Origin of the sequence: Actinoallomurus iriomotensis (assembly GCF_030269445.1) — a bacterium.
Taxonomy (GTDB): Bacteria; Actinomycetota; Actinomycetes; order Streptosporangiales; family Streptosporangiaceae; genus Actinoallomurus; species Actinoallomurus iriomotensis.
Genome location: NZ_BSTJ01000004.1, coordinates 112735 through 228077 on the forward strand (window position 1 = coordinate 112735; position 115343 = coordinate 228077).

Here is a 115343-nt window from a genome sequence, read left to right on the forward strand (position 1 = left end):
TGGAGGAGCCCTGCCCGCCGGAGAACCTCAAGGCCCTCGCCAAGGTCTCCGCCCACACCGACCTGCCGATCGCCACCGGCGAGCGCATCCACGACCGGATCGAGTTCCGCGAACTGTTCGAACTCCAGGCCGTCGACGTCATCCAGCCCGACATCTCCCACATCGGCGGCATCGCCGAGACCCGCAAGCTCGCGGCCACCGCCGAGACGCACTACGTCATGGTCGCCCCGCACAACGTCGGCGGCCCCGTGCTGACCGCCGCCAACCTGCACCTGGCGGCCTGCACCACCAACTTCAAGATCCAGGAGCACTTCAACGACTTCGCCGACTCGGCGATCAAGGGCGTGGCGCCCGGCCTCCCCGAGGTCGTCGACGGCTACTTCACCCTGCCGGAAGCCCCCGGCCTCGGTGTCGAGCTGGACCTGGACGCGCTCGCCGCGTTCCCCCGGCAGCGCGCCAACTTCAACCTGTTCGCCGACAACTGGCACCTACGTGACCCGGCCAGGACCAAGTGAGCCGGTCGGTACTTCTGGAGTGGCCGGGTCGCCAGCGGCTGGTCAAGGGAGAGGTACCCGTACCCGGGCCCGGTGAGGTCCTCGTCCGCGTCGCCGCGGCGGGCATCTGCGGCAGCGACCGCGAGCTGTACGAGGGCGGTCGCCCCGAGCCGTACCGGACGTTCCCCATCGTCCCCGGCCACGAGTGGTCGGGGACGATCGAAGAGGCCGGGCCCGGGGTCGACCCGTCCCTGGTCGGCCGGCCGACGGTCGGCGAGGGCTTCGTGAACTGCCAGGTCTGCGACCGATGCCGCGCCGGGGACACCAACCTGTGCGGTGCCGGCTACGACGAGATCGGGTTCACCCGGCCCGGCGCGTTCGCCGACCACCTGATCGTGCCCGCACGTCTGCTGCATCCGCTGCCCGCGGGCACCGACCTGAGGGCCGCCGTGCTGCTCGAACCGGCGGCGGTCGCCGCCGCCGCCGTTCTCCAGGCTGCTCCGCTGCCCGGAGAACGGGTCGGCGTGGTCGGCGCGGGTACCCTCGGCCTGTTGACGATCCAGCTGCTGGCCGCCTCCTCCCCCGCCGAGCTCGTCGTCAGTGACCCCCGCGCCGGCCGCGAGCCGGTCGCGCGGGTGGGCGGCGCGACGGCCTACTTCCACCCGGACCGGCTCGACGCGCTGGACCTCGACGTCGTCGTGGAGACCGCGGGCGCCCGTGACTCGGCGGCGGCGGCCGCCCGGCAGGTGCGCCGGGGCGGACGGCTCGTGCTGACCGGCATCCCGGGCGGAGCCCCGGAGGGGCTCTCCCCCGCGAGCATCGTCGGCCGCCAGCTGACGGTGACCAGCGTGTTCGGCGCTCCGGCGGCGGCCTGGGCGTACGCCGTACGCGCGTTCACCTCCGGTCTGCTCGACCTCGCCCCCCTGGTCACCCACGAGCTGCCGCTCGAGGCCTACCCCGACGCGGTCGCGCTGCTCGGCCAGGGCGACGAGAACGTCGGCAAGATCATTCTTAGACCCTAGGAGTCCGTGATGAGTCCTTCCCGTCATCCCGGCGAGCACCTGCTCGACCGGCTCGGCATGCCCGCCCGCAGCGCCGTCCCCGCCGGATCGGAGGCCCGGTTCCCCGACGGCGGGAGCTGGCGGACCGAGCTGCCCTCATGCGAGGGGCCGGAGGTCCTGGCCGCCGCCCTGGAGGAGATCGACCACCTGGAGGTGCCGATCCACCGCATCAGCCAGGGCAGTGGCGTCTGGATGCTCACCGACGCCGAGATCACCGAGATGGTGAAGGCGTGCGAGGAGCGCGACATCGAGCTGTGCCTGTTCGTCGGTCCGCGCGGCACCTGGGACATCGGCGCCGGGGTCAAGGCCTCGTCCGGCGGTTCCGGCCCGCGCGCCCGGGGCCGTGACCAGCTCGCCCAGTGCGTCGAGGAGGCCGAGCGGGCGGTGGCGCTCGGCGTGCGCTGTCTGCTCGTCGCCGACGAGGGCGTGCTGTGGACCCTGCACCGGCTGCGTGCCGCGGGCGTGCTCCCGGCCGACGTCACGTTCAAGGTGTCGGCACTGGTCGGACCGGTCAACCCGGCCGCGTACACCATCTGGGAGAAGCTCGGCGGCGACTCCATCAACGTGCCGAGCGACCTGACCATCGGGCAGATCGCCGAGCTGCGAGCGCAGAGCGGCGCGCCGATGGACTTCTACGTCGAGGCCCCCGACGACCTCGGCGGCTTCGTCCGCCTCTACGACGCGGCCGAGCTGATCCGCTGCGGCGCGCCGATCTACCTGAAGTTCGGCCTGCGCAACACCCCCGGCGTCTACCCGGTCGGCCGCCACCTGCGCGACCTGGCCGTCAACGCCATGCGGGAGCGGGTGCGTCGCGGCCGCCTGACCCTGGACATCCTTGAGCGTCTCGGCGCGGACGAGGACATGTCCCCGCTCGGCTCCCGGCTGCCCGGCACCCTGAACCGCTTCCCCACCGACGGAGACCTGCGATGACGTTGCTGTACGGAGTCGACCCGCGGACCGGCGCGCGGCTGGAGCCGGGCGTGCCGGAGACCGCCCCCGAGACCGTCGCCGCGTTCGGCGTGGCCGCGGCGAACGCCGCCCGCCCGCTCGCGGAACTGCCACTGCCTGACCGGGCCGCGCTGCTGGACGCCGTCGCCGACGCCCTGGAGGCGGCCGCCGACGAGCTCGTGACGCTGGCCGACGCCGAGACCGCGCTCGGCCGCGCCCGCCTGACCGGGGAGATGGAACGTACCACCGGGCAGCTGCGCCTGCTGGCCGGCGAGGCGCGCCGGGAAGGCTTCCAACGGGACACCGCCGAGCCCGGGTTCGTACGGGCGCTGCTGCCGATCGGACCCGTCGCGGTGTACGCCGCGAGCAACTTCCCGTTCGCGTTCTCCGTCGCCGGCGGCGACACGGCGTCCGCGTGGGCGGCCGGCTGCCCGGTCGTCGTGAAGGCCCACCCCGGGCACCCGCGCACGTCGGTCCGTACGGCGGAGATCATCTCCGACGCGCTCGCCAAGGCGGGCGCGCCCGAGGGGACGTTCGCGATCGCGCACGGGCTGGAGGCGGGCCTGGCGCTCATCAAGGACCCGAACGTCAAGGCCGCCGGGTTCACCGGCTCGGTGCGCGGCGGGCGGGCGCTGTTCGACGCCGCCGTCAGCCGCCCCGACCCGATCCCGTTCTACGGCGAGCTGGGCAGCGTCAACCCCGTGTTCGTCACGCCGTCGGCGGTGGCCGCGCGCGGGGAGGAGATCGCGCGCGGGTACGTCGGCTCGTTCACCCTCGGGTCGGGGCAGTTCTGCACCAAGCCGGGGCTGCTCTTCCTGCCCGCGGGACACGGGCTCGAAGCCGTACTGGCCCAGGCGATCGCGTCGGTCGAGGCGCCGTCACTCCTGACGCCGCGGATCGCGGAGGCGTTCCGTACCGGGGTCGAACGGCTGGCCGCCGGGACGCGCACGGTGGCGGAGAGCGCCGGGGCACACCTGGTCGCGGTGACCGCCACGGAGTTCGCGGCCCGGCCCGAGCTGACGGAGGAGTGCTTCGGCCCGGCCTCCGTCATCGTCGAGTACGCCTCGGAGGAGGAGCTGCGCGCCGCTGCCGCCGCCGCGCCCGGCTCGCTCACCGCGACCGTGCACGCCGAGTCGTCCGACGCCGACCTGGCGCGCGGGCTCGTCGCCGAGCTGGCCCGGCACGCCGGCCGTGTCGTCTACAACGGCTGGCCCACCGGCGTCGCGGTCAACCGGGCGATGCACCACGGCGGGCCGTGGCCCGCGACGACGGCACCGCTGCACACGTCCGTCGGCACGGCCGCGATCCGGCGCTTCCAGGTCCCGGTCACCTTCCAGGGCCTGCCGGAGGAGCTGCTCCCGCCGACCGTGGGGTGAATCATCCGTTGCCGACGTGATCATCCGGTGACGACGAGGGGAGGTACCGGCCGGAGCCGGTGCCTCCCTCGTGATCATTTACTAGTGACCGCCGACCCTCACGACCTCATGGCGGTAGCCGGTGTGCCGTCCGTCCGGCCTGTAGTTGTTCTCCACGTTGCCGGCGATGTCGACCGAGAACCATCTCACGTCGGTCGTCTTGTCGACGGTGAGCGACTCCGCGCCCTCACGCAGGCCGGCGGCCTCGAGCTTCGGCGACTTCAGCGTCGGCCGGCTGCCGTCGAGCGTGTAATAGACGGTCGCCGGCTCGTTCACCTTGAACGTGAACTTCGTGCTGCTCGCGTCCTGGCCGGTCACCGACAGGCTGGACCTCGGGTCCTTCTTGTCCTTGCTGTACGCCAGGGCGACCTCGAGGATGCCGATCTGGCCGTTGGCGAACTCCATCGCCTCCTCGTGGCCCTCGGCGAAGTCGGGCTGGAAGCCGACCTCGTCGTACTCCCCGGTCTGCGCGTCGTACTTGTCCGCGCCGACCTCGAAGTCCCAGCCGATGATGCCCTGGTTGTACCAGGCCTCGTCGGCGCTGTTCCCCGCCGCCGAGTACAGGACGTCGGTCACCGGCCCGGTGCGGCCGGGCCAGATGGCCGTGCCGCGCCACTGCTGCACCGCGTTGAGGATGTGCGCGGACGCGGACCAGAAGTAGGTCTCGGTGCCGAGATCGACCGGCGGCAGCGTCTGCCGGCCGTCCAGCTTGTACGCGCCTGGCGGCCACATGAAGTAGCCGCCGTAGGAGTGGGTGTTCATCGCGAACTTGATGTTGGAGTACTTCTGGGTGAGCCACACCTCGTTCTTGGCCTCGGGCTCGGACAGCTCACTCGGCCCGGAGTACGTCTCGCCGCGGCAGTTCGCGGACCCGCCGCTGTAGCCGTCGAAGGACGAGCCGACCGAGAAGTTGCGGTTCACGTCGACACCCCACGCGTTACGGCGTGCCGGGTCGGAGTCCGCCGGGCCGCAGTGGTTCGTCATGTTCCGGCGCTGGAAGTTGTAGTCGTACATGCTGTAGTTGGCGCCATCGGGGTTGACCGACGGCACCACGAAGATGTCGAGGTTGTCGACCAGCTTCCGGGTGGCCGGGTCGTGCTGGTAGTTGCGCAGCAGCCGCTCGGCGGTCTCCACGCAGGTCAGCGGGGTAACCCACTCACGCGCGTGCTCTTGGCAGTAGAGGAAGACGCCGGGCCGGGACCCGTTGCGCTTCGCGCCGATCCGCAACGCCTGCACCTGGAACGGCTGACGCTTGACGCTTGCGGGAGCCTTCAGGCCGTCGGAGAGCCTGGTCGCCGGCGCGGCAGCCACCACGCCGGCCCCCGCGTCGCCCCGGTACGTGCTCGCGGTGAGCTGTTTCGCGGCGGCCGGGTCGGCGCCGAGCGCCGCCACGACCTGCGCGGCCGTGCTCGTGACCTGCCCCGAGGCGTCCGTGGCGAGGTGCACCACGACGTTCTTACCCGTGACGGACACCGACAGGGCGGCGCCGGCGCTGCCCGGGTTCTCCAGCGCCACCGAGATGTCGTTGCCGCCGTCCGAACCGTACGCCTTCGACGACACGTAGAACGTGCTGGCGGCGGCGGTGCCGAACTGCGCCTGCGCCGCGCGGCGGTAGCCGTTCGTCTTGTAGGGCAGATTGATCAACTGGGTGAGCTCGGGGAACTCCTTGGCCAGCGAGTCGATCCGCTGATAGACCTCTTCCGGGTCCATGTAGTGGTCGACGAAGTCGCTCACGTAGTGCGGGTTGGGCTTCTTGCGGGGCTCGCCCAGCCACTTCGTCACCGAGACGGTGACCGAGCCACCGCTCGTGCTGGTGATCCGCACCTTGCTGGGCGTCACGTTCACCGGCAGCGGTGAGTTGAACCGGTCGTACATGTACTGGCCGTCGTCGGTGAACCGTGACATCGTCGCGGTCCCGCCCGAGCCGATCTCGGTGCCCCGCCCGCTGTCCCAGGCGACGGTGAGGATGTTGGTCGCCGAACTGTCGCTCGTCTTCACCTCGACGTTCAAGAACCGCTGCCCGTCGGGCAGGCTGGTGAACCACTCGGCCCGCAGCGCGGTCAGCGTGTCGGTACCCTGCGCCTGGGCGGCGAGCGAGTTCAACGCCTGCGACCGTTGCCGGCGCACCTTCGCCGCGTCGGCCTGGTCGGCGATGGCGCCACGGACGTCGAAGCCCTTGGCCTTGAGGTCCGCGGACTCCTGCGGGCTGAGGACGGCGTTCACCTCGATGCCGCCGGCGACCGGCTTGGTGTACTCGGCCAGGTCAACGCCCATCCGCTGGAGCCGGTCGATGCCGGCCTGGTCGGGTACGACGATGCGCACCAAGGCCACGCCGTCCTGCTCGAAGCTGGATTTGCGGTCCGGTGGTACGAGGCCGGGCTGCGTGACCGCGCCACTGGCAACCGGTATCAGGGCGAGACACAGCATCAGAGCCAGTGGGAGGGCGAGCCATCTCCTGCGCACCTTCGCCCAGGCAGGCTTGCGAATCATCCTCATGGAGGCCTCTCGGTGTGAACGGATGAAGGCGCCGACAGCTACCGCAAGATCCCCCGAGAAACAGACAAACGGTATTTATTTACTCTTTAGGCGGTAAATAAATCAAGCCACTATCCATCAGAATCCGAGGCCACGATCGGCCAGGTTCAACTCCGCGACCCTGTGGGGTGCGGATACTCGATGACGGCCGTGACCATTACCTTCTTCCGCGCCGCGGCTCCCACGTGACCGCACGATCTATGACCGGTTCCGGGCGACGCGGGCGTCATGGCCGAAGGCCGAAGGGCAGCGCAGGGTGGTGGGCCGCGATCTCCAGCAGCCGGTTGTACTTCGCGACGCGTTCGCCGCGGGCCGGTGCGCCGGTCTTGATCTGCCCGCAGCCGGAGCCGACGGCCAGGTCGGCGATGAAGGAGTCCTCGGTCTCCCCGGAACGGTGGGAGACCATCGCGCCGTAGCCGGCCTGGCGGCAGACGGCCATGGCGTGCAGGGTCTCGGTGACGGTGCCGATCTGGTTAAGCTTGATCAGGGACGCGTTGGCGATGCCGTCGTCGATCCCTCGGGCGATGACCGCGGGGTTGGTGACGAAGTTGTCGTCGCCGACGAGTTGCACCCGCTCGCCCAGGTGTTCGGTGAGCCGGACCCAGCCGTCGTGGTCGTCCTCTCCCAGGCCGTCCTCGATGCTCCATACGGGGAAGTCCTCGACGATCTGCCGGTAGCGGGCGATCAGATCCTCGCTGGTCAGCTTCTCGCCGCCCACGTGGTAGGTGCCGTCCGGCTGCCGGAACTCGCTGGCGGCCGGGTCCAGGGCGATGGCGACGCCGTCCCGGCCGGGCGTGTATCCGGCGTCGCCGATCGCGGCGACGAGCAGGGTCAGGGCGTCCTCGGGCCGGCTCAGGTCCGGCGCGAAGCCGCCCTCGTCCCCCAGCCCGGTGCTGTGCCCGCCCTCGCTCAGCCGGCGGCGCAGCGCGGCGTAGACCTCGGCGCCGGCGCGTACCGCCTCGGCCAGGTCAGGTGCCCCGAGCGGGGCGATCATGAACTCCTGGAAGTCGAGCGGGTTGGTCGCGTGCGCGCCGCCGTTGAGGACGTTGAAGTGCGGCACCGGCAGCAGAGGAGACACACCGGCGGGACCGAGGTACCGCCACAGCGGAACATCTCGCTGGGCGGCGGTGGCCCGGGCGACGGCCATCGACACACCGATGACGGCGTTGGCGCCGAGCCGGGACTTGTTCGGCGTGCCGTCCAGGTCGATCAGCGCCTGGTCCAGGGCGGTCTGGTCGGCGAAACCCCGGCCGCACACCGCGTCGGCGATTTCGCCGTTGACGTGACCGACGGCCGTACGCACCCCCTGGCCGCCGTACCGGGCCGGATCGCCGTCCCTCAGTTCGACGGCCTCGCCGGAACCGGTGGAGGCCCCCGACGGCACCCCGGCGCGAGCGACCGCTCCCCCGGCGAGCTCCACGGTGACGGACAGCGTCGGACGTGCGCGTGAGTCGAGGATCTCGATGGCGCGCAGCATGGTGATGTCAATCGACACGATCGGCCTTTCGGTGGGTGACCTCGAAGGGGCGTGACCGGGACCGGAGGGAGCGACACGTCCGCGGCGGCGCGGACGGATCGACGGCCTGGCGCGGGTTCATCAGCCGGGCGGGCATGGTCCTCCTACCGTTGAAGGTAGGGACCGTTGGCGGCGATCGCCGCGGATGACGGCGAGCCCCTCCGCCGTACGACGCCTCCCAGACTAGACGCAGTCCCGCCTACGGAAGAAGACACCCGGCCGCGACCGCGATGCCGCGGGGCCGGATCGCCGCACCTGCACGGTGACGTACCGGCCGACGACGAGAACTTCGCCTTCCTGGCGCAGGCCCACCACGCTTACGACTTGGAATAAGAGGCGACGGCCTTCAGGTCCGCTGCGGAGGCCAGACGCGATGTCACATCGCTCAAGGTGGCCGCCCTTTCGTCCAGCTCTCGCCTACGCGTCCGCGCCTGCGTGTTCTCGGTTGCCGCAGTGGCGGCGCCCACCGCCGACACCAGCCGATCGATCGTGGTGGCATAGCGGTGATCGACCGCACGCACGAGTGCGCGGGTGGCCTCGGCCAGCCGATACTGCAGATCCGCTCTCGCGCGGCCGACCTGTTTGGGCACCAGTTCGGCCGTCTCACGCAGGAGGTGCTCACGTGCCCGTCGGCGGCCGAACGCGCCGGGCAGGTGGCGACGGATCGCCCCGACCAGCAGTTCGGTCTGCCCCGCGCCGTCGGTGAAGACGTAGAAGAAGCGGGAATCTTCGATCAGCCGTCCTTCCTCCGCAGGCACCGCGAGGTCGAGGTCGAGAAGTTCGGCCGCGCCATCGCGAACCACGGCGAGTTCACGATCCAGCATGGCGACGAGCCGGGCGTCCAGCTCGGACAGGCCCTCCTCCAGGCTCCGCCTCCGCTGGTCCCGCCACGTCTCCACGACGGTGCGGGTCAGTTCGACCAGGCGATCGCGTCCTTCCCGTTCGACCTCATCAGGTTCGGACATCTCGTCGACGGCGGTGGCGATCCGCTCCCGTATCCGCGACGTCAGCCCGCGCGCCGCTTCTTCGGCCTGATCGTTCAACGCGGCCAGCAGCCGTCGGCCCTCCGCTTCGACCAGGTCGACCGCGTCCTGCCGCCGCGCGGCGACCGCATCCAGCCGTTCCCGGAACGTCTCCAGCCGACGTGCCGCCTCGCCGCCGCGCATGTCGAGCACACGCCGCTGCAGACGGACCTCGTCGGTCAGCCGAGCGATGAGGCGCTGTGCCTGCCGGGCCACCGACTCCTCCAGGTCACCGGCGCGACCACCGGCGAGGTAGTCCGTGAAGTCCCGCGAGAATGCCGCGAACCCGGCATCGCCGGTGCCGGCTCGTGCGCAGACCGGCCGGACCAGGATGTCCCGTCCGACGGCGAGGCTCGTGTGCTCGGCGGCGAAGGCGAGTGCCTCCTCCCGCTCCGCGCCGCTCAGCCGGTCCGCCTTGTTCAGCAGGACGAAGGTCGTCACCGAATTCTCGGCGACGCGCTCCAGCAGCGCCCGTTCGGCGGCCGACATCGGCGGGTCGGCGGTCAGCACGAACACCGCGGCGTCCATCGTCTCCAGGACGCGTTCGGCCTCCACGGTGTTGTGTTCGTGCACCGACCCGGTCCCGGGCGCGTCGACGATCTCCACGCCGTGAACCAGCAGGTCGGCGTCGAGGTCGACCGTCACGCTCGCGAGCCCGAGGCGGTTACCGGGATTGCCGCGCTCGGTGACGAGGGCGGCGAGCTCGTCCAGACCTCGCTCTTCCGAACGCCCGTCGGCGTACCGGGCGATGACCCGCTCCCGCTCTCCGTGGCGCACCACCGTGGCCACCGCGGTAACCGGCGTCACCCCCGTCGGCAACACGGCGCGACCCATCAGCGCGTTGACGACCGTGCTCTTGCCCCGTTTGGCCTCCCCCGCGACGAGCACGCGGATCCGGTCCGCGGCCAGCCGCTCACGCAGACCGTCGATGCGCTCGCGATCGGCCGGATCCGCCAGTGTCCCGAGCTCGTCGAGAACGCCGTACATGACAGTCCGGCGATCCATCGTGCGCATCACGGTCTCCTGGCTGGGGTCGGCCGGGCCGGTGGCCGATCGGGAGACAGACGTGGTCTCGGCATGAAAAACGGCCTCCTACCTGATCAGGTAGGGACCGTTGGCGGTATGACCGCGGTTCGTCGGCGAGCCCCTCCGCCGCAATCGATCACATTTTACCCCGAGCAGTACGCCTGAGAGTGGGTCAGAACGCATCGGTTGGGACGTAGACGCCCCAGACGTCACGTAGGGCGTGGGAGACCTCGCCGACCGTGGCGCGAAGCCCGAGGGCCTCGCGCATCGGAAGCAGGACGTTGCCGGTGCCCTGGGCGGCAGAGCGCAGGGCGTCCAAGGCTCGCTCGACGGCGGCGTTGTCGCGTTCCTCGCGCAGGGCCGCGAGCCGTTCGCACTGATCGACCTCGATCTGAGGGTCGACGCGCATCGGCTCATAGGGTTCTTCCTCGTCGAGGACGAACTTGTTCACCCCCACCACGGTCCGCTCCTGGTTGTCGATCTCCTGCGCGATCCGGTAGGCGGAGCGTTCTATCTCGGACTTCTGGAAACCCTGCTCGATCGCCGCCACGGCCCCGCCGCGGTCGTCGACGGCCTGGATCAACTCGAGGATCGCCGCCTCGAGCTCGTCGGTCATCGCCTCCATGAAGTAGGACCCGGCGAAGGGATCGACGGTCTTGGTCACGTCGGTCTCGTAGGCGATGACCTGCTGGGTGCGCAGGGCCAGCCGCGCCGCCTTCTGGGTGGGCAGTGCGATGGCCTCGTCGTAGGAGTTGGTGTGCAGGGACTGCGTCCCGCCGAGGACCGCCCCCAGACCCTGCAAGGCGACCCGGACGAGATTGACCTCGGGCTGCTGCGCCGTCAGCTGCACGCCGGCGGTCTGGGTGTGGAAGCGCAGCATCTGCGACTTGGGATTCCTCGCACCGAACTCGTCACGCATGATGCGGGACCAGATGCGCCGGGCGGCGCGGAACTTCGCGACCTCCTCCAGCAGCGTGGTACGGACGACGAAGAAGAACGACAGGCGCGGCGCGAAGTCGTCGACGTCCAGGCCCGCGGCGATCGCGGTCCGCACGTACTCCTTGGCGTTGGCGAGGGTGAACGCGATCTCCTGCACGGGCGTGGCCCCGGCCTCGGCCATGTGGTAGCCGGAGATGGAGATCGTGTTCCAACGCGGAATCTCCCGGTGGCAGTAGGCGAAGATGTCGCTGATCAGCCGGAGCGACTGCTGCGGCGGGTAGATGTAGGTGCCGCGGGCGATGTACTCCTTGAGCACGTCGTTCTGGATCGTGCCGGTCAGCAGACGGCTCTCGACCCCCTGGCCGGCCGCGACCAACTGGTACAGCAGCAGGAGCGCCGACGCGGTGGCATTGATCGTCATCGACGTCGAGACCTTCTCCAGCGGCAGCCCCTGGAACAGCGTCCGCATGTCGTCGATCGAGTCGATCGCCACGCCGACCTTGCCCACCTCGCCTCGGGCGATCGGCTCGTCGGAGTCGTAGCCCATCTGCGTCGGCAGGTCGAAGGCCACGCTCAGCCCGCCGGTGCCGGCGTTGACCAGTTCGTGATAGCGCTCGTTGGACTCCTTCGCCGTACCGAAGCCGGCGTACTGCCGCATCGTCCACGGCCGGCCGGTGTACATCGACGGGTACACCCCACGGGTGAAGGGGAACCGGCCCGGAGCGCCCAGCCTGGCGTCCGCGTCGAAGCCTTCCAGCGTGGAGGCGTCATAGATCGGCTGCATCGGCAACCCGGACTCATTGCGCGAGGGGACATGCATTCGCCGGATCCCTTCCTGGTACTGGGTACCTTTGGAATGGTACTGAGTACCACAAGACTCGCCAAGTGGTCCCCTACGCGGAGACGGGGAAGGATGGCCGGTCATGAGCAAACCGACCGCGCGGGCCCGACTCGCACAAGCCGCGTTCGTGCTCTTCGACGAGCGCGGGTACGAGCAGACGACGGTCGACGACATCGCCGAGCGGGCCGGTGTGGGGCGTACTACTTTCTTCCGGCACTACCGGTCCAAAGAAGACGTCATCTTCCCCGACCACGACCGGCTGCTCCAGCTGATCAGAGATCGGCTGTCGGCCACCAGCAACAGCACCGCCCTGGTCGCCGTCTCTGACGCCGTCCGCCTGGTGCTGCTGCACTACATCGACGAAGGCGACCTCGCACGCCGGCGGTACGCGCTCACCAGCAAGGTGTCCGCCCTCCGTGACCGCGAGATCGTCAGCGTCGCCCGCTACCAGCGGCTGTTCCGCGAGTTCATCTCCGACTGGATGGGAGACCCCACGGAGTCGGCGTCACTCAGAGCCGAACTGATGGCGGCATCGGTGGTCGCCGCCCACAACCACGTGCTGCGCCGATGGCTCCGAGGAGAGTCCCCCGACCCGATCGCGGAGATGGACGAGGCGATGCGCGAGGTGCTCGCTCTCTTTCCCGGCCCCCGGTCCCGTCCACGAGTCGCCGACGGCGGCACCACCGTCGCCGTGTTCCGTACGGGAGAAGACCTCGACGCACTGCTTCCCGCACTGCGGCGCCTCATCGGAGGCGAGCCCGAGCGATGAACGCCCACGGCACACGCCCGGACCCGCATCGCTTCACCGGCCTGCTCGGCCTGGAGGAGACCGAGCAGGCGGCGCTGCGCGCGGGCGGCGCCCTGGAGTGATGCCGCCCGCGCTGCGGCTCGCGCCCCCGGAGTTCGCGAGTCCCCCAGGTCAGCGGGGGGTGAAGTCCTGGTTGTTACCCGCCGCGTTCTTGCACGGCCACTGATCCAGCTGCTGACCCGCATTGCTCCCCGCGCCGTACACATCAAGGCACAGCCCGCTGTTCTGGTTCTGGAACGCCCACGACCCATCGGACTGCGCCACCGGCTTCCACATCGAACTCGCCGCACCGTTACGGGCCTGCTGCACGATGTCCGGCACCCCCTGCGACGTCGAACCACCCGCGACCGCCACCACCTGACCGGAGTTCTGCGCCTGCAACTCCCCAAAACCATTCGACCCGGCCACGAACTGGAACTGCTGATTCGACTGACCGTTACACGACCACTGATCGATCGCCGCACCCGACGTCGACGTGTTCCCGTACACATCCAGGCACAGGCCGTTGTTACCGACCACCAACTGGTGATAACCAGTCGGGAACGAACCGCCCGTGCCACCGCCCGACCCGTACCCCGCGGCCGTGATACTCGCCTGCACCGCGTTCTCCGTCGCGTCGGACGGATAGCCGGAGGTCATGACGCCTTCGTAGAAAGTGCCGGCCGAGCCCTTGCTGTTGTCGCCGCCGATGCCCAGGATGATGGCGCCCTCCTTGTGCATCGGGTTGTAGCCGGAGACGTTGGGACGGGCGCCGTCGTAGAACGTGGACAGGCCGCCGGACTGGGCGTTGCCGCCGCGGATGGCCCAGTGGTTCGGCTCGCCCTTGATGATGGCGGTGGTGTACCGGTAGTTGATGGTGGGGTCGCCGGCGTTGTATCCGGCGTTCCGGCCGGAGTACAGGCCGTTCTCCATATCGGCCATGATCCACGGGCCGTTGCCGGCGCCGTAGCCCCAGACCCTGATGTTGCCGAAGTAGATGGCCTCCATGTGGCCGTTGCCGGTGTCGTTGTTGCTGGTCTCGGCGTTGCCGTAGTCGAAGCAGCAACCGCCGTTGTAGTGCGTGCCGTCGAAGATCGCGTACTCGCCTTCGGCGGCGTCTCCGGTCGCGATGCCGTTGGTGTGGTCGTTGCGGTACCCCGTGCCGGCGGCGACATAGACGCCGTACGCCTTCTGCCCGTTGAGCGTGGTGGGGGCGGCGGTGGCGTTGGCGAGGTTGTCCGGGCCGCCGGCGGCACCGCCGCCGGGTGCCTGGGTCAGGTTGTTCCCGCGGCCCGACTGGTCGTAGATGATCGTGATGACGCAGCTCGTGCCCGCGCAGAACGAGTCCTGTGCCGCCGCGTCGGCGACCCCGCCGGCGCTCAGCACGCCGATGTCGCGGGTGGCGTTGTCCGACGAACGCCGGACCTGGTACAGCGACCCGTTGTAGGAGGCGTACAGCGCGCGGGTGGTGCTGTGCGCCGCCACGCACGGCGTACCGCCGGACGCGTAGATGTCACACGGGAGGGACGCCGCCGAGGCGGTGCCGGTGACCGCCGACGTGCCGAGGGCGAGCACGGCCGCCGCCGTGGTCGCCAGGGACACGGCGGCCGGCCGCAGGCGGATGGGGAGTAAGGACATGACAGGACCTCCAGGTAGGCGGGAAGCGGGAGTCGCGCGCCAGGGCACTCAGACCCCCGTGATGGTCCATTCGTTGTTGGTGCTGGAGTTCGGGGTCCACAGCACGGTGGTCGCGCCGGCCGTGGTGCTGCCCGCGCCGTCAAGGGCGGTGCCGGTGCCGCGGTTGATGATCTGGTAGCGGCCGTTGCCGACGTCGTTCAGCCGCCACTGCTGGTTGTCGCCGCCGTTCCAGGCCGCCTGCAGGCAGCTCGCACCGTTGGCGGTGTTGCCCCAGCTGTCGGCCACCATCCCGTTGGTGCGGTTGACGATGCGGTAGTAGCCGCTGCCCAGGTCCACCAGTTGCCACTGCAGGTTGGTCGACCCGTCGTAGCTCCACTGCTTGAGCACTGACCCCGACCCGACGTTCCCGCCGCTGTCCAGGACCAGCCCGCTGGTCACGTTGGCGATCCGCACCCAGCCGGTGGGGGTACCGCTCCCGCCCCCGAGCGCCGGGATCTGGCCGGAGAACGTCAGCTTGACCACGTACGCCAGGGCGCTGAACGGGGAGCCGGACGACGGCGTCGAGATGTGCAGGCCCGAGCCGTCCTGGCTACGGTTCGGCAGGTTCACGTACGAGCCGGCCGTCTGGTCGAGGAGTTGCACCGAGGCCAGGCTGCTCAGGTTGATGCGGCTCGAGCTCAGGGTCGTGATGGTCAGTGTGCTGCCGGGCCAGCCGAGCACGGTGGCGTACAGCACGGTGTTGGCCTTGTTACGGGTGAACCGGATGTCCTGGGCGGTCCCCTCCCGGGGAGTGGTGAAGGACCCCCCGCCCATCTGCGTCGGCCCCTCGCCGAACGCGCTCCAGGCCCGGGTCGCGTAGATGGACTCACCGAAGCGCTTGAGGTAGTCGCCCATGCCCCGCAGGATCGTCTGCTGCCCGGACGGGATGGTGCCGTCGGCCATCGGGGCGATGTTGAGCACCATGGTGCCGTTCTTGCTGACCCGGTCGATCAGCGCGTGCGTCATCGCCTTGGTCGAGTAGTAACCGATGCCGACGGTGTAACACCAGCTCGAGCTGGAGACGCTGTCGTCGGTCTGCCAGTACGGGGTCTGGATGCCGGCCGGGCCGCCGCGTTCGAAGTCGTAGACCTCGCCCTTGTTGTCGAAGCCGTCCTTGTAGGTCGCGACGACGTCCTTGTTCCAGGCGACGGCCTTGTTGTAGTAGTACGACAGGAAGTTCAGCCGCTGGGACTCCTGCACCAGGCTCAGATCGAAGTCCTGGTAGATGATGTCGGGCTGGTAGCCGTCGATGACCTCCTTGAGCTTGTCGTACCAGAGCTGGTTCTCGGCGCTCGTGCCGAGCTGGCCGTACAGCTTCTTCAGCGTCGTGGTCGACTGCGCCGGGACGTGGTCGTAGTAGCCGTTGAAGTGGTACGCGTGGTGCAGCGACACGTACAGCCTCATGCCCTTGGACCGGATGGCGTCGGCGTGCAGCCGCAGCAGGTCGAGCCTGGGCCCGGTCGCCACGGAGTTCCACTCGTTGGCGCTGCTGTTCCACATCGAGTAGCCGTCGTGGTGCTCGGCGACGGGACCGGCGAACCGGGCGCCGGCGTCGGCGAACAGCTGCGCCCACGCGTTCGGGTCCCAGTTACCGCCGGCGGACGTCAGCTTCGGCGCGAACTGCACGACGTTGCCGGCCTTGTCGCGGGCTCCGTTGATGAAGTTGTGGTACGGCCACACCGACGGGTCCCCGTAGGTGGCGATGTGATGGTTGTTCTCGGCCGAGCCGCCGATGTACATGTTCCGCGGATACCACTCGTTGCCGAACGCCGGGACGCTGAAGACGCCCCAGTGGTAGTAGATGCCGAACTTGGCGTCCTGGTACCACTCGGGCGCCGGCGGGTGCTGGTCGACCGACGACCAGCTCGCGGTGTAGCTGCTCGGCCCGGCGGTGGCCAAGGCGGTACGGAAGCCCAGCAGGCCGGCGGCGACGGTGACTCCGGCCGTGGCCAGCAGGCTCCGGCGGCTCAGCTCGAACCGGTAGGAAGACATGACGGGACCTTTCGGCGGGGCGGGGCACCGGCCGGACGCGTCGTTCGCACGTCCGGCCGGCGCCTGAGGGGTGATCAGCCGGTGGTGCAGGCGGTGCCGTTGAGCGCGAAGTTCGTGGGTACCGGGTTGCCGCTGTTCCAGGAGCCGTTGAACCCGAAGCTCGTGCTGCCGTTCGTGGGCAGGGAGCCGTTGTAGGAGACGTTCTTGGCGGTCACGTTCGAACCGCTTTGGGTCACGGTGGCGTTCCACGCCTGGGTGACCTGCTGGCCGGCGCCGAACGACCAGGTCAACGTCCAGCTCGAGACCGGATCGCCGAGATTGCTCACCTCCACGTTCGCGCCGAACCCGCCGGTCCACTGCGAGCTGATCGTGTACTTCACCGAGCACCCGCCGTCCCCCGATGGCGGCGGGGTGGGTGAATCTCCGCCGCCGTACGGGACACCGCCGCCGAGCGCGGACAGCACCGCGTCATAGGCGGCCTTCTTGTTGCCGTTGCCGTCGAACAGCAGCGGGTTGTCGCCGGAGCGCCAGGAGTCGCTGTCGCGGATGCCCCACACGGTGATGCCCGCGCAGCGGGAGACGTTCACGCAGTCCTTGACCGTATTGGAGTAGGCGCTCGCCGGTGCCTGGGCGATGTCGAGCTCGGTGAGCTGGACGTCGACGCCGAGGGCGGCGAAGTTCTGCAGCGTGGTCTGGAAGCTCGCCGGCGGACCGCCCGAACCGAAGTGGCTCTGGAAACCGACGCAGTCGATCGGCACACCACGGGCCTTGAAGTCCTTGACCATGGCGAACACGCCCTGGGTCTTGGCGTCGGACCAGTTCTCGATGTTGTAGTCGTTGTAACAGAGCTTCGCCGAGGGGTCGGCGGCCCGGGCGGTGCGGAACGCCTCTTCGATGAAGCCGTTGCCCAGCACGTTCTGGAAGACCGAGCTCCGGTGCTGGGTGCTGCCGTCGGCGAACGCCTCGTTCACCACGTCCCAGGCATAGATCTTTCCCTTGAAGTGGGTCATCTCGGTGGTGATGTGGTTGTCCATCACGCTGCGCAGCGTGTTCGCGTCACCGATGGAGCTGACCCAGCCGGGCAGTTGCTGGTACCACACGAGCGTGTGGCCGCGCATGCGCTGCCCGTGTGCCTGGGCATGGTTGACGATCTGGTCGGCGGGGCCGAAGTTGAACGAGCCGCGGGACGGCTCGGTGGTGTCCCACTTCATCTCGTTCTCCGGGGTGATCATGTTGAATTCCCGGTCGAGGATCGTGGAGTACGTCGAGTCGCCGAGCCGGCCGGCGGCCACCGCGGTGCCGAAGTAGCGTCCGGACGTCGCGGCCTGGGCGCCGAGCGTGGAGGCGGCCTGCGCGGGCCGGGGAACCAGCAGGGCGGCCCCGGCGACCGTGGCGGCGGCGGACACCACGGAGACGAGCGCCCATACCCGGTGGAGCCGGGCGACAGTTCTCATGGTCGGATTCCTTTCACGACGCCGTGCAGGTGACGGTGAGGGACGAGGCCGCGCCACTGGCGGTGAAGCCGGGCTGGGCGGTGCCGCCCGCGGCGAGCGCGCCGTTCCAGGAGACGTTGGTGACGGTCGCGGTGGAACCGCTGGTGGTCAGCGTGCCGTTCCACAGCTGGTTGATCGTCACTCCGCTCGGCAGGGTGAAGGTGAGCTTCCAGCCGCTGATCGCCGAGGATCCGGCGGTGACGGTGATCTGGCCCTGGAACCCGCCCTGCCACGAACTCGTCGTCTGGTAGGCCGCCGCGCACGTACGCCCATCCGGTGGCGGGTCGGTCGAGCCCGGCGGGTTCGGAGCCGAGCTGGCGAGGTTGTAAGCGAGGTCCGGGACGAAGCTGCCGGCCGCGTAGACGCATCCGTCGGCTTCGCCCGGCGGTTTGATCCACAGGTAGCCGTCGATGTTCTGGTCGCCGGTGCCGAGGGTGGGGTAGGCGCCGATGCGGTGGTCGGTGTTGTCGTCGCCGCACCAGTCGCCCGCCGCGCCGACCGCGCCGCCGTCGCGGCTGGTGTCGATGATCTGGTGCTTGCCGGAGATGCCCTGGGACTGCAGGTAGGAGATGATCGACCGGCCGTACGCGGCCTCGTTCGCCAGCGGCTGGAAGTTCGAGACGTCGGTGAAGAAGCCGTCGGCGTACTGGACGCCGGCGGCCTTCAGCCGGCTGCCCTGCTCGGCGGCGGAGTTCCAGGCCGAGTGGCCTCCGTCGAGGTAGACCTTGGCGTTCGCGTCGGCGCGTTTGACCGTCTGCACCGCCTGGGAGATCGCCTGGTCGCGGGCCGTGACCTCCGAGCCGCTCAGGCAGGTCTGCAGGGCCAGCGCGTCGGTCTCCAGCGCGACGATGACCGTCCGGCCGCCCAGGCCCTGGGCGAAGGCGCTGATCCACTGCTGGTACTGCCCGAGGTCGGGGGCACCACCGGCGCTGGCGCCGCCGCAGTCCCGGTTGGGGATCTCGTACACCGAGAAGACCGGGATCTGGTTCGCGGCGTTCGCCGCGGAGACGACACCGGACACCTCGGAGGTGACCGTGCCGGGGTTGAACGAGGAGAGCCAGTGGGCCTGCGGCTGGCTGGCGACCTTGTCGCGGATGACGGGAGTACGCGAGTCGTTCGGGTTGGCCTGCACCCAGCGCACCACCTGCGTGGTCGGGTCGCGGTACAGGGTGCCGGACAGCGCGCCGGCGCGGGCGTCCCCGGTGGCGAGGAGGCCGGCCGCCACGGCCGTGCAGGCCATGGCCACCGAGGCGACCGCCGCCTTCCAGCGGCCGTCGCGCCGAGGGTGATCGCTCATGATCCGTCCTTTCCGTCGGAGGGTTCGCAGGGCCGGGCGACCGCGGCCGGCGGGAGCGTCATCTCCGGGTCCACTTCTGGTCGCCCCCGCCGTTGCAGGTCCACAGCACGATCAGGGTGCCGTTGGCGGTCCCGGCGCCGTTGGCGTCGAGACACAGGCCGGACTGCGCGCCGACGACGGTCCCGTCGGCGTTCACGGTCCACTGCTGGTTGGCCTGGCCGTTGCAGTCCCAGATGATCACCTTCGTGCCGGGCGAGGTGCCGGCGCCCGAGGCGTCGAGGCACTTGCCGCCGTACACCTGGAGTTGCCGGGCCGAGGTCGGCGTCCACTGCTGGTTCGTGCCGCCGTTGCAGTCCCACAGCTCGACCTGCGTGCCGTTGGCCTGCGAGGCGTTCGGCACGTCCAGGCATCGGCCGGAGGCGGTGTTGACGAGGGCCGACGTCGAGGGAGGAGGCGGCGGCGAGGACCCGCCGCCGGCGAACTGCGTGAAGAAGCTCCAGACCACGCCGCTGGTCCAGGTCCGCCAGCCGTCACAGGTACAGCCGTCGATCGGGCCGGGGTCGTGCCCCGCCCCGTCGAACGCGGCCCACACGACCGGGTACCCGGTCCGGCAGCCCGAGTAGGCGGTCACGATGTGCGTCAGGCTGCCGTTCGCCGGCTCGGGCGGGTTCTGTGCCGTGCAGCCGTTGTTCCGCACGAACGTGTCGCGCAGGGCGCGGCCCGACGCGATGGGCAGGACGTTGTCCCGGATGCCGTGCAGTCCGATGTAGGCGACGGGCTGCGTCCCGCCGCTGCATCCGCTGAGGTTCGCGCCGGAGTAGACCGCGACCGCGCGGAAGACGGTGGGCCGGGCGCAGGCGAGCGCGTACGTCATCGCGCCGCCGTAGCTGAACCCGGAGGAGAACACCTGGGAGGTGTCGACGCACAGGCCGCCTTCGAGCTGGCGGAGCAGGTCGTCGACGAAGGTCAGGTCCTGGCCGCCGGAGTTGGCCCAGCCGTTGTTGATGCCCTGGGGGGCCACGAAGATCGTGGTGTTGCCGTCGCCGTCCGCCAGCCGGCGCAGGCCGTAGTAGGACCAGTTGTAGCCGTCGGTGCCGCCAGAGTCGACGTCGTTCGCCGTGCCGCCGTTCCAGTGGAACCCGAAGACCAGCCGGTACGGGTGGTTGCTGTCGTAGCCGGCGGGCACCCGCAGGATGTAGCTGCGGTTCTGGCCGCCGCTCTGGATCGTGTGCGTACCGCTCGCGAGGGTCGGGGCCTTGCCGCATCCGGCGGTCGCCGCCGCGGGGCGGACGGCGGACGGCGGTGTTCCCCGGACGCCGCCGGCGAGCGCCGTTCCGCCCAGCGCGAGCACGACGAGCGCCGCGACCATGGCGGGGATGAGAAGGATCTTCGCTTTCATCGGGTCTTCCTTCGTCGTCGTTCGGTAGGCGGTCGGCTAGCTCAGGCTCCACTTCTGGTTGCTGCCGCCGTTGCAGGTCCACAGCTGGACCGGGGCGCCGTTGGCGGTCGAGGCTCCGGTCACGTCCAGGCACAGGCCGGACTGGACGCCGGTGATGGTGCCGTTCGCGTTGAGCTGCCACTGCTGGTTCGCGCCGCCGTTGCAGTCCCAGATCTCGACCTTGGTGCCCGCGGTGGTCCGGTTGTCGTACGCGTCCAGGCACTTGGCGCCGCCGTAGACGGTGAGCCGGCCGCCCGAGGAGGACCAGGTCTGGCCGGCGCCGCCGTTGCAGTCGTAGATCTGCAGCTGGGTGCCGTTGGTCCGCGTGGCGTTCGGGACGTCCAGGCACCGGCCCGCCCCGACGGCGTGGATCGCCCCGGACGTGGTGCCGGTGGCGTCGCCGATGCTGCCGGGCACCGACTTCAGGGCGGCGTACCAGGTGGCGGCCATCTTGTCGTAACCGGTGGCGTTCGGATGCACGCCGTCGGCCAGGTCCGCGGTGGTCAGCGCGGAGTGCATGTCGACCAGATGCACGTGCTGCCCGGCGGCGGCCTTGCTCTGCACGATGCCGGGAATCGCGGCGTCGAACGTGCGGACGTTCGCCTCCTGGCCCGCGTTGGCGAGCGGGATGATCGTCGCGACGAAGACCTCGGCGGTCGGCGCGTTCGCGGTGATGTGGTCGATCAGCGCCGAAAGCCGGGCGGGGGCGCCGCCCACGTCGTGGTTCTGGATGACGTCGTTGGTGCCGATGTGCAGCAGCACGGTGTGCGGCGTGTAGGTGCGCAGCCAGCCGGCGATGTTCGCGTCGATCTGGTCGATGCGCCAGCCCGAGTGCCCCTCGTGGTCGTGGTCGCCGAGAGTGGCCGGACCTCCGGACAGCGACCCGACGAAGTCGACCTTGTACCCGTCGTTGACGAACCGCTGCCAAAGGCCGGTCCGGTACGCGCCGGGCACGGTGATGCCATCGGTGATCGAGTCACCGAGCGGCATGACCCTCACGCCACCGTTGGACTCGGCGTAGGCGGCCGTACGAGCCGCGGTGAGCGAACCCACCGCAAGGAGAAGCGCGGCCAGCGCACCGGCCCATCGCAGGATGTGTCCGCGCATCACTCACCTCAGCACGTGCATGTGGGCGACACCGCTCGACCGGCGACGTCGATGAAGTCGTCGAATCGATTCGCGCAACCGATTCGACGGGAGGTTACGACTCGCGGCGAAAACCGGTCAACGTCCCCTTCTTCGCGCTTCTCGGCAAGGCGGCGTCAAATGGTGCGCGCCGACCATTCGCGCTGGTGAGCGGGTCGGAGCACACCCGCCGCCCGGCTCAGAACGGCGCTCTGCTTTCACCGCGGTTTTCATCGGGGCGGACGAGCGTACGGCGGCAAGGCGGTCACCGCGGCGCCGAGGCACGGCGTCGCTCGTACGCCTCCGCCAGAATCAGGTAGCCGCTCGCGGTCCAGGTGTAGGCGCGGTCGCGAAGCCCTTCGCCGGTCAGGGCGTCGAAGTTCTCCGCGAAACCGGATCGCTCGCACAGGGCGCGGAAGCGACTGCTGACGTCGGCGGCGAGGTCGGTGAACCCGCCTCGGCGCAGGCCGTCCTCGATGAGGACGGTGGACGGCGCCCAGATGGGGCCGCGCCAGTAGCCGTCGGGCCGATAGTGGCCGGATGACGACAGCTCGGAGGCGAGGCCGTGCGGGGTGAGATGCGCCCGGATCCGTTCGGCGAGCGCGGTGCGCGGCCCGGTGGCCAATGCGTCACCCAGGACGATCGCCATGAGGTCGAGCAGGCTGGAACTCATCCAGGTGTGCCGCGACCCGACCGCCCGGGCCACGAACCGGTCCCCCGCCCACAACTGCCGCAGCATCGCGTCGCACATCCGGTCCGCGGCCCGGCGCCAGGCGACGGCGTCCGCTTCGAGCCCCAGCTCGCGGGCGAGATCGGCGAGCTCGCGCATCTGCAGGACGAGGAACGCCGCCAGGTCCGAGGTCTGGATGACGTGGTCCGGGTCGAAGGTCGTCGCGTTGTCCCAGCCGCTGTCGTTGCCATGGTGGTAGTGCGGAAGGGTGTCGCCGGGCGCGACCCGGGCGGTGAGCCAGAAGTTCGTCCACGCCTCGAGCTGCCGGTACACGAGCGACACGACGGCCCGGTCGACGTCGTGGGGAAGGCGTTCCCTGAGGCGGCGGAAGGCCCAGCCGTGGATGGGGGGCTTCACGAAGTTGTAGAGGACCTCGGAGTGGGTCACCGAGTCGGGCAGGCAGCCCGCTCCGTTCTGATGGTCGAACACGAGACGGAACTGGTCCAGCGCCAGCTCCGGCACGCCGTTCGCCAGCGCGAGCGCGTTGAAGCAGTGATCCCAGCTCCAGACCTTGTCCATCCAGTGTTTCGACATGAGCACCGCCGGGCGTTTCAGGAAGCCCGCCGGCCGCACCGTGGCGGACCACAGCACGTACGCGGCGAGCTCAGCGGCCGGCGTGTCGGCGCTGCGCCACGGCGCGACCGCGTCGACGAAGACCGCGAACTCCGCCTCCACCGACGCGACGACCTCGTCGAACGTGGCGGAGGGCGCGTACGGCTCGCGCTCGCCGTCGGCCTCCTCGACGAGGATCTCCCAGGGGCCGCCGTCGTCGGCCAGATGGAGCCCTCGCTCAGCCCGTCCCAGCGCCTGGACGCCCGCGGCCTCGGGCGGACGGCCGGTCAGCACGGTCACCCGGTAGCGCCGGCCGGTCTCGTACGAGGTGAACACGTGCGCGCCGTCGACCGGGTCGCGGTAGAGGTAGGTGCCGCTGAAGGGCGTCAGCTCGGGTTCGGCCGAGCTGACACGCAGGCCGAGCCCTCGTCCCCGCAGCCGGATGGCGTCGGCCCGCCCATAGGCCAGGTCCACGCGGCCGCGGCCGTGGACCCAGGACAGCCGGCTCGGTGTCGCCTCGACCGTCGCCTCGACGCGAGCTCCGCCCACCGTGGGGACGAAACGGAGCACGGGGTGCATCCCCGTCTGGTGTGAGACGAGATGCAGGTCGTCGGCATACGTGTGCGGCGCGACGACCGGGGAGACGCCGAACCACGAGCCGTGATAGCTGAAGGGGATCTCCTGGACGGAGAAGGCCGGGATCGACATGTTCGGGCTTTCTCGTTTCTCTCGGGGCGAGCCGTCAGTCCTTCACCGCTCCGGCCGTGACGCCCGCCGCGACATAGCGCTGGGCGATGATCAGGAGTGCGGTGGCGGGAATCGAGGCCACGACGGCGGTCGCCATGATGGCGTTCCACTGCTGGTCGTTGTTGCCGATGTAGTGGTAGATCCCGAGGGTGATCGGCCGACGGTCACCGCCGCCGTCGAGGGTGCTGGCGAAGACGAAGTCGGACCACGCCCACAGAAACGAGAAGAGCGAGACCGTGACGATCGCGTTGCGGCTCACCGGCAGGACGATCGACCAGAAGATCCGCAACCGGCCGGCCCCGTCGATCGTGGCCGCCTGCAGCAGCTCGTCGGGGATCCCGGTCATGAACGCGGCGAAGACCAGTACTCCGAACGGGACGGCGATGGTGGAGTCGGCGACGACCAGACCCACCGGGTTGTCGAGCACGCCGAGCGAGAGGTAGATGGAGTAGAAGCCCATCGCCATGATGATCCCGGGCACCATCTGCGCGATCAGAAGCACGAAGCCCAGCACGCCGGCACCGCGCGGGCGGAGCTTGGCCATCGAGTATCCGGCCGGCGCCGACACCAGCAGGGTCAGCACGACGGTGCCGGCACCGATGAACAAGCTCGTGCCGAGGTGGGGCAGTTGCTGGTCGACGACGGCCCGATACCCCGCGACCGTGCCGTGGACCGGGAACCAGTCGGGCGGGCTCTTGCGCATGTCCCGGTCACGGGTGAACGACACGTTGATCATCCAGTAGACGGGGAAGAGCATCAGAGCGGTCAGCACCAGGCCGATGGCCGTCTTCCACCAGGTGGCCCTGCCGGTCATATCGATTGCCGCCTTCGCTGGAGCCGGACGTACAGCAGGCCGAACACCAGCGCGATCACGATCAGCAGGTTGCCGACGGCCGCGCCGGGCCCGAACGAGGGCAGCAGAGTCCCGAACCCCAGCCGGTACGACCAGGTGGCGAACGTGGTCGACGAGCCGGCCGGTCCGCCCCTCGTCATGATCCAGATGATGTCGAACACCTTCAGGGTGTAGATGAGGCCGAGGAGGAGGGTGATGGCGGAGACCGGCCGGAGCAGCGGGAAGGTCACCCGCCAGAACCGCTGCCAGCCGTTCGCCCCGTCCAGGGCGGCGGCCTCGTACAGCGAGACGGGGATCGTCTGCAGCCCGCTGTAGAGCACGACCAGGTTGAACGGGACGCCGATCCAGATGTTCGCGATGATCACCGACGTCAGCGACCACTGCGGAGACGTGAGCCAGTTGACCGGACCGATCCCGAGCCGGTGCAGCATGGCGTTCACGACGCCGGAGTCGCTGTTCAGCATCCACGACCACGTGGACGCCGACACGATCAACGGCAGCAGCCACGGTACGAGGAACAGCGCGCGCAACGTCGCCGACAGCCGGAAGTGCCGGCTGAAGAACACGGCCAGCCCCATGCCGATCGTGAACTGGAACGCCAGCGACACCAGCGTGAAGACCATGGTGTGCACCAGCGCGGGCACGAAGATCGGGTCGTGGACGACGGTGGTGTAGTTCTTCGCCCCGGTGAACGGCGCGCCGCCACGCACGAACGACCGCACCGTGTAGTTCCGCAGGCTCAGGTCGAGGTTGCGGTACAGCGGGTACGCGTAGAAGAGCACGAGGTACGCGAGGACCGGGGCGAGGAACGCCCAGGCCGTCCACCGGCCCGAGCGGGCCCGCGCCGGCCGAGCCCGCGCGTGCGCCCGGGCCGCCGCCGTGCCGGCCGCGTCGCCGTGTCCGTCCGCCGGCCGCCGTCGCCGCGCCTCCCCCGGCGCCCGGATCAGGTCGCTCATTCCGCCGTCCCCTCGTCGCGAGCCGGGGCTCACCGAGTCGCGGCGGCCGCCGCGGACTGCGCGGCCGACAGTGCCGCCTGCGGCGGCTTCGATCCGCTGAGCGCCGCCTGCACCGCCGTCCACATCGGCTGGGAGATCTTGGGGTACTTGGTGCCCAGGCCGTCGCCGGTGCGCGCCTTCGCCGCACGTACGGCGTCCACCCACACCTTCAGGCCGGGCTCCGACGCGACCTGCTTGGCCTGCACCACGCCGGTCGGTGCGACGTACGACAGCGTCCTGTCGGTCGTGTACAGATTGCCGGTGTTGGTCAGGCAGGCCACCAGCTTCTCCGAGGTCGCGTATCGGCTGGTCTTCCTCTGTACGGGGACCGTGACGAACTCGCCGCCCGTCGGCGCCGGTGCGGTGCCGCCGTGCTCGGCCGGTATGGGGATGATGCCGTAGTCGAAGCCCACCCTCTCGGCGTTCGCGAGCTGCCAGGTGCCGTTCTCGCCGAACGCGTACCTGCCGGTCGCGAACTCCTGCCAACTCGTCGTCTGGGTGTTGTTCAACACCGAGTTCGGCGCGTACCCCTTCCTCAGCCAGCCGGTCCACAGCGACAGCGCCGCCACACCGGCCGGGGAGTCCAGCCGGGTCAACTGGGCGCCCGCGCCCCAGAACCACGGCAGGAACTGGAAGCTGCCCTCCTCAGTGCCGATGGCCGAGAACGTGATGCCCTTCTTTCCCGCCGCGGTGATTTTGGCCAGCGCGGTGGTCAGGGAGGCCCAGTCCCGCACCGACGCGGCGTCGACGCCGGCGCTCTTGAGGACCGCCTTGTTGTAGAAGAGGGCGAGGGTGTTGGCGCCGATCGGGACGCCGTACGTCTGCCCGCCGACCCGTCCGGCGCCGAGCAGGTTCGGCTCGATCGCGGACGTGACGATCCGCGCCTGGTCGTTGGGGACGAGCACGCCCGCCTCGGCGAGAGTGGAGACCACGGGGTTGTCGACGACCAGCACATCGGGGGCGTTGCCCTGTTGCGCGGCGAGCAGGGCCTTGGTCGTCAGGTCGGTCGTGTCGAAACCGGTCCGCCTGACGGTCACTCCCGCGTCGCCGCCGCACCTGTCGAGCAGCCGCGCCCATGCCGAGCCCTTGTCGAACTGGGGATAGGGGTCCCAGATCGTGTACGTACCGCTCCCCGACCGGGATCCGGCTCCGTCGTCCGATGACGCGCAGCCGGCCACGCCGCCGGACAGTACGGCGGCGACCAGTCCGAGACCGGCGACGTGTCGCCACAACGGTCGTGTCCTCACGGGATTCTCCCCTCTCGCGCGTTCGGCGCCCGCCGGACCGGACGGCTTCCGCACCGCTCTTCGCACGGGGAGTCGAACCGGTTCGCGTCGGTTCGCCCGAACATAAGCCCGCATCCCCGTGGGGTCAATGGGCCGCGGCCGGTTCGCCGGCCGGGGCGACGGCGCAGGATCGGATCGGCCGTTCCCCAGTGGTGGTCAGCGAGATGCCCGCCCGGTGCGGCCGTCGCGTACGAGGCCGACGCGCCCCGCACCCCTGGGCCCGGATGGCGGCCCGGCGTAGACTGGCCACCTCCGAACCGGTTCGCGCCCATGCGACGGTCGGCCGTCCGCGAACTCTGCTCCGGAGGCATGTTTGAGTCGGTTCGAAACATCGTCGGTGAACATCGGTGAGGTGGCGCGCCGCGCCAAGGTCTCGCGCAGCACCGTCTCGTACGCTCTGTCCGGTAAGCGGCCGGTCTCGGAGAGCACGCGCCGGCGCATCCAGCGGGTGATCGAAGAGATGGGGTACCGGCCGAACGCCTCCGCCCGCGCGCTGGCCCGTGGCGAGACCAGGACCCTTGGCCTGGTCTTCCCGCCCGCCGGCAACCACTACACCGACATGCAGCTCGACTTCATCGGTGGGGTCACGGAGGCCGCCGCGGGCCGCGACTACGACGTGCTGTTGTCCGTGGCCGACGCGGGCGAGGAACGATCCTTCCAGCGTCTGATCGGAGAGCGGCGCGTCGACGGCGCGATCCTCATGGAGATCCGGCTGCACGACGCCCGCGTCGAGCGGATGCGCGAGAGCGCCTTCCCCTTCGTCACGATCGGCCGCATCAGCGACCCTGACGGCACGGCCTGGGTCGATCTGGACTACCGAACCCTGGTACGCCGGTGTGTGCAGCATCTGTCCGACCTGGGCCACCGGCGGCTGGCGTTCGTCAACCGGTCCGAGGCGCTCCTGCGGTCGGGGTACGAGTCGGCCCACCGCGGGCAGGACGGATTCGATCTGGCCGTCCGCGAGCTCGGCCTGAACGGCGCCGCCTACCCCTGTGAGGACGACGCCATGGGCGGCGAGCGGTGCGCGGCACGGATCCTGGCCGACCATCCCGAGACCACCGGCATCGTCACCGTCAACGAGGCGTCCCTGGGCGGGCTGTACCGAGGGATCACCGCCGCGGGCCGTACGATCCCGCGTGACATGTCCGTCACGGGCATCGCCGGCGCCCGGTGGGCCGACGCGGTGACCCCGGCGCTGACCGCGGCCGACGTGCCCGCCCGGGAGATGGGCCGGATCGCCATCGACCTGTTGCTGGAGCGCATCGCCGGCGCTCCCGCGCGCGACCGCCTCCTCGTGCCTCCCATCGTGTTGCGGGCCAGTACGGGCACCGCTCCCCGCCTCGCCCCCTGATCGGGACGGTGAGCCGTCGGCGGCGCCCGGTCCGGGTCGTGCCGGGCCGGCGTACGATGCCGGCCCGGCACAGGCGTCATACCGGCGAGTCGCCACTCGTCATCCGAGGGTCCACTGCTGGTTGCCGCCGCCGTTGCAGGTCCACAGCTGGACCAGGGCGCCGTTGGCGGTCGACGCTCCGCTCACGTCCAGGCACAGGCCGGACTGCACACCGGTCACGGTGCCGTTCGCGTTGAGCTGCCACTGCTGGTTCGCGCCGCCGTTGCACGGCCAGGTCTCGACCTTCGTTCCGGGCGAGATCTGCTTGTTGTAGGCGTCCAGGCAGAGGGTCGAGCCGCCGATCTGGACGGTGAGCTCGTTCGCGGCGGTGTGCGTCCACATCTGGTTGCTCGCGCCGGAGCAGGCCCAGATCTGCAGCTGGGTACCGGCCGTGGTGCTGGAGTTCGGCACGTCGAGGCACTTGCCCGCGCTCACCGCGTGCAGTTCGCCGCCGCCACCGCCCGAAGAGGAGCCGCCGAGAGCGGTGACGGTGGCGTTGTAGGCCGGTTTGGGCTGGTAGTTGGAGTCGTACATCGTGGCGGCACCGTAACCGGGGAACGTGCCGGGAATCCACGAGTGCCCGTCGTCGACGCCCCACTGGGAGACGCCGACGCAGCGGGACACCGCCAGACAGTCGTTGACCACGGTGCCGTAGTCGGTGGCCTGCTGCGCAAGGGCGGAACCGGAGGCCGGCAGCTGGATGCGGTCGTCGAGCTCGGTGACGGCCACGTCCAGGCCGAGAGCGGCGAACCGCTGCATGTTGGCCGGCATCGAGGAGGGGACCTGCCCGACGATGAAGTGACTCTCCAGTCCGATGCCGTTCAGCGGGACGCCCTGGGACAGCAGCGACTGCGCCAGGTTGTACATCCCGTTGCTCTTGGCGTTCTCCCCTTCGATGTTGTAGTCGTTCAGATACAGCTTCGCGTTCGGGTCGGCCGCGTGCGCCGTCCGCAACGCCTCGGCGATGTACCCGCTGCCCATCGCGTTGGAGAACGCGTCCGCCCGCAGGCTGCCGTCCTCGTTGAACGGCTCATTCACCACATCCCAGGCGTACACCTTCCCCTTGTAGTGGGTCGCCTCGGTCGTGATGTGCGCGTCCATCGCCGACTTGACCTGGTTTGAGGGAAGGCTGGACACCCAACCCGGTAACTGGGCGTGCCACACCAGGTTGTGCCCCCGCACCCGCATGCCGTGCGCCTGGGCGAAATTGAGGATCTGGTCGCCCGGCCCGAAGTTGTAGGACCCGTTCGAGGGCTCGGTCGTGTCCCACTTCATCTCGTTGCCCGGGGTGACCATGTCGAACTGCGCCGTCGCGACGTTCATCTCGCCGCTGACGCCCAGATCGCCGGCCGTCAGCGCGGTGCCGAAGTACCGCCCCTTCGCCTCGGCGAGGCTTTTCAGCGTCGTCGCCGCCCGAGCCGGCGCGGCGCCGAGCGCCATGAACATCACCACGATCATCGCCACCCCCGCCGCGAAGGCGGGCCGGCCGTTTCTCGGTCTGCGCGCGGTTTCATTCCGGGTCACATCGGTACCTCCATTTCGGATGGGGTCACGGCCGTTCACCGCACGGGTCGGCTGGCCGGCAGGCGGGCGCGGCGTGACCTCGGCGTCGCCCGCCTGCCGGAGAACGGGGTGTCGGGTTCGGGGCCCGTCGTCAGCGCGGAGTGAAGTCCTGGTTTCCGCCGGCCACGTTCTTGCACGGCCACTGGTCCAGCTGCTGGCCGGTATTGCTCGCCGCGCCATAGACGTCGAGGCACAGGCCGCTGTTCTGGTTCTGGAACGCCCACGACCCATCGGACTGCGCCACCGGCCGCCACATCGAACCCGCCGCGCCGTTGCGCGCCTGCTGCACGATGTCCGGCACTCCCTGAGAGGTCGAGCCGTTCGCGACGGCCACCACCAGACCCGAGTTCTGCGCCTGCAACTCCCCATAACCGTTGGACCCAGGCAGGAACTGGAACTGCTGGTTGCTCTGCCCGTTACACGACCACTGGTCGATCGCGGCACCCGACGCACCCGAATTGCCGTACACGTCCAGGCACAGGCCGTTGTTGCCCACCACCAGCTGGTGGTAGCCGCTCGGGAAGGAGCCGCCCGTGCCGCCCCCTGCCCCGTACCCTGCGGCCACCAGGTTGGCCTGCACCGCGTTCTCGGTCGCGTCGGAGGGGTAGCCGGAGACCATGGCGCCCTCGTAGAAGGTGCCGGCGCTGAGGTTGGCGCCGCCACCGGGCTTGCAGCAGTCACCGCCGCTGCCGAGCACGATGGCGCCCTGCTTCTTCATGGGGCTGTACCCGTTCGGAAGGCCGCCGTCCCACAGGGTGGTGAGACCACCGGACTGGGCGTCCCCGCCCTTGATGGCGAATCGCGAGGTGCCGTTGTTCTTCAGCATCGCCGTGACGTACCGGTTGGTGAAGGCCTGCTGGTTCGGGTTCCAGGACTGGCTTCCACCGGGGTACAACCCCCACTCCAGGTCCGCCTGCACCCAGGGGCCCGAACCGGAGCAGCCGCCGAACCAGCACGAGGTGCTGAAGTTGATCGCATCCATGGCGCCGGCGTTGTCCGCCTTGCGGTCGGTCTCGCTGTTGCCGTAGTCGAAGCAGCAGCCACCGTTGACGTGCGTGCCGCTGGTCACCATGTACATGCCCTCGGGCGCGGTGCCGGTCGGTACGCCCGTCGAGTGGCCGTCCCTCCAGTAGCTGTTACCGGGGTTGATGTAGAGCGAGTAGGCCTTGTTGCCGGCGACCGTCAGGGACTCGGACGTCGCCTTCGCCGGGCTGCTCTGGCTGGACCCGGGCACCGTGCTGGATCCCTGGTACCACAGATCGTTGCCATGCCCGGACTGGTCGTAGACGACGGTGATGACGCATGTGGTGCCGGCGCAGAAGGAGTCCTGGGCCGCGGCGTCGGCGAAGCCGCCCGCGCTCAGGACGCCGATGTTCCTCGTCGCGCTGTCCGAGGAACGCCGGACCTGGTAGAGGTTGCCGCCGTACGAGCCGTAGAGCGCGCGCACCGTGCTGTGCGCGGCGACGCACGGCGTGCCGCCCGCGGCGTAGATGTCACAGGGGCCCGTGCCGGCCGCCGAGGCCGGTGTCGACCACGCCGCCACGGCCGTGATCAGCAGGGCCAGAACGGCCACCACATACGCGGCGACCGGTGACCGCCGTCTTTCGCCGGCGACACGGCCGATTGGACGGAGAGATGAGGTCTGCACAGTTCTGCTCCTTGGGGCCCGGCTCCGCTCAGCCGGTCGGGGGACGGCCGTCAGCGGGGGCTGAAGTCCTGGTTGCTACCCGCCGCGTTCTTGCACGGCCACTGATCCAGCTGCTGACCCGCATTGCTCCCCGCGCCATAGACGTCCAGGCACAGGCCGCTGTTCTGGTTCTGGAACGCCCACGACCCATCGGACTGCGCCACCGGCTTCCACATCGAACCCGCCGCACCGTTACGGGCCTGCTGCACGATGTCCGGAACCCCCTGCGACGTCGAACCACCCGAAACCGCCACCACCAGACCAGAATTCTGCGCCTGCAACTCCCCAAAACCATTCGACCCCGGCACGAACTGGAACTGCTGATTCGACTGACCGTTACACGACCACTGATCAATCGCCGCACCCGACATCGACGTGTTCCCATACACATCCACGCACAAGCCGTTGTTACCGACCACCAGCTGGTGGTAGCCACTCGGGAACGAACCGCCCGTGCCACCGCCCGACCCGTACCCCGCGGCCGTGATACTCGCCTGCACCGCGTTCTCCGTCGCGTCGGACGGATAGCCCTTCGTCACGGCGCCCTCGAAGAACTCGCCCTGGCCGCTGACGCTGTTGTCTCCGCCGGTGCCCAGCAGGATCGAACTGTCGGTGCGCATCGGCGAATAGCCGTTGGGCAACGCGCCGGAATACGGCGTCGTCAGTCCCCCGCTGGCCGCGTTGCCGTATTTGAGAGTGAAATTACTGGTGCCGTTGTTCTTCTCCCACGCGCTGACGAACGGGAAGTGCACCCCGGAATTGTTCGGATCCTTGTTCGACCCGGTTCCGGTGTGGTACATCCCGTTCTCCAGATCGGCCTCCACCCATGGGCCCGATCCGACGCACCCGCCGAACCAGCAGGCGGTACCCCACTCGATCGCGTTCATGGTGGCGTTGCCGGTGTCGGTGTGGGAGTTCTCGCCGCTGCCGTAGTCGAAGCAGCACCACTGGTTCACGTAGTTCGACGAGGTCACCATGTAGATGCCTTCGGGCTGGGAGCCGGTCGGCACGCCTCTGGCGTTGTCGACCCGGTACCCGGTGCCGGGCGTCGACTTGATCCCGTACGCCGCGTGCCCGCCGATGGTGACCGGCAGTGCCATGGCGTCCGCGCCGATGTCCGCGCCGTTCGGGCCGGGCCCCTTCCAGTAACCGCCCCAGGAGATCGGCATGTCGTTGTGGTTGGTGGTCTGGTCGTAGATCTTCGTGATCGTGCACGACGTGCCGACGCAGAACGACACCTGCGGCGCCGCGTCGACGTATCCGCCCGCCGACAGCGGGTTGATGTCGAGGTACTTCTGATCGGACTTGCGCTGGATCTGGTAAAGCGGCCCGCTGTAGGAGGCGAACAGCGCGCGGGTCGTGCTGTGCGCCGCCGCGCACGGTGTCCCGCCGGCCGCGTAGATGTCACACGGTAACGACGCCGCCGAGGCGTTGTTCACCGCCGTCTGCGCGCACAAGGCGAGCACGACCGCCGCCACGGCCAGCAGGCACGTGGCCAGCAGCCGGGCCGGCCGGCGCAGGCCGGCATGGACTGAGGACATGGGAACCTCCGTCTTTCCGAGATGGGATTGGCCGGTCGTCAGCGGGGGTTGAAGTCCTGGTTGCCACCCGCCGCGTTCTTGCACGGCCACTGATCCAGCTGCTGACCCGCGTTGCTCCCCGCGCCGTACACATCAAGGCACAGCCCGCTGTTCTGGTTCTGGAACGCCCACGACCCATCGGACTGCACCACCGGCTTCCACATCGAACCCGCCCCACCATCACGGGCCTGCTGCACGACGTCCGGAACCCCCTGCGACGTAGAACCACCCGAAACCGCCACCACCAGACCAGAATTCTGCGCCTGCAACTCCCCAAAACCATTCGACCCCGGCACGAACTGGAACTGCTGATTCGACTGACCGTTACACGACCACTGATCGATCGCCGCACCCGACGCACCCGAATTGCCGTACACATCCAGGCACAAGCCGTTGTTACCGACCACCAGCTGGTGGTAGCCACTCGGGAACGAACCGGCCGTGCCACCGCCCGACCCCGGCGTCAGGTAGACACCGAACGCGTCGTGCGAGGCCTGGAAGGTGAAAGGCACGGTGACGGAGCCGCCGGCGGCGCTCATGTCCTGGTCGAGGACGACCGGGCGGGAGCCCAGCGGGGACTGGTCCGGGATGCGGTAGACGGTGACGTGGACGCTGCCGTTGTTCGCCAGCCAGGGCACCGACGACAGCCCGCTGAACGTCACGGACGCGCCGCCGGTGTAGCCGCCCGAGTCCCCGATGACGGCGACGGCGCGTTTGTTCGCGCTGTCCTCCGCGGCGGAGATCGCCGTGCTGCCGACCTGCCCGGAGGTGGCGACCAGGCTGCCGGTGAGGTCGGCGTACGTGCGGAACGCCCACCAGTTGCCGGTGGCCGCGAAGCTACCGCCGTTCACCGCGACGATGCCGGTCAGGTTGGGAATCAGGCAGCAGACCCAGTTGCCGCGCATCGCGTTGGTGTAGCCGGACTGGGCGAAGCGGGCCAGGTACCAGGCCGTCACTCCGGCGGTCTGCCGGTCCGCCGGCTGGTACTCGTTCGCCGACAGCGGGCGGCGCGTGATTCCGGCGGAGTCCAGCGCGCCGTTGAGGGCCTGTGACACGGCCACCGGGTCGTCGACGTCGCCCTCGTCGTGGTTGGTGATCTCGTCGGGCACCGTCCCGGCGGACTTGACGTGCGCCAGCCACGTCTGCCACTCGCTCCGGTTGCCGAGCGGGGTGAAGGCGAACGACGGCCCCACGATCTTCGCGTTCGGGGCGATGCGGCGGATCTCCCGGTACGCCGTGTCCCACATCTGGAAGTACTGGGTGCTGTTCACGCCTCGCGTCCAGAAGACGGAGATGTCCGGCTCGTTGTCGATGTCGTAGGCGAACTTCAGCCCCGACGCCTGGAGCGCGCCCACCGTGGCGTCGATGAAGCTCACCCAGTTGGAGCAGTCCCCGTTGTCACACGGATACACGGTGTTGGACGGCTGCCCTCCGTCCAGGCCGTACAGGTCGGTGACGATGACCTGGAACTCGGCGTTGTACGGAGCGAGCCGCCTGGCCTGCGCGATCACCGTGTTGACGTCCGTCTGCGTCTGGGAGCCGTACCGGTAGCCGTCCCCGATCCAGGCCCGGTTCACGTGCCCGCCGGCGCGGTAGGCGTTGGGACGGAGCGGTTGCAGGTACTGGTCCGGCGGCTGCGTCCCGTCCTGGTTGACGCCGTACAGGAATCCCTCGCCGACACCGGTCGACGGTCCGGTCGTGGCGGCCAGGTTCACGTTCATCGACTCGGTCGCGGCCTGAGCCGGCGCCGACAGGGGGATCAGCAACGCGAGGGCCGTGGCGGCCGCGGCCGCGAGGCGGCCGAGTCTTGCTCTCGAACTCATCGGGCTTCCTTCGGTCCGGGCCGAACCGCGAGTGGCAGGATGTGTCGAACCGATTCGCGAATCGATTCGCTGGGATGTTACGGCGGGGTTGAGTGGGGGTCAATGCCAGGTTTCGCCCTCGGGCCCGGCGCGATCGAACGGTGGCGGTCTTCCCTGGTAGAGGCCTTGCGGAGCAGGCATCGGCACCTCGGTTCGGGGCCGGCCGGCGTGAAAGTTTTCACGCCGGCCACGCCCGTCAGGCCGGGAAGGCGCTCGCACCGGAACGGCCACGCCAGGGGGCGGAGCGTTGCCCGGCAAAAAGTCGGGTGACTATACTCTTTCCTCGTCTACGAATCGATTCGACTCGCGGCACCGACCGCGCGCGCCGGTCGACAGGTCCACGGCCGCCGACGCCGCGAAGGAGCTTGATGAACATCGGGGAGATCGCCCGCCGGTCCGGCGTATCGCGCAGCACGGTGTCGTACGCCCTCAGCGGCAAGCGGTCCGTGTCCGAGGCGACCAGGCAGCGCATCCAGTCGGTCATCGACGAGTTGGGCTACCGGCCCAACGCCGCCGCCCGCGCGCTGAAGGAGGGTCGTACCCGCACCCTAGGACTGGTCGTCCCACCGGTCCGGGACCGGTTGACGTTCATGCAACTGGACTTCGTCGCCAGCGTCATGGCGGCCGCCGACCGCGCCGATCTCGACGTGCTGCTCTCCCCCGCGGCCGACGACCACGACCGCTCGTTCGAGCGGATCGTCGGCGGGCGCCGGGTGGACGGCGTGATCCTCATGGAGGTCCGCCTGAAGGATCCGCGCGTCGAGCGGCTGCGCGACATGGGGCTGCCGTTCGTCACCATCGGGCGCACCACGCGGCCGCAGGACACGTGCTGGGTCGACGTGGACTACGCGTCGCTGGCCGAACGATGCACGAACCATCTGGTCGACCTCGGGCACCGGCATCTCGCACTGGTCAACCGGTCGGCCGAGCTGGTCGCCTCGGGCTACGGCCCCGCCCACCGAGCGCGCGAGGGCTTCAACGAGGCGGTCGCCCGCCGCGGCGTGGAAGGGTTCGAGTTCTGCTGCGCCGACAACGCGGCGGCCGGAGAGTCCTGCGTCCAGGAGATCCTGCGAACCCATCCCGAGGTGACCGCGGCGGTCACGGTCAACGAGGCGGCCCTGCCCGGGGTGCAGCGCGCGCTCGACCGCGCCGGCCTGGAGATCCCGGCGCGGTTCTCCGTGGCCGGCGTCGCCGCGCGGTACTGGGCCGAGCAGTTCCATCCCGAGCTCACCGCCGCCGACGTGCCGGCGGCCGACATGGGCGCGGCGGCCGTGGAGTTCCTCATCGGCCGTATCGCCGAGCCGGACTCCCCGCCCCCGCACCATCTGTTCACTCCGCCGATCTCGCTCCGGAACAGCACCGGTCCGGCACCCACGCCGCGCTGAACCACCTGGCCGGCGTGGCACGGGGCGGCGAGCCGGGGCCGGTCCCCGGCCCGCCGGCGGCGGACCGGGGACCGGCCGATCAGCTCGCGGGGTCAGCCCCGCGACCACTTCTGGTTGCCGCCGCCGGTGCAGGTGCCCAGGTCGATCAGCGTTCCGTTGCCGGTGCCGCCGTTGACCGCGTCGAGGCACAGGCCGGACTGGACGCCGGTGACGGTGCCGTCGGTGTTGAGGTTCCACTGCTGGTTGGCGCCGCCGTTGCAGTCCCAGATGATCACGTGGGTGCCGGCGGACGTTCCGGCGCCCTCCGCGTCCAGGCACTTGGCGCCGTACACCTGGAGCTGCTTGGACGAGGTCGGCGTCCACTGCTGGTTCGTTCCGCCGTTGCAGTCCCACAGTTCGGCCTGCGTGCCGTTGGTCTGGGAGACGTTCGGGACGTCGAGGCAACGGCCGGAGCCGGTGTTGATCAGCGCGGACGGCGACCCGCCCGTACCGCCGCCCGAGCCGGGGGTGATCTTGAGGTTGTCGAACTGCGCGGTCTCGCCCTGACTCGTTCCCAGGCCGATCTGGCCCGCGCCGTAGGCGGAGTCGCTCACCGAGCCGAGAGAGGCGCCGTCGACGGTGGCGGTGATGGTGCCGCCGGAGAAGCCCAGGGCGAGGGTGTGCCAGCGGTTCGTGCCGAGTGCCGAGGTCGTGCCACTGCGCAACGTCGTCCACTGCGCGCTGGTGTTCGAGCGCAGGATCGACCAGGCTCCCGTGTCGCTGACCCGCAGGTAGTAGGCATTCAGTCCGTTCGGGTCGCCGGTGCTCTGCGCGCCGGCGCGCCCGATGACCTCGGCGTACCCGGACTTCTCCAGCAGCACGTCGGAGGAGACGGTGTAGTTGGTCCAGCCGGTGTTGCCCAGCAGTGCGTACGGGTCGGAGATCGGCTTCCACCCGATCGCGGCCTGCGTGCTGCCCTGGCGGACGCACATGCCGGAGCGGCCGCCGCCGCAGGCGCTCGCCTCGAAGGCGCCCTGCATGTCCATGAGGTACTTCGCCTCGTGGCCCGCGGAGTAGGAGTCGAAGTCGTCGCCGTACGGAAGGTTCAGCGCGCCCTGGGCCGGGCTGGTGGCCGTGCCCTTGCCCTGCCCGGTGGTGGTCGTGACGGTGTAGAGGTAGCCGGGCTGGAGGGTGAGGGAGAAGTTCCCGCCGGACGGGGTGATGTCGGCGGTGTGCACGAAGTAGTCGGCCGGGTTACCGGAGTTGAGGTTGGTCGCCCACACGTGCACCGCGCCCGTGGACAGTCCTCCGGTGACGCCGAAGTTCAGCGTCTGGGCGCTCGTGGCGTCCGCGGTCTCGATGATCGTGCTGTAGTCGGTGTTGTTCGTCGACTTCAGTGACACGTAGCTGCCGTTGTTCCGGTTGCCGCCGAGATAGCCGCTGGAGGAGTCGAGGTACTTCCACCCGGGGGCGGTGAACTGAGTGGTGTGCGCGAGCGCCCAGCTGTCCTTGCCGACGGCGTACCAGCCCGACCACGGCTGGTTCGCCAGGATGAGCCCGACGGTCGGCCACGGGATGTTCGGCGTGACCGAGGCGATCAGATCCCAGTTCAGGTAGGCGGTCATCTTGCCGTCGATATAGGACCGGTTGACGCCCCGTGCCAGCGGCGCGGCACCCCCGTTGTAGTCCTGCGAGCCGTTCTCGCTCGACCACAGCGTCTTTCCGGAGCTCGTGAAGTTCGACGGCACCGAGCATGAGGTCTGCGCGCTCAGGTATCCGCACGGATAGTGTCCGCTCAGGACGTCGACGTCGGCCCGGAAGGTGGCGTTGCTCGCGACCTGATCGGCCCCGACCCAGGCACCCGGGTACTGGTCGCCGACGATGATCTTGACGTTCGAATAGCCGGCCGCGTTCAGCGCGTTGCGGAGGTTGATCGTCCAGTTGACGTCCCACAGCTTCTCGTTCTGCGCGGCCGTCAGGTAGTCGATCGACAGGTTGTGCTGCTTGGCGCAGCCCAGCCACGACACCAGATAGTTGATCATGTCGGTGGACAGGAAGGTGCCGTTGCCGATCCATCCCGGCGCGCCCCAGGCCAGCCCGACCAGCTTGATGCCGGGGTTGCGCGCCTTGGCCTGTTCCATGATCCACCACTCGTAGCCACGATCGCAGTTCAGATCGCCGCGGAAGTGGGAGTGGCTGGGCTCGGCGCCGCTGGTGGAGTTGGTGTCACCGCCGATCTCGACCTTCAGCATCTGCAGGGCGGCCCCGTAGCCCGGCTTGAACAGGTAGTCCAGGATCTGGCCGCGCTGCGGCTCGGGATAGTCGATCAGCAGCCGGCTGTTGCCGCCGCCGCCGCTGACCGCGCCGACGCCGTCGAACGTACGACCGCCCGACGCACCGTTGACGGTGATCGAGGTGGCCGCCCGGGCCGGCGTCGTCACGGTGCCCACGACACCGCTCGCGGCCAGTAAGACACCGGTCAGCACGACCACCGTGACGCGTAGCCGCCGGAGGATGCGGCTGATTCGTGGCATGGGGCTTGTCCCTTCAGCGGACGAGACTCATTCGCATCACCTGTTCGACATCTCGTACAGATGTCGAACCGATTCGGCCTGGACGTTAAATGCGTAGGTCGGGCGTGTCAATGAGCTTTCATGACTTACCAGAGCCGACGGCGCATGAGACCCGTGAACGCCGGTGGAAGCCGTTGACCCGGATCGGCGCCGGCCGTAGCATCCGCTCGAAACCGCGCCTAGCGAATCGATTCGACATAGCGCCGCGATCGACGACCGACCTGGGAGGCCCGCCAATGTCTTCGTCTCCGTTCCTGAGACGCCGGAGGGCACCCGCCGCCCTCAGAGCGGCCGCGGTCGGGCTGCTCGCGGCGGCCGCCCTGATCGTTCCCGCGGCTTCCGCCTCGGCGGCGACCACGACGATCTACGCGTCGCCGTCGGGGAGCGGCAGCGCGTGTTCGGCCGGGCAGCCCTGTTCACTGGCGGGAGCGCAGGCAGCGGTCCGATCGATGAACGGCTCGATGTCCGGCGATATCGCGGTAGAGCTCGCCGACGGGGTCTACCGGCAGACCTCGCCGCTGCGGTTCACCGCCGCCGACTCCGGTACCGGCGGCCACACGGTCAGCTGGCAGGCGGCGTCCGGCGCGCATCCGGTGATCAGCGGCGCGAAGGCGGTCACCGGGTGGAGCCTCGCCGACTCGTCCAAGAACATCTGGAAGGCGAACGTCGGAACCGGCGTCGACACCCGGCAGCTGTACGTCGACGGTGCACCGGCCACGCGTGCGCGCACCAGCGTGAACCGGTCGGACTTCACCTTCACCGCCACCGGCATGCGGTTCTCCAACAGCGCCCTGAGCTATCTGAACAACCTGACCGGCCAGAACCGCGTCGAGGTCGAAAGTGTCGGTTCGTTCACCGACCGGTACTCGCCCGTGCAGAGCATCGGCGGCGACGTTCTGACGATGCAGCAGCCGGCGTGGAACAACAACAACTTCGGCTACGACACGCTGAGCAGCCCGTTCCGGGCCGGCCCCCTGTACCTGGAGAACGCCTACGAGTTCCTCGACTCGCCCGGCGAGTGGTATCTCAACACCACGACGGGCACCCTCTACTACATCCCGCGTTCCGGGCAGAGCATGAGCAGCGCCGATGTCGAGTTGCCGCTGCTGCAGTCGCTGCTCGACGTCGGTGGCACCTACGACTCACCCGCTCACGACCTCGCCTTCACCGGCATCACCTTCACCGGCACGAGCTGGCTGGGCCCGAGCGGCGGCCAGGGGTACGCCGACCAGCAGACCGGCGCCTACCTGTCCGGCGACCGGTCCTGGCCCGCGTTCGGCTCCTGTAACTCCGGCTGCACCCAGTTCGAGGCCGCCCGGCCGCACTGGAGCCAGATGCCCGCGGCGGTCCAGGTGTCCGCGGCGAGCGGCATCACGTTCGGCCGCGACCAGTTCGTCGACCTCGGCCAGAACGCGGTGGGCATCGGGAACGACGCGAACGCCCACGCCAGCGGTGTCGGCCTGGGCACCGCCTCCGTCACCGTCAGCGGTTCGGTCTTCACCGGCGACGCGGCCGGCGCCATCGTCGCGGGCGGTGTGCAGGCCGACGCGCACCACCCCGGCGACCAGCGGATGGTCAACAAGAACCTCACGATCAGCGACAACGTCGTCCACGACATCGGCCTGGACTATCGCGGCATCACCTCGTTCCTGCCAACGTACGTCACGAACGCCACGATCACTCACAACGAGGTGTACAACATGCCGTACTCCGGCATCTCGGTCGGCTTCGGCTGGGGTGCCAACGACGCCGGCGGCAGCAACGACTACGCCAACCGCGGCCTGTACAACTACCAGCCGCGCTACAGCACGGCGACGACCGCGTCGAACGACCAGATCACCGGCAACTACGTGCACGACGTCATGCAACAGATGAACGACGGCGGATGCGTCTACACGCTCTCGGCGAACCCGGGCGGGGTCATCAGCGGCAACTACTGCCTGCGGACGAACGGCTACTTCGGCCTGTACTTCGATGAGGGATCGCGGTATTTCACCGCTTCGGGGAACGTCTTCTCCTCCGTCGGCGGAACCTGGGCGGTCGAGAACGCCAACGGCAACAACAACACCGGAACCCTGACCCTCGCCGGCAACTGGTACAGCAACGGCGGGACCAACATCAACAATGGCGACCGCGGCAACTCGGTGTCCGGCAACACGCTGGTGAGCAACAACACCTGGCCGTCGGGCGCGCAGTCGGTGATGGCGGCCGCGGGAGTCCGGCCCGGCGACGGCGGCGGCCCGGCCACCGGCGTACTGCGCGGCACCGGCTCCGGCCGGTGCCTGGACGTGCCGAACGGGTCCCAGAGCGACGGCACCTACCTGCAGATCTACGACTGCAACGGCGGTGCGGGCCAGCAGTGGACCCTCAATGCGAGCAACGAGCTGACGGTGTACGGCGGGAAGTGCCTGGACGTGCCGAACAACGCCACCAGCCCGGGCACGCGGGTGGAGATCTGGACCTGCAACGGCGGAGCGAACCAGCAGTGGCACCTGAACGCCGACGGCACCGTGGTCGGCGTGGGCTCGGGGCTGTGCCTGGACGTCACGGGCCAGGCCACCGCCAACGGCACCGCCGTGGAGATCTGGACCTGCAACGGCCAGGGCAACCAGAAGTGGAGTCGCAGCTGACCTGACCGGCGTGCCTCATCCAGACGCGCCGGTGACCACCGCGAGCCTTCCGTTCGGTGCGAAGGCTCGCGGATCGGTCATCGCGAGTCCGCCTTCTCGTTCGTCCTGCAGTCGACCAGGACCTTCATGACGTCCGCCCGGGATTCGAGCGCCGCGAACGCCTGCGCCGCCCGATCGAGGGGTTCGATCCGCGAGATCAGCGCTCGGGCGGGGATCTCCCCCTCGGCGATGAGACCGACGGCCGTCTCGAAGTCGGCCCGGTCGTACAGGCGCGCGCCGAGCAGGGTCAGTTCGCGCCAGAAGAAACGGTGGAGGCTGATCTCCCGCGCGACGGGGTGAATGGCGACCTGAACCATGCGGCCGCGGGCGGCCAGCGCGTCGACGGCGGCGGTGACGCCGGCCGCCGTGCCGGAGACCTCGAACGCCGCAGCGGCACCCGCTCCGCCGGTCCATCGCTCGACGAACTCGGCGAGGTCGCCTCCGCCCGGATCGGCGCAGGTCAGACCGAGTCCCTCGGCGACGGAGCGCCGGTACGGGTCCGGTTCCACCAGCAGCACGCCCGCCCCGGACCGCCGGGCGACGATCGCGATGAGCAGCCCGATCGGGCCGCCGCCGACCACGACCGCCTGCTCCCCCGGCCGTAGCTCCGCGCGCCGTACGTCGTGTGCGGCCACGGCGGTGGGCTCGACGAGGGCGGCGTGCTCCAGGGCCAGGTCCGTGGGGAGCCGGACCAGCGTGGACGCGGGCACGGTCCAGCTGTTCTGCAGGGATCCCGCCGCGTCGATGCCGAGGAAGACCAGACGGTGACAGAGGTGCGCGTGGCCCGCACGGCAGGCCGGGCAGGTCCGGCAGGGAACCAGCGGCATGACGGTGACGGGGTCCCCCGGCCGCCAGTCACGAACGCCGGCGCCGACCTGCGCGATCCGGCCCGACATCTCGTGGCCGATGACACAGGGCGGGTCGACTCGGCCGTCCATGTCGCCGTGGAGAATGTGCAGGTCGGTGCCGCAGATCCCGGTGTAGGCGACGTCGACGCGGACCTGTCCCGGCGACGGTGGCGTCGGCTCGGCGGGGTCGATCCGCAGCCGTCGCTCCCCGGCGTAGGCGACGCGTCGAGCGGTCACGAGTCCTCCCCTTCGCGGAGTGACGTCGCGTGCGGGGAGGAGTGGCCCTCGCGCTCCTGCGTGTCGAACGGCGTGCGATACGACGGGGGGCGCGTACGCAGGTCGAGATCCAGCGTGAGGCGGATCCGGGTCGACCTGGGCAGCTCCACGAGAAGCCAGGGGCCGTCGACGTCGATCTCCTCCGATGCCACGACCGGCCGGCGGTGCCCGTAGTCGTACATGTCGCCGATCCAGGACGGGTCGTCGCAGACCGTGTGGCGCACCGTGCCGATGGTGTGCTCCGCGAACGCCCCGGCCTGCACGATGACGCGGCGTGCCGACCGCGGGTCGAGGTTCACCAGGTCGACGACGGTCGCCTCCGGATCGATGCGGGACACCAGGGCCGCGACCTCGGGGGGAAGGCCCGGGCGCCGCGCGTCGGCGTCGTAGTAGCGCACCCGCGCCTGCTGCAGGCCGCCGTTGTAGACGACCTGCGGGCCGCCCCAGGTCAGCTGAACGAGGGCCTCGGTGACCACCGGGTTCGACTGCTGCCAAACGTGGATGTCGGCCTCGGGCACGTCCATGCCGCGATATCGCTCCATGCGGGTCAGGCGATGCCGCACCTGAGCCTGCGCGGCGGCGAGGATCCGTTCCGGGTAGCCGGGATCGTCGCCGGCGAGGAAGGCGAACCAGGGCTCCTCGTGCCCGGCCTCCTCCTTGCTGCGAAACGGCCGGACGGTCCGCCAGTCGTAGCCGGAGGCCGCCCGCAGCCGCTCGATGCGCTCCCGGTCGGCGTCGGACGCGGAGTGGTGCCACAGCGCGATGGGCACCGCCATCAACATGGGGTTGTAGTCGAACCAGCCGCGGTCACCGTACCGGAACGGCACGTGCAGCGTGGGTGTGCGGACGTCCTCCTCGAGCTGGACGGTCCACTTCGACTCCAGGCTGGAATCGGCCTCGGTGAAGGCCAGCACCTCGCCGCGGGCGATGATCTCGTCCAGCGCCGGGCGTACGAGGTCGAGGTGAGCATCGTCGCCGGTCGCGCCGGCGGCGGCGAGGGCGCCGACGATGGCGGCGTGCCCGACGCTGTACCAGCCGTGCGGCCAGGACCAGCCGTAGTGGCCGCCGTACCAGCGGCCTTCGAGCAGGCCGCCGACCGTGCCGTCCGGGGCGACGTTGTCGGGCAGTACGCCGCCGTTGGCGGCGGCGCGCTCGCGCCACGCGCCGACGTACTCGGCGATCCAGTCCCGGTATCGCGACTCACCGGACAGCGTCCAGGCGTTGAGGACGAGCCCTGCGGCGGCCAGGTTGACCGCGGTGTCGCCGGTGCCCATGCGGCGACGCATCTCCTCGCCGAGCCGCGGGTCGCGATCCGGCGCTTCCGGCTCGGCGCCGGGCGGCAGCACCCACTCAAGCGGGAAGCCGTACGTCCGCGCCTCTTTGGGCAGCCAGGGATAGGCGTCGCCGTCGAAGAGCCCTTCCCTCCGCGGGTCGCTGCCGTTGTGGGGCCGGCGGATGACGCGGTGCGCGGGATCGTAGTTGCCGTGCGCCGGGTCGACGTACAGATCCGCGAACCGCAGCGCTCGCTCCGTCCAGCGCTCGGGCGCGGCCATGCACAGGAAGTAGAACAGCAGCAGGCTCTCGCCTTGGTGGAACCAGTCGTAGCCGCGTTCGTACTCCTCATGCAGCATGCCCAGTTCGGTGAGCTGCCGGGTGACTCCCTCCCAGTGCCGTTCGGACGCGGCGAGCAGGTCGTCGGCCCCGCCGAGGAGGTAGAGCTGGGGCCAGTTGAAGAAGGTCTCGTAGAAGTCGTCCACGCCATCGCGTGAGGTGAGCCGGTCGTGGTAGAGCAGCCGCCCGTCCGGGCCGGTGAAGTCGCGCGCGAACCGGCGCCAGGCGTGATCGAGCAGGTCGAACAGCCAGCGCTGCGCTATCGCCCAGCCCGGCGGTTCGAGCAGCGGTACCGAGGCCGTGATGACGGGATGCATCCGGGACTCTCCATTCCGGGGCGCGGGGATCAGCCCTTGGTCGCGCCGGCGAGCATTCCGGCGACCAGGAAGCGCTGTGAGAACAGGAAGACGACGAGTACGGGCGTGATCGCCAGCAGCGTGGCCAGCGCCAGCTCGGGTCGCTGGACCTCGAGCGAGCCGACGGTCGGGTTGAACTGGGGGACGTTGTTCAGCAGCGTGCCCAGACCGACCTGGACCGGGAACTGGCCGCTCTCGGGCAGCAGGACGTACGGGAGGAAATAGTTCGTCCAGTTGGCCACGAAGCTGAAGAACCCGACCAGGGCGACGACCGGCGCGGCCAGCGGCAGGGCGATCCGGCGGAAGGCGCCGAACTCCGAGCAGCCGTCGAGTTTCGCGGCGGCCAGCAGTTCTCTGGGCATCGCGGTGCTGAAGTAGATGTAGGTGAGGTACACGCCGAACGGATAGAACGAGTACGGCAGGATGATCGACCACATCGAGCCGACCAGGTGGACCGCGTCGACCTCCAGGAACAACGGCACCACGAGCGTCGCGTTCGGCATGAGCATGACGACCAGGGTCGCCACCAGGAGAGTGCGGCGACCGCGGAACTCGGTCATCGCGAGCGCGTAACCGGCGGGAATCGTCACGCACAGTGTGATCGCGAGTGCGACGAACGAGTAGAGCGCGGAGTTGCCCAGCCATTGGAAGATCGCGTCGTCCTGGTACGAGGTCAGCGCGTCCCAGTTGTGCCGCAGTGCGGACCAGGACCCGGCCGAGAGCGGGTCGCCGTGGACGAGTTGCTCGTCGGTCTTGGTGGCCGCCAGCAGGAGCCACAGGACCGGGACGACGAAGAACAGCAGGAACACCGCGAGCACCAGGGCGCGGAGCGGGTTCGGCGGCCGCCGGCGAACGGCGCGGCCCGGCCGCCGGGGGTCAGTCGGCATCGAAGAACCCCGATCTGGCGACGAACAGACCCGCGACGACGAGCCCGACGACCAGCAGCTCGACCGAGATGGCCGCCGCGGAGCCGACGTTGTCGTTCTGGAAGGCGAAGTCGTAGGAGAGCTGGTTGAGCGAGTAGTCGCGGCCGGCCACCCCGTTGCTCGCCTGCGACAGCAGTTGCGGCTCGACGAACAGCTGGGTGCCCGCGGCGAAGGACAGAATCACCATGTAGACGATCCACTTGCGCAGGAGCGGCAACTGGATGCGCCACGCGACCTGCCAGGGCCCGGCCCCGTCGATCCGGGCCGCCTCCAGCACGTCCGGGGAGATGTTGTTCAGCGCGCCGTACATGACCACGATCCAGCCGCCCGCACCCGTCCAGAACGCGATGACGGCCAGCAGGATCGGCAGGTGTCCGGGCGCGATGACCTGGCCGAAGGTGTCGTAGCCGAGAGCACGCAGCAGGAAACCCACCGGGCTCACCGCCGGGTCGAGCATGAACAGCCAGACCATCGCGCTCGCCGCCCCGGCCAGCGCGCCGGGGAGGTAGTACAGGAAGCGCAGGGCCCGGTCGGCCGCGCGAACGGTCAGGCCGTGCAGCGAAAGCGCGAGCCCGACGACCAGGACCACCAGGAAGACGAGCCAGACCAGCAGGTAGAGCGCCACGTGCCCGATGGCCGGCAGGAAGCGGAAGTCGGCCGCCGCGGTGGTGAAGTTCGACAGTCCGGCGAAGCGCTCGCTCGCGTCGGTGAAGGCGAAGTAGATCGCGTAGACCGTCGGCACGACGCCGAACGCGATCAGCAGCACGACGTACGGGGCGACGAAACCGTGTCCGGCCCGGCCAGGCCACGCGATACGCGATGCCCCGTGCGACGGAGCGCCCACCGGTCTTCCCTGTCTGGTGTTCCGCTCCCTCACTGGCCGACCTTGTATCCGTCGGACCGCGCGTAGTTCGCGATCGCGTTCCGCCATGCGGGCAGGAGAGAGACGATCGTCTTGCCCGCGGTCACGCCCGGTGTGACGGTGGCCGCCCAGATCGCCTCCTGGCTGAACTGGCCGTATCCCCAGCCGGGCCACACCCGCCCGGCCTCCGTTTGGAGCGGCCCGGCGATGTCCCCCGCGTAGTAGCGGGAGGAGGTCTGGTTCGCCAGCCACGCCTTGGCCGCGGCCGTGTACGCCGGATAGCCGGGAGCGACCTTTCCCTGGTAGTCGTTCGCGGTGGTCACCCAGGTGAGGAAGTCGGTGCCGGCCTTCAGGTGGGCGCTGTGCGCCGACAGCAGCCAGGTGCCGCCGCCGACATTGCCGGCGGAGGGGGCCGGGTCGCCGGACCACTGGGGCGTCGGGGCGACCGCGATCTGGCCGGCGGGGGTCTTGAACGTGCCCTGGAACAGCGAGCCGCCGAACCACGAAGGGCCGGGCAGCATGAGGATCCTGCCGGCCTGGTTCTTGTCGAAGTCGGAGCTGAACACGCTGCTCGTGGACATGGTGTGGTTCTTGATCAGGGTGTCCAGCAGTGAGGCCATCCGGGTGCAGTTCGCGCTCGTCGTGTCGATCGTGACGGCCTTGGGGCCGGTGATCTGGTTGGCGCCGCACTTGCTCGCCCACATGTAGATCTCGGGGGTGAAGTTGTCACCCGCGGAACCGACCAGGTACCCGGGATGCCCGGCGGCGACCTTCTCGCCCAGCGCCCGATACTCCTCCCACGTCGCCGGGACCCGGTAGCCCCACTTCCTCATGAGGCCGGCGTTGTACCAGAGCACGGTCTGGGACAGGTCGTTGCGCAGGCAGTACAGCGTGCCGTTCGCCATGCACGGGTCGTTGGCGCCGCGAGCGAAGCCGTCGAGGACGGACCGTGGGATCAGACCCTTGTTCAGCGGAGCGGCGAAGCCCGCCTGCACCGCCCAGGAGACCTCGTTGTTCTGCGAACTGAAGACGACGTCCGGCCATCCCCTGCGGATTCGGTTGAACAGGCTCACCTTGGTCTGGAGGTAGTTCGAACCGTTGGCGTCCCCGTCATAGGTGACGATGTTCATCTTCACCGCGGGATGTTGCCGCTGGTAGAGCTGGGCGGCCGCCAGACGCGTCGAGTCCACCCACACCGTCAGCGGCCCGTCGGTCTGCGGCGCCTTCTTGAGACCTCCCTGCCCGCCGGCGGCTCCCCCTCCCCCGCAGGCCACGACGGTCAACGTGAACGCGCTGCCGAGGGCCAGCAGCACGGCGCGGCGACGGCTCCTGCCTGATCTCCTCGCGCCGTCGGCGCGGGCCTTCCTTGTCATTGGCTGCTCCACTGACGTCGTGGGACCCGCCGACCAGCACATGGCGGGCGGGAAATGTGTCCTACTCATCTCGCCGAACTTCGAACGGGCGAGGTGGTCCGCGGCGTCGCGGAGGCTCTGGCGAGCACCTCGGCCCAGCTGACTCCTGTCGTCCCTCATCAGAGCTCCGGAGCCCGAGGTCGTCAAGAGGAGAGGCGGGCCCATTTTTACGGCCGTGTTACGGCGACCAGGCCAGGAGAGCGACGTTGGACCAGCTCACCTGACGTGCGAGCGACACGATAAGTCTTACTCATCTTCGCTTCGTACACCGACAGATGTATGCTCCTTGGGCGGCAACGGTGGGTCATACTCTCAGGGTGACCCGCAACGAAGGAGGCACGCCGGTGGACGGCACGCCCAAGCCGGCTGCGACCGATGCGCCGCCGCCGGAGCAGGACGGCGACGCACGGCGGACCGGCGCGTACCGGCCACGCTATGAGCTGGTGGCCGAGCAGATCCTCCAGCTCATCGCCGAGCTGCGCCTGCGGCCCGGCGACCGGATGCCCACCGAGAACGAACTCGCCGCACGCCTGGGCACCAGCCGGACCGTCGTACGAGAAGCCGTGAAGATCCTCTCCGCGATCGGCCGGCTACGTGCCCAGAAGGGCCGCGGACTCTATGTCGCCGACGACGAGGGGATGCTCGGCTCATCGCGTTGGGGTGGCTTCTTCCTGCCGACCGACCTCGATCACGTCTACATGCTGTTCGAGTTCCGCCGGGTCCAGGAGACCGCGGCCGGCCGGCTGGCCGCGGCCCGGGCCACTCCCGCCGAGCTCCGCGCCATCGAGGCCGCCGCCGAGATGTGCCGGGAGGGGTATTCGACCGGCCAGACGGCGCTGTTCGACCAGGGTGACGACGACTTTCACCTGGGCATCGCCACCGCTTCGCACAACCCGTTCCTCGTCGCGGCGGTCCGCGAGGCCCGGCGCCTCCAGCGCCAGTCCAGCACGATCGGCCTGCACGGCACGGTCGGCGGCCACGCCGAGGAGGCCGTCGAGGAGCACGCCGCGATCTACCAGGCCATCCGGGACGGCGACCCCGATGCCGCAGCCCAGGCCGCGGCCGTTCACCTCGACAAGACCCTCGACGACTACCGGCGCGAGATCCAGCGCCGCGTGTTCGGCTGATTCACCCGGTCGGCGCGGCCTCGGCCTTGTACGGGGATGGACGACGACAAAGGTGCCAGGCCGGATCTGTGTCGGCGGCGCCCTCCAGCATGCCGTTCGCTGCGACGGCCGCGCCGAGTACGGCCATGACCTCTTGCTTCGTCCGTGTCCTGCTCCCAGTGCGGAACCCTCGGACGGACGGCCCACGGCGGTCATCGGCCTGCTTGACCCTCGCGGTAGGCGGTGTCGAGGACTCCCCTCGCGCGCTCCCGCGATCCCCGATGTTCCCGGGCTGCGGGAGGCGCGTCCGTGGACGAACCGGGAGGCGACCAGCACACGGCAGACGCCCAAGCGGCTCATCGTGATCGGCGGCGGGCCCGTCGCGTGCGAGATGACGCAGGCGCTGCACGCCCTCGGCGCCGTCGAGAGCATCATCCTCGTGCGCGAGGACCGCCTACTCACTCGGACCGAGCCGTTCGCCGGTGAGCTGGTGTCCCCGTCCCTCGCGGAATCGGCATCGACCTGCACTTCGGCCGCTCACTCGCTCGGGTCGAACGCCAGGCGACCGGCGGGCCGGTGATGGTCCAGGCCGATGACGGCTCGCGGTTCGAGGCCGACGAGATCCTCGTCGCCACCGGCCGCCGACTGGGGGTGTACGACATCGGCCTGGAGACGATCGGGAGGCGGCGGGACGGGCCCATCGAGGTGGATGCGAGCATGCGGGCGACAGGTCCGCATGGCGCCCACAGCCGCATCGGCCGCCTCGCGGTGATGACCAGGCTGGAACTCGGCCGGCGGCTACGGCTGGTCGAGCTCCTGGCGTACGGCTGGTCGGGCCGGCGTTCACGGCCGGCCATGGACGACCAGGTCATGGCGGCGCCGGCCGGTGCACGTTCGACCGGGTGGGGACCGCCTGGTGAGCGAGCAGCGTGGACGCTGCTATTCGGTGTCCATTGTCATGATCTGGTCGACGACGTCGGCGACGTCGGCGCCGACGATGTCAGGTCGGCCGCCGAGTGGGCTCGGCACCATGCCGGGGCGTGTGACGAAGGCGGCCTTGCATCCGGCGGCGAGCGCTCCGGACACGTCCCAGGAGTGCGCTGCGACCAGGCGGACTTCCGCCGGATCGACGTCGAATGCCCGCGCGACCGTGAGGTAGGGCTCCGGAGCGGGCTTGAGCCGTTTCACAGCGTCGGCCGAGATGACGCCGTCGAAATGCTCGCGGATCCCGGCATTGGTCAGTTGTGCTTCGGCGACCGTCTGGATCGAGTTCGTCAGGGCGACGAGCGTGAGGTCGGTGGTGCGCAGCCGCCGTAGGGCTCCGGGAACCTCCGGATGGGCCGGCAATGAGCTCATCCGGCTCACCACCGCGGTGGCCTCATCGGTCGTGAGGGTATGCCCGTGTCGTTCGGCGAGCATGTGCAGTGCCGCGTGTTGTGCGGTGGTGAAGTCCACGTACTCGCCGGTCAGTCCGCCGACGAATGACAGCTGGAGCATCTGTGCGAACCACTGCCCGCGCAGGGCGGCCGAGCCCAGCAGGTCCTCGAACGCGTCATCGAGCGAGCTGAGATCCAGCAGGGTTTCGTTGACGTCGAATGCGATCACCTTGGTCATGGCCTGTCTCCTCGTGTGAGTGATACCGGTCGGGCCTACTTCACGGGGCTTCATCACGGGCGTGAATGGGAGACGGAGTCGGTGACATCCCAGATCTGCCCCGTTTCCTCGCCCGGAAGCCGGTCGAGGAGCGACCTCGCAGACCGCTCCGCGGTGATCAGGGAGCCCTCCGCGTACGAGCGGCTGAACCGTTGGTGCAGGTTCACGCCGATCCGGTCGGGGTCCTGGCCGCGGATCCATGCCTGCATCGCGGTGTCGACCGATCCAGGCCGGAAGGCATTGACGGCGACACCGCTGTCGGCCAGTTCAGCGGCGAGATTCACGGTGTGCGCCTCGAGCGCCGCCTTGCCGGTGACGTAGGCGTTACCTCCGACCATGGATGCCGGGCGGGTGACGACACCGCTGGAGACGTTGACGATACGGCCCCACTTCTGCTCGAGCATGGCGGGTAGCAGCGCGAAGGTCAGTGAGGCGACGGCCACGACGTTGACGCCGATCGCGGCCGCCCAGTCGGTGGAATCGATCTCGGCGCTCGGGCCGAGCGGCCACACGACGGCGGCGTTGTTGATGGGAATGTCCACGCCCCCGAGTTCGTCACGGGCGCGTGTCGCGCACCGGGCGAGCTGGTCTGGATCCGCGACGTCCGCCGTGATCACCACTGCCGTGCCGCCGAGTTCGTGGACGGACGCGGCGCTGTCGGTGAGTTCGTCGTGCGAGCGCGCGACCAGTGCCACACGGACGCCCGTCTTGGCCAGTTCCAGCGCGATCGCCCGCCCGATGCCGCGTCCCGCGCCGGTCACCAGCGCCGTGCGGCCGTTGAGCGAAGTAGTCATGAATGGTTTGCGGCGGCGCTGCGCACCTGTCTTACCTTCTGGTTGTCCCGAGTCGTGAGCATGGCAGGTGTGGTGACGGAGCCAGCAGGCGGAAATCGGTCGTTATGCCGCGTTTCCACCTGCTGGAGCGCCGTGCGCGAAGCTCGTTCGCCGGTGGCTAGCCGGCCGCGTGCTCGCGCAGGTAGCGGATCAGGCCGGTCACATCTTCGGGGACGAGCCTGCCGATGGCTCCGCTGGAGTACACGCTGACGATGACCTTGCCATCGCCGTCGAGTACGAAGCCTGTCGACTGAAGGTACTTCGGGTCCTGATTGACGAACGCGCCGGTCGCTTCGGCGATTTCGTCCGCGTCGGCGCTGTGCCCGAGCGGGAAGGTCAGGCCGTGCTCGTCGGCCAGGGCCCGTGTCGTGGCTTCGTCCTCGACGGTGAGCGCGACGACCTTGGCGTCGAGTCCGGTGAGGGTGTCCAGGGCACGCTGGAAGGCGCGCAGCTGTGCGTTGCAGTACGGGCACCAGTGCCCGCGGTAGAACAGGATGACGCCGAAGTGGCCGCGCAGAACGTCAGGCAGCGCTAGTGAACCGCCGCCGAGAGACGGGACCGTCAGCGACGGGAACCGGTCGCCCGGATTGAGGAGCGGCATGTGAGGTGTCCTTTCCGTTGTGGTGTAACTGTCGCCCGGGCGCGTCGCCGTGCCCCGTGCGCCGCCGGCCCGCCATCATCAGGCGATGACGGTTCCCTCTTCTCCGGTGGCACCAGGGACGGTCACCAAGCCGAGCCGAACGGACTGTTAGCGCAGCCGGAGCGGGCCGGGCTTACCTGAGATCCCGCCGAATCTGTTCGGCGTTCGCGTTTCGTAAGATCAATCGGCATCCGTCCACCGGGGCGGGGGCCGATGAGAGCTGGTCCAGATCAGGCACCGTAGGCTCGAATCATGTCGCCATCGGAGCCGCCCGATACCGCGGACCGCGAGCTCACGCGCCGGCAGGCCGCGTACCGAGACTCGCGCGACTGGGTGAGCGCGTTGACCGGTACGGGATCGGCGCGTGAACAGGCGATCACGAATCTCCATGAGTTGCTGTTGCGAGTCGCCCGACGGGAGACATCCAGGCGCCGGGCGGCCCTCGGCATCGACGGACCCGAACTCGACGACCTGGCCCACCAGGCCGCGGCGGACGCGTTGGTCGCGATCACCGCGAAGGTTCGCCAGTTCCGAGGAGAGAGCCGGTTCACGACGTGGGCCTACAAGTTCGTTGTACTCGAGGTGGCCAACAAGATCGGACGTCATTTCTGGCAGTGGCGGACATGGCCGATCGAGCCAGAGGACTGGGATCGACTGCCTGACCGGTTCGGCCTCCGGCCGGAAGATCAGGCCGAGTGGCGGGATCTGGTCTCGGCACTGCGCCGCGCGGTGAACGAGGAACTGACCGAACACCAGCGCCGGATCTTTTCGGCCCTCGTACTGGGTGGCGTGCCGGCGGACGCGTTGGCCATCAAGCTGGGGACGACCCGCAACGCTCTCTACAAGGCCTTGTTCGACGCACGGCGTAAGATACGCGCGAACCTGGTCGCCAACGGATATCTGACGCTCGATGAGGTGGAGCGATCATGAGCGGCTGGTCATCTCTCGAGCGGTTCCTGCGAACGGATCCGCTCGACGCGGGCTGTGCGGGTACCTTCGATCTGCTCGACCTCTACGTGGAAGAACGGCTCGCGGGTGGCGATCCCGAAGAACGCTTCCCCGGTGTCGCCGCTCACCTGCGGATCTGCGACCCCTGCCTGGACGACTACGAAGGTCTGCTCGCCGCCGCCGGGGTCTGACACCTGCCGCTCCCCTGTGTCCGCGGCGAGGTCGAAGACGATTCGACCAACGCCGCACTCGGAGCCCGGCGAGCCGCCCGCGCGGTGCAGGAGACCATCCGTGCCCTGCTCGCGGCGAACGGCTGAACTTCATGGGCTGTCACCGATACGACACCCACTCCCCGTGGGCACCGGTCCCGGGTCACACGTTGTCCGGGGACACCTCCACGTACACCTTGATCGCGCCGGGCTCGCCGAGCGCGGTGAGGGCGTCGGCGTACCGGTCCAGGCCGGGGATCGGGTGGGTGAGCAGGCGGGACAGCCAGCCGGGGGTGCGGGCCTCGGCGACGGCGAGGTCACGGACGCCCTCTTCGAAGTGCTCCCGGCTCGCGTTCACCGTGCCGAACATCACCTTGTTCCCCAGCACGAAGTCGAGGTTGATCGCGTCGGACGGCACCTCGCTGCGCCGCATCCCGCCGGTCACGCTGGAGAGGATCAGCACGCCGTTCTTGGCGAGCAGGCCGCACATCGCGTCGAAGACGATCGGGGAGTAGCCGGTCGCCTCGAACACCAGGTCGAACGCGCCGCCCTCCGCGGCGACCTGCGCCGGCGAGGTCTGCCGGGTGCTGACGTATGAGGCACCGATCGCCTCGACCAGTTCGGAGTTGAGGTAAGGGGCCTGCTCCAGGCCGAAGGTGGTGACCTCGAGCCCCCGGTTGCGCAGGATCATGGTCGCGAGCAACCCGATCGTGCCGGCCCCCAGGACCGCGGCGCGGCTCGGGTGCCACACTTTCAACCGGCGTTGGATGTCGTACGCCTGCAGGATGCCCTTCTCGGCCACACTCGTGGGTTCCAGCAGTACGGCGACGTGCCGCAAGGCCGCGGGTACCGGGATGAGATAGCGGGGCTCCTCGGCGTAGTACTCCCTCAGGAACCCGTGCACCCGGCTGATCCCGTGTTCGAAGTAGGCCTCGTCGTCCGTCATGTCCGGGGTGTCGATGAGGTCGTACAGGCTGCCCCCGGCGCGTCGGACGCGGGCGACGACCAGATCGCCGGGCCGCACCTCGCTCACGGCCGGGCCGACCTCCTCGACGACGCCCAGGCTCTCGTGGCCGGTGATCAGGATGTCCTCGCCGGCCGGCGCAGTGCCGTACTCGCCGGCGTTGATCTCCTTGTCGGTGCCGTCCAGACCGACGCGTAGGACCCGGACAAGGACGCCGTGGCCGCCCGGGACGTCGGTTACGGCGGGCCTGGGCACGTCCGTGAGGTGGGCGCTGTCCGCCTTCCCGGGATATACGGCGATCGCCTTCATCTTCGGTTGCTCCCTCCGTGAGTAGTGGTGACGACGGAGCCGCTGGACGCGGTCGCGGGGTGGGGTGTAAGCGCAGTTCAGGAACCGGCAACGGTAAGCGTTGTCGTGCAGGAGTTTCCCGCAGGCCACGGTGCCCCGGCGGTGCCGGTGCAGCAGCGCCGCGGCGAGCGCGCCGAGTGTCGGCGCGACGACGTACACCCATAGGCCCGTCCACGTGGCGCCGACCAGCGCCGGGCCGAAGCTGCGGGCGGGGTTCAGGCTGGTGCCGGAAACCGGCGCCTCGGCCAGCATCAGCACTGCCACGAGCAGTGCCGTGGAGGCCGCGGTGAACGGCATCAGGCGCGGGTGGTCGACGAAGGTGAAGATCAGTGTGAGGAGCAGGAACGTCATCAGGGTCTCGGCTCCCAGCGCGGCGGCCGCGCCGCCGAGCCTGGGCACCGTCGCGCCGACCCGCACGCTGACCGCCGCGTGGCCCCAGACCAGAAGCGCCACCAGCGCACCGGTTGTCGCGCCCGCGACCTGCGCCGCGGCGTACCTCAGCGCCGAACCGGACGTCAGCTTGCCCAGCACCCAGAACCCGGTCGTGACCGCGGGATTGAGGTGACCGCCGCTGATCCGGCCCAGCGGCGAGTAGACGATCCCCGCCGCCGCGGCCGCGATCAGGACACCCGTCATGAGCCGCCGCAGGTACTCGTCCGGCACCGCGCCGACGATCGGCGAGCCGGCCGCGAAGCCCGCGACGATCGCACTGACGGCGAGCAGCAGGAGGAGCGCCGTGCCGGCGAACTCGGCGGCGACCTCACGCCACCCGACCATCGCCGTTCCCCCGGCCCGCGCCCACCGGCCCGCAGGCCCGTTCGGCCTCGTCGATGGCCCAGGCGGCGTTGATGAGCCCGATGTGGCTGAACGCCTGCGGGAAGTTGCCGAGCAGTTCGCCGCTGTGCGGATCGACCTCTTCCGACAGCAGGCCCACGTCATTGGCGTAGGCGGCGGTTCGCTCGAACACGTCCCTGGCCCGGCCGACCTGCCCGGACATGGCGAGCGCCTGCGCCATCCAGAACGAGCACAGCAGGAAGGCACCCTCCTCGCCGGCGAGGCCGTCGATGCCGTCCGCGGTGCGGTAGCGGTAGACCAGGCCCTGGTCGTCGGTGAGCCGGTCCGCGACGGCGTCGATCGTGGAAAGCATCCGCGAGTCGCCGGCGGGGAGGAAGCCGACGATCGGCATCATGAGGGCGCTGGCGTCCAGTGCGTCGGAGCCGAAGGCCTGAGTGAACGCCCCCACTCGGTCGTTCCAGCCCTCGCGCAGCAGGGTTTCGCGGATCTCGGCGCGGGTCCGCTGCCAGTACTCCACACGCTCCCGCGCCCGTAGGAGGCAGGCGAGGGCGATGCCGCGGTCCAGCGCCACCCAGCACATGAGCTTGGAGTACAGGAAGTGCCGCGGCTCCCCCCGCATCTCCCAGATGCCCTGGTCCTTCTCCGTCCAGCGCTCGGCCGCAGTGTCGGCACAGGCGATGAGGAAGCGCCGGACGTCGTCGTCGATGTCGCCGATCTGCCGTTCGAGGCGCAGGGCCGCATCGAGCAACTCGCCGTACACGTCGATCTGTCGCTGGTTCCACGCGTCGTTTCCGACGCGTACCGGTCGGCTGCCGCGCCAGCCGCGCAGATGCGGCAGGGTGCGCTCGCTCAGGTCATGCTCGCCGCGGACGCCGAACATGATCTGCAGCGCGCGATCCTTGCCCAGCGACGGGGCCGCGGTGGTGAGGAACGCGAAGAAGTCGCTCGCCTCGTCGGGGCAGGCCGCGACCCACAGGGCGCCCATGGTCAGTGACGCATCCCGTACCCACGTGTACCGGTAGTCCCAGTTGCGCTCACCGCCGGCCCATTCGGGCAGCGATGTCGTGGCGGCCGCGACGATCGCACCGCTGGGCTGGAAGGACAGCGCCTGCAGCACCCGCCCACTGTGGTGCACCAGGTCGCGCCACGGGCCGTCGTAGGCCTGGTGGAGGCTGGACCACGACTGCCAGGCGATGATCGTGTCGTCCAGCCGGGCCGCCAGTTCCGCCTGGTCCCACACCCGCGCCGGAGTCTCCTGCAGCGTCGAGCGGTGCATCCCGAAGTGCCGTGTCTCGCCCTCTCGCGCCGTGAACACGCCGTATCCGCTGCAGTCGCCGATGGTCAGGGGGGCCGGCGTGGTCAGCACGAGCCACTCGGCACCGCCGCGGGCGGTCACGCCGCCTTCGACGCCGGACAGGATCGGGTAGATCAGGCCGTACTCCGGCCGGGGCCGGTACTCGATCTCCATCGGCACCTCACCGCCGACGCCGGACACTCGTCGGGCGAGCAGGTGCGGCACACCGGCGCCGAGCCGGTGGCCGCCGTCATCCGGGCCGGTGAGCAGGGCGTCGGTGAGAACGACCGTGCCGCTCCCGGTGCGGAAGGTCGTCTCCAGCACCATCGTCCGCGGTAGGTAGCGGCGCGTCGTCTCGTACGGCACGGACGGGCGGATCGTCCAGTGCCCGGCCTCGTCGTCCAGCAGGCGAGCGAAGACGGACGGCCCGTTGAACAGGGGGAAACACAACCACTCGACCGCCCCGTCCCGGCCGATCAGACCGGCGGAATGACGATCGGACACCAACGCGAGGTCGGCAATGGGCGTGCTGCTCATCAGCGCTCCCGAGAAAGAAGACTCGGACACAGCGCAAGACCCGAGAAAGGCGGCGATGTTACGCCCCAGGCCACAGCCACGGAAAGATCCCGCCTATACCACCTAACGATCGTAACAGAAAGTAACCATATTCGCAGTCGTCGCAGGTCGGGCCTGGGGTGAACCCGGCGCCCATCCCTAGGGCAACGACGACCTATGCGGGCGGCACGCCACCCGAGCCGGCACGGGACCGATCTCGGCCCGCGCCGGCTTAGGTCACTCTCCTACGGACATGACCGGAGCCAAAACCGGCGTGACCTGCGGAGACGCTACCGTACAGGCAGGCCCGTGACCGTACGGCCGATGACCAGGCGCTGGATTTCGGAGGTGCCCTCGAAGATGGTGAAGATCTTGCTGTCGCGGTGCCAGCGCTCGACCGGGTAGTCGCGGGTGTAGCCGTTGCCGCCGAGGATCTGGATGGCCTCCTCGGTCACCTTCACCGCCGTCTCGCCCGCGTACAGTTTGGCCATCGAGCCCTCCGCGCTGCCGAAGTCCTTGCCGTTGCGGGCCATCCAGGCGGCGCGCCAGACCAGCAGGCGGGCGGCGTCGATCGACGTCTTCATGTCGGCCAGCTTGAAGGCGATCGCCTGGAAGTCGCCGATCTTGCGGCCGAACTGCTCGCGGTCGCGTGCGTAGTCCAGGGCGTACTCGTACGCGGCGCGGGCGATGCCGACGGCCATGGCGCCGACGGTCGGGCGGGACGCCTCGAACGTGCGCATCGCCGCCTGGCCGGCGGCGCGTTTGCCCTCGCGCACGCGGGCGAGGCGTTCGTCGAGTTTCTCCTTGCCGCCGACGAGGCATGAGCCGGGCACGCGCACGCCGTCCAGGATGACCTCGGCGGTGTGGGAGGCGCGGATGCCGTGCTTGCGGAACTTCTGGCCCTGCGACAGGCCGGGCGTGCCGGGCGGGACGATGAAGCTCGCCTGGCCCCGCGTTCCGAGCGACGGGTCGACCGACGCGACGACGACGTGCACGTTCGCGATGCCGCCGTTCGTGGCCCAGGTCTTCGTGCCGTTGAGCACCCACTCGTCCTTGGCCTCGTCGTACTCCGCGCGGGTACGGATCGAGCCGACGTCGGAACCGGCGTCGGGCTCGGAGGCGCAGAACGCGCCGAGCTTGACGTCGTCCGGCGTCCCGAACATCTGGGGCACCCACTCCCCCGTCTGCTCGGGCGTGCCGGTGGCCGCGACCGACACGGCGGCCAGGCCGGAGCCGACGAGGGACAGGCCGATGCCCGCGTCACCCCAGAACAGTTCCTCGAAGGCGACCGGGATGCCGAGACCGGACTCCTCGAACCACTGCTGGGCGAAGAAGTCGAGCGAGTACAGGCCGATCTTGGCGGCCTCCTGAAGGATCGGCCACGGCGTCTCCTCCCGCTCGTCCCACTCCTCGCCCGCCGGCCGGATCACGTCCTTGGCGAACTCGTGCACCCAGTCCTTGACCTGCTGGATGTCCTCGGGCAGTTCGAGCGAGAAGGCCGGGGCGCCGTCGTCCGACATGTTTCCTCCGTCTCGGGGCGGCCCAAGGGCCAGGCTATTGGACTCGGTGTCTCTTAGCGTAGACCCGATGGCGTTACCGCCGGTAACATCGTGGCCAGATTCACAAATGCGCCAAAAGAACTGTTGACTCATGCATGGCGAGTCACGAGGCTGTAACAACCGGTACCCCCGGCCTGCGGTAAGAGGTAACTTATTTCGCGCTCCGCCCAGGTCACTCCAGAAGAATGGGAGCTTGCGTGGGTCTGCTCCGCTCCGGCCGCCGCCGGAATGCCCGCACTCCCGTACTCGCGTACGGCGCTCTCCTGCTCGTCGTCATCGTGGCCGCCTCGCTCGTGGCCGTGCTGTGGCCCGACGAGCCCCAGACCCACGTCACCGCCTACTTCGAGCGCGCCACGGGCGTCTACCCCGGCACCGAGGTCCGCGTTCTCGGGGTGAAGGTCGGCAAGGTCACCAAGGTCACGCCCAAGGGCGACATGGTCGAGATCAAGATGGCCTACGACGCCAAGCGCAAGGTGCCGGCCACCGCCCAGGCCGTGATCATCGTGCCGTCGCTGGTCGCCGACCGCTACATCCAGTTCACCCCGGTCTACCGCAACGGCGCGGCGCTCAAGGACGGCGCGACGCTCCCGCTGTCGAGCACGGCCGTGCCGGTCGAGCTGGACGACGCCAACCAGGCGGTCAACGAGCTGACCAAGGCCCTCGGCCCGCAGGGCGCCAACGCCAACGGCTCGCTGTCCCGGTTGCTCAAGTCGAGCGCGGAGACCCTCGACGGGCAGGGCGAGAACTTCAAGCAGACCCTGCAGGACCTGTCCGAGGTCAGCCGGGTCCTGTCCGACAACCGCGGCAACGCCACCCAGACGGTGCAGAACCTCGCCAAGATCACTCAGGCGATGGCCGCGAGCGACCGGCAGATCCGCTCCTTCTCCCAGAACCTCGCCTCGGTGTCGAGCACTCTCAACGGCGAGAAGGCCGAGCTGCGGGCCGCGGTCAGCAGCCTGTCGGTGGCGCTGCGGGAGGTCGCGGGCTTCGTCAAGCAGAACAAGACCGAGATCGCCGCTAACGTCCAGGGGCTCGCCCAGATCACGGGTGTCCTGGTGAAGGAGAAGGCGGCGCTGCAGCAGTTCCTGGACAAGGCGCCGGTGGCCGCCGCCAACGCCGCCAGCGTGTACGACCCGCAGGACGGCACGCTGCACGCGCGTCTCAACCTGCAGCAGTCGCAGAACATCGCCATGTGGCTGTGCTCGCTGGCCTACTCCCTCGGCGCACCGCCCAAGCAGTGCGAGGCGCTGCTCAAGCCGCTCAACGCCCTCGGTGTGCCGCTGAACGCGCTCGGCCTCGACCTGTCGCCGCTGACCACGGCGACGACCCACTACGACGTCGTCCCGCCGCCCGCGGACGCGTACGGCGGCAACGCGCCGGCGCAGAGCCAGAGTCAGGGCCGGAGCCCGAGCGCCAAGAAGTCCACCAACCCCGACCCGACCTTCGGCGGCATCCTCTCGCCGCCGGGCAGTCCCTGATCAGACGGCCGAGCGAAGGTGGTCCGCCACCTCGATCACCGGCGGCCGCTCCCCGACGGCCACGTCGCTGAGGCGGATCTCGTGGCCGTCGGCGACGCGCCGGAACTGCGTGAGCGTGGTCGACGGCGGTTCGAGGCGTACGACTCGGCCCTGGCGCTCGAGCCGCGACCAGGCCGTCTGCATGATCTGCCCGGACATGCCGCCGAGCGCCTCGGCGGACTGGTGGCGGTGCACGCGGGTGCCGAGGTCCACCTGGGCGATCGCGTCGAGGCCGGCGTACTCCAGCACGTCGACCAGGAGGCCGAGTTCCACGCCGTACCCGGTGACGAAGGGCAGGCGTTCGAGCAGCGCTCGGCGGCCGGCGTACTCGCCGCCGAGCGGCTGAAGGACGCCGGCGAGCAGGGGCCAGTGCATGTTGATCAGGGGCCGCGCGACGAGCTCGGTCACCCGGCCGCCGCCGTGGGCCACGGTCGTGCCGCCGTTCACGAACGGGCGGTCGTAGCAGGCCTTGACGTAACCGACGGACGGGTCGGTCAGCAGCGGGCCGAGCAGGCCGGCGACGAACGCCGACGTGAAGTCGCGCAGGTCGGCGTCCACGAAGACGAGCAGGTCGCCGCGGGCGACGTGCATCGACTTCCAGAGCGCCTCCCCCTTGCCGGACATCGGCGGGAGCTGCGGCAGCACGTCGTCCTGGGCGACCACGAGGGCGCCCGCGGCCGCGGCGACCGCGGCGGTGTCGTCGGTGGAGCGCGAGTCGACGACGATCACCTCGTCCACCAGGGGCGCGCCGTCGACGAGGTCGCGGCGGATGGCCGCGACGATCTCCCCGACCGTCTCGCGTTCGTCACGGGCCGGCAGCACGACGCTCACCGTCGTACCGCCCTTCGCCTCGAGCAGCTCCTCCACCGGCCAGTCCGCGGCGGAGCTCGTGCGGCGGCGCAGCCAATCCTCGACCTGGGGCAGCAACGGGGGTCCCCCTTCTCCTGGGTGGCTTGTGCCCATTGACCCCCGACGCGGTTTCGCCGCCGTTTCGCCGGCGTCACACCGGCGAAACGTCATCCCGACGCGTGCTGGTCGAGGAACTCGTAGACGTCCACCTCGTCCACGCCGGGGAAGGCACCCGGTGGCAGGACGGACAGCACGTGGGAGTGCGCGCGGGCCGAGGGCCAGGCATAGCCCTGCCAGCGCTGGGCCAGCGCGGCCGGGGGCAGCTGGCAGCAGTCGCCGTCGGGGCAGGACGAGGTGACCCGGCGCGTGGTCTCACGGCCGCGGAACCAGCGGGAGTGCTCGAACGGCACGCCGAGCGTGATCGCGAACTCCTTCTCGTGGCTCGGGTCGATGTGGGAGAGGCACCAGTACGTGCCGGTGGGCGTGTCGGTGTACTGGTAGTAGATCGAGAAGCGGTCGTCGGCGTTGAAGACGTGCCGTCCGGCCCACTCGCGGCACATCCGCTGGCCCTCGATCGCGCCGTGCTCGTCGGAGGGGAAGACCAGCCCGTCGTTGGCGTAGGCTTTGTAGATCGTGCCGCTCTCGTCGTTCTTGGTGAAGTGGACCGGCAGCTCGAGGTGATGCGTGGCCAGGTTGGTGAACCGGTGGGCGGCCATCTCGTACGACACGGAGAAGACGTCGCACAGGTCCTCGATGGACAGCTCCCGGTCGGCCTTGGCCTCCTGGAGGTACGGCACGACGGATCGCTCGGGCAGGAGCGTGGCGGCGGCGTAGTAGTTGGCCTCGACCCGCTGGCGGAGGAAGTCGGCGAAGTCCTTGGGCACCGCGTGGCCGAGGGCGATGTGCCCGAGCGTCTGCAGGAGGATCGTGCGGGGCGTGTGCATGCCGAGCTGCTGGCGTTCGAGGTAGATCCTCCGGTTGCGCAGGTCGGTGACGGACCGTACGGATCGCGGCAGGTCCTGCACGTAGCGGAGGGTGAAGCCGAAGTTGGTGACGAGCGCGAGCAGCATCCCCTGGGAGAGCGCGCCCGCCCGGTAGCCGACCGCCTCCAGGGTCTTGGCGGCGATCTCCTCGATCTCGCCGAAGTAGTTGCCCCGGTCGTGCATCTGCCGCCGCAGCTCGGCGTTGGCCTTGCGCGCGTCCTCCGGGCTCGCGGTCGGCTTGGTACGGCTCCGCTTGACCTCCTCGTACATGGCGAGCAGGTGTTCGAGGACGTCGTTGGGCACCCGCTTACCGATCTTCAGGTGGGGCAGCCCGAGGCTCTGGTAGAGCGGGTCCCGCTGGGCCTCCTCGATCGCGATCTCGAGCTGGGCGCGCCGGTTCGGCGGCTGTTTGCGAAGAAGTTCCTCGATCGGGACGTCGAGGGCGGTGGCGAGCGCCTGGAGCAGTGACAGCTTCGGCTCGCGTCTGCCGTTCTCCAGCAGCGAGAGCTGCGAGGGTGCCCGGCCCACGCGTTCGCCCAGGTCGGAGAGGGTGTAACCGCGAACCTTACGGAGATGGCGCATCCGCTGGCCGAACGTCACGAGGTCTAGACCATTCGTCAAGTTCAGCGTTTCTTCTTTCTGAAAGCCCGTCACAGCTTCACGTTAGCAGAATTTTCCGACTTCTTCTTGTTACTCCTCGGTTCACTAGGCCCGATCCCGGCCAGACACTTGAGGCATACGCACCCAGGGGACGACATAGGAGGGCACCGAGATGAGCGACCGTCGCCTCAAGGGCGCAGCCGAGGAGCTGCAGCATCAGTGGGAGACCGACCCGCGCTGGACGAACATCGATCGTGACTACACCGCCGAGGACGTCATCCGGCTGCGCGGTTCGGTGCAGGAGGAGCACACGCTGGCCCGGCTGGGCGCCGAGCGGCTCTGGCGGCTCCTGCACGACACCGACTACGTCAACGCGCTCGGCGCCCTGACCGGGAACCAGGCGGTTCAGCAGGTGCGCGCGGGCCTGAAGGCGATCTACCTGTCCGGCTGGCAGGTGGCCGCCGACGCCAACCTCGGCGGGCAGACCTACCCGGACCAGAGCCTCTACCCGGCCAACTCGGTCCCCGCCGTCGTGCGCCGCATCAACAACGCCCTCATGCGCGCCGACCAGATCTCCTGGTCGGAGGGCGACGAGAAGGCGCCGTACTGGCTCGCCCCGATCGTCGCCGACGCCGAGGCCGGCTTCGGCGGGGTGCTCAACGCCTTCGAACTGATGAAGGGCATGATCGCGGCGGGTGCCGCCGGGGTGCACTGGGAGGACCAACTCGCCTCGGAGAAGAAGTGCGGCCACCTGGGCGGCAAGGTGCTCATCCCGACCGGCCAGCACATCAAGACGCTGAACGCCGCCCGCCTCGCGGCCGACGTGTCCGGCGTTCCCTCGCTGATCGTCGCGCGGACCGACGCCCAGGCCGCGACGCTGATCACGAGCGACGTGGACGAGCGCGACCAGGAGTTCATCACCGGCGAGCGCACCGCCGAGGGCTTCTACCGGGTGCGGAACGGCATCTCGTCCTGCATCGCCCGCGGCCTGGCCTACGCGCCGTACTCGGACCTGCTCTGGATGGAGACCGGCACGCCGGACCTCGACGTCGCCCAGCAGTTCGCCGAGGCGATCAAGCGGGAGCACCCCGACCAGATGCTCGCCTACAACTGCTCCCCGTCGTTCAACTGGAAGAAGCACCTCGACGACTCGACGATCGCCAAGTTCCAGCGGGAACTGGGGCACATGGGGTACAAGTTCCAGTTCATCACGCTGGCCGGCTTCCACTCGCTCAACCATTCGATGTTCCACCTCGCCAAGGGCTACGCCGAGGACGGCATGACGTCCTACGTGGAGCTGCAGGAGGCGGAGTTCGCCGACGAGGCGGCCGGCTACACCGCCACCAAGCACCAGCGCGAGGTCGGCACCGGTTACTTCGACCTGGTCAGCACGGCGATCTCGCCGGACTCCTCGACGGTGGCGCTGAAGGGCTCCACCGAGGAGGAGCAGTTCGTTAGGGCTCACTGACGGTCAGGCGTCCAGGTCGTGAGAGGATCCCCCGGCTCAGGCCGGGGGATCCTCTTGATTCTGCAGCTTTCCGACCAACGCCCACTTGTGTCAAAGTTTCCGACAGAGGGCACAAGGCGGTAAGAGTTGCCCTTTCCGGTTGATCCTCTGCATCTAGGGACCGACATGCGCAAAAAACGCGTGCTGCTGGCCATCGCCACGTCGACCGTAAGCCTGGTCGCGCTCACCCCGGCAGCGCTCGCGAACACGCGACCCCAGTTCACCCCGGGTGCCACCGGCATCGGTGACCCCTATTTCCCGCTGGAGGGCAACGGAGGCTACGACGCCCAGCACTACGACGTCGCCTTCTCCTACGACCCGGCGACGCACCGGCTCGACGGCACCACCTCGGTGACCGCACGGGCCACGCAGAACCTCGCCCGCTTCGACCTGGACCTGCAGCAGCTCGACGTCAGCAAGGTCACCGTCGACGGACGGTCCGCCACCTTCACCCGCGACGGCCAGGAACTGCAGATCACGCCGCGCCACGGTATCCGCAAGAACGCGCGATTCGTCGTGGCGGTCACGTACGGGGGCGTGCCCCAGACGATCGTCGGCTCGCCGGTCGTGTTCGGCTCCCCGTACGGGTTCGTGCACACCGACGACGGCGCCTTCATGGGTGACGAGCCCAACGCCGCCTCGACCTGGTTCCCCAGCAACGACCATCCGAGCGACAAGGCCTCGTTCACGTTCCGTGTCACCGTGCCCAAGGACCGGTCGGTGATCGCGAACGGGCGGCTGGTCTCCCAGCGGACCACGGGCGACCGGTCGACGTGGGTCTGGGACGAGAAGTACCCGATGGCCACCTACCTGGCCACCGCGGACATCGGCCAGTGGCAGTTCAAGACCGGCAAGACCCCCGGCGGCATCCCCGAGACGGTCGCGGTGGACCCGAAGCTGATCGGGCGTGACCCCAACCATCCGGACCCGATGGCCTTCTTCTGGGACACCACGGCCCAGGCGACGGACCTGTGGTCGAAGACCTTCGGCAAGTACGCCTTCGACTCCACCGGCGCGATCGCCGACCTGGCGACGTACAACGGGCAGGCGATCGGCTTCTCCCTGGAGACCCAGACCCGCCCGCTGTACTCCGACGTGCGCAACACGAACACGATCGCGCACGAGCTGGCGCACCAGTGGTTCGGCGACGCGGTCTCGGTACGGGACTGGAACGACGTCTGGCTCAACGAGAGCTTCGCGACCTTCGCGCAGTGGCTGTGGGCCGAGAAGCAGGGCGGGGCGACCGTCCACGACCAGGCCCGCGCCACGTACAACCGGCACGGCGCCACCGACACGTGGTGGAACGTCGTGATCGCCGACCCGCAGCGCGACACCATGTTCCACGACCGCGTCTACAGCGGCGGCGGCATGGTGCTGGAGTTCCTGCGGGAGAAGATCGGCGACGACGCCTTCTTCTCGCTGCTGCACACGTGGTTCGAGCAGCACAAGTACGGCAACGGGAGCACCGGGCAGTTCACCGCGCTCGCGAACAAGGTGGCGCACCAGAACCTCGACTCCTTCTTCCAGACCTGGCTGCACTCCCCCGGCCGGCCTCCGCTGCCCCAGGGCTGACCCCGGTTCTTCCCACTGCCGCCCGCCACGCCGAAAACGTGTGGCGGGCGGCGACGTCTCACCCGTACGGTGTCAGCCGGTGGTGCGCGCGCCGCGATCTTCGGTGCGCCCGGACGGTCACCGTCAGTGAGGGGTGCGACACACGATGCGGCTTTACGCCTGGATCGCCGCCTACGCGTTCCGGCGCCACGCCACCTACCGCATCGCGGCTCTCTCGGCGACCTTCACCAACACCGTCTTCGGCTTCATCCGCGCGGGCGTGCTGATCGCGCTGTGGCACGCCCGGCCCTCGCTCGGCGGGTACGACGCGGCCGACGCCATCACGTTCAGCTTCCTCACCCAGTCGCTGATCGAGCCGATGCGCATCTTCGGCGGCGGCCTGGACCTGACCGAGCGCATCCGCACCGGCGACGTCGCGGTCGACCTGCACCGGCCCGCCGACCTGCAAGGTTGGTGGCTGGCCGACGACATCGGCCGCACCGCGTTCGCGCTGGTGTCGCGCGGCGCGATGCCGCTGCTCGCCGGCTGGCTCGTCTTCCCCCTGCGCTGGCCCACGCCGGCGACCTGGGCCGCCTTCGCCGGCGCGGTGCTGCTCGCCATGCTCGTGAGCTTCGGCCTGCGCTACCTCACCTCGCTGGTGGTCTTCTGGGTGCACGACGACCGCGGCGTCAACGCCATCAGCCTGATCACGTCGATGTTCTTCTCCGGCCTGATCGTCCCGCTGGTGGTCTTCCCCGGCCGGCTCGGGGCGGTGGCCGACCTGCTCCCCTGGGGAGCGCTGATTCAGCTTCCGGCCGACGTCTTCCTCGGCAAGCGCACCGACCTGCTCACCGTGTACGCCTTCCAGGCCGCCTGGGCGGCGGCACTGCTCGCGGCCGGGCGGCTGCTCACGTCGGCCGCCCGCCGAAAGCTGGTGGTCAACGGTGGCTGACGTACGTCATCGCGGGCGCCATGGAGCGGGCTCGATCGGCGAGAGGTCGTGGAGGAGCCGCTCGGTCATCCAGCGGGCCGACCGTCCCGGGGCGTCGACTCCCCGGCAGCCGGAGAGCTGGACGTCGGCCAGGTCCGCGAGCGTGGACCCGGACCGCTGGAAGTACAGCCGAGCGCCGGCGCCGTCGTCGCTCGGGCAGTTGAACGTTCCGGACGGCCACTTCGGCGCCGCCCTGATGTCCTTGGCGAGGCGCCGCGCCAGCACGGCGTTCCCGCGGGTCAGCGCGGCCCGGCACGGCCGCTGGTTCATGCCCGGAAACCACACGGCGACGACCCCGGTCGGCCGGGAGCCGACACTCACCAGTCCGTGGCTCGGCACCCTCCTGGAACCGTGGGACCCGACGCAGACGTGCCCGGTTCCCGACGCCCGCGCCGACGCGGATGGGGCCGCGGACGGCGGCGTGCCGCGCACCGGTGCGCCGCTCCCGCCGAAGGGCGAGCACGCGGCCAGGGCCACCGCCGACGCCGCGGCGACGGCCCGCTGCCATCGGTGCATCCCCGCGCCCTCTCGTCTCCGGTCCCCCGCTCTCCCAAGGGATCTCACACCTCCTGCGGACCGTCCATCAAGAGCACGGCGGAGGCCGGAGGTGGACGATGGTTGAGGCCGTGCGCACGTACGTGCTGTTGGCCGGCACCTGGATGCGGTCGGCCGCGCAGTACCCCGCGTCCATGGTGATGCTGCTGCTCACGCAGGCCGTGTCCAGCTCGCTCGACCTGGTCGCGATCCTGATCATGTTCGCGCACACGCCCCGGCTCGGCGGGTTCTCCCTGGCCGAGGTGATGTTCCTGTACAGCACGTCGGGGCTGTCCTTCTCGCTGGCCGACATCACGCTCGGCACGGTCGAACGGCTCGGCGAGCACATCCGCAAGGGCACGCTCGACACCGTGCTGCTGCGCCCGGTGAGCCCGCTCCTGCAGATCGCCACCGAGGACTTCAACCCGCGCCGGCTGGGCAAGCTGATCCCGACCGGGACCATGTTCGTGGTGGCGCTCACCCGCCTGGACGTGCACTGGACCCCCGTACGGGTGGCGGTGCTCCCGCTCATGGTCGCGGGCGGCCTGTGGATCTTCTGGGCGCTCTGGGTGCTCTCCGCCGCGTGGCAGTTCGCGGTCGTCGACGGCAAGCAGGCGGGCAACTCGATCACCTACGGCGGCGGCTTCCTGACGCAGTACCCTCTGAGCATCTACGGCCGCGACGTCCTACGCGGCCTGACCTGGGTGCTGCCGCTGGCCTTCGTCAACTGGGAGCCGGCGCTGTACGTCCTGGACCGGCCCGATCCGCTCGGTCTGCCGGTGTTCTTCCGCTTCGCGTCGCCGCTCGTCGCGGCGGCGCTGTCCGTTCTCGCCGCCCTCGCCTGGCGCGGCGGGCTGCGCCGTTACCAGTCGACGGGGAGCTGACGTTGATCGAGGTGGACGAGGTCGCCAAGTCCTTCGCCGTACGCCGCCGCGCCGGGCTGCTCCGGCGGAGCCGCACGCTCGTGGACGCGGTCGACCGGATCTCCTTCACCGTCGCGGCGGGTGAGTTCGTCGGTTACCTCGGCCCGAACGGCGCCGGCAAGTCGACCACGATCAAGATGCTGACCGGCATCCTCACGCCGTCGTCGGGGCGGATACGTGTGGCGGGTCTGGACCCGGCCCGGCAGCGTACGGCCCTCGCCCGGCGCATCGGCGTGGTGTTCGGGCAGCGCACCACCCTGTGGTGGGACCTGCCGCTGCGCGACAGCCTGACCCTCGTGCGCCATCTGTACCGGGTCGAGCGCTCGGTGCACCGGGCGCGGCTCGCCGAGCTCACCGAACTGCTGGACCTCGGATCCTTCCTGGACACCCCGGTACGGCAGCTCAGCCTCGGCCAGCGCATGCGCGGCGATCTCGCCGCGGCACTCGTACACGACCCGGAACTCCTCGTCCTCGACGAACCGACGATCGGCCTCGACGTCATCAGCAAGGCGACCGTGCGCGCTTTCCTGACCCGGCTCAACGAGGAACAGGGCACCACGATCCTGCTGACCACACACGACCTCGGCGACGTCGAACGCCTGTGCCGCCGCGTCATGGTCATCGACCACGGACAGCTCACCTACGACGGGTCGGTGCAGCGGCTGCGGGAGACCGTCGACGTCGACCGCCTGCTCATCGTGGACCTCGCCGCGAGCGCGCCACCGATCGAGGTGGACGGCGCGCGAGTGGTACGCACGGACGGCCCGCGCCAGTGGCTCGCCATCCCGTCCGACGTCAACGCCGCGGCGGTGGTCGCCGCGGTCGCGAGCCGGTACGAGGTGGAGGACATCTCCCTACGTGAGCCGGGCATCGAGGATGTCATCACCCGCCTGTACCGGACCGGGGTTCCCACCCGCTCGTGATGCCGAGCCGGTCATCGGGTGGTCATCGCGCCCGCTCGCTCGCGGGAGATGACCGCTGACAAGGCACGTCCTCATCAATGACGGCCGGGCATCCCCGCAATCGAGGATGCCCGGAAATCACCATTCGTTCGATCTACCGTCGTACGGTCCAGCCCCTACGGCTCACCAGAGCTGGCTCTGGCGAACCTCGGGACCGCTACCCTCGGCAGCCTCGCCCGGTCCGACCGGGCTCTCGGCCGGCTGGTGCCGCTGGGCAGCGAGGGCGCGCAGCTGGTCAGCCCTCATGAACGCGGGTGCCACACCGATCTGAGTGAAGTTCACACATCCGGTCGGGAAGCCCTGGGTCGGGCAGTCGGCCTCGAGGATTCGCCCGTCGGTCGTGCGCGCGGTGACGAACGTGCCCTGCACCGCACTGTTGCTCACGGTGACGAGCGAGATGCAGGAGACCGGTTGGCCCACCAGGCCGGGGATCTGCGTGAACGCGACCGGACCCACACCCGGGTTCGTCTCGCTCCCACCGAAGGCCTGCCCGGTACTGACGAGCCCGACGTTCTTGGGCCCGGCCTGTGCGATGGCGCTCGTATCGATGCACTGACCGCCGGTGGCCCCCGTCGGACCAGTGGCACCCGTCGGGCCGATCGGGCCTGTCGGCCCAGTGGCGCCCGTCTGACCCGTCGGTCCAGTGGCCCCCGTGGGACCGGTCGGCCCGGTCTGACCTGTGGGACCGGTCGGGCCTGTCGGACCGGTCGCGCCCGTCTGACCCGTCGGCCCGGTCTGACCCGTGGGACCGGTCGGACCTGTCGGACCGGTCGCGCCCGTCTGACCCGTCGGCCCAGTCTGACCCGTGGGACCGGTCGGACCTGTCGGACCGGTCGCGCCCGTCTGACCCGTCGGCCCAGTCTGACCCGTGGGACCGGTCGGACCCGTCGGACCGGTCGCGCCCGTCGCGCCCGTCGGCCCAGTCGCGCCCGTCGCGCCCGTCGGCCCGGTGGGACCCGTAGCCCCGTTGAGCCCGTTGAGCCCGTTGAGCCCGTCGCGCCCGTCGCGTCCTCGGATAATGTTGATCACGTTATTGCGGCTGTTGGCGTTGAAACGAATGCGATTTATGTGCTCGTTCTCGTTCGCATTCCAGTTACGGTTCCGATGGTGGTTCCAGTAAGCACTGCGGGAGTGCGCACTGCTACCCCGGCCCCAGCGCCAGCCGTCCAGGGTAACCTGGGCGGACGCGGGAAGGCTTGTCAGAACGCCGCCGCCGACTGCGGCAAGCATTCCGGAAGCCACGATCGTCTTCTTACGCATGGTCTCCTCTTTTTCGGAATGGCGCGATGGCTTTCACGCACGGGCGCTCAGATATGTATTCGGAGTGCCACATCGTGAGTCTTCCCATGCCTCGCAGTGAACAACGTGCCCGCCAGGTAATGCGCCAACAAAAAGGGCTTAGCTGGAAATTTGAATGCCCCGAAGTGCAGACCATACGGCACGCTCGAAACGGCCGTTCGCGCGATCGACAACAGAAACTCGCTCGTCATTGTTGAGCAGCCTAAGCTCCACTCTGAAGTCGGGTTCAAATCTCAGATCAACGGGATCTTCGCGGCAGGGGTCAACCGGGTAGAATTCCGACCTTCATGCATTGAACATCATGCATCGCACCCACCGCAGGTGGCTAGCGTCACAGACGCAACCGCGACCACGAGCCGCCCTTTATCCGACGTCCACCCGAGTCGGCGGAGGCCGCCTGACCAGGACGCCGACCGGCCACTCTTTCCTGTAACGAGTCAATTTGGACACCTGTATCAAGTTGGAGAATAGGAATTTATCGCATAGGCCCAGACGGGGCCGTGAGATGCATACCCCTTCAGTCCTCCATGACGTACATGACCGAGTTAATAGTCGAGCAATACATATCGTTCGTGGTTGTTCCACGATGGTCAGACGCTCGATCCGCAGGGTCGGCCGACCTCCGACCGGTCCGCCGTTCGATTGAAGTTCAGTCCGGATATCTCTAAATATGGCACTTTCGATCCACTGCGCACCCTTGGCCCTCGCACGACGGAGCGAACTCGAGGTCTGTCAGGTGCGCGAGGTGCGCCGCCGGCACCGTCGAGCAGTTTCGCCACGGCCTGCTCTCAGCTTCGGCGTCATCGTTGAGCCGGAAAGATTTCCGGCCCAACGCGCCGAAGATCACGAGATTGCGTGGATCGACCCGAAACGGTTTCTGATCTGCTCGACGTCCTCCTGCCCCATGGGAACGAGGCGGACTCGGGCCGTGTCGACGTCAGCGTCCGAGACCTCGGATCGTGCGCCGCCGAAAGTGCCGGGGCCGGTGGAGGAGCCGGCGGTCGGCCGCCCGTCCGCGTCGACCAGACCGTTGTTCGCCTGGTCATGTATGCCCTTGCGGCGAAGGTCGACCAGCCGCTGGGCGCGGTCGATGCCCGGCGCGGCCGGTCCTGCGCGCGACCGTCCGCGCTCGCCAGGATGGCCACCAACGCGGCGGGCGCGGCGGCGAACCAGGCATCGGAGACCGTTTCCGGTCCTGGCGGGAGACGGTTCACCTGCCTGGATAGAGCTGCCCGCGACTTCGGCTCAGTCAGCACACCCGACATCCGACCTTGGGGATCCGGACGGCCCGCAGATCGATGCCGAAATGAAGACTTACCGGATAGAACATCTTCATGGTGATCCGGCGCCGATGCCGCCAGAGATCTGCAGGCACCAGGACGGGGGCGATGTCACCGATGGGCGCGGCGAGCAGGTAGCTCGGTTCCGCATCGTCGGCATCGGGCACGAGTGTCACGGTGAGGCAGGCGTTCTCGCCCTCTTTGACCGCGACGCCCCTGACGCGCAGGAGGTCACCAGCCGCAGGCACGGGTCACGAGGGGAAAGTGGTGTCGCGGCTCGTGAGGCGTTGCCAGAAGTCTCGTACTTCGTCGTCGCTTACGTGCGAGCAGGCCGGCGAGGGCTGCGTCGCTGTCGCGCGCCCGCGCCGCCGTGCGGGCCGGCGCGAGGCCGAGGCCCACGGCGGACCGCCGTCGGCCGGACGCCTGGATACGCGTCGCGGAAGATGGCCTCCCCGAGGTAAGCCGGCACGCCATCCTCCGAGGCGGTGACGGTGACGTGCAGGCCGGAGCCCGTCGCCGAGCAACTCGACCTCGACCGACGCTGGCCGGACATCTGGTTCGGCGCGACACCGGCCGCGACCTGGCCGTCGGGCAGCAGCCACGGCACGAAGGTGCGGCGCGCGGGCGCGCCGACCGCCCTGAGCGGTAACTGGACGGCCACCGGTCTCCGCGTCCCCGGCCGCCCGGCGTTCGCGGCCTGCGGGCGCTGTGGCCGCTGCACACAGGCGGCGGCCGATCCGCGCCGCCTCCAGGGCGTTCTCCACCAGGTTGCCGAGGACCCCGGTTACATCGAGCGGCTCAGGCACCCGGGTGATCTCGGCGATCCGCAGTACGACCCTCTTTTCAGCCGCGGGCAACGCCCTGAGGTTGCGGGTACGCCGGTCAGCGTCGGACAGCGCATGCGCGACGACCTCGCGGCGGCCCTGGTGCGGACCCCGAGTTGCTTGTGCTGGACGAGCCGACGATCGGCCTCGACCTCGTGAGCAAGGCGACCTGACCGTGCGCGACTTCCTGACGCGGCACGACGATCCCGCTGACCATGCAGGCACACGGAAACGATCACTGACAAGGCACGTCCTCATCAATGACGTCCGGGCATCCCCGCAATCGAGGATGCCCGGAAATCACCATTCGTTCGATCTAGCGTCGTACGGTTCAGCCCCTACGGCTCACCAGAGCTGGCTGTGGCGAACCGCGAGACCGTTGCCCTCGGCAGCCTCGTTCGACGGTGCGTCGGCCAAGCGGTGGCGTCGACCCGTAGCGAATGAGCCGACTTCCCCCCTACCGAGCGCCCGCTGGCCGGCCAGGAGGCTTCTGGCAAAGGCCCTCTGCAGGGCCGGCGTCGAACCGACCACGATCGGAACCGAGCAGTCGGCCGGGAACTGGATCGGCAGCGGGTTGATCGTGCAGGCGGTCTGAATGACCGAGTTGTCGGCCCCGAGCGCCGTAATGTGCAGGTTGTTGCCCTGAACGGTCACCGTTGCGCAGACCGGCACGAAGTTCTGGAATGGCGGCTGGGTGAGCGCCGAGGTCGCGTTCTGGAAACCCTGGCTTACGGGAGTCGGCGTCAGGTCGACCTGCGCGACGAAGACCTGGTTGTTCCGGGTCAACGACACGAACTTCGTATTGCCCTGAACCGTCGAGTCGAGGCACACGGTCGGACCCGCGGGTCCGGTGGGTCCGGTCGCACCGGTCGGACCGGTCGGACCCGTCGGGCCGGTGGCGCCCGTCGCACCGGTCGCACCCGTTGGACCCGTCGGACCAGTGGCGCCCGTCGCACCGGTCGGACCCGTCGGACCCGTCGGACCAGTGGCACCTGTCGCACCGGTCGGACCAGTAGGCCCGGTGGGGCCCGTCGGGCCGGTGGGCCCAGTGGGTCCGATGGCCTCGATGATCGCTAGTTGTTCGGCTCGGCTGGGTCGAGTACGGGCGACGGCGATGTTGTTGTTGCGGTTGCGGATGTGCAGCCTGATGTGATTGAAGTGCTCGTTCTCGGACCCATTCCAGTTACGGTTCCGATGGCCGTGGAAGAAAGTACTGCGGGAGTGCGCGCTGCTGCCCCCACCCCAGCCGTCCCCGGGAACCTGGGCAGACGCGGGAAGGGCTGCGAGAATGCTGCCGCCGACTGCGGCAAGCACTCCGGTAGCCATGATCGTCTTTTTAAGCATGGTCTCCTCTTTTTCGGAATGGCGCGATGGCTCTCACCTACAGGGCGCTCATATATGTACTCAGAGTGCCGTATAGCATGTATTCCCCGGCCTTGCCGCGAACAACGTTCCCATCGGGTAATGCGCTACCAAAAAGGGCTTAGCTGGAAATTGGAAGGCTCCAGAGTGCGACCATGAGACATTTATGTCCGAGTCACCGAAGACTTCCACATTCGCCCTATATTTATTCCATGGCCGTCACCGATCCGCCGACCGGCCGTTATTTCCTTAACGAGTCAATTTGGACAGCTGTATCAAAGTCGGAAGATAGGGTTTTATCGCATCGGACCGATAGAACTGTGATATGGATACCCCTCCAGTCCTCCATGACGTACATGACCGAGTTAATAGTCGAGCAATGCATATTGCTCGCGGTTGTTCCACGATGGTCAGACGCTCGATCCAGCGAGCCGTGTTAGGGCTCAGGTCACACGGCGGGATGGCCCATCGCGGCAGGACCTGTGGGGATGGCGATCGTCGCGGCTGCTGGGGCGTTACACTTCCCGCACGCGGAGGACGCGGAGGACAACGTGATTTCTCTGGAGCGGATCCTCGCGTGATATGCCACTGGATTTCGGGGAGACTCTAGCCTTCTAGCGGCCGCAGTTGGGCGTCGGTGACCAACGCATTGGGAAACACGTCAGCCCGATCGCCCGCTTCATCACGAGGGGCTCACCCCATACGGCGCCAGGCGACCCAGTCTCCGGCGTAGCTTTGGCGGATCGACACAGGTCGCCAGTTCGGTGGGGCGGCGGGCCAGCTCTGTTGCGGTGTCTTCCCCAGGTCCCAAGGCACGATGACGAGCGTCACATCCGGCGCGAGCGTCTCTCGGCGAAAGCGATCAATCGCTTTCAGACCGTTGCGTACTTGGAAGGCCTGTGAAACCCAGATCCTCCACGACAGATCGACATAATTGACCGCGACATGGTCCTGGGGGCGTAGTCCGGCCGGGGCCAGGCTCGTGGCAGCCTCGATCCTGTCCTCCCACGCCCGGGTCTCCCGTTCGGTGGACACGGCCATGACGGTCAGATCGAGAGCGATGAAGCCAACGGCGACGATGCGCCATCCGTCTCTGCCGCCGCTCGTGATGATGAGGGCCGCCAGTATCAGCAGCACCAGCGCGACCCACGTGGCGAACCACAACTGCAGGGCGTTCCAGTTCCAGGTGAGGACGCAGATCTCAGGAAAGTCGGCCGTGCCGAAGAATTGGGTGGACAGCCGACCGCCGGCTTGCACCCGCACGATCCCGGCTGTCGCGAAGGCAAGCACCGCACAGGCGAGCACCGCCCACATGGCCGCCCTTCTCGTGCAGCGAGTCGCGAACACCGCCCCGGCCAGGAAGACCACCGGAGCCAGGCAACTGAGATACCGGCCATAGGCGAAGTTGGCGACGGTCTTCTCGTCCGCGGTCGCAGCGGACATGGCAAGCGCGATGCCCACCACGGTGGCGAGCGTGAGGCACGCCACCGCCCGGGTCGCGGGCGGTGTGCGACGGCGAACAGCCACTACGCCGAGGGCCACCAGGCCGACGCCTGCGACGCCCCACGTGGAAACGATGAGGTACCAGAGCTTTCCGGCGGTCAGGCCGATCGTCCACCCCATCCCGTCCAGGCTGGTCAGCCGATGCAGCAGCCATTCGCCGTGCGCCTGGACGCCACCCCGATAGATTCGTGACTTCACCCAGCCGTTCAGCGCCCATGCGGCGGCCGACCCGGCGACCAGCGCGTTGGCCGTCACGACGATGTCCCGCCTGCTCGCCCAGCGCCGCCACAGTACGGCGACCAGAAGACCCGCATGCGCCACCACGATGACCGCGCCCCGTCCATGCACGCAGTAGGTGTAGGCGGCGACGAGGCTCGCCACCACGCCGTATCCCAACCGTCCGCTGGTGATCCACGCGTGTACGAGGAGCAGCCAGCCGAGGACCGCCACCGGCAGTACGGCGTCGCTCATGGCGAACTGGCCGTAGTAGAGCTGCGAGGGCAGGAGAGCGGTCACGGTCGCGAGCAGGTAGGAGCGCCCACGCGGTAGGTCGAGACGGCGCAGTGCGATGTATGCGAGTGCGAAGACCGATGCGCCGACCAGCGCATTGATGAGGATGACGAGACGGTAGACGGTCGCCGGATCACTGCTGAGCCAGAATGCGGGAGTGAGGACGAGCGGGTAGCCGGCCTGGTAGAAGGTCCGCCCGGAGAGATCACCGGCCGCTCCGCCCGTGATCAGCCGTGCCGCCAGGAGATATCCCGACTCGTCCGGGATGAGCATTGGAACTCTCTGATATATGCCAAGCGCCCACCGGATTCCCACTTGAAGAATCCAGCCGCCGAGGAGCAGCAGAGGCCAGGGCCGGATGCGACGCATGAGCCCTGCGGGTACGGAAACGGAGCTCTCCCGCGATATTGTGGCCCCAAGCAATCCCATGGCATCTCCGTCGTGTTGAACTCGCTAATCGGCAAATATTGACAAAGTGTTCGTCAACTCTGCGACACAAGTAGAGCCGGCCGCGGCCCCAGACGACGGCTACACGTAAGTAGCGACGAGCCGACCCGCAAATGGCGGCAAACGCACCGCTTTCTCACCTCTGGGCGGCCTCACACCCGGCCGTGATCCACGGCGGAGGATAACCGCCGAAGACGCCGGTGTTCAAGCCCGGCCCGATATTCGCACGACATGGGTCAATGCGCAGCATCTCGCGCGCATTTGGGTAGGTCCGGACTTGAATCAGGAACTATGCATGAACACCCGAGTGGTCCCTGTCTGTCCGCCCGAGTTTTGTAAAGCAAGAACCGGGAAGAGCGACAGCAGCACCGCCGGGGCGAGCAAGTAATTCACATATGGACTCGTACGATTTATTCGGACTTTTGTAGGAGTATGGACATGGGTGTTGCCGCTGAAGTCGCGCCGCGCATCGACGTCGGCGGGGCGAGACCGACCAGAGGACCTGATGGCGTCGCGGTCACACTCTTCGCCCTGACAGCCTTGATCGGCTCTAGTCTGTTGTTCGTCATGGAACCGATGGTGACGAAAATGCTGTCGCCCGTCTACGGCGGATCACCGATGGTCTGGAGCACTTCGATCTTCTTCTTCCAGGTCGTGATCCTGATGGGCTACGCCTATACGCATTGGTCGCAGCGCATGCTCGGCGCCCGTGGCCGGCTCCTGATCCAGATTTCGCTGGCCATCGCCCCGCTCTTCCTGCTGCCGTTCACCGTGCCGGCCTGGTCACAAACCGTGGGGTCGAATTCACCCGCGCTCTGGCTTCTGCTCACACTGACAATGGTCGTCGGCGCACCGATCGCGGCACTCTCCACGATCGGAGCACTCGTTCAGCGTTGGTATTCATCGTCAGGTCTTCCTCGGTCCGACAACCCATACTTCGTGTTCGCCGCAGGCAATATCGGCGGTATGCTCGCGCTTCTCGCCTATCCGCTCGTCATCGAGCCGACGGCGAATTTGGCGACTCAGGCTCGCTGGTGGATGGTCGCTTATGGCGTGTTCATCGCCTTGGCGGTCGCGTGCGGGCTGGTCATGCGATTCCGTTTCGCCGGGCTTTCGGAGGCGCCCGCGGGAACCGAAACCGTCCCGCCCGAGCAGGTCTCCTGGGCGCGGAGGGCACGCTGGCTCGGCCTGGCCTTCATCCCGTCGTCCCTCATGCTCGGCGTTACCACGCGTATCTCCGCCCACATCGCTGCGATCCCGCTGATCTGGGTGGTGCCGTTCGCCCTCTACGTCGCAACGCTCATCATCGCCTTCGGTCTGAGGAACCAGCGCTGGATGACTCCCACGGTCATGGCCGCGGCGATCAGCGCAGCCGTTGTTCCGTGGACCCTGTATCTCCACCGCGGTTTGGCCGCCGACATCGCGCTCTGCCTCGCGCTGGTCCTCGTCGCCGGTCTGGCCTGCCATGGCCTCCTGGCGCGGGACCGGCCGGCTCCGCGTCGACTGACCGAGTTCCTGGTGATCGTCTCGCTCGGTTGCGCGCTCGGCGGCGCCTTCAACAGCCTCATCGCCCCGATGGTCTTCAACTGGGGCGCGGAGCTTCCGCTGGTCATGACCGCGCTCGCGGTCCTGCCCCTGGCGCTGCGCCGGCAACCGGCCGCGAACAAGGCATGGCGGCTGCCGGGAATCGAAGGGCTGGTCAAGTCGTTCGTGCTCGCCGGTCCCCTTCTCGTCGTCGCGGTGGACCTCAATCTCGGCCGCTACTGGCTCATCGCGATCGCTGTGGCGGGTTGCATGCCGTGGTGTGTTCTCGCCGTATCGCGGCCCCGGGTGATGGCGGTCGGCGCGCTGCTGACGACCGGTGCGCTCTTCTGGTATCAGACTCCGGACGACTCCTTCCGGGAGCGCACGTTCTTCGGCGCGTACGAGGTCTATTCCCAAGGTGGCTGGACGATTCTCTCCGACGGCGCGACCATGCGCGGCTACCAGTACGCAACGCTTCCCATACGGTCGATGCCCGTTTCGTACTACGGACGGCCCGGACCGCTCGGCGACCTTTTCGCGAACTACGGCGATCGGAGCAAGAACATCTCCGTCGTCGGTCTGGGAACAGGAGCCGAGGCGAGCTACGGACACGCCCGGCAGCAGATCGATTTCTTCGAACCCGACCGTGCGAGCCTCGATATCGCTCGGAAACGGTTCGGCTACCTGACCGGCAGCCAGGCCGACGTAGACGTGATTCTCGGCGATGGGCGGGTCGAGCTGGACAAGGCCCCCGACGGCCGGTACGGGATGATCATCTTGGATGCCTTCAATTCCGGCGCGGTGCCGACCCATCTGCTGACCCGTGAGGCGCTCCAGCTGTACGTTCGCAAGCTCAGGCCCGGAGGGGTGGTCGCGTTCCACGTCACCAAGAGGAACCTCGATCTCGCGCCGATGCTGCAGGCAACCGCACGGTCGGCCGGCCTCGCCTCGCTGACCGGTGATGGCGACGTAGATCCCCTGCACATGTATCAGGCTTCGACATGGGTGGCCATCACGCGGACGGATGCCGACCTTCAGCCGCTACGGGCCAATTCACAGCGGTGGAAGACGCTACCGACAGGCGGCCCAGTGTGGACCGACACCCAAGCCTCCCCGATAGGCGCCCTTACGTCCGAATGATCACGGACGTCTCCGCATGGAAGCGACGGCGCGGAATTTAAGATCCCCACTAAGGGGACATTTCCGAAGATAGATATCGGTTCCACGCATGGGAATTTATGCGACACGTGCGTCGTAATACTGGACGGAGCATCTGCGCGCGTGATTGGCCGCATCGACCGGAAGTCCTCATGTAGGGCTAAAGGTTGTTGCTTCGCGGCGCGTCGTCGCTTGACGGCAGGCTTCACGGGTAACACATGCCATTGTCGGAACAATGACGAGGTCAGTCGAAACCCCCGGAAATTGGCGGCACAGGACAATGGAGGACAGGACATGGAACTCTCCGTGGTGATGCCTTGCCTGAACGAGGCGGAGACCGTAGAGACATGCGTGCGGAAGGCCCTCGGATTCTTCGCTGAGCACGGCGTCGACGGTGAGGTCATCATCGCCGACAACGGCAGCACCGACGGGAGCCAGCAGCTCGCCCGCGACGCGGGCGCCCGCGTCGTGCCGGTGACCTCCAAGGGCTACGGCAACGCGCTGATGGGCGGTATCCGCGCGGCTCGGGGCACGTACGTGGTCATGGGCGACGCCGACGACTCCTACGACTTCACCTCGCTGATGCCGTTCCTCACCGAGCTGCGGGACGGCGCCGACCTGGTCATGGGCAACCGCTTCAAGGGCGGCATCGCGCCCGGCGCCATGCCGCCGCTGCACCGGTACCTGGGCAACCCGGTGCTCAGCTTCGTCGGCCGGCTGTTCTTCCGCAGCAAGATCGGCGACTTCCACTGCGGGCTGCGCGGCTTCCGCCGGGACTCGATCCTGCGGCTCGGCCTGCAGACCGGCGGCATGGAGTTCGCCAGCGAGATGGTGGTCCGCTGCACCCTCGCCAAGTACGACATCCGCGAGGTCCCCACCACACTCTCGCCCGACGGCCGCTCCCGCGCCCCGCACCTGAGCACCTGGCGCGACGGCTGGCGACACCTGCGCTTCCTCATGCTCTACAGCCCCCGCTGGCTGTTCCTCATCCCCGGCCTGCTGCTCATGACCCTCGGACTGATCGGCGGCATCGCCCTGTCCGCGGGCCCGATCCACGTCGGCGACATCGCCTTCGACGTCGACACCCTTGCCGGGGCCTCGGCGATACTGGTGATCGGCTTCCAAGCAGTGCTGTCAGCCCTACTGACCAAGGTCTATGCAATGGAAGAGGGCTTCCTTCCTCACGACCCGCGGGTGCAACGCGTCATCCGGTCCTGGAGCCTGGAGCGTGGTCTGGTCGTCGGCGGCCTCCTGGCACTGGCCGGTCTCGTCGGCCTGGTCGCCTCGCTGATCCACTGGCAGGGCCACAGCTTCGGCCAGCTCGACCCGCACGCCTTGCTGCGCATCGTCGTGCCGGCCGCCACCGCGCTCATCATGAGCTTCCAGATGATCTTCGCGTCGCTGTTCGTCAGCATCCTGGGGATCCGCCGCCCCTCCCACCCGCTGGTCGCCGACCCGGCGGAGGAGGCCGCCATCGTCGTGGACGCGGCGGTCCAGCGCGTACGGACCGAGAACGGCGCCACGAGCGCGGACTCCGGGAGCATGAACCCTGCCAAGACGGCATGACGCGGAGCCGGGTCGGTGATTCGAACCGGCGAGCACCATCCGCGACCGACGTGACGAATGGATCAAGCGCGGCGTCCTCGCGCAGCCGAAGAGCATCTCGCCGGACGCCTGCGACCGCGTCGTCGGCACCCGACGACGGCGCGTGCGCCGGTCCCTCTCCGATGGATCGGCGCACGCGGGACATGAGACGCTCGCTGATGGTCGATGGTCGCGACATCCCCGGCGGGAGCGGCCCCCGAACGTACGACTTCGAGCGGCCTATCCACGATGATCCGGGACTTCGCGGAGATCCGGCAGGTGGCCGGATCGTGTACGTGGGGACGCTCGAGACTCGGTCAAACGCGCGGACGCGGATCGAGTCGGCGGCGATCGGGCGGCTCAAGGAGTTCTCCGCCCGCGACATCACGGTTGGGCAGTGTGGTGCGGGCCTCGCCGGCCGGGCCATGGCCACGGACCTGGTCGACGGTTCCTCGGCCCGACCGTCGTCGGGGGAAGGCGCGCACCGCCGCATGAGAGTCGCATCCGGCTCGAACTCTTCAATGAGCACCGCTTCCTAAGCGGTGTCGTCCATGCCCGCCAAGGAGCCCGCGGTCGACCAGTGGTGATGCGGCCGAATGTCGGCACCTGACGTGCTCGGGTCGGGAAACGGGCCGCAGTACGCGTTGAAGATCAACGGCATGCCCGCACCCCGCCGCGCCACCGGACGACCTCTCAGGTCGGCGACGGCGATCGGCTCGTCTCCGAGGGAACGAGACCAGGTGCGGGTGTCGATGCCGGCGAGCTCCCGGGTCGGGAGGCAGTGTCCTGCCGGGCCTTCACGACCGTCTCCTCGCCACGAGCCAGGCCACGGGGCGGCCGGTTCTCGTGGCGTCGAGGTCGGATCGACCCGCCGTCCATCAGGCCTGCTCGACTCGCTCTCTCAGGGCGGCCGCGCGGTGGACCAGGCCGACGATCACCTGGGCCGCCTCCGGTTTCTGTCCAGCGAGCCATCGAAGGACTTCCCGGTCGTACGAGCCCACTTCAAGCCCGTGATCAGTGCAAGTACGAAGAAGCCGGTTGAGGGTCTTTTCCCGCATGACCCCGCGTTTGTGGTATCCCGCGTAGACGTCGCGCACTTCAGCGGTGGCCTCGCACTCGGCCTCGTATGGTCCACTCATGGCTGGGCATCCCTAGTTCTCGCCTCACTCGGTGAGGCTGCTGCATGCACATATGTTCTGGTCATACCCAAATACGATGTCGCCTACTCCGATTGCCAGGAAAGGAACCTGCCAAGCCATCCGCTTCGCAAGCAGGAGGCATGGAACAGAAATCGCCGCGCGCCGAAACTCCAGAAGAGCACGATGGTGACGGTTATCAGCTTCGAAGTCAGGTAGAATATTCCGAGAACCGACGTGAAAATCCACATAAATATGCCATTGAGCAACAGGGCGACGGTGCAGATGCCGACGAACAACGCGAGTTCGACGCCACGCTCACGCCTGGCCCGTTCAGCGAACACCCATACGGTGCTGAGCAGGTAGTTCACGGCGACAGAGATGACGAAGGACGATGTCGCCGACAGCAGATAGAACCAGGAAAGTAAGCTGGTGAACACGTAGAGCAGTCCGAAGTCGACCGTGAATGCGATGACCGCCACGATGCCGTACCTGAAGAACTGTACGAATCCGTGGCTGGTCGGCTGCAGGAGCAGCTTCCCCGCGAACGCGGTGATGCCGCTAGGCATCGAGTGTCCCCAATCGGGCCAGCGCCTCGTGCAGCGTATCGAGCTTGACACCCAGTTCCTTGACGTCTGCGGAATTATCGACGGCACGCAGCTTCTTGAGCCCCCATAGATTATCCTCGTTCACCGCGAGCGGAAGGCGCAGGAACGCGATGGTGCGCATGGCGGTGAGCAGCACGAAGAAGGGCACCGGAAGGAAGATCGGGGTCACTCCGAGCTGCCTGCCCATGGCCCTGTAGAGCTCTTTGTACGCATAGACTTCGGGGTTGGCGACCACGAACCGACCGTGCAGATCGCGCTCCAGGACCTGCTCGATCACCTGAAGCAGGTTATGTATGCCTATGATTTGCAGCGGTTGAGTTCCGCCATCGACCAGCGGCACGAGCCGTTTGGTCCGCATGAATTTGGCCATCTGCTGCACGATGCCACCGCTGCCGACTATCAAGCCGCAGCGCAATATCACGTCGTTCGAATCGTCCAGCATGCCTTCAATGGCCAGCTTCTGACGGCCATATACCGATACAGCGTCTTCATGGGCCGACATGCTCGACATGAATACCGACTTTTTCACGCCCTGCTCCCGGGCCGCCGCAAGCAGACGTTCGGTGCCACCTACGTTCACCTCGAAAGCGTCCTGGTGAGCGCGATCGAGCTTCACGTACGCGGTATGGACCAGATAGTCGACGCCCTTGAACATCGTCGCATCGAACGTCTTGCCGAGATCAAGAGCCACATAGCGGACGTTCTCGCGCGTCTCGAATCTTCCTGGGTCGCGTACCGAAGCCACGACATTCCATCCTCTTGCAGCGAGGAAACTCACCAACTGCGAGCCGACGAATCCGCCGGCGCCGGTGACGAAAACGGTCGGGAGCTCATCGCTCATGCTTGAGTGCCTTCTGTGCGGTGATGTGCGCGTTCGCCAGTAGAGAGAAGGTAAGACCGCAGGCCGGAAGATAGTTGAATCCTGAGCTGTCGGCCACATAGACGTCTTGGGTGCCATGCAGCCTGCCGCTCGGACTCAACGTCAGGGGCTGGTCTCGATCGCTGAACGGCAGGGTGCCGGCATAGTGAATGCTCGCGCCGTATCCCGGGTTAATCCGCTTGGTCGCGTATATGCCCAGCCGCCGCCCCGCAGCGATGTACTTACGCTCGCGCCGCACGAACTCGTCTTTCTCCGCCTGGTCGAGTACATAGCTCGCGTCGAGGTGGTCGCCAACAGGGGAGCTCGCATCGCCGACAAGCTGGAGATACTTCTTCGAGGAGCGTTTGTCCGGATGATGCACACCCATGATCACCAGCCCCGACATCAGGTAACGCATGATGTGGCGGGCGTCCGAGAAACCCAAGAACGGAACCTGGCCCATCAGCCTGAAGAGCATGAGCGACTGGTAACTGTACAGAGAGGCTATGGAAAACCCGGATTTGCCCCTCTCTTCGTCCAGGATCAGCGAAAGCTGGGCGAGGCCGAGCTTCTTACGCTCTACTTCCTTGCCCACCATCGACAACTGCACGCAAGGAATGAAACTGTACGGGTTGCACAGCAGAGGTAGCTTCGTGTGCGACTCTCCCATGCTCCGCAGCACGACCCGCGCACTGCCCAGCGCCCCGGCGGCGAGTACGAGCGTTCTGCAACGCAGGACTCGTTTCTCATGCTGAGGGATCGTGAGGCACTCCACCTCCACGAACCCGTCTCTCTCGACGAAGCGGGTCACCAGATGACCGCCGACATAGGTGAAGTTCGGACTTCCCTTGAGCTGGTCGACGGTGACCCAGGGACGCCAGGCGCTCCGGCCGTTGTCGGTGTAGTAGTCCATGTCGCGGTAGGCGTACTTCTCTCGCCCGTCCATGTCCTCCGTGAGCAGGGCGAGCGGCGTCCGGCCCAGCACGAACCCTCTTTTATTGAAGTAGTTCTTGTGCGCCTGATACCTGTTGAGGATCCGCTGATGATTTCGGTCCATGTTCACCGGCGGCTGATAGGTCTTCAGGTCGACGATGGTGTACGGCGAGGCGTCGTCCTTGGTGGCACTGATGCCCACCCGCTGGGCTACGACCTCGTATGCGTCACGCATGCGGGTCTCATCGAGTCCGGCGGCCCTGATGTCGGCGTCCGAGAACTCCCAGCACTGCAACCCCCAGCCGATGCCGAGGCCTCCGTACCCCAGGCTTTCGACCGGCGAGAACGTGCTGGACCGTACCGGCAGATACGTGTCGACCTTCTCGATCATGTGCCGACGCGGCGGAGTGATCTGGGCGCCCTTACCGACGTGACCCCACACCACGCCCTCGGCGTTCTGGCCGATCAGGTAGCGATGTTGGTCGATCTCGTTGCGCCGGATATCTATGTAGTCTTTTTCCGGGACCTGTGAGTGATACTCCGGGTTGTCGATCCCCACGTCGACCATGGTGACGTCCGCACCCGCATCCACCAGGGTCTGCGCGGCCATCGCCGCAGAGCAACCGGAGCCGACGACCATGAAACCAGCGATGTTCACTGCGTGATCACCTTGACCAGAATGGTGCCTACGATCGTTCTGGTGACACCGGTGATGACGGTTGAGCCGACGACGGTGGAGTACCACCAGCCGCGGCGCACGGGAAGAAATCGATGGTGATAACGGGGAGAGGACTCCAGGATCGAGAACATGATATAAATGCGATGGCGAATTTCAGACGCCGAATCGATCAGAGTAAGACCCGCGTCGACGAATCCGAGCGCCCAGGGATGGCGGTGGATGAAGGCCAGGCGTTTGCGCTCACGCTCACTCATCGCGCACGCTCTGGTCTTTATCGCATTGACATAGAGCGTCACGGCCGGCTCATCCGGCGGTCCTCCCACCAGATAGCGGCCCAGGACTCTCGCTTCACAGCGCAAGACTTCGTCACTATCGATAATAATTCGTTTCACGATAATGCACTTTCTGTCCATCACTGCGTTCCCCCGGATGTACTGGTGGCTCTTCCCGGTTCACGCCCAACAAAAACCGAGGTAGACAGATCGGGCCAGGCTGCCGCATATATCAGCCAATGCACGGTCGAGTGCATGACAGAAATGACAGACTATGTTCGGCCGCTGCCCGATGTCGGGATTTGCGCGGCCGTCCGCCGGTATGGACTGGCGCGGTAGCGGATATACCCGGAACCGGACGTCAGGGCGTGAACGATGCTCCGGGGCGCCAGGCGTACTCGTGTTCGGGGCGGCCGGTGGTGCCGTACCGCAGCGTCACCAGCGCCCGGCCGGACTGCGCGAGCGAGGCCAGGTACCGCTGGGCCGTCGCGCGGGAGATCCCGACCTCATCGGAGATCTCCGCCGCCGAGCGGGGCCGGTCGGCCCGGCGGAGCGCCTCGGCGACGAGCTGTGAGGTGACCGGCGACTGGCCTTTCACCGCGCGTGGGACGCCGCGCGGCACGTCGTACAGCACGCGCACGGCGCGGTCGACGTCGTCCTGCGTCAGCTGACCGCCGTTCGCCAGCCGTTCCCGGTACCGCGCGTACGCGCGCAGCCGCTCCCCCAGCTCACCGGCGGTGAACGGCTTGATCAGGTAGTGCAGGGCGCCGCGGGAGAACGCGGTGCGCACCGACTCCTGGTCGGTGGCGGCGGTGGCCATGATCACGTCCGCGGCCAGGTCGGGCAGCAGGTTCAGGCCCGACTCGTCGGGCAGGTAGACGTCGAGCAGCACGAGGTCGGCGCCGGCCGCCTTGGCCCGCGCGTCGGCGGCGGTACGGGCCCGGCCGGCGACGCGGAACCCCGGCACGAGCTCGACGAACCCGGCGTGCACCTGGGCCACGCGGAAGTCGTCGTCGACCACCAGCACGTCGATCAATTGAGCACCTCCGGAAGCCGGGCGACGAAGACGGCACCCACCTCGTCCTCGCCGGGGTCGACGAGGACGATGTCGCCGCCGCGCGCCCGCGCCGCCGTACGGGCGAGCGCGAGGCCGAGGCCCCGCGGCCGACCGCCGTCGGCCTGGCGCGTGGACACGCCGTCACGGAAGATCGCCTCCTTCAGCTCCTCCGGCACGCCCTCGCCGGAGTCGGCCACGGTCACGTGCAGGTCGTGACCGTCGCCGAGCAGTTCGACCTCGACGCGCGCGGGCCGGCGACGGCCGAGCCGCGCGGCCTCCAGGGCGTTCTCGACGAGATTGCCGAGCACCGTGGTCACGTCGAGCGGCTCGGACACGCGGCCGGGTACCCAGGTGGTCTCGGCGATCTCCAGCTCGACCCCCTTCTCGGCGGCGACGGCGGCCTTGGCCGCGAGGAAGGCGCCGAGGTAAGGATCGGGTACGGTGCCGGGCGGCTCCTCCTTCGCGGCGGGGACCTCGGCGAGGGCACGGATGTAGCCGGCCGCCTCCTCATAGTGGCCGAGCTGGAGCAGACCCGACAGCGTGTGCAGGCGGTTCGCGTACTCGTGCCGCTGCGCGCGCAGCGCGTCGAACAGCGTCCGCACCGCGTCCAGTTCACGGGCGAGCGACTCCACGTCCGTCCGGTCCCGCAGGCTGATCACCGCGCCGAGGCGCCGTCCGCCGTGGCTGACCTCGCGCCGGTTGACGACGAGGACCCGGTCGCCGGAGACGACGAACAGGTTGGGCGGCACCTCCTCGCCCTCCAGCACGGCCCGGAGCCGGCCGGTCACCGGCAGGTCGGCGACCGCGGTGTGGCGGGCGGGCGTGACGTCGAGCAGCCGCGCGGCCTCCTCGTTGCAGACCGTCACCCGGCCGCCGTCGTCGAGCGCGAGCACCCCCTCGCTGATGCCGTGCAGCACGGCCTCGCGCTCCTGGACCAGCTCGGCGAGCTCGTGGGGTTCGAGGCCCAGGGTCTGGCGCTTCAGGCGCCGGCCGATCCCGGCGGAGGCGGCCACGCCGAGCAGGACCGTGCCCGCGGCGAACCCGGCCGCGACCGCCAGCGTACGGTGCACGCGCCGGTCGATCTCGCCGGCGTCGAACCCGACGCTGACCTCGCCGACGAGGCTCCCCACGTGGTCGTGGAGCGGGACCTTGCCCCGCGCGGACAGCCCGAGGGTGCCACGCTCGAAGACGATGACCTCGTGCCCGGACAGGGCGGCCGACGGGTCGGTGCTGACCCTCCGCCCGATCTCGGCGCGGTTCGGGTGGGCCAGGCGGATGCCGTGCCGGTCGGTGACGACGACGAACAGCGCGCCGGTGGCCTCGCGGAACCGCTCCGCGCGGTCCTCGACCACGCCCTGCGGGTCGCCGCTCGCCACGGCGTCGCCGATCACGGGGTCAGAGGCGACGGCGCGGGCGAGCGTCAGCGCGCGCCAGCCGTACTGGTGACGCAGTTCGCCCCACTGCACCCAGGCGGCCATGCCGTACCCGGTCACGGCGACGAGCACCACGACGCCGATCTGCAGGATCAGCACCTGGTGGGCGAAGCGTATACGGGCAGGTCGGGGCATGACCTGCAAACCGTAACCGAACCGGGCTCCACCCGCTTCGCGCGCAGAACGCGCAAAACCTCGATTTATGCGGTCAACGCGGTTAACGCGGCTTGTGACCACATCGCGGGCAAGGCTTAACGCGCCCGAAACATGCTCGTAGCGTCTGGCGGCATGCCCACGCAAGAGACCCCTGACGGCCCCGCGATCGAGCTTCGCGGCGCCACAAAGCGTTTCCGCTCGTCGTCGGGCGGAGTGCACACGGCCGTCCGCGACCTCGATCTCACCGTGGACTCCGGGGAGTTCGTGGCCGTGGTCGGCCCCACCGGTTGTGGCAAGTCCACCACGCTGTCGCTCGTCTCCGGCCTCGAGCCCCCCTCCGGCGGCGAGGTGCTGGTGCACGGCACACCGGTCGGCGGCATCCCCGAGGGCGTCGGCTACATGTTCCAGACCGACGCCGTGCTCCCCTGGCGTTCGGTGCTCGACAACGTCGCGACCGGCCCGCGCTACCGCGGCGCGGGCAAACGGGAGGCCCGCGCGAAGGCCCGCGAATGGGTGGAGCGGGTCGGCCTCGGCGGCTTCGAGTCCTACTACCCGCACCAGCTGTCCGGCGGCATGCGCAAGCGCGTCGCGCTCGCCCAGACGCTCGTGAACGAACCGTCGATCCTGCTGATGGACGAGCCGTTCTCCGCTCTGGACGTGCAGACGCGCGGCCTGATGCAGGACGAGCTGCTGCGGCTGTGGTCGGGCTCCGGCACGGCGCGAGGCGCCGCGGTGGTGTTCGTCACCCACGACCTGGAGGAGGCGGTCGTGCTCGGCGACCGCGTGGTGGTGATGACCGCCGGACCCGCCACGGTCAAGGCGTCCTTCGACGTCCCGCTGGAACGGCCTCGCGACGCGGAGGAGATCCGGCTCACCCCGGAGTTCCTCGACATCTACCGCGAGGTCTGGGAGTCGCTGCGCGAAGAGGTCCAGATCACCCGTGAGAGGGGTGCGGATCGTGCTGCCTGACACCAGGGAACCCGCCCAGGCCGGCAGCGTCGACGACGGCCAGGCCGCGGCGGTCGCCCAGGCCCGCGCCGCTCACCGGCGACGCCTCACCGGCATCAACGCCGTACGGGTGCTGCTGGTCGTGGCCGTGCTGGGCTCGTGGGAGCTGGCCGCGACCCACTGGATCGACCCGTTCTACTACTCCAAGCCGAGCGCGATCTGGAGCCGGCTGGTCGACTGGTTCACCAGCGGCACCTCGCAGGGCTCGATCTGGACGCAGATCGCCTACACGCTGGAAGAGGCGCTGATCGGCTTCGCGCTCGGCAGCGTGGGCGGCGTCGTGCTCGGCATCGTCCTGGGCCGCAGCCGCTTCCTGTCCGATGTGTGCGCGCCGTTCATCAAGGCGGCCAACGCCATCCCCCGCATCATCCTGGCCTCGCTGTTCGTCATCTGGTTCGGCCTCGGCATGTCGTCCAAGGTCGCGACCGCGTTCGTCCTGGTGTTCTTCGCGGTGTTCTTCAACGCCTTCCAGGGCGCCCGCGAGGTCGACCGGAACCTGGTGAACAACGCCCGGATCCTCGGCGCGAGCCGGACGCAGGTGCTGACCTCGATCGTCGTGCCCAGCGCCACGTCCTGGATCCTCGCCTCCCTCCACTCGGCGTTCGGCTTCGCGATCATCGGCGCGATCGTCGGCGAGTACAGCGGCGCCGACAAGGGCCTCGGCCTGCTCATCAACCATGCCCAGGGCACGTTCGACTCGGCCGGCATCTACGCCGGAATGATCATCATCACGGTGATCGCTCTGCTGGCCGAGTGGTTGCTCACCCTGCTCGAACGCCGCCTCCTGCGCTGGCGTCCCCCCGCGTCCAGCGTCGAAGCACAGATCTGAAGGAGCCCCTCATGCGTACGGCCACTCGCGTCGCCGCGGCCGCGCTCGCCGCCGCCACCGCCCTGTCCCTCAGCGCCTGCCGCGACTCGCGCACCTCCGCGTCGAGCGGGAACGGCGGCAAGGACGACACCATCAAGATCATGGTCGGTGGTATCGACAAGGTCATCTACCTGCCCGCGAAGCTGACCGAGCAGCTCGGCTACTTCAAGGAGCAGGGCATCAACGTCCAGCTGCTCACCGAACCCGCCGGCGCCCAGGCGGAGAACGTGCTGCTCTCCGGCGACGTGCAGGGCGTCGTCGGGTTCTACGACCACACCATCGACCTGCAGACCAAGGGGAAGTGCATCGAGAGCGTCGTGCAGCTCGCCGACGTGCCGGGCGAGGCCGAGGTGGTCTCGGCGCCCAAGGCCGGCCGGATCACCTCGCCCGCGGCGTTCAAGGGCCTCAAGCTCGGCGTGACCAGCCCGGGTTCGTCCACCGACTTCCTCACCCAGTACCTGGCGACCAAGAACGGCGTGCCCACGTCGGCGTACACGACGGTGAAGGCGGGCGCGGGCCAGACGTTCATCGCCGCCCTGAACAACGGCGGCATCGACGCCGGCATGACGACCGACCCGACCGTCGCCCAGCTCACCAGCACCGGCAAGGGCAAGGTCCTGCTGGACATGCGCACCGAGGCGGGGGCGCGCGCCGCGCTCGGCGGCCTGTACCCGTCCAGCTCCTTGTACATGAGCTGCGACTACGTCAAGACGCACACGCAGGCCGTGCAGAAGCTGGCGAACGCCCTGGTCAAGACGCTCGGCTGGATCAAGGCGCACAAGCCGGCGGAGATCGCGGCCAAGATGCCGGCCGACTACGCGGGCGGTGACCCCAAGCTGTACGAGAAGGCGGTCGCCGACAGCATCGGCATGTTCAACGGGGACGGCATGATGCCGGCCGACGGCGCGAAGAACGTGCTGAACGTCCTCGCCCAGTTCTCCCCGAACGTCAAGGGCAAGAAGGACACCGTCGACCTGTCCAAGACCTACACGACCGAGTTCGCGGCCAAGGCGCCCAAGCAGTAGGAAACGCGCGAAGGGCCGGTGCGGGGGCCCGCGCCGGCCCTTCGCGCGTTCAGCCGATCGGGACGGTCTCCTCCTCGCGCGCCACCTCGACCGGTCCCGCGTACGTCCGGCGGGCCGCCTCCTCCGCGTGAACGGCGAACGTGCCGGGCCACAGGTGGGTCAGCATCAGGCGCCCGGCGCCGGCCTTCGTGGCCCACTCGCCGGCCTGCCGCGCACTGGACAGGTAGCGGGCGTCCTCGGCCGGCACGACCTCCGGATGGGTCGCCTCGGCGAGGAACAGGTCGGCGTCGCGGGCCAGCTCGGCCAGTTCGCGGCACGGCCCCGTGTCGCCGGTGTAGGCCAGCACCTTGCCCTCCGCGGTCAGCCGCAGGCCCGCGTTCGGCACGAAGTGCGGCAGCGCCCACGTGTCGACCGTGAAGGGGCCGATCTCGAACCGCCCGCCCGCGGTGAAGGTGCGGAGCGTGAGGGCGTCGTCGAGCATGCCGGGCCGGTCGAGGGCCAGCACCCGGTCGAGGGCGCCGGGCAGCGCGTGAACGGGCAGCTTCGGCGCCGGGTCCGGATCGAGTGCCCGTGCCCGCAGCAGCGGATTCAGGTCGGCGCAGTGGTCGGGATGCCCGTGGCTCACCAGGACCGCGTCCACCTCCCGCGCGTCGACGTGCCGCAGCAGGCGCGGCAGCGTGGCGTACCCGGGGTCGATGAGCAGCCGGAATCCGTCGCTCTCGACCAGATAGCCGCTGCACGCGCGTCCGGGCGTGGGCCACGCCCCGCAGCTGCCGAGCACCGTCATGCGCATTGCGTCAGCTCCCATCGGTCGTGTCGGGACTCGTGCCGACTCGCCACGGAACGTCAACCGGTGGCGTCTCTGAGTCGTTATCTCACACATCCGACCGGCCGCGCCCCCGCGATCGCCTACGGACCGCCTGAGCTGCCGGTACGCGGCCTGGCACCGTTTTCACCGCCCCGTCGAGCAATCCCGGCACAGCGCCCTTACCGGGTTGTTTTAGGGCGTTTTAGACGGGCAGAAGAGCCTGGCAACCGCACCTCAGGAGGCAACCATGTCGACCGTCGCAGTGGTCGTCATCGTCATAGTCGTGCTCGTGGTGTTGGCCGTCGCCGGGTACTTCGCCCGGGCGCAGGCGCGGCGACGCGGCCTGCGGCAGCGCTTCGGCCCCGAGTACGACCGGGCGGTGAAGGACCACGAGAGCACCCGCGAGGCCGAGCAGGAACTGCTCGCCCGGCAGAAGCGTCACGACCAGCTGGAGATCCGTCCGCTGGCCCCCGAGGTGCGCGAGCGCCACCTCGGCGAGTGGCGCCAGGTCCAGGAGCGTTTCGTGGACGCGCCGGAGACCGCCGTCAGCGAGGCCGACCGGCTCATCCACCAGGTGATGAGCGAGCGCGGCTACCCGACCGACGAGGGCTACGAGCAGCAGGTCGCGGACCTGTCCGTCGAGCACGCCGCCACCATCGGCCGGTACCGGCAGGCCCACGACATCGGCTCCCGTGCCGGGAGCGGGCAGGCCTCGACCGAGGACCTGCGGCAGGCCATGGTGCACTACCGCGCGCTGTTCACCGAGCTGCTCGACATCGGCGACGACGCGAACGCCACGAACCACGCCACCGATCGCGCCGCCGAGCCGGACGCGGCCGGGTCGGAGACGACGGCCGCACCCGCGACCGAGACCGGCGCGCGGGGCGAGACGGCCGAAGAGGAAGCGGAGGCCGAGCGGGACGGCACCGCGCCGCGTACGAAGACCGGCGCGAAGGTGAAGGCCGCCGCCGAGCGCGCCGAGACCGACACGAAGACCCGCGCACGGACCACGCGGACCGCGCGGCGCGACGACGAGGGAGCGTAGGCGATGAACGGCTACCACGAACGCTCATTGGACGACCCCCGCCCACCGGCCGAGGACCGGCCCGTCGCGGGCTGGCCCGCCGAGGAGGCCGACCAGGGTGAGCACCGGGCCGCGGCCTCCGGTGAGGAGGAGCCGCTGGTCGGCGAGGTCTGGGACAAGGACGCCTCCACCGAACCCGCCGGAACCGCGACCGGCCGGGAGGGCGAGCCGGTCTCCTCGGAGGAGACCGCGGACGCGACGGCCGAGGACGAGGCCGGCCGCGGCCGCTACGGCGAGCCGTTCGGCACCGAGGAACCGATCATCGTCTCGGACTCGACCACCGAAGAGGAGACGGTGTCCGAGGGCGCCGAGCCGGCGGCGACCGGCGCCGCCCCGACGGCCGCCGACGAGCTCACCGTCGACCGGCTCATCGACGCCGACGCCGCCGAGCGGTTCCGGACGCGCTGGCGCGAGGTCAAGGGCGACTTCGTGGACGACCCGGCGGACGCCGTACGGCAGGCGAGCGCCCTGTCGCGGGAGACCGTGGACGAGCTCACCGCGGCGCTGGGCCGGCTGCGGGAGCGGCTCGACGACCACTGGGGCGAGGGCGAGGAGTCCGACACCGAGCGGCTCCGGGTGGCGCTGCGCGGCTACGGCTCCCTGATCGAACGCGTCCTGGGCCACTGACGACGGACGGACGGCGGCGGGCGCTCGGCGCGTCCGCCGCCTCGTCACGTCCGGGTCAGGCCGGGCGTGGGAACGACAGCCGGTCGCTGAGCCAGGCGTAGGCGTTCGGCAGCATGGAGTTCCACACGGCGGCGTTGTGCCCGCCGTTCTTCAGCACGTACTCGAACGCCTGTGTGGGCGGCCGTACGAGCGGCACGAGCCGGACGAGTTCGCGGTAGGACGCGCGGTCCTGCCGGGTGCCGGCGAGCAGGAGACCGACCGGCGGCCGCTGGGTCCGCAGGATCTCCGGGAGGGAGTTCTGGGCGTCCAGCGCCGGGTCGGCGCGGACCTGCGGCGTCTGCGGCGTCGTGTCGCCCTGCATGCTGACCGCGGCGCCGAACAGGTCCGGGCGGCGCAGGGCGAGTTTGGCGGCGCAGTAACCGCCGGTGGAGAACCCCATGACCCCCCACGAGTCCCGCCCGGACTCGGCGCGGAAGGCGCTCGTCACCGCCGTGCGCACGTCATCGGCCAGCCAGGTCTCGACGCGCGGACCGGCCGGGAAGTCGACGCACTCGGTGTCGCGGCCCGGTTCGACCGTCATGGTGGGCGCGACCAGGATGAACGGGTGGGCCCGGCGGGCCGCGATCGCGTCCTGGAGCGCCCCGACCCCGCGTACGGCGTGGAACCACGTCGACGGGCTGCCGGGATAGCCGGGCAGGAGTTCCACGACCGGATAGGTGCGGCGAGCGCCGGCCGGGGAGTCGTATCCCGGCGGCACCCACACGAGGATCCGTGATCGGACGCCGGAGTGCTCGCCGCTGTAGGTCGCGGAGTAGACGTCCTCGCCGAGGGACCGGTCGCGCCGGAAGTCCGCCCGGCCGATGCCGGCCCCGGCCGGGCCGGCCGCCTGGATCGCGGCGGTCTCCCCCGTCCCGCCGCCGACCAGGTCCTCCCATGAGGCGTAGAAGCCGTAGTGGTCGTTGATCGCGACCCCGCCGAGCAGCAGCGCCAGCGCCTGGCAGGTGACGATCATCGCGAACCGCACGGCGGCCGCCACGCGTCCGCGGACGCGGTTCCACAGGACCAGGCAGGCCACCGGCGCGCCCAGCGCGAGAAGAACGGCCAGCACCAGCAACGGCAGGCCCGTCAGGCCCATGGCTCCCCCAAGACATCGACGCGAGGACTCTCCCCGGCACCGGACGCGCCCGGCGCTTTCGCCGTCGCCGGACGCACCCTAGGACGTACCCGGTGACCGCCCCGCGGGGTTCGCGCAGTGTTCACCTTTCCCCGCGGTCACCCCTCCCCGCGCGGCGACCTGTCCCCCGGCCAGACGAGAAGAACCCCGCACGGCGCGTGGTCGACGACGAAACGGGTGGCGGGGCCGAGGCTGTCGGGCCCCGGCAGCCCGGGGGCGCCGTCGCGTACGCACACGAGCAGGTCGGCGCCGCTCGCCGCGGTGACCACCTCGTGCTCGGGGACGCCCCGCTCCCACAGACGGCGGACGGGACGGCCCATGCGGGCCTCGGCCTCGTCGAACAGCGCGGCGGCCTGTTCCTCCTCGACGCCCGCGAAGGCCTCGCCGGGCTCGTGGCCGGCCGGACCGAGCAGGCCCGTGAGGGTGTCGGGCGCCGCCGCGCCGCCGCCCTCGGTGACGAGGAGCAGCACGATCTCCTCGAAGGCCATGCCGGCGACCGCGTCCACCGCGCTCTCCCATGCGGCAGCCGGGTTGATCCACACCATCACGGCCACACGACCACGCTCCGAATGCCGACGGGAGGCGTCCACCCTGTCACGGTCCGCGCACGGGCGGGCCCGGCCGCGGGGGCGGACCGGTCCGAGGGGGCGCTCACGAATCCGCAAGAATGCCAGAAGGACCGCGCGTGAGCACCGGCGCCCTGGCACTCCGCGCCTGCGGAGCGCCCCCGCGACGGCCCGCTCCGCAGGTCACACGCCGAGGAAGGCGGCGACCGCGTCGCGGCCCGCGTGGCCGAGCTCACGGTTCTGGATCGAGTGCGACGCGCCCTTCACCACGACGACCTTGCCGTCCGGGGCGTGCCGCGCCTCCTCGTACGCCCACTCCGTCGGCGTGGACAGGTCGTGGTCACCGGTCAGCAGCAGCACCGGCACGTCCGGCAGCCGGGCCGGCGGCTCCGCGGACGGCCGTGAGCGCCAGCGCAGGCACTCCTGGGTGAAACCGCTGCCGGCGGCGGTCGCACGGGTGTACGGCCAGAACCGCTCCGGCGGGATCCGGCGCAGCGCACGGTCGAGGCGGGCCTGGCGGCCGGCCGTCGGCGTGTCCGAGCGGCCCCACGGCCAGACGCTGTCGGAGCAGAACGCGTCGATGTGCAGGCCGGAGCTGTAACCGGCGAGCTCGTCACCGCCGGGCTTGAAGAAGGCGAGCAGCGCGTCCAGGCGCGAGGAGTCACCGTGGCGGGCGGCGTGCAGCGCGCCGACGATGTCGCCCTGCCCGCCGGGTAGGGCGCCGGCGTTCCGGTACGTCGGGTCGGCGAACTCGTACGACACGATCGTGTCGAAGATCCGCACGCCGTCCGCGTCGCCGCGGTGCCGTACCACCCAGGCCAGGTCGTCGGCCGGGTCGAAGCCGCAGGCGGGCGCCGCCGCGCAGGCGTCGCGCAGCACGCGCGCCTCGGCGTGCAGGCCGACGATGTACAGGCCGTCGTCGGCCTCGGGGTCGACGTGCGGCAGCACCGAGTCGAGCACGACCCGCCGGACGCGGGTCGGGTGGACGGCCGCGTAACGCGCCGCGGTGAAGGTGCCGTACGACACCCCGTCGACGACCATCGTGTCGACGCCGAGCGCCCGGCGCAGCGACTCGTAGTCGGCGACGGTCTGCTCGGTGCCGTACAGACCCTTGTCGTCGCCGATGACGCCGGAGCACTCCCGGACCGCGGCGGGTGTCGGCGCGGCGATGTCGGAGCTGCCCACCTGGGCCTGCAGCAGCGGGCAGTCGATCGCGCCGTACTGGCCGGTGCCCCGCTGGTCCAGCAGCACGAACCGGTACTGGCGGGCGATCTCCGGCAGCCGCTGGTGGGCGATCCGGTCGGCGATCGAGACGCCCGGCTGGCCCGGCCCGCCGCTGAGGAAGAGCAGGGTGCCCTTGGGCGCGTCGACGTTGTCGGCGGTGGCGACCTGCAAATCCAGGGTGCCCGGCACCCGGCCGCGATGGTCCAGCGGCACGGTCATGGTCGAACAGGTGAACCCGGGCTGGCCCTGGCACGGGTGCGGATCCCGCAGCCTCGGTGCGGCGGCGGCCGGGCGCGGCGCCGGACCCGCCGCGGCCGGGCCGGCCAGGCCCGCCGTCAGCGCGGTCACCACCGCGGCGATCAGTGCTCGTGAGCGAGCGGCCCGAGTGAACCGGGAGACACAGCAGCGCATGCCGGATTGTCTGCACGGAACCGCGTCCGGCGAAACCCGGCCCGCCGGAGCCGTGCGCTGACCTGTATCGGCCACGTTCGCCCGCTGTATCGCTGAACAGTGCGTCTTCTCATGGGTCTTCCCGCGCGTCACCGCACGGACACCCGAATTCATCCGCCCTCCCTTGACTGGACCCTGACCGGACCGGCAAGTCTCTGGACATGAGTACTCCCCGCAGGAGACTCGGTCTCCGCTCACTCGTCCTCGTACCCGTGCTGGCGACGGCGGGCCTGCTGGCCCACGCCTCCCACTCGTCGGTGGCACCGCTGTCCACCGGCACCGTCTGCCACTCGGCGCTGCCGCCGGAGGCCGACGACACCCTGGGACTCATCGCCGAGGGCGGCCCGTTCCCCTATCCGCAGGACGGCGAGGTCTTCCAGAACCGTGAGGGCGTCCTCCCCCAGGAACCGCAGGGCTACTACCACGAGTACACCGTCAAGACGCCGGGCTCGTCCGACCGCGGGGCCCGGCGGATCGTCACCGCGGGGAGCGGCACCGACTACTACACCTCGGACCACTACGTGACGTTCGACGCCATCGACTTCGGCTGCTGAGGGTCACCGGGCGGTCCGCCCAGGCCAACCGCTCGCCGCGATCGGGCAATGAGTCGGGAAATCGGCGCGTGATCGCGGCGAGCGCGCCGCCCCCGGTGACAGCGTCTGAGGCAGTCGCTCTTTCAGGCGCATTCTCAGGGGGTACGTCATGCGCACACTCACCGTCACCACGCTCGCCGCGGCAGGCCTGCTCTGCCTGGCACCGAACGCGGGCGCCACTCGCGCCGGCAGTCACCTCACCGTCACCGGTCAGGCCAGCCACCTGCGACCCGCGGTCGGCGAGGTCGAGACCGTCCGCTGGACGGTGACCAACACCGGCGACGGGCACCTCGACCACGTACGGCTCATCACGTCGGTGCCGACCGGCTGGACGGTCAAGGACGGTCCCGGCTGCACGCACGTGGCCGCGAACCTCCGCTGCGAACTCGGTGGGCTCGACGCCGGCCGCCGCGTCAGCGTCGACGTCCCGATGGTCGTCCGCAAGCCGCTCGGCCCCGTCCAGCTGCGCGCGTGGGCCGCCGGCTCCGTCGGCCGGCTGAACGTTCCCGGCCCGGAGACCGCCTTCCAGGTGATCGTCGTCGCGCGCCGGTAGCCGGCGCCCAGCCACCGCGACACGGGCGCGGCCGCCGGATCCCGGCGGCCGCGCCCGGCGCGCTCAACGCGAACGGTGACGCGGGTTCAGCCGGTGTTCAGGCAGCCGTCGAAGGCGTAGAGCGGGTTCGGTACCGTGCGGCCGTCCGGGTCGTGAAGGTTCTGCTGCCCGACGTTGTAGGCGGGGCCCTGGGCGGTGTAACAGCCGGTGGCCTTGACCTGCACCTCGTAGCTCAAGGTCTGCAGCGTGCCGTTGACCGGCCAGTAGACCTGGCAGGTCCAGTCGTCGCCCGGCCCCTCGTCCGGGGTCTCCGGGCCGCCCTTGGCGCAGGCCGCGGTGGCGAGCCGCGCGGGCGCGTCGGTGTCCTGGCCGAGCAGCCGGTGCTGGAGCACGTACATGTTGCGGTACGTCGGCCCGACGTCGTCCTGCAGCTTGACCCGCGTGATGTCGACCGTGCCACAGCCCGCCGAGGCGGCGAGGAGCGCGGCGCCCGTGAGGAGCGTCGCCAGTGGTCTCGTCCGGTTCGATGTCATGACGGCTCAGCCCTCGTCGAAGGAACGGCGGCGCAGCAGCAGGTACCCGGCGGCCAGGCAGCCGGCGAGATAGACCGCGGACACCAGCCCTCCCCACAGCAGCGGCGCGTAGTAGGGGTGCGCCGACATCAGCCCGTGCCAGGAGCCGTACGGCGTGGTGAGCAGCAGATGCCGTAGGACGTCGACCCCGTTGACGAAACTCAGCAGCTGCATGACCAGGCCGACCGCGCTCGGCCCGAGGATCCCCGCCGGGCCGTTGCGAGTGGCGACCGAGAACAGCAGCCCCATCGCGGTGAAGCCGAGCGTCGGCGGGACGGCCGTCGCCCAGCTCTCCAGAACCAGCCCGGCCGCCGGCCCCGGTGGGATCAGCGTGCCGGACAGGCTCACCAGCGGCCGCGCTCCGATCACCAGGACCCCGGCGGCGAGGCTGCCGAGCGCGAGCAGAACGACGACCAGCACCGCGAAGGTCATGCCCGCGAACGCCTTGCCCCAGAAGACGCCCAGGCGGGTGCACGAGCGGGTCAGGATCGTCTTCCACGTGTCGTACCGGTCCTCGGAGGCGAAGATGTCGCCGGCGACCAGGCAGGTCAGCAGCGGCAGCGCCCACTGGCCGGTGAACACCAGCACCACCATCGGCGTGGCGAAGCCGCTGAAGTGGGTCCATCGGCCGAACAGCGTGTCGGCGGGCACCGCGTCCTGCAGGCGCAGCGCGGCCACCAGCCCGAAGGGGGCCAGGAAACAGGCCACCGCGGTGAGACGCACCCGCAGCAGGGCGGCGAGCTTCTCCATCTCCCAGCGGTACGCCGTCGCGACGCCGTGCGGTCGCGGGTCCGTCGTCATCGGGCGCCACCGGCCTCCGTCAGCGCGAAGAACATCCGCTCCAGCGGCGAGACCGACTGGTGCAGCTCGCGTACCCCGATCCCCGCCGCGACCAGCTTCGCCACGTAGCCGTCGAGCGCCTCGGCCCGAGCCCGGACGGTGAGGCCGTCGCCGGCAGCCACGGCCAGCTCGTCCTCCGCGAGCGCGAGCGCGGCCTCGTCGTCCACCGTCCGCAGCCGGTACTCCGGCGCGGGCGCGCTCTCGCGCAGTCGCTGGAGGGAACCGTCGTAGACGACCGTGCCGGATCCCAGGATCGTGACCTCGTCGCACAAGGCCTCGACCTCGGCCATCTGGTGACTGCTGAGCAGCACGGTGCCGCCGTCCGCGGCCAGCTCGCGCAGCAGTTCGCGCAGGTCGCGGATGCCGGCCGGGTCCAGGCCGTTGGCCGGCTCATCCAGGATCAGCAGGCGCGGGCGGCGTACGAGCGCGGCGGCGACGCCCAAGCGCTGACGCATGCCGAGGGAGTAGCCGGCGACGCGGGATCCGGCCCTCCCCGTCAGGCCCAGCCGGTCGAGCACTGCCTCGACGCGCCCGTTGCCGTCATCCTGGTCGTACGCGGCGAGCAGCTCGAGGTTCCGCCGGCCCGTCAGGAACGGGTAGAACCGCGGGGCCTCCGCGAATCCGGCCACGTCCGGTTGGAGCCGGCCGCGTGAGTCGCTCATCGGCCGGTCGAACACGTGGACGGTACCGGCGTCCGGGTGGGTGAGGCCGAGCAGGACGCGCAGCAGGGTGGTCTTTCCCGCGCCGTTGGGGCCGAGCAGGCCGTGCACCGAACCGGCCGCGACCCGCAGGTCCACGGCGTCCAGCGCGACGACGTCGTCGTACCGCTTGATGAGGCCCCTCGCGTCCAGGGCGGTGGTCGGCATTCGTCCCCTTCGTCGAGACAACGCGGGTGACGCTAGGCAGGCCGGACTTCCCGTAGGCGACGTCCGGCCGACGCCCTTCTGTCGTGATCGTTACCAGTTGACGCATTGGTCACTGTTTACGCCGATATTTCCCTTGCCGTCGTCTGCAAGATCCTTAACCTGCTTAGCCTCGCGGGGTTCTCTCATCGATTCCTTTGAAGGAGAGTCCGGATGAGACGCATCCTCCGGGGCTGGTGGGTCGGTTTCGGCGCCACCGTGCTCACCGTGAGCGGCCTGGCCGGGGCGGTGGCGGCGACGACGACGCCATCGGACCGGGTCGGCCCACGCCCCGACGGCACCGCCGTCGTCACGTACGGCTGGCGGGTCACTCCCGCGGGGCACCAGACTCCGCTCGGGGAGAAGCCGTTCGCCACCGCGCTCAGCCCCGACGGCAAGTACCTCGCCGTCAGCAACGACGGCACGCACACGCAGTCGCTGTCGCTCCTGGACGCGAACACCCGCGCGACGCTTCAGCACATCGACTACACATCACCCGAAGCGCTGTTCATCGGCCTGGCCTGGAGCCCGGACGGCTCGAAGCTGTACGCCTCGGCCGGCGGCAACGACAAGATCCGCGTGTACACGCGCAGCGGCGACGGCCTCACCGAAGGCACGCCCATCGCACTGCCGAAGGGCTCGTTCCCGGCCGGCATCGTCCTGTCGGCGGACGGCAAACGGCTGTACGCCGCGGACAACGGCAACGGCCGGGTCTCCGAGGTCGACACGGCCGGCGGCACGGTGCTGGGCGCCGTCGGCACCGTGGGACCCAACCCGTACGGCGTCGCGCTCTCACCCGACGAGAAGAGCCTCTACGTCTCCAACTGGGGCACGAACACCGTCTCGGTGCTCGACGCCTCGACGCTCGCGGGCCGGGCCACGATGACGGTGGGCAGCCACCCGACGACGATGACCCGCAACCCGGTGACCAAGGATCTCTACGTCGCCGCGACCGACGCCGACCGCATCGCCGTCATCCGGCCGGGCGCCACCGAGGTGAGCCGCTACATCGACCTCGCGCCGTACCGGGGAGCGCCGGTGGGCACGAGCCCTGAGGGGCTGGACGTGTCCGAGGACGGCGGGACCCTGTACGTGGCGAACGCCGGCAACAACGACGTCGCGGTCGTCGACCTGGCCAAGGGCCGGGTCCGGGGGCTGATCCCGGTCGGCTGGTATCCGACCTCGGTCACGCTCACCCACGACGGCTCCACGCTGCTGGTGACCAACGCCAAGGGCCTCGGCGCCGGGCCGAACCCGCGCGGCCCGAACGTCACCCTCACCGACTACTCCCAGTACGTCGCCTCGATGATCATGGGTACGCTCTCGGCGGTGCCCGTGCCGAGCCCGAGTGCCCTGGCGCACTACACCAAGCAGGTCCGCGTCAACGACCGCTTCGACGGCCCGCACGGCAAGCAGGGGCACCCTGTCGTACCGGCCCGGCCCGGGGACTCCTCGCCGATCAAGCACGTCATCTACGTCGTCAAGGAGAACCGCACCTACGACCAGGTGTTCGGCTCGCTCGGCAAGGGCAACGGCGACCCGTCGCTGAACCTCTTCGACGACGACGTGGCGCCGAACCAGCGCACGCTGGCCCGCCGGTTCGTCACGTTCGACAACTTCTACGCCGACGGCGCGGTCTCCTCCGACGGCTGGGAGTGGGCCACCGGCTCGGAGTCCAACAGCTACAACGAGCACCTGTGGCCCGTCGCGTACGGCGGCCGGGGCCGTTCGGACGACGTGTACACCAACCAGGCCACCGACCCGGGCAAGGTCACCGGTGACTCGCGGATCTGGGACCGCCTCGACGACGCCGGGATCTCCTACCGCAATTACGGCATGTGGGCGGGCGGTCCGCTGCCGGCGAAGGTGTTCGCGACCGAGCCCCGGCTGGCCGGCCACACGGACCCGGACTACGCGGCGCAGAGCCTCGGCCTCACCGACAACAACCGGGTCGACGCGTGGAAGAAGGAGTTCGACCAGTACGTCGGGGATGGGAACCTGCCGCGGATGGAGTTCCTCCGGCTCGGCAACGACCACACCAGCGGCACGACGCCCGGCGCGCTCACGCCGAAAGCCTTTGTCGCCGAGAACGACCTGGCGGTCGGGCGGGTCGTGGACGCGGTCTCGCACAGCCCGTACTGGAAGAGCACGGCGATCTTCATCACCGAGGACGACGCCCAGAACGGGCCCGACCACGTCGACGCCCACCGGACCACCGCCCTGGTGGTCAGCCCGTACACCCAGACCGGGAAGGTGGACTCGACGCAGTACAGCACCGTGTCGATGATGCGGACCATGGAACTGCTCGACGGCATCGGCCCGCTGACCCAGTTCGACGCGATGGCCACGCCGATGACCGCCGGCTTCACCGGCCGGCCGAACACCGTGCCGTTCGACGCGATCACACCGAAGCAGTCGCTGACCGAGAAGAACGGCGCCAACGCCCCGATGGCCGCCGAGTCGCGGCGGATGGACTTCAGCTCCGCCGACCGCGCTCCCGAGCAACAGCTCAACCAGGCGATCTGGGAGAGCGTCAAGGGGGCCGGCAGCGTGATGCCGCCGCCGATCCAGCACGGGCCGGACGACTGAGCCGACTCGGGCGCTGCGCCGACCACCGCGACACGGGCGCGGCCGCCGAACCCCGGCGGCCGCGTCCTGCGCGTCAGTGCAGGGTGCGCTCGAAGGTGATCGGTGCCGTCTCGGTCTGGTGCAGGTCGAAGACGAGGATCTCGTTCCGTCCGCGCCTGAGCCACGGTGCCGGGCAGTACAGCCGCCGTTGCGGGCCGATCTCCCAGTACCTGCCGAGATTGTGGCCGTTGACCCAGACCACGCCCTTGCTCCAGCGCGACATGTCGAGATAGGTGTCGCCGGTGGACCGCAGGTGCACGGTGGCACGGAAGAAGACGCCGGGCCGTGACGGGGTCCGTGCACCGGGCCTCAGGGTCGCGACGAACCGGTCGTCCATCGGCAGGAGGAACACCTCCCAGCCGGTGAGATCCCCGGTCAGGGCGCCGCCGTCGCGCAACGCGACCGATTCCAGGATCCCCTTGCGGTCGACCAGGGCATGGCCGTAGTTGGTGCGGCCCATTCCCTCGACGAGGATGTCCAGCCGCGGATGGTCACCGACCTGGCCGGCCGGCGGCAGCGGCAGCGGCGCGTCGCCGTTCGTAACGTGTCGGGCGCTCGCGACGGTGTCGGGGATCAACGGCCTGGAGAAGCCGCCCGCGTAGGTGTCGTCGAGGAAGACCGTGGCGTAGTCGTGCACCCACCGGATGTCGAGCGTGCCACCGGAGTAGCCGTCGAGCTTCTTGCGGTAGAGGACGAACCCGGAGTTCTGGCCGTACATCTCGAACGGCCGCGGGTCGACCGTCCGGTCCGCGGGCAGCGCGTCCGGCAGGTTGTCCCAGACGGAGGCGTACGGCGCCGGCTCGACCGTGGTCCCGCCGATCGTGGGGATCGGCGCCGGCACCGCCGGCAGAGGCGCCGTCAGGTAGCGCCCGATCAGGTCGCGGTAGTTCATGTACCTCGGCGTCGCCACGCCCTGCTCGCTGATCGGCGCCTCGTAGTCGTAGCTGGTGATGTCCGGCTGGTAGTGGCCGGAGGCGTCGTCGGCGTTGGCCCCGGCGAAGAAGCCGAAGCTGGTGCCGCCGTGGATCATGTAGAGGTTGAAGGACAGGCCGCCGTCCATGCAGTCCCTGATCGTGCCGGAGACGTCGGAGTCGGCACCCTGGAACGTGCTGTCGCCCCAGTGGGTCAGCCAGCCCGGGTACACCTCGCCCGCCATGGCCGGCACGGCCGGGTACGCCGCACGCGCCGCCGCGATCGACGACGCGTCACCGCCGCTCAGCGCGATCGCGCCACCCGGCACGTTGGTGTGATCGCGCTGCAGTTGCGAGAGCCCGTCCTCGGTGTAGAAGGGCCCGTCCACGCCGTGGTCGATCCACAGGCGCCGCAGCTCGGCGAGGTACTCCGCGTCGTCGCCGTAGGAGCCGTACTCGTTCTCGATCTGGACCATCAGGATGGGCCCGCCGCGCGCGACGAGCAGCGGCCTGATCCGCGGCGCGAGCCGCTCGATGTACCGCGCCACCGCCGCCATGTAGCGCGGGTCGTCGGCGGTCTTGACGCGCAGCCTGATGTCCGGGTGCCGCAGCAGGTAGGGCGGGATGCCACCGAGGTCCCACTCGCCGCACACGTAGGGGCCGGGGCGCAGCAGCACCCACATGCCCTCCGCCTGGCAGAGCCGGACGAACGCCTCCACGTCACGGCGGTCGGTGTGGAAGTCGAAGACGCCGGGCCGTTCCTCGATGTAGTTCCACATGACGTACAGCGCGATGGTGTTCATGCCCATGGCCTTGGCCATGCGGATCCGATGGCGCCAGTACTGGACGGGGATGCGCGCCGGATGCATCTCGCCGCTGCGGATCTGGAACGGCCGCCCGTCGAGCAGGAACTCACTGCCGTCGTCGGCGAAGCCGAACGTGTGTCCTTTCGTCTCGCCCGCCGCCGCAGCGGCCGCGTTGCCGGTCACCGCCATCGCGCTGAGGGCGCTCAGCGTGCTGACCTGCAGGAAGTGACGTCTTTCCACGTTCTGCCTCCCTGGTGACGCATCGGGCAGGTGCGGCCGCCATGGAAGCTAGTACGGGGTTCGGTGATTGTCCATGCTCGATTTGGGCCTGAACCGAGCACGTACACGCAATCCGCCGGCCTCGGTCATGCCCATCGGCGGCACGGCGCCATCCGCGCTTGGGCAGGTCCGGGGCCTGCCGGACCGCCCTCGGGCCCGGCCCGGCGAGCCCCGCACCGCCGGCGATCCGGGGTCGGCGCACGACCGAAGGCCGAAAGTGGTCGGTCCCTTATCGGGCGTGGAGGGTTGACTCAATCGGAGATCGAGAACACGATCCGGGCCGTTCCGGCTATTGGAGTGCGAAGGAATGACGAACCTCAGAAGGGCTCTCGCCGTGGCGCCGATGGCCGCCATCGCGCCGGCGGCTCCGCCGTTCGTCGCGGCCCACGGTCAGGCCGCCGAGTCCCGATGCGCCGGCCCGATACGGTCGTCCTCCGTCATGAGAATCGACTCCTGCGACGACGCGACGCGAATCATCGACAAGGCCGCGCATCTCGTTCCGCGGCCAGCGCAGGTCGCCTGGCAGCGTAATGGGATCGCCGCTTTCATCTGTTTCGGCATGGAAAGTCCGCGGCGCCTCACCGCCGTGACCACCATCGGATACAGCCGCGTCCTCACCCTCACGGCCCCGGTCACCACGAGCCGCCTCCGCGTCCGCGTCGAACAGTCACGGGCGGTCCCGTACGTGACCTCCCTCGGTCTCCATCTCACCGCGCCGCCGCCCTGAGGCCGCGCGGCCCGTCGGACCTCGTCCTGTCACCCGCCGAAGAAAGGCATGACATGTTGACTGGTAGCAAGAGAGCGGTGCGGTGGAGATCCACCCGCCGCCGGCCCGCCCGTCCCGGTACGCGGATCGCGGCCGCGGGGGTCCTCGCCGGCTCGCTCGTCGCGGGGCTCGCCGTGACGCCGTCCGCGCAGGCCGACCCCGCGACGACCGTCCCGCGGATCGTCCCGGCGCCGGTGTCCATGAATACGGTCCCCGGGCAGTCGTTCACGCTGACCCGGCACACCAAGATCGTCATCGGGTCGAGATCGGCCGACGTCGCCCGTGTGGCGGCGTCCCTGGCCGGGCTGGCGCGTCCCTCGACCGGGTACCCGCTGCCCGTGGTGGGCTCGGGCGCCGGCGTCCACGACGCCATCTCGCTGCGGCTGGCCGCCCTGCCGCAGCTCGGCACCGAGGGCTACCAGCTGAACGTGTCCCGCGGCGGCGTCCAGCTGGCGGCGCCGACGGCGGCCGGGCTGTTCCACGGCGTACAGACCCTGCGCCAGCTGCTGCCGGCCAAGGTGGAGAGTCACAGCGCGCAACGGGGACCGTGGACCGTTCCCGGCGTCACGATCAGCGACCACCCGCGGTTCGCCTGGCGCGGCGCGATGCTCGACGTCTCACGGCACTTCTTCACCGTCGCGGAGGCGAAGCGGTACATCGACGAGATCTCGATGTACAAGATCAACGTCCTGCACCTGCACCTCAGCGACGACCAGGGCTGGCGTATCGCGATCAAATCGTGGCCGCGGCTCGCGACGTACGGCGGCAGCACGGAGGTCGGCGGCGGGCCGGGCGGCTACTACACCCAGAAGCAGTACACCGACATCGTGCGGTACGCGGCGCAGCACTTCATCACCGTCGTGCCGGAGATCGACAGCCCCAGCCACACCAACGCGGCCCTCGCCTCGTACGCCGACCTGAACTGCGACGGCAAGGCGCCGCCGCTCTACACCGGCACGAGCGTCGGCTTCAGCTCGGTGTGCGTGGACAAGGACCTCACCTACAAGTTCTTCGACGACGTGATCGGCGAGCTCGCGAAGCTGACCCCCGGCTCGTACATACACGTCGGCGGCGACGAGGCGCACAGCACACCGCTCGCGGACTACGTCACGTTCCTCGACCGGCTCCAGCCGATCGTGCACGCCCACGGCAAGAACATGATCGGCTGGAACGAGATCGCCCAGGCGGACGTGCAGAGCAGCCCGGCCACGCTGGCCCAGAACTGGAGCATCCTCGACGGCAACACACCGGCCGCCGACCCGCTGGCCACGGCGGCCGTGCAGAAGGGCGTCCAGCTGGTCACCTCGCCGGCGAACCACGCGTACCTGGACATGCAGTACGACGCGAACTCCCCCTACGGCCTGCACTGGGCCGGGTACGTCAGCGTGCAGAAGTCCTACCAGTGGGACCCGGCGACGCTGTTCACCGGCGTCACCGAACAGAACATCCGAGGCGTCGAGGCGCCGATCTGGAGCGAGACCCTCACCAACATCCATGAGGTGGAGTACATGGCCTTCCCCCGCCTCCCCGGCATCGCCGAGATCGGCTGGTCGCCGCGGACGGGCCGTTCGTGGGACGAGTACCGGACCCGCCTCGCCGCCCAGGGACCGCGCTGGACGGTCATGGGCGTCAACTTCTACCGTTCCCCGGAGATCTCCTGGGACGCGCAGAGCGCGACGCGGTGACCGGGGCGGCAGCGCCGGCCGTCCCCGACCGGGGGCGCCGGCGCTGTCGCGCCTCGCGGTGGCCGGGGCGCCGCCTGGTCAGGGCTCCACGATGTGGCCCGCCGCCCTGAGCGCGCCGACGGCGGCGTCGCGCCGCTCCACCGGCACGAACACGAGATCGGCGTCAAAGGTGGAGGCCACGAAGACCGGCACACCGGCGTCCGCGAGCGGTACGAGGAGCGCGGCCAGCATCCCCGGTTGGTCGAGATCGTGCGCCGAGACGCCCCGCAGGCCGTGCCACAGTTCTTCCGGCGGGTCGTCGGCGGTGGCGGCACGGACGACGGTGACGCCGTCCGGATCCCGCACGAACACGGTGACGGACCCCGGCTCCGCGCCGCGCCCACGCTCGACGCGAAAGGCCCCGCTCAGCGATCGGAGCCGCTGCCGAGGCGGTGGCCCAGAGACGTCGGACATGAGCGTCAGCGTACGACGGCCGGACCTTCGAATCACCGTGCTGCGCCTTCGGGCGGAGGATCTACGGGCTCTGGTGCCGGCGCGGTCTCAATCTCATGTCAGTAGCTCCAGCAGGTGGCGAAGGGTTTCCTCAGGCGCCTCCTCTGGCAGGAAATGGCCGGCCTGGACGGGTCCGCCGCGTACGTCGGGGGCCCAGGCCTTCCATACCTCAAGCGGGTCGTACCACTGCCCGACCGGGCCGGTGGCGCTCCACAACACCAACGTCGGGCAGGCGATGCTCCGATGGCCCCGGTCGGCCAGGTCATCGGCCACGTCCAGGGTGGCGGCCGCGCGGTATTGCTCGCAGATGGCATGAACCGTCTCCGGATCGGCGAAGGCCGCGGTGTAGGCGGCTCGTACCCGCTCGGGGAACACGCCGGGCACCCGGGACCAGGCGTCGAGCATGTGGTCGACCAGTACCTGCGGCGCCGCCGCGATCATCTTCTCCGGTATCGGCTCTGGAGCCGCCAGGAACGACCACACCCAGAAGCCGAGGCTGAAGTCGGCGTCGGCGCGGGTGTAGGCCTCACCGGTCGGCACGATGTCCAGCACCGCCAGGTGGCTGACCGCGGCCGGGTGATCGAGTGCCATCCGGTAGGCACACCGGGCGCCGCGGTCGTGGCCGACCACCGCGAACCGGTCGAAGCCCAGCGCCGCCATCACCTGGACCTGGTCGGCGGCGATCGTCCGCATCCGGTAGGGCTCGTGATCAGGGCTGCTGGGCGGCTTACCGCTCGCGCCGTAGCCGCGTAGGTCGGTCGCGACGACGGTGAACCGCTCGGCCAGGGCCGGCGCGATGCGGTGCCACATCAGGTGCGACTCGGGAATGCCGTGCAGCAGCAGGACCGGCGGCCCGGACCCGCCCCGGACACCATGGATCGTCGTCTGCGACGTCGCGATGTCGAACTCGTCGAAACCCTCGAACATTTCCCTCAAGCTAGTCCGCGGGTACGACACTCACGACGGCCCGGCCGACACTGATGCCCCCTGACGTCCGGGCGCCGGGCTCCTCGTACCGGCCGCGAAGCCGCCCGCTTCGTGGCTAACATGACGCAGTGCCCGATCTGCTCCTGCCGTTTCTCGGTGTCGTCGCGGTCCTCACCGTCACGCCCGGTCCCGACATGCTGCTGGTGGTCCGCAACGGGCTCAGCGCGGGAGTGCGCGGGGCCTGGCTCACCGGCCTCGGTTGCTGCCTGGGCATCGCGGTGCACGCCACCGCCGCGGTTCTCGGGCTCTCGGCGATCCTGGCCGCCTCGGCGACCGCGTACGCGGCGGTCAAGCTCGCCGGCGCCGCCTATCTGGCCTACCTCGGCGTCCGGCTGCTGATCTCGGCGATCATGTCGGGGGACGCGCCGACGGAGGAGACGCGCGTGCACCCCGCGGGCCGTACCGGCGCGGCGTTCCGGCAGGGGCTGGTGACGAACCTCCTCAACCCCAAGATCGCGCTGCTCTTCCTCACCCTGCTCCCCCAGTTCGTCGCCGACGGCGAGCCGCGCCTGCGCACGACCGCCACGCTCGCGCTGGTCTTCCTCGGCACCGCCGTGCTGTGGTGGCGGACGTTCTCCCTGGCCATCGGCCCGATCTCCCGGCTGTTGAGCGGCCGCCGCTCGCGCCGGGTGCTCGACGGCGTGGCCGGCTGCGCCCTGCTCGCGATCAGTGCCCGCGTGGCCTTCGAGCACGGCTGACGGGCCGCCCCTGCGGTCCACGGCGCGGCGCTTCACCCGGAAACCGCGAGCCTGACCCTGAGGTCAGTGATCGGTAAGCGCGCCGTCCTAGTGTTCGGGGAAGTAGAGCACGCCGAACGCCGGAGGTCTTCATGGGCAGCACCCGGACCTGCCGCGGTTCCGTGCGGATCACCTGACGGAGCGCATCGCGACGGCAGGTGGCCCGGCAGGATCGCCGCGTCAATCCCCATCGTCGCATGAGAGGGAAACACCTCCCTCTCATGCGACATCGTCTTTCCCGGGGGTCCGCCCGGGCGGGTCTCAGCCGACCAGCTCGTTCCAGCGGGGCACCCGTGGCACGATCAGGAGCCGCATCCCCGCCTCGGCCGGCGTGCGGTCACCCTTGCGGCCGTTACACGGTCCGCACGCGAGGACGGTGTTCTCCCAGCTCGTCGCGCCGCCGCGCGAACGCGGCACGATGTGGTCGACCGTGTCGGCCCGTGCGTCGCAGTAGCCGCAGCGTCCGCCGTCGCGGCGGCGCAGGCCGTGCTTGGTCCACGCCGGGCCCCGGCCGTACCGCCAGCGCATCGTGACGTAGCGGACCAGGCGCAGCACCCGAGGCAGCGGGAAGTGCCCGATGCGCCGGCCCTCCACCGCCTCTTCGACGACGGCGACACCGCGCACCAGCATGCGTACGGCGTGCCGCACGTCGACCTTGTGCAGCGGCTCGTACGAGGCGTTCAGAACCAGTACGTTCACCGGGCTCCCCATTTCACCGCGAAAAACAAACAACGCCGTCTCCTCATTCCGGAAACGGCGTGACAGCGGGGACGGCTAACGCCCCCGCCGGCGGCCTTCTTCCGGAATTCGCTCATGCCGGGTCAGTCGCTCCGGACCGCCCTCGCCGGGTTCGCCGGCACGGCCCGGCGTCGAGGTGAGCAGGCGTGACCGCCACTGGGGCGTGATCGGCGCGTCGCCCGGGGTGTCCGGCGCGCCGTCGATGTGCTGCGACACGGTGCCCTCCTTTCCGCCGTCCGGATTCCCGAACAGCATGAATCACTCACACAAGTACGGGCAACGCCTTTTCCGTAAAAGCGGGCTGCCTAAAAGGCGAACGGCCGGTGCCGTCCGGCACCGGCCGTTCGCCCCGGGAACGACGTGTCAGGGGGCTCGTTCAGAGTTTCCGTAGCGCGCTCAACGTACGCTCCCCGCCCGGGTCGCCGCCGGTGACCGGGACCACCGCGACCTCATCGACGCCCGCGTCGGCGTAGGCCGCCAGCCGCGAGCGTACGGCGGCGGTGTCGCCCGCCAGCCCGATCGTGCCGGCCAGTTCCAGCGGCAGCGCGGTGAGCAGGTCGCGCGGCGCGGTGCCGGCGCGCGCGAGTGCGACCGCGTCGGAGAACCCGGCGGCGGCGAGGTTGGCGGAGTAGCCGGGGACGCTCAGGTACGGCACCAGGCCCCAGATCAGCTGGGCGTACGACTCCGGCACCGGGTCGACCGCCGCCGGCATCCAGGCGGCCAGCCGTGGCGTCGGGCGGCCCGCCTTCCTGGCCGCGGTGTCCAGCTTCTCCTTCAGATCGGCGGCCTGCTGCGGCGTGACGAGGTTGATCACCATCCGGTCGGCGTGCGCGGCGGCGGTCGCGATCGCGCGGTCGCCGAGCGCCGCCACCGTGAGCGGGCCCTCCGGCGGGGCCAGGCGGAGCCGGAAGCCGCTCTCGCCGTTCGTCCGACCGCCGCCCAGCAGCGTGGCCACCGCCCGTACGCTCTCCTCCAGAGTGCCGGCGGCGCCGGAGCGTGAGCGGCCGTGCCAGTCCTCGACGAGCGTGGGGTTGGAGGTGCCCAGTGCCACGCCGACCCGCCGCCGCGTGAGCGCGGTCACCGACGCGGCGCCCATCGCGATCATGGCCGGGTCCCGTACGGCCACCGGCACCGGGCCGACGGTCAGCGCGATGGCGTCGGTGGCCAGTCCGACCGCCGTCGCCAGCGCGAAGGCGTCCCAGGTGCCCGTCTCCCCGATCCAGAGTTCGCCGAACCCCAGGCGGTCGGCGAGCACGGCGGTGTGCAGCGCCTCCTCCGGGGGACGATCGAGCCACATTCCGACAACGGCGCTGATGTCCATGCGTCCATCGAAGCAGAAGCGGGCCGCAGGTCGTGCCGGATGTAAGATGCGTCCGGTTCATACCGTATTGCCGCAACTCTCCGGCTTTGCTGGCACCGGAGGTACCACCGCTCACCGGCGCGTTTAGAGTGGTCGGCGTGGCTGAAGAGGTGTGGAAGGTAGAACCGTCCGGTCCGCTGCGTGGCGACATCCACGTGCGGGGCTCGAAGAACGCCGTCACGAAGCACATGGTCGCGGCCATGCTGGGCGAGGGCGAGAGCACGATCCGCAACGCGCCGGAGGTCGGTGACGTCGAGATCACCGGGGCGATGCTCCAGGCGCTCGGGCACGCCGTCACGCGTGACGGGTCGCAGATCCGCATCGCGCCGGGCCCGGTGGCCGAGCCCCGGGTGCCGGAGGCGTTCACCGGTCTGAACCGGATTCCGATCCTGATGGTGGGCCCCCTGCTGCACCTGACCGGCGAGGCGTTCGTGCCGCTCGTGGGCGGCGACCCGATCGGCCGCCGGCCGGTCGACTTCCACGTCGAGGCGCTGCGGGCCATGGGCGCCGAGGTCGAGGTCGGCGAGACCGGCATCTCCGCGCGCGCCACCCGGCTGCACGGCGCTCGCATCGACCTGCCCTACCCCAGCGTCGGCGCCACCGAGACGGTGCTGATGTCGGCCGTGCTCGCCGAGGGCAAGACCGTGCTGCGCGGCGCCGCCATGGAGCCGGAGGTCGTGGAGCTGGCGCTGTTCCTGCAGCGCATGGGCGCCCAGATCGAGCTGAGCCCGGATCGCCGCATCGTCATCGAGGGCGTGCCCCGGCTCAAGGGCGCGTCGACACGCCTCGCCGGCGACCGCCTTGAGGCGTTCTCCTACCTGGTGGCGGGCCTGATCACGGGCGGCGAGGTCCGCGTGCACGGCTGCTCGCAGGACCGCCTGGTCACCGCCATCACCACGCTCGCCCGGATGGGCGCCCGCTTCGAGATCACCGACGACTGGATCACCGCGTCGGCCCCCGACGGCCTGCGCCCGGCGGCGGTCCACACCGACACGCACCCCGGGTACATGACCGACTGGCAACAGCCGCTGATGGTGCTGTTCACCCAGGCGGAGGGCATGTCGGTGCTGCACGAGACGGTGTTCGAGAATCGCCTGGTGTACGTCCCGGCGCTGAAGAAGATGGGCTGTGAGATCGAGGTCTTCAACGCCTGCCTCGGCGGCCCGGCCTGCCGGTTCCACGACAGCAACTCGGTCCACTCCGCCGTGGTCCGCGGCGTGTCCAAGCTGAGAGGCGCGGACGTGACGATGCCGGACGTCCGCGCGGGCTTCTCCGCGGTCCTGGCCGCGGCGGCGGCCGACGGCCCGTCGACCCTGCGCGGGGTCCACCACATCGAACGCGGCTACCACCGTCCGGCCGAGCAGTTCGCCTCTCTGGGCCTGACGCTCACCCGCGAGAACGCCTGAGCGCACTTAGCCGGTCGCCAGGAGGTCGCGCAGGGCCGCGTCGACGAAGGCGGCGGCCTCCGGGTCGGCGCCGCCGCCCGCGAGGTGGCCCCAGATGCCGGGGATGACGCGCACCTCGGCGTCCGGCAGGTGCCGGGCGCTCCACTCCTCGTCCTCGGGCGGGAAGTAGAGGTCCTTCCGCGACGGCAGCAGCAGCGCCCGTGCCTTGACGGAGGCGAGCGCCGCCACGGTGTCCCCGTCGAAGCCCGGGGTCCGGCCCACGTCGGCGTGCTGCCAGGTCCACATCATCGCGAGAAGATCGTTGGCGTCCCAGCCGGCGAAGTTGGCCTCCCAGACGCCGGTGATGAAGTCCTCCAGCGTGGCGAAGCCGAGCCGCTCGTGCACGCGCTCCCAGTAGAAGGCCTGGGACAGGCCCCAGCCGGCGTAGACGCGGGAGAAGGCGCGCAGGCCCGCTCGCGGCTGCTCGGTGTAGTCGCCTCCCGCGTACGCGGAGTCGGCGGTGAGCGCGGCTCGCAGGCCTTCGAGGAACACCTGGTTGTGCGGGCTGGTGTGCGATGAGCCGGTGATCGACGCGAGACGCTCGACCATCTCCGGGTGGCCGACCGCCCACTGGTAGGCCTGCCCGGCGCCCATCGAGGCGCCGAGCACGAGGGCGAGCCGGTCGACGCCGAGGTGCTCGGTCACCAGGCGATACTGGGCCGCGACGTTGTCCGCCATCGTGACCTGGGGGAACCGCGCCCGGTCGAAGGGCGGCGGGGTGTTGCTCGGCGAGCTGGACAGGCCGTTGCCGAACAGGTTCGGCGCGATGACGAAGTAGCGGTCGGTGTCCAGGGCCCGGCCCGGACCGATCAGCCACTCGTTGGCCTCGTGCGTGCCGGCGAACCAGGTCGGAAACAGGATCGCGGCGCGGCCCGGCACACCGTAGGTCGCGTACGCGAGCCGTGCGCCGGGCAGCGTACCGCCGCGCTGGAGGGCCAGGTCGCCCAACTCGAAGATCTCGTGGTCGGTCACACCTGATCGGAACCGCCCGGAGCGGCGCTTATTCCGCCTGGGCGCGAGGCCCTCGCCCGCCGTCGGCGGGCGAGGGCGGTGCTCTCAGGCCCGTGTACGGCGGCCGCCCAGCCGGGCGCCCGGCAGCCAACGCACCGCACGCCGGAACGGGCTCTTGGACGGCGCCTTGGCGGCGTGCACGCGGACGCTGAGGTTGCCGTTGACCGTCCGGTACGGTTCGAGCCGTCCACGCGCGGGCACCTGCTCGGCGTACCCGCGCAGGCGCCGCTCGTACGTCCAGCCGCCCCCGTCGATCCGCGCGAAGAGGTCCCACACGTCGTCCGGCAGCCACGGCAGCGCCCGCGTGTCGACCAGGGCCTCGCCGGTCATCGCGCCGTCGCTCAGGTGCTCCGTGCTGATCGCCAGCGGCAGGTCGGCGCTGTCGCCGCGCCGGCGGATGTACAGGTCGAGCCGCCACGGGCGGTCGTCGAGCGCGAACGCCTCCGGGCGGGCGCCGACCGGCACCCGGGGGTCCCAGCGGCCGTCGCGGAACGCCAGCGGTTCGCCGTCCGCGTAGACGAAACGCGCGGTGAAGCGCACCGCGAGCCGGTCGCCGCGCCAGCGTACGCCGTCCAGCACCGCGTCGAGCCGCATGTCGCGCTCGGCCCGCACGAGGTCGAATAGCTCGTCGTGGCGGTCGGCGCGCAGCAGCTCCGACCGCACGCGGAAGCGCGCGGGAAGCCACTCGTCGACGCCGGCGCCGAACCGTTCGCCGGTGAGACGCACCGCCTCGTCGTAGTACGCCCGGCGGTAGTCGGCCGGGGCGTCCAGGAAGCCGTTCTCGCCGAACCGCTTGAGGAGCTTGCCCCGGTACCAGTGCGCGTAGTACCGGTCGCGTACGGGCCCGGGTGGCACGTGCTCGTCGACGATGTCGAGCACCTCGCGCAGCATGGCGTGGTAGTGCGCCGGTTCGGGCAGGGCGCGGGAGTAGCTGCCGGGCCGCTTCACCCAGTGGCAGCAGGGGTAGTCGCCGACCACCGAGATCGTGCCGGCGTTGAAGTAGGCCCGCAGCACGAACCGGTGGTCCTCCAGCCGCACCGGGCCCTCGGGGAACCGGATCCCGTGCCGGGCCAGGAACGAGCGGCGGAACAGCTTGTGCGGGGTGAGGATGCCCAGGAGGTTGTCCTCGAGGACGTCGGCACGGTCGCGGTCGGTCCGGAACATGAGCCGGGGCACGCGGCGGCCGTGGCCGACCATCTTCCCGATGACGATGTCGGCGTCGTTGCGGAGCGCCATGGCGTGCATGCGCTCCAGCGCCTCCTCCCCGAGCCAGTCGTCGTCGTCGAGGAAGTAGACGTACTCGCCGCGGGCGGCGTCGATGCCGGCGTTGCGCGGGCCGCCGGGGCCGCCGCTGGGCGGCAGGTGGATGACCTGGATCCGGTCGTGTTCGGCGGCGAGCTCGTCGAGACGCTTCTCGGTGCCGTCGCTCGACCCGTCGTCGACGAAGATCACCTCGTAGTCGTCCATCGTCTGGGCCAGCACCGACTCCGCGCAGCGGGAGATGTCCTCGC

General features: G+C 69.5%; 90 protein-coding genes and 1 pseudogene (2 of these 91 only partly in view). 33 read left to right on the plus strand and 58 right to left on the minus strand.

The genetic code is table 11. From position 1 onward, the window contains the following. The 4 genes in view from QSK37_RS17915 to QSK37_RS17930 are tightly spaced (at most 9 nt apart) and all read left to right on the plus strand, a layout consistent with a single transcriptional unit that may run on beyond the window. A protein-coding gene (locus tag QSK37_RS17915) for a mandelate racemase/muconate lactonizing enzyme family protein (protein ID WP_285622252.1) crosses the window boundary here: on the plus strand, positions 1-515 show its 3' end. Its footprint begins 643 nt before the window's first position; 515 of the gene's 1158 nt are visible here — the last part of the coding sequence; the start codon falls outside the window, past its left edge; its stop codon occupies positions 513-515. After that, positions 512-1516 (plus strand): zinc-dependent alcohol dehydrogenase, encoded by a 1005-nt coding sequence (locus QSK37_RS17920; RefSeq protein WP_285622254.1) that lies wholly within the window; start codon positions 512-514, stop codon positions 1514-1516. The genes QSK37_RS17915 and QSK37_RS17920 overlap by 4 nt, the downstream gene beginning before the upstream one ends. Before the next feature lie 9 nt (positions 1517-1525). Beyond that, positions 1526-2485 carry a PH domain-containing protein gene (locus QSK37_RS17925; RefSeq protein ID WP_285622259.1) on the plus strand — a complete coding sequence of 320 codons (960 nt, stop codon included), beginning with the start codon at positions 1526-1528 and terminating at the stop codon, positions 2483-2485. Continuing rightward, a complete protein-coding gene (locus tag QSK37_RS17930) occupies positions 2482-3879 on the plus strand; it encodes an aldehyde dehydrogenase (NADP(+)) (RefSeq protein ID WP_285622262.1) in 1398 nt (465 codons plus the stop codon). The genes QSK37_RS17925 and QSK37_RS17930 overlap by 4 nt, the downstream gene beginning before the upstream one ends. Positions 3880-3960: 81 nt before the next feature. Here QSK37_RS17930 and QSK37_RS17935 read toward each other — a convergent pair whose 3' ends face one another. From QSK37_RS17935 to QSK37_RS17950, 4 genes are all read right to left on the minus strand, one after another. Next, a complete protein-coding gene (locus QSK37_RS17935; RefSeq protein ID WP_285622265.1) occupies positions 3961-6249 on the minus strand; it encodes a M14 family metallopeptidase in 2289 nt (762 codons plus the stop codon). A gap of 430 nt (positions 6250-6679) precedes the next feature. Next, on the minus strand, positions 6680-7948 hold the full coding sequence (gene eno / locus QSK37_RS17940; RefSeq protein WP_285622267.1) for a phosphopyruvate hydratase: 1269 nt from the start codon (positions 7946-7948) through the stop codon (positions 6680-6682). Between the two features lie 338 nt (positions 7949-8286). Then, the gene (locus QSK37_RS17945; protein ID WP_285622269.1) at positions 8287-10005 is read right to left on the minus strand and encodes a dynamin family protein; all 1719 of its coding nucleotides are present in this window, start codon (positions 10003-10005) and stop codon (positions 8287-8289) included. A gap of 184 nt (positions 10006-10189) precedes the next feature. Beyond that, positions 10190-11746 carry an acyl-CoA mutase large subunit family protein gene (locus tag QSK37_RS17950; protein WP_285622272.1) on the minus strand — a complete coding sequence of 519 codons (1557 nt, stop codon included), beginning with the start codon at positions 11744-11746 and terminating at the stop codon, positions 10190-10192. A gap of 133 nt (positions 11747-11879) precedes the next feature. Here QSK37_RS17950 and QSK37_RS17955 point away from each other — a divergent pair, with 133 nt between their 5' ends. Continuing rightward, positions 11880-12566 carry a TetR/AcrR family transcriptional regulator gene (locus QSK37_RS17955; protein ID WP_285622274.1) on the plus strand — a complete coding sequence of 229 codons (687 nt, stop codon included), beginning with the start codon at positions 11880-11882 and terminating at the stop codon, positions 12564-12566. A 150-nt stretch (positions 12567-12716) separates the two neighbouring features. Here the strand turns inward: QSK37_RS17955 and QSK37_RS17960 are convergent, their stop codons facing one another. The 10 genes from QSK37_RS17960 to QSK37_RS18005 form a co-directional block, all read right to left on the minus strand. After that, positions 12717-14222 (minus strand): arabinofuranosidase catalytic domain-containing protein, encoded by a 1506-nt coding sequence (locus QSK37_RS17960; protein WP_285622275.1) that lies wholly within the window; start codon positions 14220-14222, stop codon positions 12717-12719. Between the two features lie 48 nt (positions 14223-14270). After that, entirely contained in the window at positions 14271-16253 is a 1983-nt protein-coding gene (locus QSK37_RS17965) for an alpha-L-fucosidase (protein WP_285622277.1), read from the minus strand. A gap of 74 nt (positions 16254-16327) precedes the next feature. Continuing rightward, complete coding sequence (locus QSK37_RS17970; protein WP_285622279.1) at positions 16328-17707, minus strand: glycoside hydrolase family 10 protein; 1380 nt, start codon at positions 17705-17707, stop codon at positions 16328-16330. A 13-nt stretch (positions 17708-17720) separates the two neighbouring features. Next, a complete protein-coding gene (locus QSK37_RS17975; RefSeq protein WP_285622281.1) occupies positions 17721-19043 on the minus strand; it encodes a glycoside hydrolase family 6 protein in 1323 nt (440 codons plus the stop codon). Between the two features lie 58 nt (positions 19044-19101). Continuing rightward, positions 19102-20442, minus strand: coding sequence for an RICIN domain-containing protein (locus QSK37_RS17980; RefSeq protein ID WP_285622284.1), 1341 nt, complete (start codon positions 20440-20442; stop codon positions 19102-19104). A 36-nt stretch (positions 20443-20478) separates the two neighbouring features. Beyond that, on the minus strand, positions 20479-21588 hold the full coding sequence (locus QSK37_RS17985; protein ID WP_285622286.1) for a ricin-type beta-trefoil lectin domain protein: 1110 nt from the start codon (positions 21586-21588) through the stop codon (positions 20479-20481). Positions 21589-21871: 283 nt separating this feature from the next. Then, entirely contained in the window at positions 21872-23596 is a 1725-nt protein-coding gene (locus QSK37_RS17990) for an amylo-alpha-1,6-glucosidase (protein ID WP_285622289.1), read from the minus strand. Between the two features lie 34 nt (positions 23597-23630). Next, positions 23631-24449, minus strand: a complete 819-nt coding sequence (locus QSK37_RS17995; RefSeq protein ID WP_285622291.1) for a carbohydrate ABC transporter permease — start codon at positions 24447-24449, stop codon at positions 23631-23633. Continuing rightward, positions 24446-25444: a carbohydrate ABC transporter permease gene (locus QSK37_RS18000; protein ID WP_285622294.1), complete on the minus strand. Its 999-nt coding sequence runs from the start codon at positions 25442-25444 to the stop codon at positions 24446-24448. Before QSK37_RS18000 ends, QSK37_RS17995 begins: the two co-directional genes overlap by 4 nt. Before the next feature lie 29 nt (positions 25445-25473). After that, on the minus strand, positions 25474-26730 hold the full coding sequence (locus QSK37_RS18005; RefSeq protein WP_285622297.1) for a sugar ABC transporter substrate-binding protein: 1257 nt from the start codon (positions 26728-26730) through the stop codon (positions 25474-25476). A gap of 376 nt (positions 26731-27106) precedes the next feature. Here QSK37_RS18005 and QSK37_RS18010 point away from each other — a divergent pair, with 376 nt between their 5' ends. Continuing rightward, positions 27107-28120 carry a LacI family DNA-binding transcriptional regulator gene (locus QSK37_RS18010; protein ID WP_285622301.1) on the plus strand — a complete coding sequence of 338 codons (1014 nt, stop codon included), beginning with the start codon at positions 27107-27109 and terminating at the stop codon, positions 28118-28120. Positions 28121-28219: 99 nt separating this feature from the next. Here the strand turns inward: QSK37_RS18010 and QSK37_RS18015 are convergent, their stop codons facing one another. The 4 genes from QSK37_RS18015 to QSK37_RS18030 form a co-directional block, all read right to left on the minus strand. Next, complete coding sequence (locus tag QSK37_RS18015; protein WP_285622305.1) at positions 28220-29683, minus strand: endo-1,4-beta-xylanase; 1464 nt, start codon at positions 29681-29683, stop codon at positions 28220-28222. A gap of 130 nt (positions 29684-29813) precedes the next feature. After that, on the minus strand, positions 29814-31370 hold the full coding sequence (locus QSK37_RS18020) for an arabinofuranosidase catalytic domain-containing protein (RefSeq protein WP_285622308.1): 1557 nt from the start codon (positions 31368-31370) through the stop codon (positions 29814-29816). A gap of 50 nt (positions 31371-31420) precedes the next feature. Continuing rightward, a complete protein-coding gene (locus QSK37_RS18025; RefSeq protein ID WP_285622310.1) occupies positions 31421-32887 on the minus strand; it encodes an arabinofuranosidase catalytic domain-containing protein in 1467 nt (488 codons plus the stop codon). 101 nt (positions 32888-32988) lie between these two features. After that, positions 32989-34812 (minus strand): RICIN domain-containing protein, encoded by a 1824-nt coding sequence (locus QSK37_RS18030; RefSeq protein ID WP_285622312.1) that lies wholly within the window; start codon positions 34810-34812, stop codon positions 32989-32991. A 407-nt stretch (positions 34813-35219) separates the two neighbouring features. On the opposite strand from QSK37_RS18030, the gene QSK37_RS18035 reads away from it, so the two are divergent. Then, positions 35220-36236 (plus strand): LacI family DNA-binding transcriptional regulator, encoded by a 1017-nt coding sequence (locus QSK37_RS18035; protein ID WP_285622315.1) that lies wholly within the window; start codon positions 35220-35222, stop codon positions 36234-36236. Between the two features lie 92 nt (positions 36237-36328). On the opposite strand, the gene QSK37_RS18040 is transcribed toward QSK37_RS18035, so the two are convergent. Continuing rightward, positions 36329-38749, minus strand: coding sequence for a ricin-type beta-trefoil lectin domain protein (locus tag QSK37_RS18040; protein WP_285622318.1), 2421 nt, complete (start codon positions 38747-38749; stop codon positions 36329-36331). Between the two features lie 275 nt (positions 38750-39024). Between QSK37_RS18040 and QSK37_RS18045 the strand changes: the two genes are divergently transcribed. Then, on the plus strand, positions 39025-41418 hold the full coding sequence (locus QSK37_RS18045) for an RICIN domain-containing protein (protein WP_285622322.1): 2394 nt from the start codon (positions 39025-39027) through the stop codon (positions 41416-41418). A 77-nt stretch (positions 41419-41495) separates the two neighbouring features. On the opposite strand, the gene QSK37_RS18050 is transcribed toward QSK37_RS18045, so the two are convergent. From QSK37_RS18050 to QSK37_RS18070, 5 genes are read right to left on the minus strand one after another with little or no spacing between them, the layout of a single operon-like run. Then, positions 41496-42542 (minus strand): zinc-dependent alcohol dehydrogenase, encoded by a 1047-nt coding sequence (locus tag QSK37_RS18050; protein WP_285622324.1) that lies wholly within the window; start codon positions 42540-42542, stop codon positions 41496-41498. Further along, positions 42539-44509: a DUF8034 domain-containing protein gene (locus QSK37_RS18055; protein ID WP_285622327.1), complete on the minus strand. Its 1971-nt coding sequence runs from the start codon at positions 44507-44509 to the stop codon at positions 42539-42541. The genes QSK37_RS18050 and QSK37_RS18055 overlap by 4 nt, the downstream gene beginning before the upstream one ends. Positions 44510-44538: 29 nt before the next feature. Further along, positions 44539-45435, minus strand: a complete 897-nt coding sequence (locus QSK37_RS18060; RefSeq protein WP_285622332.1) for a carbohydrate ABC transporter permease — start codon at positions 45433-45435, stop codon at positions 44539-44541. Then, the gene (locus tag QSK37_RS18065) at positions 45425-46318 is read right to left on the minus strand and encodes a carbohydrate ABC transporter permease (protein ID WP_285622335.1); all 894 of its coding nucleotides are present in this window, start codon (positions 46316-46318) and stop codon (positions 45425-45427) included. Before QSK37_RS18065 ends, QSK37_RS18060 begins: the two co-directional genes overlap by 11 nt. Before the next feature lie 29 nt (positions 46319-46347). Then, a complete protein-coding gene (locus QSK37_RS18070) occupies positions 46348-47709 on the minus strand; it encodes an ABC transporter substrate-binding protein (RefSeq protein WP_285622337.1) in 1362 nt (453 codons plus the stop codon). Between the two features lie 356 nt (positions 47710-48065). On the opposite strand from QSK37_RS18070, the gene QSK37_RS18075 reads away from it, so the two are divergent. Continuing rightward, positions 48066-48875, plus strand: coding sequence for a FadR/GntR family transcriptional regulator (locus QSK37_RS18075; protein ID WP_285584937.1), 810 nt, complete (start codon positions 48066-48068; stop codon positions 48873-48875). Beyond that, a complete protein-coding gene (locus tag QSK37_RS51750) occupies positions 48790-49434 on the plus strand; it encodes an FAD-dependent oxidoreductase (protein ID WP_432705574.1) in 645 nt (214 codons plus the stop codon). The genes QSK37_RS18075 and QSK37_RS51750 overlap by 86 nt, the downstream gene beginning before the upstream one ends. Positions 49435-49793: 359 nt before the next feature. Here QSK37_RS51750 and QSK37_RS18080 read toward each other — a convergent pair whose 3' ends face one another. The 3 genes from QSK37_RS18080 to QSK37_RS18090 form a co-directional block, all read right to left on the minus strand. Beyond that, complete coding sequence (locus tag QSK37_RS18080) at positions 49794-50468, minus strand: haloacid dehalogenase type II (RefSeq protein WP_285622340.1); 675 nt, start codon at positions 50466-50468, stop codon at positions 49794-49796. 53 nt (positions 50469-50521) lie between these two features. Then, positions 50522-51301 carry an SDR family NAD(P)-dependent oxidoreductase gene (locus QSK37_RS18085; protein ID WP_285622346.1) on the minus strand — a complete coding sequence of 260 codons (780 nt, stop codon included), beginning with the start codon at positions 51299-51301 and terminating at the stop codon, positions 50522-50524. Positions 51302-51458: 157 nt separating this feature from the next. After that, positions 51459-51941: a peroxiredoxin family protein gene (locus QSK37_RS18090; protein ID WP_285622349.1), complete on the minus strand. Its 483-nt coding sequence runs from the start codon at positions 51939-51941 to the stop codon at positions 51459-51461. 291 nt (positions 51942-52232) lie between these two features. Here QSK37_RS18090 and QSK37_RS18095 point away from each other — a divergent pair, with 291 nt between their 5' ends. Beyond that, positions 52233-52910, plus strand: a complete 678-nt coding sequence (locus QSK37_RS18095) for a sigma-70 family RNA polymerase sigma factor (protein ID WP_285622351.1) — start codon at positions 52233-52235, stop codon at positions 52908-52910. Further along, entirely contained in the window at positions 52907-53119 is a 213-nt protein-coding gene (locus tag QSK37_RS18100) for a hypothetical protein (RefSeq protein ID WP_285622353.1), read from the plus strand. The genes QSK37_RS18095 and QSK37_RS18100 overlap by 4 nt, the downstream gene beginning before the upstream one ends. A 181-nt stretch (positions 53120-53300) precedes the next feature. Here the strand turns inward: QSK37_RS18100 and QSK37_RS18105 are convergent, their stop codons facing one another. The 3 genes from QSK37_RS18105 to QSK37_RS18115 form a co-directional block, all read right to left on the minus strand. Then, on the minus strand, positions 53301-55226 hold the full coding sequence (locus QSK37_RS18105; protein WP_285622355.1) for an aquaporin: 1926 nt from the start codon (positions 55224-55226) through the stop codon (positions 53301-53303). Next, a complete protein-coding gene (locus tag QSK37_RS18110; RefSeq protein WP_285622357.1) occupies positions 55210-57075 on the minus strand; it encodes a glycoside hydrolase family 15 protein in 1866 nt (621 codons plus the stop codon). Before QSK37_RS18110 ends, QSK37_RS18105 begins: the two co-directional genes overlap by 17 nt. Positions 57076-57383: 308 nt before the next feature. After that, on the minus strand, positions 57384-58613 hold the full coding sequence (locus QSK37_RS18115) for an acyl-CoA dehydrogenase family protein (protein ID WP_285622358.1): 1230 nt from the start codon (positions 58611-58613) through the stop codon (positions 57384-57386). 236 nt (positions 58614-58849) lie between these two features. Here QSK37_RS18115 and QSK37_RS18120 point away from each other — a divergent pair, with 236 nt between their 5' ends. Then, positions 58850-60130 (plus strand): MCE family protein, encoded by a 1281-nt coding sequence (locus QSK37_RS18120; RefSeq protein WP_285622360.1) that lies wholly within the window; start codon positions 58850-58852, stop codon positions 60128-60130. Here the strand turns inward: QSK37_RS18120 and QSK37_RS18125 are convergent, their stop codons facing one another. Together QSK37_RS18125 and QSK37_RS18130 are read right to left on the minus strand one after the other, a co-directional pair. Beyond that, positions 60131-61096 (minus strand): glucosyl-3-phosphoglycerate synthase, encoded by a 966-nt coding sequence (locus QSK37_RS18125; RefSeq protein ID WP_285622363.1) that lies wholly within the window; start codon positions 61094-61096, stop codon positions 60131-60133. Between the two features lie 89 nt (positions 61097-61185). Next, positions 61186-62622, minus strand: coding sequence for a helix-turn-helix transcriptional regulator (locus QSK37_RS18130; RefSeq protein WP_285622365.1), 1437 nt, complete (start codon positions 62620-62622; stop codon positions 61186-61188). A 151-nt stretch (positions 62623-62773) separates the two neighbouring features. Between QSK37_RS18130 and aceA the strand changes: the two genes are divergently transcribed. The 3 genes from aceA (at position 62774) to QSK37_RS18145 (ending at position 66611) form a co-directional block, all read left to right on the plus strand. Continuing rightward, entirely contained in the window at positions 62774-64069 is a 1296-nt protein-coding gene (aceA, locus tag QSK37_RS18135) for an isocitrate lyase (RefSeq protein WP_285622368.1), read from the plus strand. A gap of 165 nt (positions 64070-64234) precedes the next feature. Next, positions 64235-65680 carry a M1 family metallopeptidase gene (locus QSK37_RS18140; protein ID WP_285622371.1) on the plus strand — a complete coding sequence of 482 codons (1446 nt, stop codon included), beginning with the start codon at positions 64235-64237 and terminating at the stop codon, positions 65678-65680. A gap of 145 nt (positions 65681-65825) precedes the next feature. Continuing rightward, on the plus strand, positions 65826-66611 hold the full coding sequence (locus tag QSK37_RS18145) for an ABC transporter permease (protein ID WP_285622373.1): 786 nt from the start codon (positions 65826-65828) through the stop codon (positions 66609-66611). Between the two features lie 6 nt (positions 66612-66617). Here QSK37_RS18145 and QSK37_RS18150 read toward each other — a convergent pair whose 3' ends face one another. Then, entirely contained in the window at positions 66618-67166 is a 549-nt protein-coding gene (locus tag QSK37_RS18150; protein WP_285622376.1) for a hypothetical protein, read from the minus strand. 98 nt (positions 67167-67264) lie between these two features. Here QSK37_RS18150 and QSK37_RS18155 point away from each other — a divergent pair, with 98 nt between their 5' ends. Together QSK37_RS18155 and QSK37_RS18160 are read left to right on the plus strand one after the other, a co-directional pair. Next, the gene (locus QSK37_RS18155) at positions 67265-68068 is read left to right on the plus strand and encodes an ABC transporter permease (protein WP_285622377.1); all 804 of its coding nucleotides are present in this window, start codon (positions 67265-67267) and stop codon (positions 68066-68068) included. Positions 68069-68070: 2 nt separating this feature from the next. Beyond that, on the plus strand, positions 68071-69030 hold the full coding sequence (locus QSK37_RS18160) for an ABC transporter ATP-binding protein (RefSeq protein ID WP_285622379.1): 960 nt from the start codon (positions 68071-68073) through the stop codon (positions 69028-69030). Between the two features lie 162 nt (positions 69031-69192). On the opposite strand, the gene QSK37_RS18165 is transcribed toward QSK37_RS18160, so the two are convergent. Both QSK37_RS18165 and QSK37_RS18170 read right to left on the minus strand, forming a co-directional pair. Beyond that, positions 69193-69525 carry a hypothetical protein gene (locus QSK37_RS18165; protein ID WP_285622385.1) on the minus strand — a complete coding sequence of 111 codons (333 nt, stop codon included), beginning with the start codon at positions 69523-69525 and terminating at the stop codon, positions 69193-69195. Between the two features lie 2092 nt (positions 69526-71617). Further along, entirely contained in the window at positions 71618-71815 is a 198-nt protein-coding gene (locus tag QSK37_RS18170) for a hypothetical protein (RefSeq protein ID WP_285622387.1), read from the minus strand. 708 nt (positions 71816-72523) lie between these two features. On the opposite strand from QSK37_RS18170, the pseudogene QSK37_RS18175 reads away from it, so the two are divergent. After that, positions 72524-72642, plus strand: a pseudogene (locus tag QSK37_RS18175) (ATP-binding cassette domain-containing protein); the annotation flags it as partial. Positions 72643-72817: 175 nt separating this feature from the next. Here QSK37_RS18175 and QSK37_RS18180 read toward each other — a convergent pair. Both QSK37_RS18180 and QSK37_RS18185 read right to left on the minus strand, forming a co-directional pair. After that, positions 72818-73303 (minus strand): hypothetical protein, encoded by a 486-nt coding sequence (locus tag QSK37_RS18180; RefSeq protein WP_285622389.1) that lies wholly within the window; start codon positions 73301-73303, stop codon positions 72818-72820. A 1224-nt stretch (positions 73304-74527) separates the two neighbouring features. Beyond that, positions 74528-76120 (minus strand): glycosyltransferase family protein, encoded by a 1593-nt coding sequence (locus QSK37_RS18185; protein ID WP_285622391.1) that lies wholly within the window; start codon positions 76118-76120, stop codon positions 74528-74530. A 612-nt stretch (positions 76121-76732) separates the two neighbouring features. Here QSK37_RS18185 and QSK37_RS18190 point away from each other — a divergent pair. Both QSK37_RS18190 and QSK37_RS18195 read left to right on the plus strand, forming a co-directional pair. After that, positions 76733-78958, plus strand: a complete 2226-nt coding sequence (locus tag QSK37_RS18190) for a polyamine aminopropyltransferase (protein WP_285622393.1) — start codon at positions 76733-76735, stop codon at positions 78956-78958. Between the two features lie 312 nt (positions 78959-79270). Then, entirely contained in the window at positions 79271-80542 is a 1272-nt protein-coding gene (locus QSK37_RS18195) for a glycosyltransferase family 2 protein (RefSeq protein ID WP_285622395.1), read from the plus strand. 1240 nt (positions 80543-81782) lie between these two features. Here QSK37_RS18195 and QSK37_RS18200 read toward each other — a convergent pair. The 6 genes from QSK37_RS18200 to QSK37_RS18225 form a co-directional block, all read right to left on the minus strand. Continuing rightward, the gene (locus QSK37_RS18200; protein WP_285622397.1) at positions 81783-82265 is read right to left on the minus strand and encodes a GtrA family protein; all 483 of its coding nucleotides are present in this window, start codon (positions 82263-82265) and stop codon (positions 81783-81785) included. Then, positions 82258-83145, minus strand: a complete 888-nt coding sequence (locus QSK37_RS18205; protein WP_285622399.1) for an NAD-dependent epimerase/dehydratase family protein — start codon at positions 83143-83145, stop codon at positions 82258-82260. Before QSK37_RS18205 ends, QSK37_RS18200 begins: the two co-directional genes overlap by 8 nt. Beyond that, positions 83135-84754, minus strand: a complete 1620-nt coding sequence (locus QSK37_RS18210) for a GMC oxidoreductase (RefSeq protein WP_285622402.1) — start codon at positions 84752-84754, stop codon at positions 83135-83137. The genes QSK37_RS18205 and QSK37_RS18210 overlap by 11 nt, the downstream gene beginning before the upstream one ends. Further along, positions 84751-85188 (minus strand): hypothetical protein, encoded by a 438-nt coding sequence (locus QSK37_RS18215; protein WP_285622403.1) that lies wholly within the window; start codon positions 85186-85188, stop codon positions 84751-84753. Before QSK37_RS18215 ends, QSK37_RS18210 begins: the two co-directional genes overlap by 4 nt. Before the next feature lie 220 nt (positions 85189-85408). Beyond that, positions 85409-86074 carry a response regulator gene (locus QSK37_RS18220; RefSeq protein WP_285623526.1) on the minus strand — a complete coding sequence of 222 codons (666 nt, stop codon included), beginning with the start codon at positions 86072-86074 and terminating at the stop codon, positions 85409-85411. Between the two features lie 5 nt (positions 86075-86079). After that, a complete protein-coding gene (locus QSK37_RS18225) occupies positions 86080-87672 on the minus strand; it encodes an ATP-binding protein (protein ID WP_285622406.1) in 1593 nt (530 codons plus the stop codon). 153 nt (positions 87673-87825) lie between these two features. On the opposite strand from QSK37_RS18225, the gene QSK37_RS18230 reads away from it, so the two are divergent. The 3 genes from QSK37_RS18230 to QSK37_RS18240 are packed head-to-tail and all read left to right on the plus strand — an operon-like array spanning position 87826 to position 90594. Then, positions 87826-88662: an ABC transporter ATP-binding protein gene (locus QSK37_RS18230; RefSeq protein ID WP_285622408.1), complete on the plus strand. Its 837-nt coding sequence runs from the start codon at positions 87826-87828 to the stop codon at positions 88660-88662. Then, a complete protein-coding gene (locus tag QSK37_RS18235; protein WP_285622410.1) occupies positions 88652-89530 on the plus strand; it encodes an ABC transporter permease in 879 nt (292 codons plus the stop codon). Before QSK37_RS18230 ends, QSK37_RS18235 begins: the two co-directional genes overlap by 11 nt. An 11-nt stretch (positions 89531-89541) precedes the next feature. Continuing rightward, on the plus strand, positions 89542-90594 hold the full coding sequence (locus QSK37_RS18240) for an ABC transporter substrate-binding protein (protein WP_285622412.1): 1053 nt from the start codon (positions 89542-89544) through the stop codon (positions 90592-90594). Positions 90595-90643: 49 nt separating this feature from the next. On the opposite strand, the gene QSK37_RS18245 is transcribed toward QSK37_RS18240, so the two are convergent. Beyond that, positions 90644-91387, minus strand: a complete 744-nt coding sequence (locus tag QSK37_RS18245) for an MBL fold metallo-hydrolase (RefSeq protein ID WP_285622414.1) — start codon at positions 91385-91387, stop codon at positions 90644-90646. A gap of 262 nt (positions 91388-91649) precedes the next feature. Between QSK37_RS18245 and QSK37_RS18250 the strand changes: the two genes are divergently transcribed. Further along, positions 91650-92447, plus strand: a complete 798-nt coding sequence (locus tag QSK37_RS18250; RefSeq protein WP_285622416.1) for a hypothetical protein — start codon at positions 91650-91652, stop codon at positions 92445-92447. Positions 92448-92450: 3 nt separating this feature from the next. Further along, positions 92451-93113: a hypothetical protein gene (locus QSK37_RS18255; protein ID WP_285622419.1), complete on the plus strand. Its 663-nt coding sequence runs from the start codon at positions 92451-92453 to the stop codon at positions 93111-93113. A 55-nt stretch (positions 93114-93168) separates the two neighbouring features. Here QSK37_RS18255 and QSK37_RS18260 read toward each other — a convergent pair whose 3' ends face one another. The 3 genes from QSK37_RS18260 to QSK37_RS18270 form a co-directional block, all read right to left on the minus strand. Then, entirely contained in the window at positions 93169-94248 is a 1080-nt protein-coding gene (locus tag QSK37_RS18260; RefSeq protein WP_285622421.1) for an alpha/beta hydrolase, read from the minus strand. A gap of 137 nt (positions 94249-94385) precedes the next feature. Next, complete coding sequence (locus QSK37_RS18265; protein ID WP_285622424.1) at positions 94386-94841, minus strand: universal stress protein; 456 nt, start codon at positions 94839-94841, stop codon at positions 94386-94388. Positions 94842-95036: 195 nt separating this feature from the next. Continuing rightward, positions 95037-96425, minus strand: coding sequence for an alpha/beta hydrolase (locus tag QSK37_RS18270; RefSeq protein WP_285622426.1), 1389 nt, complete (start codon positions 96423-96425; stop codon positions 95037-95039). Positions 96426-96688: 263 nt separating this feature from the next. On the opposite strand from QSK37_RS18270, the gene QSK37_RS18275 reads away from it, so the two are divergent. Both QSK37_RS18275 and QSK37_RS18280 read left to right on the plus strand, forming a co-directional pair. After that, complete coding sequence (locus tag QSK37_RS18275) at positions 96689-97081, plus strand: guanyl-specific ribonuclease (protein ID WP_285622430.1); 393 nt, start codon at positions 96689-96691, stop codon at positions 97079-97081. 148 nt (positions 97082-97229) lie between these two features. Continuing rightward, a complete protein-coding gene (locus QSK37_RS18280) occupies positions 97230-97673 on the plus strand; it encodes a hypothetical protein (protein WP_285571455.1) in 444 nt (147 codons plus the stop codon). Positions 97674-97759: 86 nt separating this feature from the next. Here the strand turns inward: QSK37_RS18280 and QSK37_RS18285 are convergent, their stop codons facing one another. Genes QSK37_RS18285 through QSK37_RS18295 form a run of 3 tightly spaced genes read right to left on the minus strand, consistent with a single transcriptional unit; the run spans position 97760 to position 99951 of the window. Then, positions 97760-98206, minus strand: a complete 447-nt coding sequence (locus QSK37_RS18285) for a hypothetical protein (RefSeq protein ID WP_285622432.1) — start codon at positions 98204-98206, stop codon at positions 97760-97762. Positions 98207-98212: 6 nt separating this feature from the next. Next, positions 98213-99046: an ABC transporter permease gene (locus tag QSK37_RS18290; protein WP_285622433.1), complete on the minus strand. Its 834-nt coding sequence runs from the start codon at positions 99044-99046 to the stop codon at positions 98213-98215. Further along, positions 99043-99951, minus strand: coding sequence for an ABC transporter ATP-binding protein (locus QSK37_RS18295; protein ID WP_285622435.1), 909 nt, complete (start codon positions 99949-99951; stop codon positions 99043-99045). Before QSK37_RS18295 ends, QSK37_RS18290 begins: the two co-directional genes overlap by 4 nt. A 210-nt stretch (positions 99952-100161) precedes the next feature. Here QSK37_RS18295 and QSK37_RS18300 point away from each other — a divergent pair, with 210 nt between their 5' ends. Then, positions 100162-102576 carry a bifunctional YncE family protein/alkaline phosphatase family protein gene (locus QSK37_RS18300; RefSeq protein ID WP_285622437.1) on the plus strand — a complete coding sequence of 805 codons (2415 nt, stop codon included), beginning with the start codon at positions 100162-100164 and terminating at the stop codon, positions 102574-102576. A gap of 73 nt (positions 102577-102649) precedes the next feature. Here QSK37_RS18300 and QSK37_RS18305 read toward each other — a convergent pair whose 3' ends face one another. Further along, positions 102650-104572 carry a beta-galactosidase gene (locus QSK37_RS18305; protein ID WP_285622439.1) on the minus strand — a complete coding sequence of 641 codons (1923 nt, stop codon included), beginning with the start codon at positions 104570-104572 and terminating at the stop codon, positions 102650-102652. Positions 104573-104918: 346 nt separating this feature from the next. Between QSK37_RS18305 and QSK37_RS18310 the strand changes: the two genes are divergently transcribed. Together QSK37_RS18310 and QSK37_RS18315 are read left to right on the plus strand one after the other, a co-directional pair. Then, the gene (locus QSK37_RS18310; protein ID WP_285622441.1) at positions 104919-105338 is read left to right on the plus strand and encodes a hypothetical protein; all 420 of its coding nucleotides are present in this window, start codon (positions 104919-104921) and stop codon (positions 105336-105338) included. Between the two features lie 77 nt (positions 105339-105415). Continuing rightward, positions 105416-107062: a beta-N-acetylhexosaminidase gene (locus tag QSK37_RS18315; RefSeq protein ID WP_285622443.1), complete on the plus strand. Its 1647-nt coding sequence runs from the start codon at positions 105416-105418 to the stop codon at positions 107060-107062. Between the two features lie 78 nt (positions 107063-107140). Here the strand turns inward: QSK37_RS18315 and QSK37_RS18320 are convergent, their stop codons facing one another. Both QSK37_RS18320 and QSK37_RS18325 read right to left on the minus strand, forming a co-directional pair. Beyond that, a complete protein-coding gene (locus QSK37_RS18320; protein ID WP_285571475.1) occupies positions 107141-107515 on the minus strand; it encodes an ACT domain-containing protein in 375 nt (124 codons plus the stop codon). A gap of 93 nt (positions 107516-107608) precedes the next feature. Further along, on the minus strand, positions 107609-108481 hold the full coding sequence (locus QSK37_RS18325) for an alpha/beta fold hydrolase (protein WP_285622445.1): 873 nt from the start codon (positions 108479-108481) through the stop codon (positions 107609-107611). A gap of 128 nt (positions 108482-108609) precedes the next feature. Here QSK37_RS18325 and QSK37_RS18330 point away from each other — a divergent pair, with 128 nt between their 5' ends. Further along, positions 108610-109239: a LysE family translocator gene (locus tag QSK37_RS18330; RefSeq protein ID WP_285571479.1), complete on the plus strand. Its 630-nt coding sequence runs from the start codon at positions 108610-108612 to the stop codon at positions 109237-109239. Positions 109240-109539: 300 nt separating this feature from the next. Here QSK37_RS18330 and QSK37_RS18335 read toward each other — a convergent pair whose 3' ends face one another. From QSK37_RS18335 to QSK37_RS18345, 3 genes are all read right to left on the minus strand, one after another. Then, entirely contained in the window at positions 109540-109977 is a 438-nt protein-coding gene (locus QSK37_RS18335; protein WP_285622448.1) for an HNH endonuclease, read from the minus strand. 75 nt (positions 109978-110052) lie between these two features. Further along, complete coding sequence (locus QSK37_RS18340; protein WP_285622449.1) at positions 110053-110232, minus strand: hypothetical protein; 180 nt, start codon at positions 110230-110232, stop codon at positions 110053-110055. A gap of 160 nt (positions 110233-110392) precedes the next feature. Then, positions 110393-111337: an LLM class F420-dependent oxidoreductase gene (locus tag QSK37_RS18345; RefSeq protein WP_285622451.1), complete on the minus strand. Its 945-nt coding sequence runs from the start codon at positions 111335-111337 to the stop codon at positions 110393-110395. A 137-nt stretch (positions 111338-111474) separates the two neighbouring features. On the opposite strand from QSK37_RS18345, the gene murA reads away from it, so the two are divergent. Beyond that, positions 111475-112782, plus strand: coding sequence for a UDP-N-acetylglucosamine 1-carboxyvinyltransferase (gene murA, locus QSK37_RS18350; protein WP_285622452.1), 1308 nt, complete (start codon positions 111475-111477; stop codon positions 112780-112782). Between the two features lie 6 nt (positions 112783-112788). On the opposite strand, the gene QSK37_RS18355 is transcribed toward murA, so the two are convergent. Together QSK37_RS18355 and QSK37_RS18360 are read right to left on the minus strand one after the other, a co-directional pair. After that, entirely contained in the window at positions 112789-113793 is a 1005-nt protein-coding gene (locus tag QSK37_RS18355; protein ID WP_285622454.1) for an alpha/beta fold hydrolase, read from the minus strand. An 84-nt stretch (positions 113794-113877) separates the two neighbouring features. Further along, a protein-coding gene (locus QSK37_RS18360) for a glycosyltransferase family 2 protein (protein ID WP_285622456.1) crosses the window boundary here: on the minus strand, positions 113878-115343 show its 3' portion. It continues 37 nt past the right edge of the window; the window shows 1466 of its 1503 coding nt (coding positions 38-1503); its start codon lies off the right edge, out of view — the gene reads right to left on this strand; its stop codon occupies positions 113878-113880.

Excerpts from the sequence above, each read along its gene's own strand:
- QSK37_RS18040 (WP_285622318.1), bottom strand. The coding sequence starts at position 38,749 with ATGCCACGAATCAGCCGCATCCTCCGGCGGCTACGCGTCACGGTGGTC.
- QSK37_RS18000 (WP_285622294.1), bottom strand. The coding sequence starts at position 25,444 with ATGAGCGACCTGATCCGGGCGCCGGGGGAGGCGCGGCGACGGCGGCCG.
- QSK37_RS51750 (WP_432705574.1), top strand. The coding sequence starts at position 48,790 with ATGCCGCAGCCCAGGCCGCGGCCGTTCACCTCGACAAGACCCTCGACG.
- QSK37_RS18140 (WP_285622371.1), top strand. The coding sequence starts at position 64,235 with ATGCGCAAAAAACGCGTGCTGCTGGCCATCGCCACGTCGACCGTAAGC.
- QSK37_RS18260 (WP_285622421.1), bottom strand. The coding sequence starts at position 94,248 with ATGGGCCTGACGGGCCTGCCGTTGCTGGTGCTGGCCGTTCTTCTCGCG.
- QSK37_RS18155 (WP_285622377.1), top strand. The coding sequence starts at position 67,265 with ATGGTTGAGGCCGTGCGCACGTACGTGCTGTTGGCCGGCACCTGGATG.
- QSK37_RS18070 (WP_285622337.1), bottom strand. The coding sequence starts at position 47,709 with ATGACAAGGAAGGCCCGCGCCGACGGCGCGAGGAGATCAGGCAGGAGC.
- QSK37_RS18295 (WP_285622435.1), bottom strand. The coding sequence starts at position 99,951 with ATGCCGACCACCGCCCTGGACGCGAGGGGCCTCATCAAGCGGTACGAC.
- QSK37_RS18205 (WP_285622399.1), bottom strand. The coding sequence starts at position 83,145 with ATGAGCGATGAGCTCCCGACCGTTTTCGTCACCGGCGCCGGCGGATTC.
- QSK37_RS18230 (WP_285622408.1), top strand. The coding sequence starts at position 87,826 with ATGCCCACGCAAGAGACCCCTGACGGCCCCGCGATCGAGCTTCGCGGC.
- QSK37_RS17925 (WP_285622259.1), top strand. The coding sequence starts at position 1,526 with ATGAGTCCTTCCCGTCATCCCGGCGAGCACCTGCTCGACCGGCTCGGC.
- QSK37_RS18045 (WP_285622322.1), top strand. The coding sequence starts at position 39,025 with ATGTCTTCGTCTCCGTTCCTGAGACGCCGGAGGGCACCCGCCGCCCTC.
- QSK37_RS18185 (WP_285622391.1), bottom strand. The coding sequence starts at position 76,120 with ATGCTCATCCCGGACGAGTCGGGATATCTCCTGGCGGCACGGCTGATC.
- QSK37_RS18190 (WP_285622393.1), top strand. The coding sequence starts at position 76,733 with ATGGGTGTTGCCGCTGAAGTCGCGCCGCGCATCGACGTCGGCGGGGCG.
- QSK37_RS17995 (WP_285622291.1), bottom strand. The coding sequence starts at position 24,449 with ATGACCGGCAGGGCCACCTGGTGGAAGACGGCCATCGGCCTGGTGCTG.
- QSK37_RS18090 (WP_285622349.1), bottom strand. The coding sequence starts at position 51,941 with ATGCCGCTCCTCAATCCGGGCGACCGGTTCCCGTCGCTGACGGTCCCG.
- QSK37_RS17965 (WP_285622277.1), bottom strand. The coding sequence starts at position 16,253 with ATGTCTTCCTACCGGTTCGAGCTGAGCCGCCGGAGCCTGCTGGCCACG.
- QSK37_RS18060 (WP_285622332.1), bottom strand. The coding sequence starts at position 45,435 with ATGCCGACTGACCCCCGGCGGCCGGGCCGCGCCGTTCGCCGGCGGCCG.
- aceA (WP_285622368.1), top strand. The coding sequence starts at position 62,774 with ATGAGCGACCGTCGCCTCAAGGGCGCAGCCGAGGAGCTGCAGCATCAG.
- QSK37_RS17980 (WP_285622284.1), bottom strand. The coding sequence starts at position 20,442 with ATGAAAGCGAAGATCCTTCTCATCCCCGCCATGGTCGCGGCGCTCGTC.
- QSK37_RS18320 (WP_285571475.1), bottom strand. The coding sequence starts at position 107,515 with ATGTCCGACGTCTCTGGGCCACCGCCTCGGCAGCGGCTCCGATCGCTG.
- QSK37_RS18150 (WP_285622376.1), bottom strand. The coding sequence starts at position 67,166 with ATGCACCGATGGCAGCGGGCCGTCGCCGCGGCGTCGGCGGTGGCCCTG.
- QSK37_RS18310 (WP_285622441.1), top strand. The coding sequence starts at position 104,919 with ATGACGAACCTCAGAAGGGCTCTCGCCGTGGCGCCGATGGCCGCCATC.
- QSK37_RS18290 (WP_285622433.1), bottom strand. The coding sequence starts at position 99,046 with ATGACGACGGACCCGCGACCGCACGGCGTCGCGACGGCGTACCGCTGG.
- QSK37_RS18275 (WP_285622430.1), top strand. The coding sequence starts at position 96,689 with ATGAGTACTCCCCGCAGGAGACTCGGTCTCCGCTCACTCGTCCTCGTA.
- QSK37_RS18195 (WP_285622395.1), top strand. The coding sequence starts at position 79,271 with ATGGAACTCTCCGTGGTGATGCCTTGCCTGAACGAGGCGGAGACCGTA.
- QSK37_RS18255 (WP_285622419.1), top strand. The coding sequence starts at position 92,451 with ATGAACGGCTACCACGAACGCTCATTGGACGACCCCCGCCCACCGGCC.
- QSK37_RS18245 (WP_285622414.1), bottom strand. The coding sequence starts at position 91,387 with ATGCGCATGACGGTGCTCGGCAGCTGCGGGGCGTGGCCCACGCCCGGA.
- QSK37_RS18055 (WP_285622327.1), bottom strand. The coding sequence starts at position 44,509 with ATGCATCCCGTCATCACGGCCTCGGTACCGCTGCTCGAACCGCCGGGC.
- QSK37_RS18345 (WP_285622451.1), bottom strand. The coding sequence starts at position 111,337 with ATGGACATCAGCGCCGTTGTCGGAATGTGGCTCGATCGTCCCCCGGAG.
- QSK37_RS18095 (WP_285622351.1), top strand. The coding sequence starts at position 52,233 with ATGTCGCCATCGGAGCCGCCCGATACCGCGGACCGCGAGCTCACGCGC.
- QSK37_RS18280 (WP_285571455.1), top strand. The coding sequence starts at position 97,230 with ATGCGCACACTCACCGTCACCACGCTCGCCGCGGCAGGCCTGCTCTGC.
- QSK37_RS18110 (WP_285622357.1), bottom strand. The coding sequence starts at position 57,075 with ATGAGCAGCACGCCCATTGCCGACCTCGCGTTGGTGTCCGATCGTCAT.
- QSK37_RS18300 (WP_285622437.1), top strand. The coding sequence starts at position 100,162 with ATGAGACGCATCCTCCGGGGCTGGTGGGTCGGTTTCGGCGCCACCGTG.
- QSK37_RS18285 (WP_285622432.1), bottom strand. The coding sequence starts at position 98,206 with ATGACATCGAACCGGACGAGACCACTGGCGACGCTCCTCACGGGCGCC.
- QSK37_RS17955 (WP_285622274.1), top strand. The coding sequence starts at position 11,880 with ATGAGCAAACCGACCGCGCGGGCCCGACTCGCACAAGCCGCGTTCGTG.
- QSK37_RS17970 (WP_285622279.1), bottom strand. The coding sequence starts at position 17,707 with ATGAGAACTGTCGCCCGGCTCCACCGGGTATGGGCGCTCGTCTCCGTG.
- QSK37_RS18105 (WP_285622355.1), bottom strand. The coding sequence starts at position 55,226 with ATGGTCGGGTGGCGTGAGGTCGCCGCCGAGTTCGCCGGCACGGCGCTC.
- QSK37_RS17975 (WP_285622281.1), bottom strand. The coding sequence starts at position 19,043 with ATGAGCGATCACCCTCGGCGCGACGGCCGCTGGAAGGCGGCGGTCGCC.
- QSK37_RS17945 (WP_285622269.1), bottom strand. The coding sequence starts at position 10,005 with ATGCGCACGATGGATCGCCGGACTGTCATGTACGGCGTTCTCGACGAG.
- QSK37_RS18085 (WP_285622346.1), bottom strand. The coding sequence starts at position 51,301 with ATGACTACTTCGCTCAACGGCCGCACGGCGCTGGTGACCGGCGCGGGA.
- QSK37_RS18145 (WP_285622373.1), top strand. The coding sequence starts at position 65,826 with ATGCGGCTTTACGCCTGGATCGCCGCCTACGCGTTCCGGCGCCACGCC.
- QSK37_RS17985 (WP_285622286.1), bottom strand. The coding sequence starts at position 21,588 with ATGCGCGGACACATCCTGCGATGGGCCGGTGCGCTGGCCGCGCTTCTC.
- QSK37_RS18240 (WP_285622412.1), top strand. The coding sequence starts at position 89,542 with ATGCGTACGGCCACTCGCGTCGCCGCGGCCGCGCTCGCCGCCGCCACC.
- QSK37_RS17990 (WP_285622289.1), bottom strand. The coding sequence starts at position 23,596 with ATGTCGATCCCGGCCTTCTCCGTCCAGGAGATCCCCTTCAGCTATCAC.
- QSK37_RS18250 (WP_285622416.1), top strand. The coding sequence starts at position 91,650 with ATGTCGACCGTCGCAGTGGTCGTCATCGTCATAGTCGTGCTCGTGGTG.
- QSK37_RS18200 (WP_285622397.1), bottom strand. The coding sequence starts at position 82,265 with ATGCCTAGCGGCATCACCGCGTTCGCGGGGAAGCTGCTCCTGCAGCCG.
- QSK37_RS18115 (WP_285622358.1), bottom strand. The coding sequence starts at position 58,613 with ATGTCGGACGACGGCGCCCCGGCCTTCTCGCTCGAACTGCCCGAGGAC.
- QSK37_RS18325 (WP_285622445.1), bottom strand. The coding sequence starts at position 108,481 with ATGTTCGAGGGTTTCGACGAGTTCGACATCGCGACGTCGCAGACGACG.
- QSK37_RS18035 (WP_285622315.1), top strand. The coding sequence starts at position 35,220 with ATGAACATCGGGGAGATCGCCCGCCGGTCCGGCGTATCGCGCAGCACG.
- QSK37_RS18225 (WP_285622406.1), bottom strand. The coding sequence starts at position 87,672 with ATGCCCCGACCTGCCCGTATACGCTTCGCCCACCAGGTGCTGATCCTG.
- QSK37_RS18215 (WP_285622403.1), bottom strand. The coding sequence starts at position 85,188 with ATGGACAGAAAGTGCATTATCGTGAAACGAATTATTATCGATAGTGAC.
- QSK37_RS17930 (WP_285622262.1), top strand. The coding sequence starts at position 2,482 with ATGACGTTGCTGTACGGAGTCGACCCGCGGACCGGCGCGCGGCTGGAG.
- QSK37_RS18030 (WP_285622312.1), bottom strand. The coding sequence starts at position 34,812 with ATGAGTTCGAGAGCAAGACTCGGCCGCCTCGCGGCCGCGGCCGCCACG.
- QSK37_RS18100 (WP_285622353.1), top strand. The coding sequence starts at position 52,907 with ATGAGCGGCTGGTCATCTCTCGAGCGGTTCCTGCGAACGGATCCGCTC.
- QSK37_RS18080 (WP_285622340.1), bottom strand. The coding sequence starts at position 50,468 with ATGACCAAGGTGATCGCATTCGACGTCAACGAAACCCTGCTGGATCTC.
- QSK37_RS17960 (WP_285622275.1), bottom strand. The coding sequence starts at position 14,222 with ATGTCCTTACTCCCCATCCGCCTGCGGCCGGCCGCCGTGTCCCTGGCG.